Raw genomic sequence first — 94490 nt, 5'->3', positions numbered from 1 at the left:
TGCGATAAAGAGGCGCGGCGCATCGGCATGGCGTTCCAGGGTTTCGGTCTAATTCCGGATCCGTCGGTGGAACGCAACATCGGCTTCGGGCTGCGGCACCGCCCGCGCCGCCATCGCGTCGCCCGCGTCGGCGAACTGCGGGAACTGGTGCGAACGACGGGAACTGGTCGGTCTGGAACCAGCCGACCGCTTCGCGCCAATTGAATCGGCCAGGGGGTCATCCTGCCCGCCACGGTGGTGGACGGGACGCGGGTCAAGACCGAGCTGGGACGGATAGCCGGGGAGCATGGACATGGTCTGACCACCGGCAGGGACGCCGAGGCGCTGATCCACCCGGACGATCTGCTGTAGGACAAATCCAGTCAACGCCGCGCCTCCGTGACCGAGCGCGCCTGCCGCCGCGCCGAATCTCTCTACGCCCTGCGGCTCGCCCGCGGCACCCTGGTTCTGTGCCTGGTTTCCAGTCACCATCAACACGCCATCGACGATGGGCTCGGCATCCGGCTGGAGGCCAGGCAACTGGTGATTTTCCCCCGGATGGAGACGGATCTCGGGACAGATGGGTCGGACGGTGCGTCGGAATTTAACGCATGGGGACAGAAATGATTGGCGATATATCACTGGTCCGCACCGCAGCGTACCGCAATGCGGACCAGTGGTCCTCTGCTAAACCCCTTCCCTGCACAACGTATCCCTAATAAAAAACAACCACAGCCAAATCAACCACGAGAACAGACTGCTTTCCTTATAAGGGCTGTTGCGTTGAGGCATCTGATGGACTGACGACTTACGTTTGCAGGCGACCTTCTCTCCGCGACTCACGCCATCTGTTTGAATCGCAGCATCCGGAATCCGATCCTGACACCCTGTATCCCTTCGTCATTAGACTAGGTCAGTCGAACGAGTATCAGCGAGAACTGGATCACAGTTTCCAGAGGGTGCTTGAAAGACTCACCACACAAATATTTTCCGACCCTGGATATAAACCGCGTCAATTCACTTAAACTGCATCCCGAGTCCCGATTGCGAGGTATTGATCCATGTTCGAGGCAACCAAGGTCGGCCGCTCGGTCAGCAAGGAAGACTACAAGGAGCAGCAGGAAGAACTGCGCACCCAACTGCTCAGCGTGCAGAGGGATCTGAAAGTATCCAACATCCCAGTGATCGTGCTGGTCTCCGGTGTCGAGGCGGCGGGGAAGGGCGAGGTGGTCAACCGCCTCAACGAGTGGCTCGATGCGCGCGGCGTGCAGACCTTCGCCTTCTGGGACGAGTCCGACGAAGAACGCGAGCGTCCTCGCTACTGGCGTTTCTGGCGTTCGATGCCGCCGCGCGGCGAAATCTCGATCCTGTTCGGCGGCTGGTATCAGACCCCCATCGAACATCGTTTCAAAGGTCACTGTACCGACGCGGAACTGGACGGAGAATTGAATCGCATTGTGGACTTTGAGCGCATGCTGATCCAGGACGGCGCCTTGATCGTCAAGTTCTGGTTCCACATGTCCGAGTCGGATCAGAAGGCCCGCCTGAAGGAACTCTCCCGCGATGACAAAAGCCGCTGGAAGATGGTGCCGGACAAGAGCAAGTTCTCCGAGCATTATGCCGCCTTCGAGCAAGTCGCCGAGCGGGTCATCCTGCACACCGATCGGGGCGTCTCGCCCTGGTACCTGATCGAAGCCGGCGACCGGCGCTATCGTGACCTCACCGTGGGCAAGACACTGTTGCACGCCATCCGCTCGCGGCTTGGCGAGCCCACCCCCGAGGATCAAAACAACACTCTGGCGGGGCCGGATCTGCCAAGCAGCGCGAGCGCCCAGATCACCCTGCTCGACCAACTGGATCTGTCGCTTGCCATCTCTCGCGACGATTACAAGACCGAGCTGAAACGTCTGCAGACCGAGATCAACGAACTCGCCTGGACCGCCTACAACAAAAAGCGTTCGACGGTCCTCATGTTCGAAGGGGTGGACGCTGGCGGCAAGGGCGGCGCGATCCGGCGGATCACCAACGCCATCGATGCCCGTCTCTACCGAGCGATCCCGGTCGCGGCACCCACCGACGAGGAAAAGGCCCATCATTACCTGTGGCGTTTCTGGCGGCACATCCCGCGCGCCGGCTATATCACGCTCTATGATCGTTCCTGGTATGGCCGGGTGCTGGTCGAGCGGGTCGAGGGCTTTGCCAGCGATGCCGAATGGCGGCGCGCGTACTCGGAGATCAATCGATTCGAAGAGCAACTGGTCGACAGTGGCGTGATCTTGCTCAAATTCTGGCTGCACATCAGCCAGGAGGAACAACTCAAGCGTTTCAAGGACCGGGAAAACGTCCCCTACAAACGCTATAAGATCACCGAAGACGACTGGCGCAACCGCGAGAAATGGCCGTATTACAAAGAAGCCGTCAACGAGATGGTGGTCCGCACCAGCACCAAGCACGCGACCTGGACTCTGGTCGAGGGCAATGACAAACCCTATGCGCGCGTCAAGGTCATGCGCACCATCTGCGACAATCTGAGAGATGCGCTCCAGCGGGATCCTGTTCCGACCGTTGGTTACGTCCCTTGTGGGGACAAGCGGATTGTGGAGACGAGAAAATCAAACGGGGACTCCAACGGGGGGAATTAAACCGCGCCCAGCGCGGTAGGCGATGTTTTGGATTGGAAGAACCTCGGCAGCCTCTACGACTGTCGGAGCGGGCGCGGTTTAAGCGATTGAAAATATAAATTTAAAACCGCGCCCTGCCAAGGACCGTGGATGCGCCAAACCCTGTCCATTTTCCGTTTATTGCAACAGAACTCGCGCAAAGTAGACAATTGCCACTGGATCATCGCCGCCATAATTCGCACCAATGACCAGTTTGCCGTCCTTCCGCAACTCAATTCCTCTGATTGCACCAGAAACACCGTCAATTTCGCGCTCGAAATCGAGGCCGCCATTCGTCCGATACCGCGCCAGAGCCGAAGATCTGGAATTGTAACCATCGGAAGCTGAATTATTACTGGTACCTCCACCGGCGACAATCTTACCGTTCGATTCTAGTGCGAGATCGTAAACGGCCGAATGGACCTCGTCAGGATTGTCAGCGTTAAAAACGGTTGACACCTTTCCCTGCTGACCAAAACTCGTATCCAGACGACCGTTGGCCTTGTAACGCGCCAACGCCGCTGTGCGGCGGCCCTGGTCCAGGCGGAACGCTTCGCCGGCCACCACGACTTTGCCATCACGCTGGAGGACAATGCTGTAGACAGTATCATCCCCGCTGAAGAAGTCGGTATTGACTCTTCCGTTTACGCCAAAGCTCTGATCCAGGAGGCCGTTGCTGCTGTAGCGCGCCAGCGCGAAATTGGCACTCTTGTCTCCGGTGCCCTTCCGAGCCGAACCCGCGAGGACGATTCGCCCATCGCGCTGAAGAGCCATCGCGTAAACGTAATCATTCATTGATGAAAAAATCGGTCGTGACTTTCCCCTCCTGACCAAAGCTCCTGTCCAGGCTGCCGTCGATGTGGTAACGAACCAAGGCAAAGTCATATCCTTTCTGCGGCGCATGTTGGGCGTAACCCGCGGCCACTATCTTACCGTCGGGCTGTATCACTACACTCGTCGCAACGTCGTTCTGCCCGAAAAAATTGGTTGTGACCACGCCATTTGTGCCAAAGGTCGTGTCCAAACTGCCGTCGAAATTCAAACGCGTCAGAGCGAAGTCGCCATTGTTTTCGTAGTAATCGGTCGAGCCAACAACCACGACCTTTCCATCGGACTGCCGTGCGCATCTCACCGCATCGGGACCTACACTATCGCCCCACGTGCTGATAGGCACCAACCCAAGATCGGCGCGGGAAATGACGTATGGGAATTCCAAGCGATCCTTGAGCCGGATCGCCGAGACATGGCGATCCGGCAACCTTCATTGGCTGACTGGCGCGTAAGGCACATAGTAGAGCCAGGCATCCTGATCGACCTTGAGGTCGATGAGGCTGGTGTTGCGGACATCGAGATGGACATAGATGGGTGTGCCGGCCGGGATGACGATTCCATAACCGGTCGGAAAGGTGATGCTGGTGTTGGTGATATTAGAGCCTACATAGGTGCTCCCGGAGGTCGCGCCATAGTCGAGTAATCCAGGTCCGGCGTATTTCATCCGAAAGATGCAGCCTTGTGCTTCGCCGCCGTTGCATTGGTACATTTCGGGACGGGTGCTGACTTCCAGATCCGTGTAAAGGGCGATGTCCGCCTGCTCGGCGACCGACGCGCCCAGGATGGCGACCGCAATGCTGGGGGTCCAGACGCCCGCGCGGTCAACGTGACAGGTTTCGCCGCGGTGGCACAGACCCGTGGTCGCTTTGATGACCGCTGTCTTCAGGGGCTGGATGTCCCCTGCACTGGCAATGGTCGCCAGACCAAGAGGCATCAGGGCGGCGAGCAAGATCCGCTGCGCTGCTTGAGGGGTCGTTCTGTTCTGCATCAATCTCATATTCAGGTCCGAATGGTTTGCGGTATCAAGAGTCTGGAAGTTGCCGCACGGCAAGTCGTGTGTCTACGCTATACTACGCCGGCAGCATAGCCATTCGCACTCAACCAGCCCGGCACCCTCACCCGAGGCGGCCCTCTCCCTTAACACTTTAACTAGACTCCCGCAATGCGTACCGTCTGGTCCATTCTGAATAAACTCGGGGTACCCATCACCCCTGTCATCTGGCAACGCTTCATCCAGATGATGCTGGATCTCGGTCGTTCCGAAGTTGGCGGAAAGGCCCGCCTGCTGTTCGCGCTTCTGATTATTTTTCTATGCGCAATCAATGGATTGAACGTACTGAATAGTTACGTCAATCGAGACTTTATGACCTCGATCGAACACCGGAACATGGACGGATTCGTCTTTTTCGCCGTGATGTATCTTCTCGTCATCGGGATAGCCACGGTCGTTACCGTTCTCTATCGCTACGCGGAAGAGAGTCTGGGCCTCCTGTGGCGCAAATGGCTGACGCGGCATGCCATTGACCGATATCTGGATAACCGGATCTATTTTCGGCTGCATGCCACCGGCGAGTTGACGAATCCGGATCAACGGATCTCCGAGGATATCCGGGCGCTCACCGCCACCACGATCTCCTTCACCCTGATGTTCCTGAACGCCACCTTTACGGTCGTGGCCTTCTCCGGGGTGCTGTGGAGCATCAGCCCACTCCTGTTCGTGGTGGCCGTCGCCTATTCCATCCTGGGTTCACTGCTCGCCATCTATCTGGGCAAACCCCTGGTCAAGCTCAATTACGATCAACTCGACCGGGAGGCCAATTTTCGCTCGCGCCTGGTCCATGTGCGGGAGAATGCGGAGTCCATCGCCCTGTTGCGCCGTGAGGGACGGCTCAAGGCCCGTCTGCGCGATCGCCTGGATGACCTGACCGCGAATTTCCAGCGCATCATCCTGATCAATCGCAATCTGGGCTTTTTTACCACCAGCTATAATTATCTGATTCAGATCATCCCTGCACTGATCGTGGCCCCACTTTTCATCAAGGGCCATGCGGACTTTGGCGTGATCACCCAATCCGCGGTGGCATTTACGCATCTGCTCGGGGCCTTTTCGCTGATCATCACCCAGTTTCAGTCCATTTCAGCCTATACGGCGGTGGTCGCAAGACTCAATGCACTGCGCGATGCCATGATCAAGGAGCGACCTGTTCGATCGCCAACCGTTGAATTCAGCGAGGACTGCGGTAGCGTGGCCTTCGAGCAACTGACCCTTTACGAGCCTCGTGACGGGCGGATCCTGGTCAAGGATCTGAGTCTATCCATTCCCGCCGGGATCAGTCTTCTGGTCCGCTCGACGAGCGAATCCGCGGAGAAGGCGCTCTTCCGGGCAACCGCCGATCTCTGGCACCAGGGCGAGGGACGAATCCTGCACCCTGGCCATGACGCGATTTTCTTCTTGCCGGAACGTCCCTATCTACCGCCGGGCACTCTGCGGGAGGTGCTGTTGCGCACCGGGCAGGAAAATGGCATCCCGGACTGGAAGATCCGCGCCAGCCTGAAAAGCCTGAATCTTGAGCACGCCCTGTTAAAAGCCGGCGGGCTCGACACGGAGCAGAACTGGTCGGATCTTCTGTCGCTCAGCGAGCAGCAGCGACTGGCCTTCGCGCGCGTGCTGCTCGCTGCGCCGCGCTTCGTCTTCCTGGACCATCCCAGTCGTTCACTCAGCGAATGCGCGGTCGGCGAACTGCTGAATCTTTTGCGCTATCAGGACATCACCTATCTGACCCTGGGCGATGCGGCGGATGACCCACGTTTCTATGACCGATTGCTGGAGATCGGGGAGGACGGCTCCTGGCGGCTGAGTCCGCCCGGCGGGTCGAAAACGATCGGGAATGACACCGGCGCGGCGGCGAATGTCACCATTCCAGAAGCCTCGCCAAAACCCGATGGAGGTCCGCCGTGACGTCTGAAGCCAGCTTCCCGAGCGGCTTTCTCTGGGGCGCGGCCACCTCCGCCTATCAAATCGAAGGCCAACCGCTCGCGGATGGCGCCGGCACCAGTATCTGGCACCGTTTTACCCACAATCCTGGCCGGGTTGCCAATGGCGAGACCGGCGACCTGGCCTGCGATCATTATCGGCGCAGCGAGGAAGACATTGCACTCATGGCGGATCTGGGCCTTGGCGCTTATCGCTTCAGCATCGCCTGGGGACGCGTGTTACCCGAAGGTCGTGGGCGCGTCAATGCCAAGGGGCTCGATTTCTACCGGCGTCTGGTGGATGCCCTGCTGGAGCGCGGTATCCAGCCCATGATCACGCTCTATCACTGGGATCTGCCGGCCGCCCTGCATGATCGCGGGGGCTGGCTCAACCCCGACAGCCCCGCCTGGTTCGCAGAGTACGCCCAAGTGCTGTTCCGCGCCCTGGACGATCGGGTGCCGCATTGGGTGACCCTCAACGAACCCTGGGTTGTGACCGTGCCAGGCTATCTCGAAGGCGCGCTGGCGCCAGGACATCGGGATCTGTTCGAGGCGCCGCGGGTCGCTCACCATCTGTTGCTGGCGCATGCCGAAGCGGTCAGTGTCTATCGATCCATGGGGCGCCACCAGATCGGTCTGGCGGTGAATCTGGAGCCTCAGCACCCCGCCTCGCCAAGTCCAGAGGACCAGGCCGCTGCCCTGCGACGCGACGCTTTTATCAATCGCTGGTTCCTCGACCCGCTCTTCCTGGGCGACTACCCAACTGAACTCGCCTCGCTGTTCGGACTTGCCTGGCCCGACTTCGCCGACTCCGATCTTACACGGATCCGCGCCTCGATGGCCCACGGAACTGGCGCTCACGCGGACTTCATCGGCGTCAACTACTATTCGCGAGGGCTGGTTCGGGCAGATCCCAACACCCTACCGCTCGGAGCTGAGAGGGTCAGTCCAGCGGAGGCTCTCTGCACCACCATGGGGTGGGAAATCTATCCGCGAGGACTGACCGAAACCCTGCTGTGGCTCCGCGATCGCTACGGCAATCCACCGCTCTACATTACGGAGAACGGAGCCGCGTTTCATGACCCGTCGGCACTGGACGACATGGTGCTGGATCCTGATCGAGTGGACTATCTGCGCTCGCATCTGTGCGCTGCCCATGAGGCTCTTGAACAGGGCGTGGATCTTAGAGGCTATTTCGTCTGGTCGCTCCTCGACAACTTTGAATGGGCACACGGCTATTCTCAGCGCTTCGGCCTGATTCAAGTCGATCCTCTGAACCAGACGCGAACCCTCAAGGCGAGCGCCCATGCTTACCGAGAAATCATCCGCAGCAATCGGGTCCACTCGCCTGAAGGTTCGAATCTTTAAGAGAATCCAGCCGTCAAAAGGGCAAAATTGCGCTCACACCTCGCCGCGATTGTAGTCGGGCTGCGCGGTGATTTTGTGGATGCTGAGATCCGCGCCGAGATATTCCTGCTCCTCGGTCAGACGCACCCCGACCGCCAGTTTGATCAGACCATAGATCGCGAAACCTCCGGCAAAGGCCACTAGCACGCCGATCGATGTGCCAACCAACTGCGCGGTCAGGGTTACGCCACCCACCCCGCCCAGCGCCTGAAGCCCGAAGATCCCGGCGGCGATCCCGCCCCAGAGTCCACAGAGTCCGTGCAGCGGCCAGACTCCGAGCACGTCGTCGATCTTCCATTTGTTCTGGGTCAGGGTGAAGGCATAAACAAAGAGCGCACCGGCGACACCGCCCGTGACTAGCGCCCCTAATGGGTGCATGAGATCGGAGCCGGCGCACACTGCGACCAGACCCGCCAGCGGTCCGTTATGCAGAAATCCAGGGTCGTTCCTGCCCACGACCAGGGCCGCCAGGATGCCGCCAACCATCGCCATGAGCGAGTTGACAGCGACCAGACCGCTCACCGCCTCTACCGTCTGCGCCGACATGACATTGAACCCGAACCAGCCGACCGTCAGGGTCCAGGCGCCCAGCGACAGGAAGGGAATGGACGAGGGCGGATGGGCGGTCATGCCGCCATCGTGACGATAACGCCCCGTGCGCGGACCGAGCAGCAAGACCGCCGCGAGCGCGATCCAGCCGCCGACCGCATGCACCACCACGGAACCGGCGAAGTCATGAAAGGGCGCGCCAAAGGTAGTCTCAATGAAGGCTTGCACTCCCAGGTTGCCATTCCAGACCATGCCCTCGAACAAGGGATAGAGCAGCCCGACGATCAGGAAGGAGGCGAATAACTGCGGATAAAAACGCGCGCGCTCGGCGATGCCGCCCGAGACGATGGCTGGGATCGCCGCGGCGAACGTGAGCAGGAAGAAGAACTTGACCAGTGCGTAGCCGTTTTTTTCCTGTAACGCCTCGGCGCCGGCGAAGAAGTCGACCCCATAGGCCAAACTGTAGCCGATGAAGAAATAGGCGATGGTGGAGATCGCAAAGTCGCTCATGATTTTCGACAGGGCGTTCACCTGATTCTTGGCTCGAACCGTGCCAAGCTCCAGGAACGCAAACCCCGCGTGCATGGCCAACACCATCACGGCGCCGATCAGGATGAATAAGACATCGGTTCCTGCCTGTAATGATTCCATCTGTCATCTCGTTTTAGGATTTTGAACGAGGTTTCAAGCACGGATCAGGCCAATCACGAAACCGTGGATCCACTCCATGGAAATGGGTAATTCTGAAACAAGAATGCCAGAAGCGAGCGTGGAATCCGCGTGATAAGAATTTTGCAAGCACCAGACAGATTCATCGCGCACCAGAATGGTGCATTCACGAAGTAGAGCTTCACCTCGCGGGGTGACGAAGCAGGAGCTTCGTCACCCGCTGGGAATCGGGAAGTAGAAAATGGACAATTTCTTCAATTCGATGGAGACGATCACCCTCTTGCGTCGGGGCTATGCGGAAACGGACATCTGGCTCGTCTGATTGGTCTGATCCGTCGATCCATAGGACTGCATCAACTGCATGATCGTTCGCATCACGGCGGTGCTGTTTGTTGCGCCCTCATCCGTGGCCTCCGAGGAGGATGCCTGCGACTGGCTGTAGGCGAGGAACTCCTCCAGGCTGACCGTTCCATCCTCGTTGGTATCGGCCGCGGCGATGATCTGGCTTGCATCGGATTCGCTCTCCTCCGAGGGCGGCGGCCCACCCATGCCTCCCGGACCGCCTGGCCCACCAGGACCGCCCGGTCCACCCGGCCCGCCCGGACCGCCCGGCCCACCTTGAACGTTTGCCGTGGCAGCGTCCTCGCTGGACTGTTCCAGCGTCATCGCTTCCTGAAACGTCACGCGCCCATCGCCATCGGCGTCCGCCGTCTCGAACTGGCTCAGGACATTGGTCAAGAGTTCGGCGCGCGCCGCATCCTCTTCAGTCAATGACTCCGCTTCATTGAGCGCGGCCAGTTGGCTCGTCAACTCTTCCTCGGTGAACCCGGCATCGTTTTCCATCCCGCCCGGTCCGCCCGGTCCACCGCCCATGCCTTGAGCGAAACCAATGCTGTCGGCGAGTGTCTGGAGGGTATTCGTTAGCTCGGACTTCGTGACCTCGCCATCCTCGTCCGCATCGATTGCCGAGAAGACCTCGTCGGTGCTTGCAACCGAGGAATCCCCATTCGCCGAAGACATCTTCTCGAGGGCCGCCTGAAGCTCCGACGCGGCGAGCGTGCCATTGCCGTCGGAATCCAGGTCGGAAAGCAGGTTTTTCGCCATGGTGGCGGGATCGGGCGGCCGCGCGTTGCCCCTGGCCCCTACCCCGTAGGTCATCGACGAAAGACTACCGATCCCGCTGATCGCGCTCATGGAACACTCCTCATGGTTGAAACGACCCATACCGTCCGTCTTCCGGGCGGTATTGTTTATTGATCAAAGTATCGGCTTTTATCGGACAAGGTGGGCACTCGCCAATGTAAAAGTGGGTAAAAATTCAACGGTGTCGACATTCTCGAAGACGCGATGCAATGGCTCCACCCGCCCCAGAACAAACCACTCCCCACTGCCTGAAAACCGCAGATCCCGTCCATTGGAACACGCCTCGAAGCGGGCATCCTCGGCGATGTCCGCAAGCAATTCAACCAGATCGAGCGACATCGTGGGCGTCTCGTCACACCCGGACTCCAGTCTCGCAAGGGTCAGGATTTCGCTGACCAGGGTTCCCAGTCGCGCGGACTCGCATTCGATGCGATCAAAGGTGATCTCGGTTTGGGTCGGATCCTGACGGGCAAGTCTGATCGCGGCCTGGAGACGGGCCAGCGGCGAACGCAACTCATGCGAGACATCGTGAAGCAATTGGCGCTGCGCCTCCACCAGACATTGCAGTTCCAGCGCCATGCGGTCGAAGTCACGGCCCAGATCGGCGATTTCATCGCGGCGGCGACCCATCCGCGACTGGATTCGCGTCTCCAGCCGACCTTCGGCCACTGCACCTAGCGCCCAACGCAGATTGCGGACCGGCTTGGCGAAATACCAAGCCAGCAGGGCGCTGGCCGCGAGGCAACCGAGCAGGATGGCGAGCATCGGCAGATAGGGCGGCGGCGGTCCTGGGGGCGGCGGAGGCGCAAAACCTGGAGTCCAGGGCAGCGAGGCGGGAGAACCTCTCCCCCATGGAAAATTCATCGCGTCATTGTCCGCTTGCCAGACATGCGACATGGCGGGTGGCGGAGGCTGTTCCCAGGAATCCCCGAATACGCCAATGGTCAGAAACAGCGCCAGCGCGGCAAGCCCCTGGGCCAGAAGGAAGGCGAGAAAGAATTTCCAGAACAGACGTCCCACGCCGGATTATTCCTTGACCAACTGATAGCCCATACCGCGGACACTCTGAATCCAGGAGCGACCGTTCGGCAGAGTGCCGAGCTTCTGGCGAATACTGCTCAGATGAACGTCGATACTGCGGTCAAACCGCGCCAGGGGGCGTCCTAGACCCTGTTCGGACAGGACATGACATCCAGGACGACGATGGCATAGTCGCCATCCAGCGCCCGCGACACGCCGGTCTCGCCATCATGGACGGCATCGACCTGAAACCCATCCCCTTTCAGGTATTTCTTCAGCAGCGCGCTCAGACCCAGATCGTCATCGATCAGCAGAACCTTGTGCATCGAACTCAACCCGTTGCGCGACGCAAGACATCCAGACGCTCGCGGATCTGATCGATGACGGGGGCGAGCTTGCGACGCATGAGACTGCCCAGCGTCGTGGAATCGGACAGAATGGGCAGGATCAGGCCATACCCCACGCCGGAGAGAAACCGCATGGCCGCGATCTTGGGGGGCGATGGTGAGCATTTGCCGCAGCATTTCGACAACTTGCGCATTCAGGCCATCCGGATTGACGAATCGCTCGGCGTCGGCGAGCAGATCGTCGAGCAAGAGATCGGGTTCGCCAGCCGGGCGCAGCGGGGCGAAATACGCGCGCAGACAGGCGAGGGTGGCGAGCACGACATCCTGACTGGGAGGCTTGGCGAGCACGTCTCCGACTGTCTTGAGAAACGCCTGACCCTGCCCCGAACACGCCCGCTTGAGCAAAACCGCAGAGGCATTGTCCTGACCCGCCAGGTCATGCACGACCTCCGCCAGCACGCGCACGGGCGCCGGTTTCGGCAGATCGTCCGGCAACGCCTGGAGAAACCCGACCAGATAGGCATGCTTGCTGGTGGACTTGCGCCAGAGATCCCCGCGCCGCGTCGAGCAGACCCGACTGCGAACCGATTCGACGATCGCCTCGCTTTCGGTCTCAAAAGGTTACCCAGGTATTCCATCAGATAACCGGAGGCGATCCTCGGGACTGAGATCCATCGGATCAGAACGCCCGCGCGGATCGCCTGGCGGCGGTTGAAGAACGCCGATTCGACGCCTTGAGAACCGGTTCGACTGCTGCTGTGCGTTTGAACGTCTCAGACCTTTACCTGTTGGCGATCCGCGTCGAAACGGTCGTCAGTTTAAGGCGATTTCCGGAAAAAATTTACCGATTTTCTGTTCGTCCCGAGTCCTGAGTCCTTCGGCAAGGCACTCCTGAGCGAAGCCGAAGGGCTCAGGAGTGCCTTGCCGAAGGGTCGAAGACTCCGTCTTGCCCGTCAAGCTGCGTTTGGCATCGAAAAAGCGATGCGGTTGTTCTAAAGCCTGACCATCAGGCTTCAGAACAGGGGGTCGCGAATCCTACCACTCGCGCGCGGGAGAACGACTGGGAAGATCCCGCACCAGCGTCGCCACCTCGCGACTGAAATCGGCCAGCGTCGCGCTCATGGCGTCAATCAGTGCGTTTTCGTCGCCGGGTTCGGCGAGCGGCCGCTGGTAGCGGCTCTCCCGCACGGCCAGCACCTGTTCGAGATTGGGATCGAGGATGACCCAACGCACCTTGAGCAGTGCCTGATCGTCGGCGGTCCCCTGGAAGGCAAGAACCTCGGCGCTGATCCGAACATCGAGCGGATAGCGCACCTCGCTCGGCAGGACGAGGATGCGGCTGGTGCCGAGCAAGCGTGCCAGGTTCTCGCTCCAGACCCGCATGAAATCATCCTGGAGCGTCCCGCCCCAACGGTGGAACTCATCGACCGCGAGGCGATTTCCAGCCGTCTGGGTCACGATCTGCGGTCGATCCAGGAAGACCGGAAAAGACACAGGCCCCAATCCGATCGCCAGCGCGCTGTCCGCCGGGATCGGCTGTTCGTTCGTGGCCGACAAGGCGGACAGAAGATAGAAACTGGACGGCGGCGTACTCGCGCACCCGCCAAGACCCAGAACCGTCAAGACAAGCAACATTCGCGGCAACCTCGGGTTCATCGGACCTTCCCCTTGAGCAGCGCCTCGGGATGACGCTCCAGATAATCGGCCATCAGCCGCACCGCGCGCGCCGCCGTTGAGACCTCCTGAAACATGCGCCGCATCTCGATCAAGACAGCCGAATTCTCCGACATCGTCGCGCTCGTCGCCTTGAGCGTGGCGGCGGTCTGCTGGAGCGTCACAGCCAGTTCCGGCGCGATCCGGTCGTTGAGCTGCGCGGCGGTCGCGCGCGCACCGGCAAGCGCGCCTTCCAGCTCGACGAGCGTCCGCTTGAGCTGCGGCGAGTTGACCAGCGCATTGGCGCCCGCCGCCGTCTGACTGAGATCCTCGCCGATCTGGTCGAGCGGGAGGCGTTCGAGCTTGTCCAGAATGTTGGTGATCTGGGTCGTCAGCGCCTCCAACGACGCCGGGAGCGTCGGAATCACCCCGTAGTCGCCATACCGCGCGACCAGCGCGGGCTTGGCCTCGGGATAGACATCGAGATCGACATACAGATCTCCGGTCAACAGGCTGCTGGATTTGAGCTGCCCCCGCAACCCGGTCTCGACCAACCGTTCCACCATCCGCTGTCCCTCCAGTTTGCCGGAATCGCCCAGGATCGTGACGCGATCGGGTTCGATCTCGATCAGCACCGGGAGCCGGAATTGCGCGTCCTCGACGCTGAACTGAAGCTGGACATCCAGTACCCGGCCCAGATTGATGCCCTTCAGCAGCACCGGCGCGCCGATGGCGAGCCCGCGCACCGATCCGTCGAAAAAGAGCAGATACCGTTCCTTGCGCGCATAGGTCTTGGCGTAGGCCTCCACGCGACTCGAATACAGCGGGAAATGCCTCGGGTCTTCGCCGGGCGCCAGAGCCTGATCGCTGGCCCCGAGCGGAGTCGCCGCGATGGTTTCGGGGGTATCGAAGGAGATGCCGCCAATCAGCACCGACAGGAGCGAGAGCGTGTCGACCTTGACCCCGGCGGAACTCAGCGAGAAATCGATCCCGCTTGCGTTCCAGAATCGGGTCTGGGGCGACACCAGCGCATCGTGTGGCGAGGAGACGAACACCTCGATGCTCACCGCCCGCCCATCCGGATCCAACGCATAGCCGGCCACCTGCCCGACCTGGATCTGACGGTAATAGACCGGCGAGCCGATGTTGAGCGATCCCAGGGTCGGCGCGCGCAGAACGAACCGCCGGCCCGGCTCCGAGGTCGTGAACAGCGGCGGTTCTTCGAGCCCTTTGAAATCCCGTCTCGGGCGTCCTTCGGTGACCGGATCCAGGGCAATAAAGGCGCCGGACAACAAGGTCTCCAGCCCCGAAATCCCGCTTGCCGAGACGCGCGGACGCTCGACCCAGAAACGCGTGTTCTCGGTCAGAAAATCCGCGAAGACATGCTTGAGTTCGGCGGTGACGATCACGGTCTTGAGGTCTGCGCTGACATCGACGGCGGTGACCTGTCCCACATCGACGTCCTTGAATTTGACCTTGGTCTGCCCGGCGGCGAGCCCCGAGGCGGTCTTGAATTCGATCTGGATGGTCGGTCCCCGTTCCGCGATGGTCTTGACGGCCAGCCAAACGCCGATCGCCACCGCCAGCAACGGAATCAGCCAGACCAGCGAAACGCCGCCGCGTCGGATTACCGCCTCGGGGAGCGGCGCGGACGGCGCGTCAAGGGACGCCTGTCGCGAGGCGGTGGGATCGCTCGGGGTTTTTGACATGCGGTTCCCGCTCCAGGACATCCCAGATCAGTCTGGGATCGAAGGACATGGACGCGAGCATGGTCACGACCACGACCGCGCAAAAGAAGATGGCGCCCGGCTCCGCCTGCACGCTCGCCAGATGTCCCAGCCGCACCAGCGCCACCAGGATGGTGACCACGAAGATATCCACCATCGACCAGCGGCCGATCAGTTCCAGAACACGATAAAGCCGGGTTCGCTCGCGCGGACGCCAAGGCGAGCGCCAGTGCACCGACAGCAGCAGAAAGACCAGGATCAACAGCTTAAGGAGCGGCACGACCACGCTAGCGATGAAGACGACGAGCGCCAGCGGCCACAGACCATAGTCCAGCAGAAAGAGCACGCCGCTGAAAATGGTATCCGATTGCACGTAACCGAGCGAGGTCATCGTCATGATCGGCAGCAGATTGGCCGGGATATAGAACGCGATCGCTGTCCCGACCAGCGCCCAGGTGCGCTGGATGCTTTGAGGTTTGCGACGATGCAGCACATCCAGACAGCGCGGACACCGCAGGCGCCGCAGGTGCCGATCCCGGACGGCATCCGAGCGGTGCATCACCAGTTCGCAGACATCGCAGGCCAGATGATCGTCGCCGGGTCGCACCGGTCGCGAAGGGTCGATGTTCAAAGGCACCCGCGACCACACCAGATCCGGATCCAGGGCCGCCTGAGCCGCCGCCAGCACCAGAATCAGCGCCCCGAAGGCAAAGAGCGAGGCGCCCGGAACGATGGTTGCCATCTCCGACAGCTTCACCACCGAGACCAGAATCCCGAGCATGAAGACATCCATCATGCCCCAGGGCGCCAGGGTCCGTACCCAGCGATAGAGACGCGGCAGCCACGGCGGCATGTGCCCCAGCGCGAGCGGAATCAGCACCGCCAGCAGCAACGCCAACTGCAACCCTGGGGCCAGAATGCTGGTGAAGAGCACCACGGCGGCAATGAACCAGTCGCCGCCCAGGTAGAGATCCGTCACGCCGGTCAGGAGAGTCGTCTGGGTCGACTGTCCCTGCATTTCGAACGACAGGAACGGAAACGCATTGGCGACGATGAACAGCACGAATCCGGCGATCGTCAGCGCCAGGGTGCGGTTCAGGCTATCCGATCGGTCACGATGCAGCACGCAGCCGCAGCGGGCGCACTCCGAGACGCCGCCGGGCGGCAAGGCCGGATTGCGTTGCAGCAGACCGCATTCGAGACATTCGGTCAGGGTGTCCTGAGTCATCCGATGCCATCTCATGCTCGCAAACACGAGCAATGAACGTCTCTCCTCATTCGAGATTAAACAGGCGCCGGTAGTTGTCGCTGGTGATGGACGCAATCTCCAGCGGATCCATACCGCGGATTCCGGCAAGACAGCCCGCAACATGGCCCACATGCCGCGGTTCATTGGATTTGCCGCGATAGGGCACGGGCGCCAGATAGGGCGAGTCGGTTTCGATCAGCAGGCGATCCAGCGGCACCTGACGCGCGACCTCGCGCAACTCAACGGCCGTCTTGAAGGTCAGGATGCCCGAGAAGGAGATATAAAAGCCGAGATCCAGTCCCTGCTTCGCCATCTCCCAGTTCTCGGTGAAACAGTGCAGAACGCCGCCGACCTCGCTTGCCCGTTCTTCCGTCAGGATGCGGATGGTGTCCGCCCGTGCCTCGCGGGTATGGATGATCAGAGGTTTGCCACAGGCGCGCGCGGCGGCGATATGGGTGCGAAAACGCGCCTGTTGCCAGGCTAAATCGCCCTCGCCGCGATAGGCATCGAGCCCCGTCTCGCCAATGGCGACAACGCGGGGATCGGCGGCCAGTTCGACCAATTGCTCGACGCTCGCCTCGGTCCTGGTCTCCTGATTGGGATGCACGCCGACCGAGACCGCGACCCGAGGGAAGGGATCGACCAGTTGGCGCATCGCCGGATACTGCTCAAGGTCGATCGAGACGCACAGCAGTTGGGTCACGCCGGCATCGGCGCAGGCGCCCATCATGCGCGCGAAGTCGCCGTCATAGGGCTTGAGATCCACCCGATCGAGGTGGCAGTGGGAGTCGACGAGCATCGCGGTTCCTGAGTGTGCGCGGTTACACCTAAATCTGGCATTTGGAACCGCAAAGGCGCAAAGGACACGAAGAAAAACAATGGCTTGCAATGCCGCATGACAGTCATCCCTTAGATGACTGTACTCATCGAGGCAAAACATTGAAATCCTTCGTGTTTTGTGTGTCCTTTGCGGTTCGACTGCGCTTTTTAGGTTACATGGTGTGCGTGGGTCGGTCGGAATTGAGCGCACCGGCCAGATAGGTTTCGATCTTGCGGCGCGCACCACCCTTGTCCTGCTCGCTGAACTGGACACCGACGCCAATGGAGCGGTTCCCCTCGGCCCCCGCCGGCGTCACCCAGACCACCTTGCCGGCGACCGGGATGCGGTCGGTCTCTTCCATCAATTGCAACAGCAGAAAGATCTCGTCGCCGAGTTGATAGTTTTTGGTGGTCGGAATGAACAAACCGCCATTCTTGATGTACGGCATGAAGGACATATAGAGCGCGCTCTTGTCCTTGATGGCAAAGCTTAAAATCCGCTGTTGTCCGCCAAGCGATCCAGCGGACGTGGTGGGCGCACTCATCTTCAGGTTCTCCCTTGATCGCGAAGGTGATTCAGCATCGACCATTCGATGGCCAGCGATTCCAACAACAGGAGCGGATTGACATTGGTTTCGGCCTGCGCGCGCCCCTCCAGAACCTGCCGCAGGAAACGATGCCCGGACGCCGAATCGATTTGGCCCGCAAGACGCGCGAAGTCCGCGCGCCGGTCCGGGTTGTCCAGTCTGACCGGTTCGTCGGCGACCATCAGGCGCAGCAGATCGCACAGCCAGCCCGCGAGCCAGTCCAGAATTTGCCGCGCGCCGAGCGTATTCCAGACCGCCGCCTCGCTGACCGGATCGCGGGTTCCCGCCGCGATCGCGAGGAAGCCCGCCAATCGCTGGCGCCGCTGTTCGAGCAGATCGTCATCGAATTCGGCGAGCGCGCGGAGCGGAGCGCCATGCGCCAGCCGCAGCCGCAGCGCCTGATCGCTCTGCGAGGTCTGTTCGCTCAGCCAGGCCAGCGCGTCCGACTCCGTCGGGATCGGCACCTTGATCTGCTGACAGCGACTGCGGACGGTCGCGGGAAGCTGGCCGATTCGCTCGCCGATCAGACAGAGGATGGTCCGTCCGGCGGGCTCTTCGAGGGTCTTGAGCAAGGCATTGGCCGCCGCGGGGTTGAGACGGTCGGCCGGATCGATCAGCGCCACCTTCCAGTCGGCGCGGCTTGGCGTGAGCGATTCGCGCCCCGTGAAGTCGCGGATCGTTCCGATCGTGATCTCGCCGGACTTGGCCTCGGGATCCGGTCCGACCCGGATCAGATCCGGATGGCTCCCGGCGGTCACCAGATGACAATCGGCACAACGTCCGCAGGCCATGCCCTGAGCGTCGCGCTCGCGACACAGGAGCGAACGGGCGAGACGTTCGGCCAGATGGCGTTTGCCAACCCCGCGTGGCCCGCTGATCAGAAAACCATGGGCGAGCCGGTCCGCCGCGCGCGACGCCTGAAGCCGTGACCAGATCTCGGTCAGCCAGGGCAAGGGTGCGTCAGATGCAATCGGGTTGGACACTGTCATGCGTTCGAATCCGCGCCGTGACTGTTCACTGTCAGATCGATGAAGGCGGTTGTCAGTTCACGGACATGATCGGTGACTTCCAGAAGAGGCGCGCTAGCATCGATCACGCGATACCGCGCTGGACAGGCGTATGCGCGTTCGAGGTAGACCGCGCGCGCGGACTCGAAAAAGCGCACCGTCTCCTGCTCGAAGCGGTCCCCCTTGTCTGAACGATTGCGCGCCCGCTCCAGACCCAGGGCCGGCGGCAGATCGAACAACAGGGTCAGATCGGGACGCAGCGACCCCTGCACTAGATGTTCCAGAATCGCGATGCGCGCGGGATCGACCCCGCGACCGCCGCCCTGATAGGCATAGGTTGCGTCCGTGAAACGATCGCTGATCACCCAGATTCCGGACTCCAGGGCCGGGCGGATGGTCCGCTCCAGATGCTCCGCCCGGGCGGCGAACATGAGCAGCAGTTCCGCCGTCTCGCTCATCCCGGTGTTGAGCGGGTCCAGCAGCAAAGCACGCAGCCGCTCGGCGATCGGCGAACCGCCGGGTTCGCGCGTCGTGATCAGGTTCAGGCCGCGCTCGCCCAGCAGTCGGGCCAGTTGATCGACCTGGGTGGACTTGCCAGCGCCCTCGATGCCTTCGAGCGTAATGAAACGCCCGCGTTGCGTGGATTCCATCATCTCAACCGCATCGACTCCAAGATTCATGTCTGTACGCCAGCCCTACCGATCGCTTGACACGACACCCATCGTGACCAAGGCGGCTTAGGAACGGTTCATTAATAAGCTAATTTACTCGTCACTCACGGTTTACCCAGAATATACCGTCGGACAGCTCGATTATGCGCCTCGAGCGTACCCGAAAATTCGTGACTGCCATCGCCCCTCGCGACAAAATAAAGGCTGTCGCCGTCCTGCGGCTGAAGCGCGGCGCGGATCGACTCGCGCCCCGGCAGGGCAATTGGGGTCGGTGGCAGGCCATTGATCGCATAGGTATTATAAGGATTCGCTTCGCGCAGATCGGCACGCCGAAGATTGCCGTCGTAACGCTCGCCCAGGCCATAGATCACCGTCGGATCGGTCTGTAACCGCATGCCTTTCTGGAGCCTGCGCACGAAGACCCCGCCAATTTGCGGACGCTCGGCGGGCACGGCGGTTTCCTTTTCGATGATCGATGCCAGAATCAGGGCCTCGTAGGGCGTGCCAATGGGCAGATCCGGGCGGCGCGTCTGCCATTCTTCCGCCAGCACCCGATCCATGCGTTCCAGCGCGCGACGCAGCACGTCCAGCCCCTTGGTCGTCCCTGGAAAGCGATAGGTATCCGGAAAAAAACGCCCCTCGGGATGCTCTCCGGTCCGCCCGAGTTGGGACATCAAGGCCTGGTCGGTCAGACGAGCGAGCGCATCGCCGCCGAACTGCGGATGGGCGTCGATGGTCGCGAGCGCCTGACGGAAAGTCCAGCCCTCGACCAGCACGATGGAATACTCGATGACCTGACCCGAGGTGATGCGCTGCAGCACCCGCGGCGGGGTCATGTTGGCCGTCAGCTCGAATTCGCCGGCCTTGATGCGCACCTGATCGCCCTGAAGATAGGCCAGAGCGACGAAATACCAAGGATGTCTCAGGATACCCTGGTCGGTCATGCGGCGCGCGAGCGAGCGAAGCGAGGTGCCCTTGGGGATGTCGAGGGTGATGCGCTCGGCTGGCAGCGTGACCGGCGTAATCACGAAGCGGCGATAATCGATTGTCAGGACGGCCAGCAGAGACCCTGCGGCAATCAGGAAAACGAAGAGGCTGGTACGCCAGATCATCGAACGGATCATCCCGATGTTTGAGCGGCCTGCCGGACAGCGTCCAACAGAGGCCATGGCAAACAAATTAGGTTCAGGTGCTTGATCCCGGCCAACGCGGGATTGATGGTGGCGGGAGTGCGGCAGTAACGGACCATGACGCCCTCCTCCCAGGATCCGAACGGAGCGGTATAGGCAACGCATAGGTGAGCAGGATGCGTCGGCGGTTGCGGCGAGTCTGGCGGACGATAGCCTCTGCCTCCGCTACCTCGGGTCAGGATCAGCTTCAGCACGCCGTCATCCAGTCCGCGCGCCGCGTCGGCAATCTCCGTGTGCAGGCGTTCCAGGTCGGGCGATGGCATCCCCAGCCGACCGGCCCCAAACGCAAGTCGGTCGAGACGCCGCTGCCATTGGCAGGGAGCCCCGTCCCGCATCCGGAGGGTCTCGAACAGGCCATCCCCGTACTGCAAACCCTGATCGACGACCTCGATCAGATCCCGACACCGGCCATCGACCAACACCCGCAACGGCCGACCACGCTCAGTGGGAAAGCCCCGCGTCGACACCATTGGCTTGGCGTTTCAATGGGTTAACTGAAACCCGGATCAGGCGCGACGGAAGACCAGCGTCCCGTTCGTGCCGCCAAAACCAAAGGAGTTGGAGAGTGCGATATCCATCTTCATCTCGCGCGCCGTATTCGGCACGCAGTCGAGATCGCAATCCGGATCCGGCGTATGGTAATTGATGGTCGGCGGCGCGACCTGATCGCGTAGCGCCAGAATGGTGAAGATCGCCTCGGCGCCACCGGCCGCGCCCAGCATATGGCCGGTCATGGATTTGGTCGAGCTCACCGCCAGCTTGTAGGCGTACTCGCCAAAGGCGCGCTTGATCGCCCTAGTCTCGGCGATATCGCCCGCCGGAGTCGCGGTGCCATGGGCATTGATATAGTCCACCTGATCCAGATTCAGACCCGCGTCGTTCAGGGCCAGCAACATGCAGTCGCAGGCGCCTTCGCCGGTCTCCGATGGAGCAGTCATGTGATAGGCATCGGAGTTCATGCCGACGCCGACCAGCTCGGCATAGATGTGCGCGCCACGCGCCTTGGCCCGCTCGTAGTCTTCCAGCACCACGACCCCGGCGCCATCGCTGAGCACGAAGCCGTCGCGATCCTTGTCAAAGGGACGGCTGGCCCCCTCGGGATCGTCGTTGCGGGTCGAGAGCGCGCGCGCGGCGGCAAAACCGCCGAGACCGACCGGCGAGGTCGCCATCTCGGCGCCGCCGGCGATCATGACATCCACATAGCCGTGACGAATCATGATGGCCGCCTCGCCGATGTTGTGCGAGCCAGTGCTGCAGGCCGAGACGATGGAGTAATTCGGTCCCTTGAGTCCGAATTTGATGGACAGATTGCCGGCCACCATGTTGATGATGTTGGCCGGAACAAAGAAAGGCGAGATGCGCCGCGGCCCTTTATCCCGATACGCCTGGTAGTTGTTCTCGATGCCGGTGATGCCGCCGATGCCCGAACCGATGGCGACACCGATGCGCCGGCGGTTGGAGTCGTCGATCGTCAGGCCGGAATCCGCGATGGCCTGACAGCCCGCGACCATGCCATAGTGGATGAATTTATCCATCTTCTTGGCTTCTTTTTCCGAGATATATTCGCTCGGATCGAAGCCGTAGATCGGCCCGCCGAAGCGGGTACTGAACGGTTCGATATCGAAGTGGGTAATCGGTTTGATCCCACTCCTGCCGGCCAGGATGCTCTCCCACGAGGACTTGACATCCAGTCCAACCGGAGCCACAAGACCCAGCCCAGTGACGACTACCCTTCTGCCTGCCATTACGTACCTCTATCGTTCAGAACGCCACAGTCGACGCGCCCGAGCCGCGCACCGTGCATCGCACAGCCCCGCGCGGTTCGAAATTTCGACATCAAGCCTGATGCGCGTTGATGTAGTTGATGGCCTGCTGGACCGTGGTGATCTTTTCCGCGTCTTCGTCCGGAATCTCGGTTTCGAACGCCTCCTCGAGCGCCATGACCAATTCCACGGTATCGAGAGAGTCCGCGCCCAGGTCGTCCACGAAAGACGCTTCGGCGGTGACTTCCTCTTCCTTGACACCCAATTGGTCGATCACGATTTTGCGGACTCGATCTTCAACGCTGCTCATAGGAAAGATTCCTCACGGATGAATAAAAAAGGTCCTTGCTGGACCACGCGGTATTCTAGTGACAAACGACGGCCGATGAAAGCTACGATGAACGGCAACCATTCCCGGTCTTATTTCAAGTGACTGATTGAATTCCTTCAACTCACGCCATGTGCATACCGCCATTCACGTGGAGCGTTTCCCCGGTGATATAGGCGCCCGCCGCGGAAGCCAGGAAGACCACCGCGCCGGCGATCTCCTCGGGTTTTCCCAAGCGCCCGAGCGGGATGGCGCCGAGCAGCGTCGCGCGCTGCGCGTCCGGCAGTGCGCGGGTCATATCGGTATCGATGAAGCCCGGCGCGATGCAGTTGACCGTGATCGCACGGGAGCCGACCTCGCGCGCCAGCGCCTTGGTGAAGCCCATCATCCCAGCCTTGGCGGCGGCATAATTGGTCTGACCGGCATTACCCATGGCGCCGACCACCGAGGCGATATTGACGATACGGCCCTTGCGGGCCTTGGTCATGGCACGCAGGCAGCCCTTCGAGAGCCGATAGACCGAACTCAGATTGGTGTCGATCACCGCGTCCCATTCATCGTCTTTCATGCGCATCAGCAGATTGTCGCGGGTGATGCCGGCATTGTTGACCAGGATGGTCGGCGCGCCGAGCTGCTCGGTGACCTGGCTCAGCGCGGCATCCACCGATGCCTGATCCGAGACATTGAGCACCAGACCGATGCCCGGATAGCCGGCATCGCCCAGCGCCTGCGCAATGCCCGCCGCGCCGGCTTCCGTGGTGGCCGTGCCGGCGACCCTGGCGCCCTGCTCGGCCAGCGCCATCAGAATGGCGCGGCCGATGCCGCGCGAGGCGCCGGTGACGAGTGCGATTTCATCGTTCAACATGGGCTGTCATCTCCAGTGCCGCGTCCAGTGTCTTGGGGTCGAAGACCGGCAGCGTTGTCAAGTTGTCGTCGATACGTTTGCAGAGTCCGGTCAGAACCTTGCCTGGACCGCACTCAATGGCCATCGTCGCCCCTTGTGCCGTGACCGAACGAACCGTCTCGACCCAGCGTACGGGGCTGTAAAGCTGCCTGACCAGAAGATCGCGCAGCGCCTCGATACTGTCGGCGGGAGCGACGTTCACGTTATGGATGACCGGAATCGTCGGCAAGGACAGATGCACATCCGCCAGCCGTTGCGCCAAGCGTTCGGCGGCGGGACGCATCAGGTCGCAATGCGAGGGGACGCTGACCGGCAGCGGCAGCGCTTTCTTTGCACCTGCCGCCTTAGCCGCCGCGATGGCGCGGGTGACCGCGGCGGTCTCGCCGGCGATCACCACCTGTCCGGTCGAATTGAAATTGACCGCGGCCAGCACGGCACCCTGCGCCTGTTCCGCGCAGAGCGCGACGACCTGCTCGTCGGTCAGACCGAGCACGGCCGCCATGGCACCCTCGCCCGCTGGAACCGCTTCCTGCATGAAACGAGCGCGGTCGGCGGCCAGACGCACGCCGTCGGCGAATGGCATCGCCTCGGCCGCAACCAGCGCCGCATATTCGCCCAAGCTGTGTCCAGCCATCAGGGTCGCCGGTCGACCGCCCGCCTGCGTCCAGACCCGCCAGACGGCGACCCCGGCAACCAGCATGGCCGGCTGCGTGTTCTCGGTGCGGTCGAGGTCGTCTTTCGGTCCCTGACTGACCAGTTGCCAGAGATTGTGACCAAGCGCCTCGGACGCCTCCTCGAAGGTGTGCAGAACGCCTGGATAAGCGGCGGCGAGCGCATCGAGCATCCCGACAGATTGAGCGCCTTGACCTGGAAAAAAAACAGCGAGCTTCTGTGTCATGAAAAAACGAACCGCTAAAAATCAGTAACGAATCAGCACCGAGCCCCAGGTAAAACCGCCCCCGAAGGCTTCCATCAAGAGCATCTCGCCGCGCTGGATGCGCCCATCGCGCACGGCCTGATCGAAGGCGAGCGGGATAGAGGCGGAGGAGGTGTTGCCATGTTCGGCCACGGTCACTACCACGCGCTCCATCGGAAGATCGAGCTTGCGGGCGGTCGCCTGGATGATGCGGATATTGGCCTGATGCGGAATCAGCCAATCGATGTCGGATTTGCTCAGACCGTTGGCTTCGAGCGTCTCGTCGACGATCCGACCCAGGGTGGTCACGGCGATGCGGAAGACTTCATTGCCCTTCATTTCCATGAAGGCGGCTTCCGGGTGCCCATTGCCATGCCCGCCCGGAACCTGCAGCAGATCCTTATAGGCGCCATCCGCGTGCAGATGGGTTGAAATGATCCCAGGCTCGTCGGCGACACCGAGCACGACCGCGCCCGCACCATCGCCGAACAGCACACAGGTGCCGCGGTCCGTCCAATCGAGCAGACGAGAGATGGTCTCCGACCCCACCACCAGGGCATGTTTCGCGGCCCCGGTGCGGATGAATTTATCGGCGACGTCCATGGCGTAGACAAAACCGGCACAGACGGCCTGCAGATCGAAGGCCGGGCAGCCATGCACATCGAGACGCTGTTGCAGCAGACAGGCGGTACTCGGAAAGAACTGATCGGGAGTGGTCGTCGCGACCAGGATCAGATCCAGATCCGACGCCCGAATCCCCGCCGCTTCCAGCGCCTTGCGCGCGGCGGCCTCGGCCAGATCGCAGCAGGTCTCGCCGTCCGAGACCAGATGGCGCTGCTCGATGCCGGTACGTTCCTGAATCCAGGTGGCGCTGGTATCGACGATCGCTTCCAGATCGGCGTTGGTGACGACGCGCGACGGCAGATGACTGCCCGTCCCGAGCACACGGGAATACTTCATCAGGCCGTTTCCCTGTATTGTTCGCTGCCCAGGTGGAGACCGACCTGTTCGCTGATGCGCCGGGGGATATCTGCGTGGATTTCTTTTTCGGCAATGTAGATCGCATTTTCGAAGGCAAGCACATCCGCGCCGCCATGGCTCTTGATCACAATGCCGCGAAGCCCCAGCAGACTGGCGCCGTTGTAACGACGCGGGTCCATGGTGCGACGAAAGCTCTTGAGGATCGGCATTGCGGCCAGCCCGGCGAGACGGGTAAACCAGGTCCGCTTGAACTGACTGGTCAGCGAATGACGCACGAACTTGGCGACGCCCTCGCTACTCTTGAGTGCGACATTGCCGACAAAGCCGTCCGAGACCACCAGATCCAGATCGCCCAGGAAAATCCCGTCGCCTTCCACGTAGCCGATATAGTTCAGACCGCTGCGTGACAGCAGTTCGTGAGCCTGCTTGACCTGTTCGTTACCCTTAATCTCTTCCTGACCGATATTGAGCAGCGCGACCCGAGGCCGGGCGATACCGTCGACCGCGGAGACCAGCTCGCTACCCATCACCGCGAATTGAAAGAGATGCTCGGCCGTGCAATCCACGTTCGCCCCGAGGTCCAGCATATGCGTGTGACCATGGACGGACGGCACGGCGGTAATGATGGCCGGGCGATTCACGTTCGGGAGCATCTTCAGCACGAAACGCGCGGTCGCCATGAGCGCGCCGGTATTGCCGGCACTGACACAGGCATCGGCCACGCCATCCTTGACCAGATCGATGGCCACCCGCATGGAGGAGTCTTTTTTACCGCGCAGCGCCTTGGACGGCGATTCGTCCATGGCCACTTCCTGCGTCGCCGGATGGATACGGATCCGCTCGCGGGAGGCGCTGCCCAGGTGCTCGTTGATCCGGTCTTCGTTGCCGACCAGAATCAATGCGACCTGCGGATTATCCGCTTGAAACCGCAGCGCCGCCGCAACCACGATCTCCGGGCCATGGTCGCCGCCCATGGCATCCAGCGCAATCGTGCAGGTCGGCGCGGGCCGAGCCTGTTTGTCGCGATGCGAGCTCACAAGACGAACGATGCCAAAGCGACTGAACTCCGTCACTCCGATTTATCCACAACCTTGCGACCACGGTAAAAACCGTCGGGGGAAACATGATGGCGGAGGTGCGTCTCGCCGCTGATGGGGTCGACCGACAGCGTCGGCTTGCTGAGCGCGTCGTGCGAACGGCGCATGCCGCGCTTCGAGGGGGTCTTGCGATTTTGCTGGACAGCCATTTCTAAATCTCCGGGCAGGACACGCGAAGAAAAAGCCGCGTTCGTGCCTACTAAACGTTCATGAAAACGGAATGGTTCTTGTGGTCGAATACCGACGGTAACGCATCGCCAGCGAACCCTATTTCGAATCGCCTCGGTTACGCCTGATCCCAGCCAGTAAAGCGAATGGATGCGTTTCTTCGCGCGACGTGTCGCTACCGGATGCCAAGGCTGTTTCGTTCATCGCCAGATCCGGGGATGCTGGATTCACGTCAACCCCCTCTGTCACCAAAGGTCGACAGAGGCCGTCGCCATGCCTCGGAAACATCGGAATCGCGAGTAAAAGCTCATCCTCGATCACAGCCATGAGATCCATCTGCTCATCCGCCACCAGCAGCGGATCGAGATCTTCCGGAAGTTCGCACGCCATCTGATCGGTCCTGATCAGCGCCAGCCGAAGCAGGACATCGACATCGATCTCGACCTCTCCGAGACAGCGCTGACAAGGCACGCGCAGACATGATCGGATCCGTCCGACCACAAGGGCATGCCCATCGCGCCCGCGCTCGAAGCGCAGATCGCAAACTGCCCGAGCGTGCGGATCGTTCTCGCAGCCGATAAGGATCTTGGCTAGCCGCGGGAATTGACTTAACGCGACCTCACCGGCGAACGAAAGGCCTTTTTTTACCGCACGCCAAGGGTCGAGAGATATAGGTATGTCTTCCGGCATAAGCGCGCAAATTTAACCGATCGACAGCCTCTTCGTCAATTCATCCGATTTTACCAAAGGAAACGGAACCGCTCGGAGCAGCACCCGAGAGAGGCGCGCCTGCGATCATGTTCCCGGCACGACAGTTCCGTTTCAAGCGTCATTGAATTCATCGAGCGTCTGTCCCCTGGAAAGGCCGATCCCACTGACGCGCCGCACTCGGCGTTCCAGCGCATCGCCCAGCACGGCCGGTTCGCGATAGAGCAGCGTGAAGGCGTGTCGCGAACGGGTGATGCCCGTATAGACCAGTTCGCGGGTGAGAACCGGATTAGATGTGTCCGGCAGGATAAGCGCGGTGTGGTCGAATTCCGAGCCCTGCGATTTATGCACCGTCATGGCGAAGACTGTCTCCACCGACTGTAGACGGCTGGGCAGGATCCAGCGGATGCCGCCGGAACCGTCGCCGGCGGGAAAGGCCACGCGCAGCGCGCGACGCCTGCCCCCAACGTCCTGGCCGCCAAGCTCCGCCCCTTCGGCTCCGCTCAGGACAGGCCCTTCGACTCCGCTCAGGACAGGCCCGCGCGGGGCCAGCGGCAGTGCGAGCGTGATGCCGATGTCGCCATTCATCAGGTGCAGGCCATAGTCATTGCGAGTGACCAGCACCGGGCGGCCGGCGAACCAGTGGCGATCCGCGCCCGCCGTCCCGAGAGCGTCGCCCCCACTCAGCAGTCCGGCGTCCTTGAGCACCGCGACGATCCGTCGGTTCAACCCGTCCACGCCCCAGCGCCCCTGACGCAGCGCGGTAAGCAACTGGAATCCTTCCTGCGCCTTGAGGATGTCGCGCGCCCATTGATCCAGCGCGTCGCGGGGGGCGTCGTCGCCCGGATACTCATCGCGCATCCGGATCAGAGAGGCGCGATAGCCGTCGCGGACCAGGGCGGCGAAGTCCGGGCTGTCCGTGTCGCGCAGCCGGATGGCGGCGATCCGGCCGAGATTGCCGTCGCCGAGGCTCGGCTGGCGCTCGAACAGGTTTAGAACGGCGGTCAGACGCGCGGTCGGCGGCGAGCGAGCCGGCGGATCGTCGTTGACCAGCGCGGCGAGCGCCCCGATGCCGCCTTCGGGCTTGAAGCGATAGCTCTTGCGCAGCATGACGATGGCCTGATCCAGCGGCTCGCCGGCGTCGTCGAGGTACGTGTCGGGAATGGTTGCCCCCGTGACCCGGCGCAGCCAGTCACGGGTGTCCGGGCGATAGTGCGCCGCGCGCGCGCGCTGACAGAGATCCCCCAGCACCGCGCCCGCCTCCACCGAGGCCAGTTGGTCCTTGTCGCCCAGCAGGATCAGGCGCGCATCGGGGCGCAGCGCCTCCAGCAGACGGGCCATCATCTCCACGTCCACCATCGAGGCTTCGTCGACCACCACCAGATCGGCCGGGAGCGGATGACCGGCATGATGGCGAAAATGCCGACTGTCCGGTAGCGCGCCGAGCAGCCGGTGCAGGGTCGTCACCTCGGTGGGAATCTCGCGGCGCACCTGTTCGCCATTCGGAACGGCGTCGAGCGGCAGGTCGGCCACCCGCGCGGCGATGGATTCGTTCAGACGCGCGGCGGCCTTGCCGGTGGGCGCGGCCAGACGGATGCGCAGCGGCGGCTGGCCGCGCCCGATGGCCAGCCCTTGCAGCAGCGCCAGCAGACGCACCACGGTGGTGGTCTTGCCGGTGCCGGGACCGCCGGTGACGATGGCGAAGGCGTTGCGGGCCGCCAGCGCGCAGGCGATCTTCTGCCAGTCGCAGGGATCGGACGCCGCGCCCTGGTCGACGACGAACAGCGCATCGAGCAGCGCGCGCAGGTCCGTTTCCGGCAGTTCGAGCCGCTGGTCGAGACGCGCGCCGATCCCGGCGAGGATGCGCGACTCGTCGCGCCAGTAACGCCGGAGATAGAGCAGCGGTCGCTCGGGCGTGCCTTCCAGCACCAGGGGCGATGCCCCGTCGTCGGTGGCGGCGCGGTCGAGCCGGTTGTGGACCGCCGGGCTGCGGCTCAGACGTTCGACCCAGTCGCGTAGGGTCAGTCCGCGCAGGTGGGCGCTCAAGTCGGCGCGCACCTCGGCGGCGGTGTCCGCGTCGTCGCGCAACCGGGTGAGCAGGGCGTCCGGGTGCTGACGGGCGCCGGCAAGATCGAGACAAACATGGCCGTGCCCATTGCGCTCGCTGGTCAGGGCGACAGCGAGCAGCACCGCCGTGTCGGTCTCCGGTCCGTGCCGATGAATGAAACGGGTCAGGGCCAGATCCAGCGCGCGCAACGCGCCGGCATCCACCCAGACGCGCAGACGGGCGAGCAGATCCTCGGCCTCGGCAGGCGCAAACCCTTCGACTCCGCTCAGGGCAAACGGATGGGACGTCAAGGTGTCCATCAGGCCACCTCCCGGCCAGCCGTTGTCTCACCGGCGAACAGCCGGTCCAGCGTCTCGATCAGAATCCGCGGCGGTTTGTCCATGAAAAACCCCTGACTGGCGCTGTAACCGCCGCGCAGAAAGACATAGACCGCTCCGCCGACATGCCGGTCATAGTCGTAATCGGGCAGGCGCGCGCGAAGCTGGCGGTGTAGCGCGAGCAGATAGAGCACGTATTGCAGATCGTAGCGCGCGTTCAGAATGGCCTCGCGCATCGCCTCCGGGGTATAAGCCGCGTCGTCCGACCCCAGCCAGTTGGATTTCCAGTCCGCGACGTAGTAGCGGCCCTGATGCTCGAACACCAGATCGATGAAGCCCTTGAGCATGCCGTTGAGTCGATCGGCGCCGATGCCCGGACGCGAGTGTCCGGCCAGACAGTGCGTCTGGACCAGCCGATCCAGCGTCCGAGTCTGGACGGCGCGACTCTCCAGCCAGAATTCCATCTCGACCTGGATCCGTTCGGGCGCCAGATCGCACAGAGCCAGCGTGGGCGGTTGGCCGGCGGCATCCGGCAGTCCGTCGAGCACCCAGGGCCGCACGAGGAAGTCCTCCAGCCAGGCGTCCAGCGGCGCGATCCAGTCGGTGAGTCCACGCAGATTGCAGCGCTGTCCCAGCATCTCCAGGCGCAGCGTTCGCGCTTTGGCCGTTGCCGCGTAGCCGCGCAGGATCTGCCCCCGGTCGTCGCGCGCGCGCTGGTTCGCGGCCCATTCCAGGATGCCATGCAGAAAGGTTCCCTGACGGCTGCCGCGCGGGAGTGCGTGAAGATGACTGTCCTTCTCGGGCTTTGCCGTTCGCGCCAAACCGACGTCATCCGCGTCGTCTGACCGGATCGACCGCTTGGTTTCTTCCAGGGTGGTTTCCTGCACCGCCGTCTCCACCGACGGCACCAACTCGAATCCCTGCGCCTGATCGGAAGGAAGCGCCGACGCGGCCTCCTCCGACCCCGACGCCTCCCACGCCACGATCCGCAGGGACGAATAACTGGCGATCCACCAGGACGGCGGGCGAGTCTTCGGGGCCCGGCGCGCCGGCTCCAGCGCGACCGCCGATGCCGGGGCCAGTCGCGTGATCGATGGGGATGGCGCCGACTCGATCCGCATCGACGCGCAATCCCCCCGCAGTCGCGCCAGCGCCTCCAGGATGTCCGCCGGGGTCTCGAACGGCTTGCCGCCATTGAGCACATGACCGATGGCCGACTTCTCCAACTGGGACTTTTTCGCGTTGCCGCTTTTGAGCGGCGCGATCCCGAGCCAGAGCGCATGCCGGGCGCGAGTCACGGCGACATAGAGCAGGCGCATATCCTCGCTCAGACGCGCGTCGTCGGCGGCGGCCCACGCCTCGCCGAAACGGGCCTTTGGCGCCAGTTCGAGCAGGGTTCGCGGGCCGGCGCGATAGGGAACCTGCCGGGTATGACCATCCACCGCCCGCCAGGAACAGATGAAGGGCAGCAGGACCAGCGGATATTCCAGACCCTTGGCTTTATGGATGGTGACGATCCGCACCCGTTCGGCATCGCTCTCCAGACGCTGGATAAACTCGTCGCCAGAGGCGCCGACATGCTCGGACAGGTGCCGGATCAGCGCCTGTTCACCGTCGAGCGCGGTCGCCGACTGTTGCAGCCATTCGGCCAGATGCAGCAGATTGGTCAGAATGCGCTCGCCGTTGCCGCGTCCGAGCAGCCGCGCGGGCAACGCGACGTCCTGCATCAGGCGCCGCAGCATGGCAAGCACGCCCTGACGCCGCCAGACCTGCCGATAGCCGCGAAAACGCTCGATCCGCGCTTCCCAGGCCAGTTCGTCGCGTTGCAGTTGCGCGAGCTGTTCCAGCGGCACGGCCAGGGTGTTGGTGCCGAGCGCCGCGCGCACCAGAGTCTCGTCGGTGGGCGCGGCGCAGGCCCGCAGCCAATGCAGCAGATCGCCCGCCTCCTGGGTCTGAAAGACCGACTCCCGATCCGAAAGATAGACGCTGTGAATGCGACGAGCCGCCAGCGCCTCGCGCATCGCGGCCGCTTCCGTGCCGGTGCGCACCAGGATGGCGATGTCCTGCGGGCACAGGGGTTGCCAAACCGCGTCAACAAGCCCCTCTCCCCTGGGGGAGAGGGGTTGGGGTGAGGGGGATGACGCGAAACCGGCCTTGCCCTCCCGCGCCTGCTGCAACCAAATCACGAGCCGGGTCGCCGTCGCCTCGGCCATCCGCCGACGATAATCGTCGGGCGAAATCGGATCGGTGCCACTCTCAAGGTCGATGTCCAGGGTCCAGAAGGTCAGCGCGGTCGCCGCCTGGCCATCCAGGATCAGGCGCTCGGCGCGGCCACTGGCCTCGACGACCTGATAGGGAATCGGATGCTCGGTGTCGGTCTTGAAACGGAAGGCGCCGCGCGCCTGCGTCTCCGCCTGCTCAAACAGCCGGTTGCAGGCGTCCACCATGGACTCGGTCGAACGGTAATTGACGCCCAGCGTGTAGTGTCGGCCTTCGGTTGCCCGGCGGGCATCGAGATAGGTATGGATGTCGGCCCCGCGGAAGCCATAGATCGCCTGCTTGGGGTCGCCGATCATGATCAGCGCGACGTCCTCGGGCGTCTCGGCCACTTGGTAAATGCGGTCGAAGATGCGGTACTGGACCGGGTCCGTATCCTGGAATTCGTCGATCAGGGCCACCGGAAACTGGCGGCGGATAGTCTCGGCCAGACGTTGCGCGTGACCGCCATCCCCTGCCCCGCCCCCGGCCCCGCTGGGACTCAGTGCCGCGTCAAGCTGACGCAGCAGGTCATCGAATCCCATCTCGGCCTGGACGAGCAGACGGCGTTCCAGTTCGCGTCCGACCCAGCGCGCGGCATGGGCGATCAGACAGGCCTCGAAGGACGGTTCCGGCTCCTCCGGCAGAGACGGTTTGGCGCCCGCCGCCTGCCAGTCGGCGAGCGCCTGGAAAGCTGGATGCGTCATTTCGGTCGTGACTTTCGCGGTCTTCTTGAACTTGAATGCGCCCTGGACAAAGCTCTTGAGCTTCGTCGGCGCCGCGCCGCCCTCGGACCAGGCGGCAATCTCGGCGAGCAAGTCGTCGAAGGGCTCCGCATGCGTGCTCCCGTGTGTGGTCCCATTGAGATGAGGACGCAACTCCCGCAGATGCGTTTCGAGCGTCGCGCGGTGCGCGCGCCACAGATCCCGGGCCGCCTGCTCCAGGACCGCGCGTTCCGCGTCCAGACGTTGACGTTCGGCTTCCGCGCCCTCCTTCGCGTTCAACCACTGACACTGGCGGGTCAGCGGCGCATCGAGCGAATCGACGCGCAGCGGCTCGCCCTTGTAGGACAGAACGGCTTCCCGGCGCTGGAGCCAGGTGGCGAGCTTGTCGCGCAGGGCATCGGGTGACTTGACGACGTCCAGGACGCAGCGCACCTGCGCCGGCGGCAGCGGGTAGAAATGGACGCGCCAGTAATCGCGTGTCACCTCGGCCAGCAGATCGGTCTGATCGGTGACCAGTTCGCGCTCGAACAGACCGCGCGTGTCGAAGGCATGCTCCTGAAGCATGCGGTAGCACCAGCCATGAATGGTCGAGATCATCGCCTCGTCCATCCATTCGGCGGCCAGACGCAGCCGGCGCGCGCAGCCAGGCCAGTCTTGCGGCGCGTAGGTCGCGCGCAGATCGTGCAGGGGATTACTCCCCTCTCCCTTAGGGGAGAGGGGTTGGGGGTGAGGGGGCGCGGCCTCGAAACACACCGCCGCCTCGACCAGACGCTGCCGAATCCGGTCGCGCAATTCCTTCGTGGCCGCGTCCGTGAAGGTGACGACCAGAATCTCGGGCGGCATCAACGGACGGTCGAAGGCCATCCCTTCCCCGCCGTGCCCAAGCACCAAACGGGTATAGAGCAGGGCCAGCGTAAAGGTCTTGCCGGTGCCGGCGCTGGCCTCGACGAGTCGACTGCCCCGGAGCGGAAAGGCGAGCGGATCGAGCCTTTGGCTCATGATGACGGTCCCTCTTGATCCAGACAATGGAGAAACAGCGGCCGGTAAAGCCGGTCGATCAGCGGCTCGAAACCCGCGTCCGCGCTGAGTTGCGCATAGGTCGGCCAGAAGCGGGCGTAACCGGGATGGTCTTCCCGCTCGCCGGCGCGGTTGAAGCCACCCTCGTAGGTCGAAAACGGACAACTCTTACCACCCTCGCGCGCCCGCAGCACCGCGAAGCCGGTCTTGCAGGCCAACGGCGGCAAGGTCGTCAGCCCCTCCAGAGACGACTCCAGAAGCTGGGTCAGCAGGTCGCGCGCGGACTCGGCGTCCAGCGGCTGTAGCCTGAAATCGGTGTCCGGTCCGAGAAGATGCGTCGTGACCGGACCCTCAAGCTGGGCGGCCAGATGGAGTGGCCACTGTCGCGCCAGGTGATACCACTTCAAGTCTTTACCCTCATGCAATCGGCTGGCCTGCAAATGCAGCCGCACGCGGTTGCCCGCGTCGTCCTGGCGCAGATCGTTCAGGCTGTCCTCCAGGACGATGCCGGTCGAGGCCAGCCGGATCGTCCGGACGGGACAGGCCAGCGGATACTGTTGCAGAAGCGACCGATAGGTCTCGACCGGCGCTTCCAGATCCTTGACCAGCGAATCGGTCCAGACGCCATCGAAGGGCGGCAGGGGCAGACGCCCGGCGCGCGCGAGCTGCCGGATCGTCGCGCGCAGACAGGCTTGCGGATCGGCATCGGGCTGCTGGGCCAGGGTGTGTTCCACCGACTGGACCATGACGTTACGCATGTCCCAGCTCCCGAAGCCGTCGAAATCGAACACCTCGTCATCCTCGACGGCATCCGCGTCCTCGGTGAGATAGAGCGCGAGGCGCCGGGTATAAAACGTCCTGACCGGATGACGCAGAAAGCCCCCCAGCGCGGACAGTCGAACGGGGGCATCCAGTTCGGGCGGGGCGAGCGTCGGCGGGGTCTCCGGGGTTGTGTCAGACGAAGCCGAAGGATCGAGATCGTGATCCCGATGCACCGCCCGCCATTCGCGCGCGTAGGTAAAGAGACGCGGCGGACGCTCCGGCTGAAAATAGCGGCGGCTGAAGGGCTGTAACGGATGCTCGGTGGTCAGCGCGTCGAGGAGCGTCGCGCCGGGCTCGGGGTTGGCCAGCCGCCAGCCGGCGGCGAGATGATCGCGCAACTGACCGACCAGCACCGAGGGCGGACGGACCGAGTTGTCCCGAATCCCGCGCCCCACCCAACTGATGACCAGCCGCTCGCGCGCCGACAACAGCGCCTCCAGGAAGAGATAACGGTCGTCCTCGCGGCGCGAGCGGTCGCCCGGTCGATAGTCGTTCGCCATCAGATCGAAATCGGCCGGACGGCGGTTGCGTGGATAGTCGCCGTCGTTCATGCCCAACAGCCAGATCTGACGAAAAGGGATGGCGCGCATCGGCATCAGGGTCGCGAAATTCACCGCGCCGGCCAGAAAGCGCTGGGTCAGGGTCGGCTCGTCGAGCGCGGACAGCAGCGCGTCGCGCACCACCTCCAGCGGCAGGGTCTCCGCGCGCGCGCCGCCCCGCCGACAGTCCAGCGCCCAGCGATCCAGCGCCTGCTGGACCTGGGCAATGGCGAGCAGATCGGCCTCGCCGTCCGCCGCAAAGGCGTCATCGAGCAGTTCGCCGATCAGCGCCGTCCAGGCGTCCGGCGCGCGCGGGATCTGGAGTTGGTGCCAATAGCGTTCCAGCGTCTCCAGTAACTGCACCAGCGGACCGACCAGCGCCGCTTCGAGACCGCCGATCTCGTCATAGGGCTCGATCGTCTGCCAGGGACCGCTCCGCCCCGTGGCGAAGCCGAGCAGCATGCGTTGCAGACCGAAGCCCCAGGTATTTTGCGTCAGCCCGGCGGGCAACCCGAGACTGGCACGCTGCGGCGCATCCAGCCCCCAGCGGATGTTGGCGCCGCCGATCCACTGGCGCAGCCGGGGCAGATCGACCTCGTCGATGCCGAAGCGCTCGCGCAGGGCCGGAAGATCGAGGAGATCCAACAGCTCGCTGACGGCAAAGCGCGAGCGCGGTAGATTGAGCAGGGTCTCCAGCCCGATCAAGAGCGGATTGCGATGACGCTGCCCCTGATCCGAGAGATGAAACGGGATGTGGCGCGGATCGTCCGGCGCCAGACGCCCGAAGACCGCCTCGATATGCGGGGCATAGGGATCGATGTCCGGAACCATGATCAGCACGTCGCGCGGGTGCAGCGGATCGCCGGCCTGGGCCGCCTGCTCGAAGGCGTCCAGCAATTGGTCGTGAAGGATTTCGACCTCGCGCTGCGGACCGTGGGCGATCAGGAATTCGAGACTGCGATCGGTCCGGGGATCGATGGCCGTGGCCAACGCCTGACGCTCGTGCAACGGGCGCAGTTCCAGGATGTCATCTTGTAACTGTTGCAGCAGCGTGGCTTCGCCGAGGGATTCGTCAGGGGATGCGATGGGAGACTCAAACAGATCGATGTCCATGCTCGCGGCCTGAAAATGCCCCTCGTAGTCCTCGCGCCGGTCGTGCTCGTCGAGCAGCCGGATATAGTCCCTGCCCTGCTTGCCCCAGGCCGCCAGCAGCGGATGACCGTGCAGATGGAGCTGGGTCTCGTCGACATCACTCGGCACCTTACGGGCGGCATAACGCCGATACTCGCGCCGGAACAACTCCCGACCCTCGACGATGTCGCCCCAGTAATGCCGGCTGGGGTTGTGCACGAACAGCATCACCTGCGAGAAGGGCGCGATGGCCTCCAATACTTCCAGCGACTGGCGCGGCAGCGAGGAGATGCCGAAGACGATGACCCGCCGGGGCAGGCGGTCCTGGGTGGCGTCCAACAGCGCGTCCGGATGGGTCTTGGCCCGCTCCAGGAAGGCGCGATGAATCTCGGCGCGACTGGCATGGCCGAACGCACCCGCGGCGGCGCCCGCCTCCCCCGCGACATCCCGCAGCAGACAGCGCCAGAGGGCCGGCTGCCAGCGCTGCGCGTCGGGCAGCGGCTCGCGGCGACCGTCCGGCCGGATCAGGACATCCTCGCCGGCCTGCCAGGCGGCCAGCCAGTCGGCCCGATAGACCTGATACTGATCGAAGAGATCGGCGAGACGCAGGGCCAGTTGATGCCGACGACGCGGGTCGGCGTCGCCGTCGAGAAATCCCAGGATTGGCGCCAGACAGTCGGGATTCGGCAGTTGAGCGGCCAAGCCATCCCTTCGACTCCGCTCAGGACGGACGAGATCGCCCAGCAGTCGATGCAGCCGCCAGCTCATGGGCGCCTTGTCGAAAGCGGAACGCTCCGGCAGATCGCCAAGCACGCGGCGATACGCCTGCCAGATGAAACGCCCCGGCAGGGTCACCTCCAGCGCGGCGGCTATCCCGCAGCCGCCCGTGAGCGCGTCCTCGGGATTCGCGGCCAGGGCCAGCTTGAGCCATTGAGCGATGCCGTTGCTCTGCACCAGCACCACCTCGTTCTCCAGCGGATGCAGCGGATGCCGCCGCATCCAGGCGACCATGAGCCCGCGCAACGCCTCCAGGCGGTTGCCCTGGATCAGCATAAAACCGGTTGGCCAGTCTCCGCTGCCCGCGACTTTCCGAGCGTCCATCACTCACTCCGTTCGAAGAACCATGATCCCGAGCGCGCATTTGAACCGCAAAGACGCCAGGAACACAAAGGATTTCAGTGCGCGCCGCGCGGCCAGACGATGACGCCGCTACAATGCCGGACAGGAACGCTACCGACCGAGGCCCATCATGCACCGTCGCAGACTCCCCATCGGCATCCAGACCTTCGCCAAGATCCGCGAGGACGATCATTATTATGTCGACAAGACCGGTTTTATCCGGCAACTCGTCGACCAGGGAAGCCATTATTTTCTGTCGCGTCCGCGCCGCTTCGGCAAGTCGCTGCTGCTCGATACCCTCGGCGAGCTTTTCGCCGGGAACGAGCCGCTATTCCGGGGGCTGGCGATCCATCCGGGCTGGGACTGGTCGACCCCCTGTCCGGTGATCCGTCTCAGCTTCGGCGGCGGGGTGCTGCACGATGCCGCGTCCCTGACGCGCAAAATCGGCGAACAACTGCGCATCAACCAGTCGGCGCTGGGCGTGACCTGCACCGAACCCGACGTCGCGGCCTGTTTCGGCGAACTGATCCGACTCGCCCATGCCGCCACTGGCCAGCGTACCGTCATCCTGGTCGACGAATACGACAAACCCATCCTCGACAACCTGACCGCGCCGGCGATTGCCCGCGAGCTGCGCGACGGACTGCGCAATCTCTACTCGGTCATCAAGGATCAGGACGCCTACGTCCGGTTCGTCTTCATCACCGGGGTGAGCAAATTCAGCAAGGTCAGCATCTTTTCCGGGCTGAACAACCTGCGCGACATTACCGTGTCCGCAGACTATTCCGCCGTGTGCGGCTATACCGAACAGGACGTCGAGACCGTCTTCGCGGCCGAACTTCCGGGACTGGAGCGGGACGAGATCCGCCGCTGGTACAACGGCTACAACTGGACCGGCGAGGCCGTCTATAACCCCTTCGATCTGCTGCTGCTGTTTCAGGAACGCGAATTCCGGTCCTTCTGGTTCGAGACCGGCACCCCGACCTTTCTGGTCGAGCTGCTCGTCGAACGCGGCTATTTCACCCCCAACCTGGCCGAGCTTCATGCCTCCGAGGCGCTGCTCTCGACCTTCGACGTGGAGCATCTGGCGACCGAGGCGCTGCTGTGGCAGACCGGCTATCTCACCTTCCAGGGCGTGCGACGCCTCGGCGCCCGGCAGGAATATCGCCTTGGCTATCCCAACCTGGAAGTCGAAAGCGCCCTCAACGACGCCCTCCTCAAGGGTCTGCTGGCCGATCCGATGCAGGCCGAACGCGCCGTCAGCCGGGTCTACGACATCCTGGTGTCCGGCGACTTCGCCGCGCTGCGCGCCCATCTGGAATCGCTCTTCGCGACCATCCCCCATCAGTGGCACGATGGCCACCCGCTGGCCCGTTACGAGGGCTTTTATGCCAGCGTCTTCTACAGCCATCTCGCCGCACTGGGGCTGGATCTGACGCCCGAGGACGCCAGCCACCGCGGGCGGATCGACCTGACGCTGAAATTCAACGGCCAGGTCTGGCTATTCGAGTTCAAGGTCGTGGAACTGGCGCCCGAGGGTCGGGCGCTGCAACAGATCAAGGATCGGGGGTATGCGGACAAATACCGCGCCCTGGGCCAGCCGATCCATCTGATCGGGATCGAGTTCAGCCGCGAGCGGCGCACGGTGGTTGGGTTTGAGGTGGAGACCTGCTGACCTGAAAAGCGTTGTCGAGGGCCAGCAATTCTCAGAACGGGTAATCCGCGGACTCGGAGCGTGAAGCCATTCGTGGTTCGAGGGTCTCACCACGAACCGCTTCAGGATCACCACGAACGGCTTCAGGATCGCTTCAGGATCACCGCGAACGGCGCTAGAATCGCCACGAACGGTGTCAGGAGACGGCGAACGTCAAACCATACTGAGAATTGCCGTGGCGCAATCGCACCCTACCGGACGCCTCGGCGTACCATGGTACGATTCCAATCCCTCCCCGCACTCCGATTTGTTGTCTATTGCCCGCCATGAACGAAAATTTCTCTGAATTTCTACTCCCCGACGCACTCCTGCGCGGGCTCGCCAGCGAAGGCTACGAGACCCCCACGCCGGTGCAGTCCCAAGTCATTCCGCTCGCGATGGACGGCGTGGATCTGCTGGTCTCCGCCGCCACCGGCTCGGGCAAGACGGCCGCCTTCCTGCTGCCGATCATGCAGCGCTTTCTCGCGATTCCGGCGCACGCGGGCGGCACCCGGGCGCTAATTTTGCTGCCGACCCGCGAGCTGGCGCGTCAGATCTATATCCATTTCATGCGTCTGGGCAGTTTTACGCGGCTGACCGCCGGGGTGATCACCGGCGGCGAGTCCAAGGCCCATCAGATCGCCACCCTGCGCAAGAACCCGGAGATTCTGGTCGCCACGCCGGGTCGGATGCTGGAATTGCTGCAAAGCGGCCAGGCGGATCTGCGCGACCTGGAAATCCTGGTGCTCGACGAGGCGGACCGGATGCTGGACATGGGCTTCGCCGATGACGTGATGGCGATCCTCGGTCACTGTCGCCCGAACCGTCAGTCGCTGCTGTTTTCGGCGACCCTGCATCATCGCGGACTGAAAGACATCACCGACCGACTGCTGCGCGACCCCCAGGTGCTGGCGATCAATCCGGTGCGCGAGCAGCATCCCGATATCGCCCATCAACTCCTGTTGAGCGATGGCCTGGAACATAAACAGCGTCAAGTGCTCTGGCTGCTGCAACACGAGACCTTCGAGAAGGCGCTGGTGTTCACCAACACCCGCGACGGCGCGGTCGAACTCGGCAATTTTCTGATGGGTCAGCAGCAACGAGTGGCGGTGCTGCATGGCGAACTGGATCAGCGCGAGCGCAATCGCGTCATGAGCCTGCTGCACAGCGGGCGGGTGAGCACCCTGATCGCGACCGATCTGGCCGCGCGCGGGCTGGATGTGCCGGGCGTGCAGCGGGTGATCAATTTCGATCTGCCGCGCTCGGGGGACGATTATCTGCACCGCACCGGGCGCACCGGGCGCGCGGGCGAACAGGGCGTTGCCCTGTCGCTGGTCGGCAAGAGCGAATGGAATCGCATGGAAAGCATCGTGCGTTATCTCAACCTGACCGCCGAGACGCGCGCCATCGAGGGTCTGAAGGCCAAATTCCAGGGGCCGACCAAGCGCAAGGGACCGGGAAAACCGACGCCGGCCATGCGCAAGGCCAGGGCGGCCGCCGAGAAACCGGAAGCACCCAAGGTCAAGGATCGGCTGCGCGATCGCAAGAACATCGGCAAACGGCGCGTGCCGACCAGCGCCCAAGGCGTCGAAGCCGGTCATGCGCCGCTTGCCAAACGGCCGGACGATCCGACGAAGACGCGCGGTTAGGTGATTTCCTGTCCATTTACAGCGTTGATTCCGGTAGACGCTTTCCCGGAAATCGCCTTAATTTGCGTGCTTCACGCCTTCGCGGCTCAAACGGCTGGCTTCAGGCCGATGGCTTGTCGGCCACCGTCAGCACATAGTCGAGCCCGCGATAAACCGTGCGCGCGTCGAGCTTGAGCGCCAGCGCGATCGGCAGACGGGCGGACGGATGCAAACGCGCGACTGCTTCGGGGTGACGGCGCAGGTACTCATGCAATGGTGCATAAACCCGCTCGCGGATGGAATCCACCCGCGCGTTCTCGAATCCAGCGGCCTTAAGCTTCGCCACATATTCGGGGAGCGGATAGACATTGCCCGCCGGGATCGCGAATTTGCGCGCGACCTGCCGCCAGGACCAGCGCTGCGCCAATCGCGCCCACCAGCCGGATTCTGCCGGCATGGGGATGATGTCGGCCAGCACCAGACGCCCGCCGGGGCGCAGCACCCGCCGTGCCTCCTGGAAAAAGCGTTCGCGGGTCTCGAAATGGAAGGCGCATTCCAGCGCCACCACCTTATCGACCGAAGCATCTTCCAGCGGCATCGCGGTGGCCGACCCCAACCGCAGATCGATGCGATCCTCCAGACCGGCCTCGCGAACCCGTCGGCGCGCCACCTCCACCTGAGAGGCGGTGACATTCAAGCCGACGATGCCGTCCGGACGATAGACGTCAAGCCAGAACAGATCCTGATCGGCAAACCCGAACCCGACATCGAGCACGCGGTCGCCCGGTCCCATCCCAGCGCTGTCCGCCACCAGCGCCGCCAGCGCCTGACAGGCATCGTCGAGCGAGCGGTCGTCCGCCAAGGCGCCCTCGCTCCAGTACCCCAGATTGAGATAGAACGCGTTCTCGGTCGCCACGTCGGTCCCCAACAGGTCGTACACCTCGGTGACCTTCAGACGCTGGAAGGGATTGTAGAGCCAGTTGAAATAGCCGAGGCGGTCGCGCGCCGCGCCGGTCGTTGGAATGGATGGTGGCATTGAGTGCGGTCCGGGTCAGAGTTCGGCGAGCGATTCCACCGGCGGTTCGCAGTGCGTCCCGCGGCAGCGATAGAGCAGTGGCCGCGCGCCCGGTTTCATGGCGGCGAGCATTCCAGGTAGATCCGTCTCGTCCGACGGGATTGCAAGGACCAGCCAATTTGGATAACCGTTGACGCATCGGCGATCATCGCTTTTGCTCCAATTCGCGCAGCCAGTATGCGTAGCCCTGGGTGTCGGCACCACGCCCGAAGATGTTGCGATAGAGTGCGTCGATGAAGGCACCATAGCCCGCTACCTCTGAGTATTCCTCCTGGACCAGCGGTTGGACGAAGAAGCTCTGTGCCACTACATCTCGATGACCAAAAACCCCAAGGCAGCGATCACCCCCCATCTATGCGAAAATCGCCGCCCAGCCGACGATTCGAGGTTTTGCCGTCCATGCGCCAGGAGGTTCCGTCCACCCGTTTCTCTCCGCTTGCCCCGCCGCTGCCGGAACGTCCCGGCGAGCGTCTCCTCTGGGGCCGACTCTATGGCGCCAGCGCGGGGCTCGCCATCGCCAATGCCGCCCGCCAGCATGCGGGGCTGATTCTGGCCCTGACGGAGGATGTCCAGGCGGCGGCCCGTCTCCGGGCCGAACTTGGCTTTTTCCTCGCCGGTAGCGAGCTGCCCCTGCTCAGCTTTCCGGATTGGGAGACGCTCCCCTACGATGTTTTTTCTCCGCTGCCCGAACTGATCTCGGAGCGGTTACTCACCCTGCATCGTCTGCCGGATCTGACTCGGGGGGTCTTGGTGGTGCCGATCGGCACGCTGATGCAGCGCCTGCCGCCACGCGACTATGTGGACGGTCAATCCCTGGTGCTCCAGGTCGGCGACCAACTCGATCTGGACGCGACCCGCCGACGCCTGGAACGGACCGGCTACTCCTGCGTCTCCCAGGTGATCGGGCATGGCGAATACGCGGTGCGCGGCGCGCTGCTGGATGTCTTCCCCATGGGCAGCGAAGTGCCTCTGCGCATCGATCTACTCGACCGGGAGATCGAGAGCATCCGCGTTTTCGATCCGGAAACCCAGCGATCGAAGGATAAGCTCGCACACATCCGTCTGTTGCCAGCGCGCGAATTTCCGTTCAACGAGGAGGCCATCGCCGGCTTTCGGCAACGCTATCGGGCCAGCTTCGAGGGCGATCCGCAACGCAGTCTCATCTATCGCGAAGTCTCGGACGGCCATACCCCCGGCGGACTGGAATACTATCTGCCGCTCTTTTTCGACCAGACGGCAACCCTCTTCGACTATCTTCCCGATGGGATGCTGGTGCTGGAATCGGCGGGTTGCCGCGACACGGCCGCGACCTTTTTCGCGGGCATTGGACAGCGGCATGAGCAGCGGTGCCACGACATCGAGCGCCCGCTGCTGCCGCCCAACCGGCTCTATCTGCTGCCCGACGAGCTGGCGGGCGCGCTCAACCGACTGTCCGGCGTGCTCTATCAGTCGCCAGAGATTCCCGACCGGCGCAAGGGGTACGCCGCCGTCTGCAACTTCGCCACCGCCACCTTGCCCCCGCTCGCCATCCAGGCCCGCGCCACCCAACCGGCGCAGGCGCTCAGGGATTTTCTCGCCACGCCGGAGCGACGGGTGCTGTTCGTCGCCGAGAGCACCGGGCGCCGCGAGATGCTGGCCGAACATCTGCACGGTTTCGACATCCACGCCAGACAGGTCGCGGGCTGGCAGGCATTCCTCGACGGCGATCAAGGGATTGGATTGACGGTCGCTCCGCTGGAACAGGGGCTGCTGCTGGAACAGGCCGGCCTTGCCCTCGTCACCGAGACCCAGCTCTATGGCGAGCGGGTGCGTCAGGAACGCCGCCGCCGTGCCAGCGAGCGCGACAGCGACGCCATCGTGCGCAACCTCACCGAGTTGACCGAGGGCGCGCCGGTGGTCCACGAGCAACATGGCGTCGGTCGCTACCTGGGCCTGCAAACGCTGGAGGTCGGCGGCCTGACCACCGAGTTCCTGACGCTGGAATATGCTCACGGCGACAAGCTCTATGTCCCGGTCAGCTCGCTGCACCTGATCTCGCGCTATACCGGTGCCTCGCCCGAGCACGCCCCGCTGCATCGGCTCGGTGGCGATCACTGGGACCGGATTAAGCGCAAGGCCGCCCAAAAGGCCCATGACGTGGCCGCCGAATTGCTCGACATCTATGCCCGGCGCGCCGCTCGCCAGGGCGTGGCCTTCCCGGATGGGGGCGACGAGTACGCCACCTTCGCCGCCGCCTTCGCGTTCGAGGAGACGCCGGACCAACTGCGCGCCATCGAGGCGGTCATCGCCGACATGGCCGATCCCAAGCCGATGGACCGGGTGGTCTGCGGCGATGTCGGTTTCGGTAAGACCGAGGTCGCCATGCGCGCCGCCTTCATGGCGGTCAATGGCGGGCGTCAGGTGGTGGTGCTGGTGCCCACCACCCTGCTCGCCCAGCAGCATTTCGAGAACTTTTCGGATCGCTTCGCCGACTGGCCGGTCAAGGTCGAAAGCCTGTCGCGCTTTCGCACCGCCAAGGAGCAGAAAAAGATCCTGGAAGGACTGGCCGACGGCACGCTCGACATCGTGGTCGGCACCCACAAGCTGTTGCAGCCGACCATCCAGTTTAAGAATCTTGGACTGGCGATCATCGACGAGGAACACCGCTTCGGGGTGCGTCATAAGGAGCAGATGAAGAATCTGCGCAGCGAGGTGGACATCCTCACGCTCACCGCCACCCCGATTCCGCGCACCCTCAACATGGCCATGTCCGGGCTGCGCGATCTCTCGATCATCGCCACCCCGCCGGTCGAGCGGCACCCGATCAAGACCTTCGTCAGCCCCTGGAACGACGGTCTGATTCAGGAGGCGGTGCTGCGCGAGCTGAAACGCGGCGGGCAGATCTATTTCCTGCACAACGAGGTCGAGACCATCGAGAATCAGGCGCAGAAGCTGGAGGCGCTGATCCCCGAGGCGCGCATCCAGGTCGCCCACGGCCAGTTGCGCGAACGCGATCTGGAGCGGGTCATGCGCGACTTCTACCATCAGCGCTTCAACCTGCTGGTCTGCACCACCATCATCGAAAGCGGCATCGACGTGCCGAGCGCCAACACCATCGTCATCAACCGCGCCGACAAGCTGGGGCTGGCGCAACTGCACCAGTTGCGCGGGCGGGTCGGGCGCTCGCATCACCGCGCCTACGCCTATCTCATCACCCCGCCCGCCAAGACGATGACCGCGGATGCCAAAAAGCGCCTGGAGGCAATCGAGTCGATGGAAGACCTGGGCGCGGGCTTTACGCTCGCGACCCATGATCTGGAGATTCGCGGCGCCGGCGAACTGCTGGGCGACGAGCAATCGGGTCAGATTACCGAGATCGGTTTCACGCTCTACATGGACCTGCTGGAACGTGCCGTCGCGGCGCTCAAGGCCGGGCGCACGCCCGAACTCGACCGTCCGCTCGACCACGGCGCCGAGATCGACCTGGGGCTACCCGCCCTACTGCCGAGCGACTATCTGCCCGATGTCCAGGCGCGTCTGGTGATGTATAAGCGGATCGCCAGCGCCCGCAATCGCGAGGAACTGCGCGAACTCCACGTCGAGATGATCGACCGCTTCGGCCTGTTGCCGGAGCCGGCCAAAAACCTGCTGGAGATCACCGAACTCAAGCTCCGGGTACAACCGCTCGGGATCCGCAAGATCGAGGCCGGACCGGCGAGCGGACGCATCCTCTTCGGCGACGCCCCCCAGATCGACCCCGCCAATCTGATCCGGCTGATTCAGACCCGACCCAAGGAATTCAGGCTCGACGGCGGCGACAAGCTCAAGTTCTTTCGGGAGATGCCGGACGCGGCGCAACGGCTGCGGCAGGTGAATGCGGTGCTAGAGCAGTTGACCGGGCAGCGCTGAGTTCGGGCAAGCCATCGCGAAAACCTGACCGGCGATATATTCATGACGGATATCGCTCTGCTGTTCTCCCTCCAGATAGTCCGTGACGGAAAGCGGCAGGGCAGCTTCGGCTGTGGGCATGATGGGAATCCACTTTGTCCACGTTTCACGGTATTGGTCGGCAGGAACGGTGCCGTGCTTACCCCCGCACCTCGCCATCGCCGAGCACGACGAACTTCACCGAGGTCAGCCCCTCCAGCCCAACCGGACCGCGGGCATGGAATTTGTCGGTACTGATCCCGATCTCGGCGCCCAATCCATACTCGAAACCGTCGGCGAAGCGGGTTGAAGCATTGACCATGACCGAACTGGAATCCACCTCGCGCAAAAACCGGCGGGCGCGACTGTAGTCCTCGGTGACGATAGCGTCCGTATGCGCGGACCCGTGGCGGGCGATGTGATCCATGGCGGCATCGAGTCCGTCAACGATCCGGATCGCGAGTACGGGCGCCAGATATTCGGTATCCCAGTCGGTCTCGGTGGCCGGCAGCGCCTCGGGCAGAATCTCGCGGGTGCGCGGACAGCCGCGCAGTTCGACCCCCTTCTCCCGGTAGGCGGCCGCCAGACCGGGCAGGATGTTGGCCGCCACGGACGCGTCCACCAGTAGCGTTTCCATCGTGTTACAGGTGCCGTAGCGCTGGGTTTTGGCGTTCATGGCGATCCTGAATGCCTTGTCCGGATCGGCGTGTTCGTCGATATAGACATGACAGATCCCATCGAGATGCTTGATAACCGGCACCCTCGCCTCGCGGCTGATGCGTTCGATGAGCCCCTTGCCCCCGCGCGGGATGATGACATCGATCGACTCGGGCATGGCGATCATCGCCCCCACCGCCGCGCGATCAGTCGTCGCGACGACCTGAACTCCCTCTTCGGGCAAGCAGCTTGATGCCAATCCCTGCTGGATACACCGCGCAATCGCCTGATTGGAGGCGAACGCCTCAGAACCGCCGCGAAGCACCGTGGCATTGCCCGATTTCAGACAGAGCGCAGCGGCATCGGCGGTCACATTGGGCCGCGATTCGTAGATGATTCCCACCACGCCCAGGGGCACCCGCATCCGGCCGACCTGAATCCCCGAGGGACGATAGTTCAGATCGGTGATCGCGCCGATGGGATCGGGCAGCGCGGCAACCTGCCGCACCCCTTCGATCATGGCGTCGATGCGCCCCGGCGTGAGTTCGAGCCGGTCCAGCAGCGCGGCGTCCAGGCCCTTGGCCGCGCCGGCCTCCAGATCGTTACGATTCGCGACCGCGAACGCGGCGCGTTCCTGATCCAGCCGCTCGGCGATGGCCAGAAGCGCAGCGTTCTTCTGGCCTGTGCTGGCGCGCGCCAAGGCACGGGAGGCAGCTCGGGCGCGTTGCCCAAGATCCGCCATATACGCGGGAATGTCGGTGATTTTTACGTCTGTCATCTCGAAAACCTGTTGAACGAAAGCAAGAGGTCCAGGCGCTCGCGGATCGGAGCAATGATTGGGGCGAGCTTACGGCGCATGAGACTGCCCAGCGTGGTGGAATCGGACAGAATCGGTCGGATCAGACCATACCCCACGCCGGAAAAAAATCGCATCGCCGCGATCTCGGGGGCCAGGGCCGGTATGCGCCGCAGAATCCCGGCGACCCGCTTGTCCGGGTCGTCCGCATCGACGAATCGCGCGGCGTCCAGGAGCAAGTCGTCGAGCGCCAGATCGGGATCGCCCGCCGGGCGCAGCGGGGCGAAATACTCGCGCAGACAGGCGAAGGCGGCGAGCACGACATCCTGGCTGGGAGGCTTGGCAAGCACGGCCGCGACCGCCTTGATGAACGATTGACCCTGCCACGAGTATGCCCGTTGGAGCAAAACCGCGGCGACATTGTCCTGACCCGCCAGGTCATGCACGGCCTCCGCCAGCACGCGCGCGGGCGCCGGTTCCGGCAAACCGTCCGGCAATGCCTGGAGAAAACCGACCAGATAGGCATGCTTACGGGCGGACTTACGCCAGAGATCGTCCCGCTGCGCCTCGTCGAGCAGGCCCGGCTGCAACACCAACCGGACAGATTCCATGATCGCCTCGCTCTCGGTCTCGAAGGGCAGGTACTCGATCAGATAAGCGGCGAGTACCTGCCCCATCAGACTACTCGCGATCACTGGATTGGCGAGCATGCGGCGGGCATTGCCGGCATCCTCCATCGCCCACCAGGCGCGTCGCGCCAGCTCCTCGGTGAGTCCGGGCGCGCAAACGGCGGCGACCACCGCCTCGGGCTCGCCGAGCAGCAGCAGCTGTTCCAGGCTGTCGTCGCGCATCTGGCCCATCCGGGTCCAGCGACGCAGATAGATGGGATAGCCGCCGGGCGACCCCAGAACATGTCCGGAGATCAACTCCCTGACGCGGCGCAAATACGGATCAGGGCGGGTATTGGGATTGAGTCGGATGGTCGCTTCGCCCCGAGGGCCAAGCCCCTGGACGATCATCCGGTTCTCGTCGATACGGATCGCCTGAGGTCGGTTGGCCAGCAGGACATTGAGCCGGAGGCTGTCCTCGGGACTGAGGTCCATCGGATCAGAACCTGCTGAAAGATGACCTTGCACAGGGGAAGACGAGCATTGCTAATCCTCGATCGGCGGTTTGTAATTCGGGTCTTTTGGATTAAGAAAGATGAAATGGAACTGCCCCGGTTCGATCTCGACAAAATCCATGATCGCCTGATCCAGCAGCGGAACCTGTTCAGGCGACATGATGACATCGACACCCTCGCAGGTCATCCGAATGTCATCCTCGGTGAGTTCGTCGAATCCCATGCGATAGTCGATACCGCCATCCGGCTGCTGGGCGGCGGCCAGGCGCAGAGACATGCCCTCGGTGCCGCCCTGATTCGCCGCCTTCAGAACCTGTTCGGCGGCTGCTGCTGTGAGTTTAAACATCTCAGACCTTTACTTGTTGGCTATCCGCTTTGGAACTGACACAAGTTTAAACCTTATGATGTCGGTTTTGGACAGTGCAGCTTAGTCGGCATGTCCTCGGTCAACGATCATGGTCATGTCGACTGTCCCGGTTGACGCTAGGCAACAAGCCAGCGAACCGGCAGTTAGGCATTGGCGAAAAAGCCTTCATGAAACGCAACCATGCCTTGCGGGACTGTTTCGTGAAACGGCAAGACCAGGAAAAATTCTTGTGGAATGCCCTCATACCTTAATTCGGGGGCATGGTTGAAACCGACGCGCCGATAAAAATTCGGATCGCCGACAAGCGCGCAGCCTTCGCCGCCCAACTCTTTCAGCATGGAGATTCCTTCGTTGACAAGCGATTGCCCAATCCCCTGCTTCTGGTATTCCGGCAAGACGGACACGGGACCGAGACCGTACCACCCCGTTGAACCATCGGAAATTTCGACCGGCGAAAAGGCGATATGTCCGACAACTCGCCCATCAATTTCAGCCACGAGAGAGATCGTCAGAACCCCCGCAGCCCGTAACGCATTGATGATAAATTGTTCCGTGTGATTGCTGATTGGAAGCGTTTTGAAGGCGGCGATTGTCACTTGGCCGATCGCCTCAATGTCATCGACCGTTTCTCTTCTGATGATCATCTCGAACCCCGTTCGCTGTCTTATTTGGTCACGAAAAGATGAAGCGGCCCCGCTGGCACGATCATGCAGAACGAGCACCGCACCGTCTGGGGGCCGCGCTTTAATTGCTTATTATGCGATTGTTAATCGTCACTGCCGCGCCTGTTGGCCAGCATCTCATTTTTAAATGCTACGATGCGAGACCTGACTCCGATCCTCTTTAATTCAGATGCTACGATGCGAGACCTGACCCCGATCCCTCGCGAATGTTGGTTGCCAAAAGGCAGAAACCCAGCTTTTTAATAGAGGCTAATATTCCCATTGACAGAAATTTTGAGAAGAATCTGTGAGTTTTACTATCGCAGTTGGATTGCCTTCTAGAGCTTGCCTAACTAATTTAGCACAATCGGATGATGGCTTCTTCAAATAGAAGTTAACAGCGTTGTCCGCGCACACTTCACACAAACCAATATCTAACAATCTATTAATTACATCAAATCGACGAAGATCATCTTCTGAATTCTTTTCTCTTATCGGATCAAGGTAGTAAGTGACGTCATTGATGCCGTCAGATAAAACGTTCCCGATCCTACAGTTTATCAGGCGTAGCGCCTCACTCTTCTTGCCCTTCCTATATAAATGAGTTAGATAGCATAAGCTGTGAGAGCAAAACCACGAATCGTTAGTCCCTTTGTCAACTTTATAAGTTGTTACGGGCTCTAGGTAACTTCCTGCGCTCACCGTATACGCGGTGCCGTTTAATGTAGTTGCCACATCTATAACCGCGATAGCTTTACATAACGAAGCTGCCTCGACACTGCCAGCAATTACGATCGTCAGTGAAAGCAGTATTAGCCTTATGTAGCATCGTCCCACTTGCTTCTGACATACAGATGTTATTGCATGGGACGCTGACTTTACAGCCATCGATCTCTCCCTTTTAGACGATTTTAGACACCTTAGACAGACAAGGAACTGGCCTTCCTGATGCCTAACGCCTGCCCAATCCGGCCCGGCCTGCTACTGACTCAGCGGGCGAGCACGGCGCCGATGCCGGGCTCGGGTTTAGACAATGGTTAGGGCTTTTCACAACAGGCCATGTTGGGCGCAATACTGGTGTCCATCTTTTGTTAGTGAATACTGAGCGAACAAATCTCCGACGTTCTTTTTGTCGGTCATCTTTGCTACGCGAGGGTCTTCAATATGAAAGTAGATTTTCGTTCTCCGAGCGAAGAACCGCTATCTGCGCTTTAAGAGAGACATTCTCCTTTTCCATCGCTTCAAGCTCGGCTTTGTAGCGAGCTGTACTCGGAATCTCTTTCAGAAGGTCGGCGATTAGCCCCATGCTTGATGTCTCCTGTTTGCCCTAACAGTGAATCCGTACTTATGGTACTAGACAGATTCCATGTTTGCGACTAGACAGAATCCGTTTAATCTCCAAGGTGAACTAGCCGAGGAATGGTTAGACCGGAAAGATGCGTCAGCATCGGCGCACAACTTGAAGCGAAATATCACACCGCGATACAGAGCTGATACGGTTTAAAAACGGATCTCCAACTGCGACGCTATCGTCACTCCCCCAAGCACCGCCTGACATGCGCGAGAAATCGACCGGTCCAGCCGTTTCCGCCGACATCGCGTAGATGGCTGTAGCAGGCCAACAGGTTGCCTTGCACGATTCCGTCATGCGCTCCGTCCACCCCGGTGCCACGCAGGATGTCGTAACCATAGGTCCAGGACGGATCGGGCCGCACCACGGCTGAGTGGTGGAACTCATGGGCGGCGATCTCAGCGGGTCGAGGCGTGAGTCGCGGCCAGGGAAAATCCGCTGTCTCGCGCAATCTGACATAGCCCCTGCCCTGCGGTCGCGGGCGCATCTCGATCTCGGCCTTGAGCGCGCCAACCATCGCGCGGCGCTCGCCGTTCCAGCTCATGCCCTCGCAAAGATACATGAGGCCGCCGCACTCGGCGTAGACCGGCCCGCCGTCGGCGATGAACTCGGCGATTCCCTGACGCATCGAGCGGTTGGCTTCCAGTTCGGCCATGCGGCATTCGGGGAAACCGCCACCGAGAAAGAGCGCGTCCACGTCTGGAGGTTCGGCGTCGGCGACTGGGCTGAAGGACACCAGTTCCGCGCCGCCGGCGGCGAGTGCGCGTAGATCGTCGGGATAGTAGAAGCCGAATGCCGCGTCTCGGGCGATGCCGATACGCAGCGGCGCGCCGTCGCACGCGACCCTCGACGCGGGCGGCGCGACTGGATCGGGGCGCGGCGCCTGCTCGGCAATCGCGATCAGTCGCTCCAGATCGACCTGTTCGGCGATCCGGCGACGAATCCCCTCGATCCAAGCCTCGGCGCCAGCGGCTTCATTGCTTGGCATCAACCCCAGATGACGTTCCTCGATGCCGATCCCGTCATCGCGATGCAACACGCCGAGGACGGGCAGATCCGTATAGTGCTCGACGACCCGGACTAGATTATCCCCATGACGGGTGCCGCCGACCCGGTTGAGCACGACGCCGGCGAGGTGGAGTTGCGGATCGAAGGCCCGGTAGCCGAGCAGGAGGGGCGCGATTCCGCGCGCCATGCCATGACAGTTGACGACCAGAATGACCGGGGCGCGCAGTTGTTTGGCGAGTTCGGCGTTGCTGTTGGCGCCGGCGAGGTCGGTGCTGTCGAACAGACCGACGTTCCCCTCGATCAGGCCGAGATCGGCCGTGCCGAGTTCGTCGCTGAACGCGGCGGCGATCTCGGCCCGGTCCATGGTGTGGAAATCCAGGTTGAAGCAGGCGCGTCCGGCAGCCTGCGTCAACCAGAGCGGGTCGATGAAGTCGGGGCCTTTCTTGAAAGGCTGCACGACCAGACCGCGATTGCGCCATTCGCGGCAGAGTCCGATCGTCAGCGTGGTCTTGCCGGAGGATTTCTGCGGCGCGGCGAGATAGAGATGGGCCATCGGTCTCAGGCCGGCTTGGCGAATGCCTCCTCGCTGAGGGTTTCCTCGTCGACCGGGACCACGCCGTCCGCCAGCGATTCAGGCAGGAATTGCAGCACCCGCACACCCACGACCGTGACAATCAAGGCCACCGCGACCCCGCCCAGCCCCAACAGAACCTCGGGGATGGTGGGACTGTAGGGTCCAGGCTGACCCTTCACGCCATCGAGAAAGCCGGACTCCAGGATGGTCTGGCCGGGGAACATCTGGATGGGATAGGCCTGACTGCCGATGATGATCACGTAGAGGGTCGCCAGTCCGCCCAGGATGACCAGGGAACAGGCGGCCACGATCCAGTTGCGCTCCTTGCTCAACTCCGGATGATAGAGGATCCCGAGCGGCAGCAGACCGCCGATCAGCACCCAGCCGACCCAGAACAGGAAGGTATAGATGCCGCCGCTCAGCAGCAGCCAGTGCTCCAGGCCATCGTTCTTGGCGCCGTAGAGATTGGTCAGGTGATACACCAGGGTGAAATAGAGCACGCCAGCCACGAAGACGCCCAGCAGATTTTTCAGGCGTCTCATGACCTTGGGTCCGATCGGACGGCCTTCGTCGGCGAAGGTGAACAGCAGCACCAGCATGAAAACCGCCAGTCCGTAGGCGAAGGACATGATGACGAACATGGGCGCCAGAATCGCTGCGTCATAGGCCTGGCGGGCGACCAGAAAGCCGAAGATGGCGCCGGTGCCGGTCGTCAGCGCGAGACGCCACACAAAGGCCAGGATACCGACCGGCTGATTGAACGGCCCACCCTGACGATCCGCCATGGTCCAGAGATAGGCGATGACGATCACCATGAAACCGGTATAGAGAAAGATGTTCCAGGCAAAGATGGAGCTGAAGTTGTAGTGAGTCATGGCGACGATGAGCCGCTCGGGACGCCCCAGATCCATGACCAGCACCAGCAGCCCGCCCATCAGCAGGGCAACCGCCAGCAAACCGGAGAGTCGTCCAAGCGGCTTATAGATCGGTTTGTGGAAAACCGTGCCGATGGAGGCGATGTTGAGCGCCCCGGACGCAGCGATGATGAGGAACACGGCGAAGACGTGCGGGGTACCCCACACCACCGAGTTATTCATGCCGGTGACCCAGTGGCCGGTATGCTCCATGTAACCGAAGGCGAGTATGGCCATGCCCGCGACCGCGGCCAGGATGCCGAGGATGCCCCAATACCGAGCGGGCGAGATACGCCACTCGCGATAGACGATTCGTTTCATAATCGGTTTCACTCGCCTTGGTTAGACACCGGAATAGCGCACGCCCGTGTTCAGGGACAGATCCTCGCGGATCTGCCGGCTCGGCATCTCCTTGAGCAATTGGCTGATCGGGCTCGCGGGATCCTTAAGATCGCCAAACATGATCGCATGGTGGCCCTCGGCGGCACAGGCATCGACGCAGGCCGTGGATTCCTCGCCGAAATCGCGGCGGTGGACACAGAGGTTGCAACTCTCGACGCAACCCTTGCCGCGCGGGACGGCCGTGAGCTGACCGTGCATTTCCTCGTGGATAAAGCTTCTGGCCTTATAGGGACAGGCCATCATGCAATAGCGGCAGCCGATACAGAGGTGGCGGTCCACCATGACGATACCGTCCGCGCGTTTGAAGGAGGCGCCCGTGGGACAGACATCGACGCAGGGCGGGTGTTCGCAGTGCTGGCACATCATGGGCAGCGTGGTGACCCGACCGGTCTGGTTGTCCTGGAGCTTGACCTTGCGGATCCAGGCCGCCCTCTGACTGTCCCACTTGAGCGGCGACTGGCCCTCCGGCTTGGACTGCAGGTCGAGCCCGTTCTCCCGATCGCAGGCAGCGACGCACGCCGAGCAACCGTCGACGCATTTAGCGGTATCGATCAGCAGGCCCCAGCGGACATCGTCGGTGACCGCCTCCGAGCGCGGCGCGGCGGCGACCGCATGCAGCAGCACGCCGGGGGCGACCACCGCGGCCGTGACGCCGGCGGCCACGCCCATGAAGGCGCGGCGGCGGGGATCGACCGCCGCGTCGCTGGCTTCGTTTTCGTCTTTCATCTCAGCGGTCCTCTCCATCGCGACGAGACTGGACCAACGGCCCGACACCCGCCGCCCGATGCGCGGCAATGGCCGTGGCATCGAGTCGCGCCCCATTGGGCACGGCGGCGTGACAGTCGAAGCAATTCAGGTCGATGGCGGCGAACGCATGGCAGGCGCCACAGAACTGATCCGGATCGTTGATTGGCCTGGGAACCCGTTCCTGGTCGTAGCTGATATGACAGTCGACACACCCGGACAGGCTGTATTTCTCGGTTCGGATGCCTTCATGAACCGTGGCGATGCGTTGATGCTTGATGAACTCCATGTGCTGACGGCGCATCCGTTCGGTTGGCTCGACACAGGATTCAAGCCCCGCGGCCCGCGAGCCTTCGACCACGTAACGCTTCACGTCCTCCGCCTGAACGGTCTGGACGGCAAGCGTCCAGACCAATCCGACGGCGACGAGGCTCGCTCTGAGTACGGCTGTAGCCATCGACGCCTCCAAGGGCCTTACTCGCCCAGTCCCATCTTGATGTAGCCGGTCGGACAGACATCGGCGCAGATGTGACAACCGATGCACTTGGCATAGTCGGTATCCACGTAACGGCCGGTTGTCCGACTGTTCTTGTCGACCCGGAAGACGGCGTCCTGCGGGCAGAAGATGACGCAGTTGTCGCACTCGAAGCACATGCCGCAACTCATGCAGCGCTTGGCCTCGTTGACCGCCTCTTCCTCGGTCAGTCCGATGACGCGCTCGTGGAAATGACCCAGCACGTCCTCGGAACTCGGCACCTCTTCCTTGCGCAGATTGCGCGCCACGTAGTTGAAGTGCCCCAGGAAGAGTTCGTCGTGCGGGATGACCTCGGCGCCCGAGCGATCCTCGTAGTTGTGGATGGCGTAGTTGGCGTCAGAGGTGCCGCGCATGTCGCCGCGCTCGGCTGGCTTGAAGGCTTCCGGGGCCAGATGGGCCTCGGTCATCTTGTTCAGCAGATTGAAGTGATGCACGTCGACCTTGGGACGCCGCTTGTGCTCGGCCTGATTGACATATTCGTCGATGGACTCGACCGCGATCCAGGCTTGACCGATGGCGGTGGTCAGCAGATGCGGGCGGATGATGTCGCCGGCGACGAAATGCCCCGCCTTGCCGGGCACCTGATAGAACTTGTCGGAGTCCATCAGGCCGCGGCCATTGTCGAACGCCTCCAGCCCGGACAGATCGCCGCCCTGCCCGATGGCGGAGACGATCAGGTCGGCGGCCAGCACGCGCTCGGTGCCATCGACGGGCGTCGGCCGGCCATCGGTCATGGCACAGTCGGCGACCTTCAGCCCGGTCGCGCGACCGTTGGCGTCCTTGATGACTTCGAGCGGCATGACGCCGTCGAGGATGGTCACGCCCTCGCGGGTGGCGTCATGCACCTCGTGTTCGGAGGCGGTCATCTTGTCGCGAGTGAACAGCGAGGTCAAAGTCACCTCGGCGCCCTCGGCGGCGGCGGCGTTCGCGGCATCGTGCGCCACGTAACCGTCGCGGATGACGGTTTCGGGCAGAGCGCTGTTGCCGGTCTTGGTGATGTGACCGAGCCGGCGCGCGACCGAAACCACGTCGATGGAGGTGTCGCCGCCGCCGACGCAGACCACCTTGTCGGCGGTGAACTTCATCCGGCCTTCGTTATACGCCTTGAGGAAGGCAACGCCCGAGACGCAGTTCGGGGTACCCTGCCAGCCCGGCACCGGCAGACCGCGCCCGGATTGACAGCCGATCGCCCAGAGGATGGCGTCATAGTCCTTCTCAAGCTGTTCGACGCTGACATCGGTGCCGACGCGGGTCTTGAGTTTGACCTCGACCTGGCCCAGATCGAGGATGCGCTGAATCTCGGCGTCGAGTTTGTCGCGCGGCACGCGATAGCCGGGGATGCCGAAGCGGAACATGCCGCCCAGACCCTCGTTCGACTCGAAAATGGTGCAGGCATGACCCTTGCGGCGCAGGTTGTAGGCCGCCGCCAGACCGGCCGGGCCGCCGCCGATGATGGCGACGCGCTTGCCGGTGTCGGCCGGCGCGGCGTCGAACTTGTAGCCGTTGGCGATGGCGGTATCGCCGATGAATTGCTCGACCGCGTTGATGCCGACGAAATCCTCAAGCTCGTTGCGGTTGCAGCCGTCCTGGCAGGGCGCGGGACAGACCCGACCCATCATGGACGGAAAGGGATTGGCCTCGGTGGAGCGGCGGAAGGCGTATTCATGCCGATCCATGCCCGCCGGCGGCTGCTCCATGCCACGCACGATCTGCAACCAGCCGCGGATGTCCTCGCCGGAGGGACAGCTTCCCTGACAGGGAGGCGTCTTGTGGACATAGGTCGGACACTTATGGGAGGTATCCTGATTGAAGATCTTGTCGGTCAGTTTCTCCCAAACATGATTGCCGTCTTCAAAACGGCGCCATGAGGGCTTGGTCTTCATCTCGTCGCTGGAAGTCGCCATCGTGTTCAGTCTCCTCTACCAAATGATGCCCTGACGCGGGATCAGGGGGTTCGTATCAGGTCACGGGGCCGGGCCGTCTCGGTTGGACCGCGTCAGTCGCGCCACCCGGCCCCCGCTCGATGGCCTCGTTCGGGCCGCCTCGTCGGTCTCTTATTCTTCGTTCGGATCGTCCGCGTCGTCGCGGTCATCGTCCTCGGCGTCGTCATCGGGTCCGGGAGTCAGCACGATGGCATCCCCCACCAGTTGATGCAGACTGATGATCTGATCCATCTCCATGCCGTAGTAGGGCAAGACCTTGCTGAACTGGGTCTTGCAGATGGCGCAGATGGCGGCCATGTGGGTGACGCCTTTTTCCTGCATGACATTGTTCAGGGCATCGAGACGGGGCTTGGCGCCCTTGACCCGAAGTTCCATCAGATCGTCGGTCAGCAGACCGCCGCCGCCACCGCAACAGAAGGTCCGGTCGCGGATGGTGTCCTCGTCCATATCGTAAAAATGGTTGCAGACCGCCCGAATAATGTCGCGCGGGATATCGAACTGACCGCCGGGCACATCGCCCATGCGCGAGGCGCGGGCCACGTTGCAACTATCGTGATAGGTCAGAACCTTGTCGACGTTCTCGCTCTTGTCGAAGGTCAGCTTGCCGCGCTGGATCAGGTCGTGGGTGAACTCGCAGATATGCTGCGGCACCGGATAGCGCGGATCCAGGAAATCCCAGGGACCGGCCAGGGTGTTCAGAAAACTGTAGGCGACACGCCAGGCATGACCGCACTCGCCGAAGACGATGCGCTTGACCTTGAGCTTGATGGCGGCTTCGCGGATGCGCTGGGACACGCGGCGCATGTTCTCGTAGGAACCGATGAACATGCCGAAGTTGGCCGCTTCCGAGGCATGCGAACTCATGGTCCAGGACACCCCGGCCTCATGGAAGACCTTGGCATAGCCGATCAGACCGTCGACATGGGGCTCGGCAAAGAAGTCCGCCGAAGGGGTGACCAGCAGGATCTCGGCCCCCTCCTCGTCGATCGGAAAGCGGACCTTGACGCCGGTGTCGTCGAAGACGTCTTCTTCCAGTCCTTCCAGGGTATCCACCAGCGCCGGGCCGGGCAGCCCGAGATTATTACCAATCTTGTAAACCTTGGCGATGATTTCGTTGCAGTATTTCTGCCCGACGCCAATGCTGTCCATGATCTCGCGCGCGGCCATGGAAATCTCCGCCGTGTCGATTCCATAGGGACAGAAGACCGAGCAGCGGCGACACTGAGAGCACTGGTGGAAATAGCTGTACCAGTCGTCCAGCACCTCCTTGGTGAAGTCCTCGGCCCCGACCAGTGTCGGGAAAAACCGCCCCGCCAGCGTAAAATAGCGCCGATAGACCTTGCGCATCAGATCCTGACGACCGACCGGCATGTTCTTCGGATCGCCGGTCCCCAGGAAGTAATGGCATTTGTCGGTACAAGCGCCGCACTTGACGCAGGCGTCCATATAGACCCGCAGCGAGCGGTATTTGCCCAGCAGGTCGCCCATCTTGTCGATGGCCTTCGCCTGCCAGTCATCGACCAGTTCGCCCGGAAAACCAAGCGCGCCCTGGAACTCCGGCTTCGCCACGAACGGCAGACTATGCGCCATCGCACCGGGAGTGACCGCCGGGACTTCGGTGTACTGGGTCAGTTCCGGAACTACAAATGTTGCCTTGGCCATGGATCAACCTCGTATGCAAGCGACGCCTTGGGCGCGCTGGGGGTCTCGCGTTGGACTCATTTTTGTTCGAGTTGTTTTGCCCAGGGCGCGATATGACGAACCTCGCGCGGGTTGTCGGCCTGGTTGCGGGTCGGGCTGAAAAAGAGTCCGGGGGCATGCAGAAGCTTGCTGTACGGGAACACGATCATCAGCAGCGCGACCAGGAAAAGATGCAGCAACAGCAACGGATCGGCCGGGAGCGGCTGGATCTCGTAGGTATAGAGCCCCAGAAAGAAGGCTTTGATTTCCACCACGTCCGTATGGAACACGAATTTCATCAGCAGACCCGTGCATCCGATCAGAACCAGCAGCGCCAGGATCAGATGATCGGAGGGCGATGAAATGTAGCGCACGCGGTCGACCAGAAAACGACGCGCCCAGAGACCGCCGAGGCCCACGATCATGGCCATGCCGCCGTAAATGCCGAAGGGCTGCACCAGCTGAATCGGGAACCAGACCGGCTCCATGAAATAGCGCAGATGCCGCAGCGTGACCAGCAGCAGTCCGAAGTGAAACATCCAACCGAAGATCCAGGTCCATTTGTTGCCCCGAAACAGGCTCTCGAACAGGACAACTTCGCGCGTCATCCGCAAGACCACGCCGCGGGTCGTGGTCGGCGCCGGCGTCGTCGGGATCTTCAAGGGCGCGGGGGTCATCGTGTACTGTGCGATCTTGAAGACCAGACCAGTGACGAGAACCAGAGCGGCAAAATAGAACAGGAAGACGTAGAAATTCGTCAGAAACGCCATGTCTCCGCTACCTCGGTGGATCGATAATAAGGTCCGGGGAACCCGTGGGCTCCCCGGAGAACCGCTGCCTTAGACGCAGCCGGTCGGCTTCGGAAGGCCGGCGAAACGGCACGCCTGCTTGGCGGGTCCGTAAGGGAACAGGCTGTAAAGATACTTGCTGTTGCCCTTGTCCTTGCCCAGCTTCTTGCCGACGGCCTTGGTCAGGACGCGCACGGCCGGGGCAATCTGATATTCCTCGTAGTACTCGCGCAGGAAGTTGATGATGTCCCAATGCTCGTCGGTGAGCTCCAGGTTGTCCTGCTTGGCCATGACGCCAGCAATCCCGGGCACCCATTCGGTCAGGTTGGCCAGATAGCCTTCTTCGTCCACGGCATACTGCTTGCCGTCCACCTCGATCGTGTCTGACATTGCGCTATTCCTCTCTTGATTTCGGTAAAAACGAAAACTACAACCAGGCTTGAACCGTATCGTGTTCCGCGGCGAGATCCACGAAGCCCGCATAGTCCACGACACTGATCCCAGCGATCACGCGCTCATCGGAAAATCCCCGCGCCTTCAAATCGGGGCCGAGCACATGGATGTTCAGTTTGTCGAGCGCGCCGGCCACCTGGGCCTCCACGCTGGTGCCCGACAGCGCCGCGTAGATGCCATCCTCGAACAGCAGGACAGCCGCGCCATCGGTGGCAAACTTCAAACAGGATTCTAGCGAATTCCGCTCGAAGGGTGATTTATTAACGGTATGCAGAATGGCCATGCGAGTCACTCCCCGGAGACTTTAGGATCACGAGACAGAGGATCAGAAGCTGAAGATCGCATCGGATTCGTTCATCAGTTCGCTCACACGCGCCGAATCGATCACCTCGACGATGTTGTCGATCTCTTCCTCGGTCTCGAAATCCTCCCAGGCGATCTCGACCAGATCCTCCTGAGAGAGCCCGCGGGCCTCCATGGAGGCGCGATCCACATAGATTTTCTTGACCTCATAGTCGCCCAGGGTGCGATAGGTCGGGGAGAAGTTCTTCATCCCGATGCCCTTCGTATCCTGGCCCTTGGTGAGCTGATAGACCCCGTCATCGAGAAACACGACGCTCACGTCCTGATCGAAGGCGGCGCCGATCAGCACCACTTCCAGGGCTTCCCAGGCGTAAATCGTCCCGTAGGGGGCCTTACGGTTGAGGTACATGAATTTCTTCACGACTTCCGACATGTCTGGATCCCCTTAATCGCCGAAGACGACGAGACGGTCGGCCTGGATCGCCGCCTCGACCAATTGCCCGAGTCCCGAGATGCGGAACTTGGGATGGATGTTGGTGGCGTCCTTACCGTTGCGACTCGCCTCGCCCTCGTCCACGATCCCGCGACGTTGGGCGGCGGCGACGCAGACGACCATGTCGAGATCGTACTGTTCGGCCAGCTCGGCCCAGCGGTTGACGATATGACGGTCGTCCTGGGGCGGCGTCGTCAGACGCGTCGAGTTATTGACCCCATCATGGTAGAAAAAGACCCGAAAGATCTCGTGCCCTTTTTCCAGCGCGGCCTTGGCGAACTGATAGGCCGAGTCGGACGCCTGATGCTGGTAGGGTCCCTCGTTGATCTGAAGTGCGAACTTCATGTCGACCTCATTTTTTAGAGTTGTCAGTGGTCAGTTTTCAGTGGTCAGCTCGCGGATGACATTGCCACGACCGCAGCTCTTCGCTTCGGAGCGGGTGTCGGAATGCGGATGCTCGAACCCACTTCGGATCGGACCTACTTGACACCCCCCGCCGCGCGCCAGTCGGCCGCGGCGGACGGGCGCCTTAGAAGCGGATATAGGTGGAGCTGTTGAAGCTCGCCCGCGCGCCGCGCCAGGTATCGATGTGATACTTGGTGAACGGCAGCTCGACTTCCTCGAAGAAGCGCGGCCAGCCGATGCGCTCGATCCACTCGTTGACCCGCTCCCAGTCGCGCGCGCCTTCCTTGTATGCCTTGAGGATGCGCTTGACGATGGCGGTCGCTTCCGGCCAGCGTGGCGGATTGTTCGGGATACCGGCGGCGACCAGCTTCTGGAAGGTCGGCTTGCCGCGCGCGTTGGAGTGGTTGCCACCGACCCAGATCGCCAGCTTGGAATGCTCGGCATCGTTGATCTGCATCGGCGGACAGGGCGGATAGCAGGCGCCGCAGCAAATGCACTTGCGCTCGTCGACTTCCAGCGAGGGCTTGCCGTTGACCATGGCCGGACGGATGGCCGCGACCGGGCAGCGCGCGACAACCGACGGACGCTCGCAGACGTTGGCGACCAGATCGTGGTTAATCTTGGGCGGCTTGGTGTGCTGGATGTTGATCGCGATATCGCCCTGACCGCCGCAGTTGATCTGGCAGCAGGAGGTGGTGATATGCACGCGGTTGGGCATGTTGGCGTTGCGGAACTCGTCGATGAGTTCGTCCATCATCGACTTCACCACGCCCGAGGCGTCGGTGCCGGGGATGTCGCAGTGCAGCCAGCCCTGGGTGTGGGAGATCATGGCCACCGAGTTCTGGGTGCCGCCCACCACGAAACCGGCGCCTTCGAGCGCGTCGATCAGGGGCTGAACCTTGGTCTCGTCATTGACCATGTACTCGATGTTCGAGCGCAGGGTGAAGTGGACATAGCCGTCGGCGAACTGATCGCCGATATCGCACAGCTTGCGCAGGGTGAAGACATCCAGGATGCGCTGGGTGCCGGCCTTGACCGTCCAGATCTTGTCGCCGCTGTAGGCGACATGCAACAACACGCCGGGGCGCGGATGTTCGTGATATTTCCACTGCCCGAAGTTCTTGCGCATCGTGGGATGCAGATACTGCCAGGGATCGGGGCAGCCAGATTCGATCGGCTCGCGCATGTCCGCCATTGCCTGTCCTCCAGTTTTCTGTCGAAATTTGAATAGGGTCGTCAGGATCGGATCGCCCGGTCCGTCGCGGCGTTGACCGGGGCCATCGGCAAACTCGCGTTGCGATGGCGCCCGAGATCAGCCGCCGGGACGGACGAACGCAATCGAATTACTTGCCAGCCTCGGCTTGACGCTCGAACCACGCTTCCGCCGCCTCGTCCCAGCCGTCCATACGGATATAGGAACTCTGGCGCGGATGACTGAGCATGTTCGGATCCGGCTCGACCTCGATCCCTTCCAGGAAGTTCGCCAGCCCGATCCGCTCGATCATCTCGCCGCAGCGCTCGTGCTCCAGGCCATTCTCCGCCCAGAAGTCGATGATGGTCCCGGCCAGTTCGACCATGGACTCGTAGTCTTCCTCGGTTTCGAGCTTCTTGAAGGGAACCAGCACGGTGCCCATCAGATCGCCGATCTTCAGGGTGCGCTTGCCGCCGATCAGAATGGTTACGCCCTTGTCGTCGCCCGGATGCAGCGCCTTCGGCATGACATTGAGACAGTGCATGCAGCGCACGCAGTCGCGATTATTGACCGCGAGCGTATTGTCGTCATTCAACGCCAGCGCCTGGGTCGGGCAGCGCGTGATCACATTGTCGATGTAATACTGACGGCCTTTGTCGGCGATATAGTTCTTGACCTCGGCCTGATCGACCTTCATGTCGTCGCGCCAGGTGCCGATCACCGCGAAGTCCGAACGCTCGATCGCGTTCTGACAGTCGTTGGCGCAGCCGGAGACCTTGAACTTGAACTTATAGGGAAGCGCCGGGCGATGCACGTCGTCGACAAAGTTATTGACGAGCATGCGATGGGATTTCAATTCGTTGGTGCAGGACATCTCGCAGCGCGCCGCGCCGACGCAGGACATGGCGGTGCGCACGCAGGGACCGGCGCCGCCGAGATCCCAACCGTATTCGTTGATTTCGTCGAAAAAATGCTGAGTGTTTTGGGTATCCGTCCCGATAAACATGATATTGCCGGTCTGACCGTGGAAGGTCACCAGACCGGAACCGTATTTCTCCCAGCTATCGGCCAATTGGCGCAGCATGCCGGTGGAATAGTGATTGCCCGCCGGGGGCTGCACGCGCAGGGTATGGAATTCCTTGGATTTCGGAAACGCCTTGCCGACCTCGGAAAAGCGCGGAATGATGCCGCCGCCATAGCCGAAGACCGAAACCGTGCCGCCTTTCCAATAGCCCTTGCGGGTCTCGTAGGAGTGCTCAAGCTGACCCAGCAAATCATTGGTCATCTCGTTGATCCGCGCGTCCGGATGCTGGTCGCGCAGACGTTTGATGCCCGAAATGAAACTCGGCCAAGGGCCGGTTTCAAGCTGGTCGAGCATCGGGGTAATGTGCTTATCGATAGCCATTGCGCATTCTCTCCTATCAATTAACCAGGAAAGGGAGGATTGAGTTCGCATGCACATTCGCGCCGCGGCGGGCGAACCGTGGCAACACGTCGATGCATCACGTCACGTTATTCTTCGTATGTAGAGTGAACGCCATAATAAGAAGCGATCATTCCCTATCAATCATTTCATCGTCGAGTACCAATGTACCGATGAATCCGGCAGCCGCCTATTCCACGATTGGGAGGGCCGCCGACCGATTGTCTATCCCTTTCGGGATATAGCCCTTTGCGATGGCTTGCGATTCGCGCGGATGAACCGTCAGACGCCGACGTAGGTGTCCCCCCACTTGGTCGTCACGTCTTGCATTTGGAATGCGCGAATGCTACAGCCCGATGACGGGCAAGTCAACGTTCACTAATATAATCGCTTTCTTATATTCCAGGAGTCCTCTCCCGATTTCGACAGGGCCGCCTGCATCCGCGGTATTCGGCTCGCGGACGCCATATGCGCTGGCGTGAGTCACCCGCGACCGATGCCGCGAGCCGGGCGTTCGAGCAGTTGTTTTCACACGCAGAGGACTTCACATTCAATCCAAGGATGCACTCCGGCGAAAGCCTGATCGCACACATCGTCTTACATAATCGCTCAGGATTCACCGAAGACAGACAAGCGAACGACGCCTGCTCTATCGCGTGCGCTATCTCGACAGGATCGCTTGTGCGCCAGACACGCCAGCGGCTCGCCTGTCGCCAAACCACGACCCTGCCCCCACCAACCGCGATCCAACCGACTGGTGACGGCGTTTATTTTGAATCATCAACACCACGAGTAGGAGCGGTGACGGTCAATCATGCTAAAGCTCAGCGAAATCCTGGTCGCCAATCAAGGTATCGAGTCTTTCGAAGAACTCATTCCGATCGTGCAGGCCATTGCCCGCGACGGCGAGCGCTTTTTTCGCATGGACGTGAAGCCTCCCTACCCCGACACGCCCGAAAACTGGGAAGATCGACTTGAGGCCGCATTCAGTGGACTTATCCGTTAACCCCGGCCCTAGGCATGCCGTCATGAAGCAATTCGAACTCCTCGCCACCCAACTTTCCGATCAAGCCGCCGACTCCATTGTCAACCAGGGTCTCGCAACGGCCACACTGGAATCCCACCTGCAAATCCTGACCGAACAGATGGCGCATCTTGAGCGAACCGGGGCGTCCCTGGATCGCGTGGCCGACCTGCATCTACAAATGGCTCGCACGCTGGTCAACCTGGATCGCGGAGAGGACGCCTGGCCGCTCGGGCGCGCGGCACTGGATCATTTCATCGCCGAGGACCAGTTCGAGCTTGCGGCGGATGCCTGCGATGTCCTCTTTCAAGCCAATCAACCCGACTCGATCGCCGCCCTCGGGCAAGGGATCTGGCTCGCGGTCACCTGCCCGATCGACCCCGAGCTGACCATCGAACTCCTTAGTCATGTCATCGACGAGACCCCGGACGATTCCGATGGCGCGGCCGTCGCGGCGACCACGGCGCTGTTTCTCGCCGATGTGCGGGCACAGGGCCGGCAGCGCGAGGATTTGATGTTTTTCTCCACCCAACTGCTCGGCAACGTCGCCCGCCGCCACAGCGGCGTGGACTCCCGCGAGCAGTTGGATCAATGGATGGAGAAGCTGGAACTCAAGGAACCGGAGAAATTTCTGGTGCGCCTGCGTAATGTGGTCGATGTCCTGGTCCAGGATGCCTGGTGGTTCGACCGCGAGGCGTTGCAGGAGCGCCTGCCCTTCGGTTAAGGCGATTTCCGGAAAAGCTTGCCACAGAATCAACGCGTCAAATGGACAGGATTCACAGGATTTTTCAAGATTGACAGGATAAAAAGAGGGCTTTACGAACCATGTTCTGGAACGAAGACGAAAATCCCGACGAGGTCCAGGTTCCCGACGACATCGTCGACGTCCTTTTTGCGATCGACTGCAAGTGTCTCCCGGTGGATCACGCGCATCTGCTCTCCTCGGCGCTCCAGGCGGCGTTGCCCTGGATCGCGGAGGAACCGGGCATGGCGCTGCACACCATTCATGTCGCCGGCTCCCAGAACGGTTGGGAGCGCCCCGCGCACGGCACCGATGCCGAATTGATGCTCTCGCGCCGCACCAAACTGACCATCCGCGCGCCCCGCGCGCGGGTCGACGACATCCTGACGCAACTGCCCGGCATCCGCCTCGAACTCGACGGTCATCCGCTGACCGTGGGCGCCGGCAAGATCAAGCCGTTGTGCAAGGACGCCACCCTTTTCGCCCGTTACGTGGTGACCGGCAACGACGCTCGGGACGAACAAGCCTTTCTTGAGATCGCCGTGCGCGCCCTCTCCGGGATAGGGATCTCGGTGCGCAAGGCGCTCTGCGGCAAAACCACGGCGCTCGCCACCCCGGACGGCCCACTCCAGACTCGCAGCCTGATGCTGGCGAGCCTGACGGCGGAGGAATCGATCCGGCTCCAGCAGACCGGACTTGGCAGCCATCGCCTGATGGGATGCGGGATCTTCATCCCGCACAAGGGGATCGATTCGGTCAAGCAAGGATAGCGATCAAAATCGTTTTGATGACGGCTTCATCATAAAATCATAAAATTCGCGAGCTTTGATCAAGCCTTGAAACATTCGCGCCGGTCATGCAGGCCATGGCGCGCTGACGATGATAATGACGAAGAGGAGAACCTAATCATGGCCATCGAGGTCAACGGCAAAACCATCGCGACGACCGATAACGGGTATCTGGAAAATTATGCCGACTGGGACGAGGATGTCGCGCGCAAGCTGGCGGAAATCGAAGGGATCGAACTGACCGACAAGCACTGGGACGTGATCAAGTATCTCCGCGAGGAATATATCAACAACGCCCAGAACCAGCCGATGGAACGTGTCGTGCTCAAGGACATGGGAAAACTCTGGGGCTCCAAGCCGACCAGCAAGGATCTGTACACCCTCTTTCCGCTCGCCCCGACCAAGCAGGGCACCAAGATCGCGGGATTGCCGGCGGTGATGCGCAAGGGCGGCTACTGAAGCCGACTCATCGCTTCGACAGAACTGTTCAACAGCGTCACAAGGCCGGCGGATCGTCGGCCTTGTTTATTGGCCGTTCACGCCGTCCGAAAACCGCGTCAGCGGTTCGCGAAGACGCTGGCAAGCGTTGCTCGGAAGACGATCGTAAGTTGGAAACCGCCTTAAACGGCAATTGGCGCGCGGATCGCAGGATGCGGATCGTAGCCGGTAATCTCGATCGCCTCGCAACGATAGTCGAACAAACTGGCCGGACGATGCGCTAAACGCAAGGTCGGCAGAGGACGGGGTTCGCGGGCGAGTTGCTCGAAGACGATGGCGTCGGTCAGATGATTGCGATAGAGATGCAGGTCGCCGAAGCTGTGGATGAACTCGCCGACCTCCAGGTCGCATTGCTGGGCGATCAGATGCGTCAGCAGGGCGTAGCTGGCGATGTTAAAGGGCACGCCGATGAACAGGTCGGCGCTGCGTTGATAGAGTTGGCAGGACAGACGCCCCCCGGCGACGTAGAACTGGAACAGACAGTGACAGGGGGCGAGCGCCATGCGCCCGGCGCGAGCGTTGTCCTTTGGACTGATGGTCTCGTCCGGCAGGTCCGCCGGATTCCAGGCCGAGACCACCAACCGGCGCGAGTCGGGACGGGTGCGAATGGTGGCGACCAGTTCGGCAAGCTGGTCGATCATGCGGCCGTCGGGACAGGCCCAACTTCGCCATTGGGCGCCATAGATCGGCCCCAGGCTGCCGTCCTCGGCGGCCCATTCGTCCCAGATGCTGACGCCCTGCGCGTTTAAGCGCCGGTTGTCGGTCGAGCCGGAGAGAAACCACAGCAGCTCGTGGATCACGCTCTTGGTGTGCATGCGCTTGGTGGTGAGCAGCGGGAAGCCCTCGCGCAGATCGAAACGGACCTGCCGCCCGAACACCGAACGGGTGCCAACCCCGGTGCGGTCGGATTTGTCGAGTCCGTTTTCGACGACATCGCGCAGCAGATCCAGATAGGCCCGCATGGGTCAGACCGTGACCGGACCGAGCAGGAGCGAGTGTCCGTCCATTTTCTCCGGGACCGGAATGCCCATCAAGGTCAGCACCGTGGACGCGATGTCTTTGAGTCCGCCGCCGATCGAGAGACGCCAGGGCGTTTCGTCGACGATCAGACAGGGCACCGGATAGAGCGTGTGCTGAGTGTGCGGCTCGCCGGTGACCGGGTCGACCATCTCGTCGCAGTTGCCGTGATCGGCGGTCAGGATCACCGAATAGCCGGCCGCCACCGCCGCATCCATCACCCGTCCGGCCTCCCGATCCAGCGTCTCGACCGCCGCGATGACCGACGCGCGCACGGCGGTGTGGCCGACCATATCGCCGTTGGCGAAATTGACCACGATAAAGGGAAAGACCTTGCGTTGAAGCGCCTCGATCACGGCATCGGCGACCGCCGGGGCGCTCATCTCGGGCTGCAGGTCATAGGTGGCAACCTTGGGCGAAGGGATCAGCGCCCGTTCCTCGCCCGGAAAGGGATCGCTGCGCCCGCCATTGAAGAAGAAGGTGACATGGGCGTATTTCTCGGTCTCGGCGCAGTGGAACTGCGGCAGGCCGTCATCGCTCAGGATTTTGCCGAGCGTGGTCTTGGGCATGTCGTGATCGAAGGCGAAGGGCAGCCCGAACCATTCGTCATATTCCATCATGCAGGTGACCTTGACGCCGGTCACGCCACGCCGATCGAAGTGCTCGAAATCGGGTTTGAAGAAGGCCATGACCAACTGACGCGGGCGATCCTTGCGGAAGTTGATGTGGATGACCTGATCGCCATCCCGGATCGGCTCGCCGCCCGCGACGATGGTGGGGCGGATAAATTCGTCGTCCTGGCCCGCGGCGTAAGAGGCCGTGATCGCCTCGCGCGCGCTGGCGGCGTGCTCTCCCTCGCCATCCACCATGGCACGCCAGGCCAATTCGGTGCGGTCCCAGCGATTGTCCCGATCCATCGCGTAATAGCGCCCGGAAACGGTCGCGACCTTGCCGCCCGCAACCTCCAGCGCGCCTTCGACGGCGTTCAGATAATTGAGTGCCGAACGCGGTGCCGTATCGCGACCGTCGGCGAACAGGTGGACCATGGGGCGCGCGCCCTGAAACTTGCAGAGCTTGATCAGCGCGACCAGATGGCTGACATGACTGTGCACGCCGCCGTCCGACACCAGACCCATCAGATGAATTGGCCGGTTCTGGGCGGCGGCGGCCTTGGCGGCGGCGACCAGCACGCGGTTCTCGAAGAAGCTGTGATCGCTGATCGCCTGGTCGATCAGCACCAGATCCTGACGCACCACGCAGCCGGAACCGAGCGACATGTGGCCGACCTCGGAATTGCCCATCTGTCCGTCCGGCAGACCAACCGCCAGACCCGATGCCTGGATGGTGGTATGCGGGTTGGTCGAAAAATAGCGATCCAGATTCGGCGTGCTGGCGAGCGCGACGGCATTGTTGGCCTTGGCGGGATTGACGCCGAAGCCATCCAGGATGATCAGGATCACCGGTCGACGGGGGAGGTTTTTCATGGGGTTGCTCATCGCGGCGCTCCTTGGAAAAGTGTCTATTGTAGCCGGATGCGCGGGTCCAATGTCCCGGCATCTGACCGCGCGGCCATGCGTATGTTGGCGCGAGCGACCACCTGCGTATGACGGCCAGGTTTCCAAAAATATCTATCGGATGGATATCCGCCAGATGGTGGAGTTCCACAAGGAACGCAAGGCCGATGTCACCATCGCCGCCCTGCCCGTCCCGCTGCGCGACGCGCAAGGTTTCGGGGTGATCGCCGCCGACACGGATGGACGCATCCAGGCCTTCGAGGAAAAGCCCGCCCACCCGACCCCGCTGGCCTCGGACCCGACGCAAGCCTATGCCTCCATGGGGAACTACATCTTCGATGCCAACGTACTGGTGAAGGCGCTCAAAGAGACCCAGGAGGCCGGAGAAACGGATTTCGGACAGCATGTGCTGCCCCGGCTGCTGCGCACCCACCGGCTGTTCGCCTACGACTTCGCGACCAACGAGGTTCCCGGAATCCTGCCCTACGAGAACCGCGTCTACTGGCGCGACCTGGGGACCATCGACGCCTATTTCGAGGCCCATCAGGATGTGCTGGGGCATGAACCCGTCTTCGACATGTTCAATCCCGACTGGCCGATCTTCTCCAGCGGCTATCAGGGTCCGGTGGCGCGCATCCTCGGCGGCGAGATCCGCAACAGCCTGCTCGGCGCGGCGACCATGATCCACGAGGGCGCCAGAATCAGCAATTCGATCATCCGCCGCGAGGCGGTGATCGAGGAAGACGTTGTCCTGGAGGATTGTATCGTCATGGACTATGTGCGCATCGGTCGCGGCGCGCGGCTGCGCAAGGTGATCGTGGACCGCCACAATATCATCGAGGCCGGCGACCGGATCGGATTCGATGCCGCCAGGGACCGTCAGCGTTTCCATGTCAGCGAGGGCGGCGTGACGGTCATCCCCATGGGGCGCGTCAACTATTTCGCGCGCGACAATCGGGGATCGGGTCGCGGCGGCTACGCCGAATAACCCTTTCAATTCAGGCGCGAATCTCCACCAGCGTCCTGATCGGGGTCTGCTCGAACAGTTCGAGAAGATCCCGATTGCGCATCCGGATACAGCCATGCGAACAGGGTTCGCCCATGGGCGCCGCATCCGGACAACCATGGATGTAGATATAGCGGCGCAAGGTATCCACGCAGCCACCACGATTGATGCCCGGTTCGCAGCCCGTGAGCCAGAGGATGCGGGTCAGGATCCAGTCGCGTTCCGGGTAGGCGGCGGCCAGCTCGTCATCGAGGATTTCGCCCGTCGGACGGCGCCCCTTGAAGACCGTCCCGATCGGACAACCCTCGCCGATGCGCATCCGCACCCGATGCAGACCGCGCGGGGTACAGCCGCTGCCGTTGCGTTCGCCGGCGCCATTGCGCCCGGTCGAGACTGCATAGCGGGCCACGGCACGGCCGCCCTCCCAGCGCGTCAGGGTTTGGCGGGAAATCTCGACGAGGAGGCGTCTATCCATCGCTTGACCAGTGACGGAAGGGGGATCGGGCAAGGTTGACGTTGTAATACCGCGGATCGCCCGAGACCTCTTGTCCTGCCCAGTCGGGCATCTCGAAGGCGGCCTCCTCGGCATCCAGTTCCACCTCGGCCAGCACCAGCCCGGCATTGTCGCCGCCAAAGACATCCAGATCCCAGACATGCGCCCCGCACGGCAGCCGGTAACGCATCTTCTCGATCACCGGCGACACGGCCATCTCGCGCAGCATGGACTCGGCATCGTCAACGGGGATCGGATACTCGAATTCGGATCGCCGGATCCCGGCGGTGGCGCCTTTGATGGTCAGAAAGGCCGCTTCGCCTCGAATACGTACCCGAACCGTGATCTTCGGGTCGCTGACCAGGTAGCCTTGCAGGATGCGTGTTCCGGCGTCCGCGCTGGCCCGCCAGGAATCGTCCTTCACCAGAAATTTGCGTTCGATTTCAGTGCCCATTTAAACCGCGCCCAGTGGTTATGCGATGTTATTGGATTGAATCCACCTCGGCAGCCTCCAGGACTGTCGGAGGTGGCGCGGTTTAAGACTACGTTCATATCCAGGGGGATCCGAGCTGAGCGGGTATGAACCGAAAAGCGTCGCTGTCCTATCTCTCGAACATATTTCGTTGTCGTTGTCGTTGTCGTAATCGTTGTCGTAGTCACGCGTATTTTCGATATCGACAACGACAACCAACAAAGTCCTCGACCGCGTTTTCAGTCCCGGCTCCGCCGAATTCTTCAACGCTCGAACAGCGCCATGGATTCCATATGCGAGGTGTGCGGAAACATATCCATCACGCCCGCCGCCCGCAGCTTGTAACCAAGTCCATTGACCAGCCGATCGGCATCCCGCGCCAGGGTCGCGGGGTTGCAGGAGACATAGAGGATGCGCTCGACGCCCAGACGCGGCAGACAGTCCAGCACTTGCAAGGCGCCGCTGCGCGGGGGATCCAGCAGCGCGCGGGTAAAGCGTTCGCGCATCCAGGGCTGAAGATCCAGTTCGCCATCGAGATTGGCTGTGTAAAACCGCGCGTTGCCGATTCCGTTGCGCGCCGCGTTGGATTCCGCCCGCGCCACCAGTCCGGCCTCGCCCTCGACGCCGACCACCGACGCCGCCCGACGCGCCAGCGGCAGGGTGAAATTCCCCAGGCCGCAGAACAAATCCAGCACGGCGTCGTCCGGTTGCACGTCCAGCAGTTCGAGCGCGCGATCCACCATCAGCCGGTTCAGTTCCAGATTGACCTGGGTGAAATCGTTTGGCTGGAACTCGATCCGGATCTCATGGCGCGGCAGCCGGTAGTGAAGGTCAATGCCTTGGCCCGGCAGCGGACGGATGGTCTCGACGCCGCCCTCCTGAAGATAGAGATGAAAACCTTCACGCTCGGCCAGTGACAGGAGCGCCTCGATATCCGCCGCGCTCGGCGGCGCCATCGCCCGGAATACCAGCACGCAGGGTCCGTCGCCCATCGAGACCTCGATCTGCGGCACCTGATCGCGGATGCTCAGTGCCTCGACCGTCTCGGCGAGGATCCGGAGACGCTCGCCGACCGTGGGATGCAGCACCTCGCAGCGGGTCAGATCGGCGAGATAGGCATTGCCGCGCTCGCGAAAGCCGACCAGGGTCCGACCTTTCTTGAGAACATGACGCACCCCCAGCCGGGCCTTGCGCCGGTAGCCCCAATGACCGGCGACCAGGGGATCCAGCCAGCGCTCCGGGTCAACCTTGCCGATACGCGCGAAGACATCCGCCAGACTCGCCTGCTTCATCTGGATCTGCGCCGTCGCGTCCAGGTGTTGCAGGCTGCAACCGCCGCAGACGCCGAAATGCGGACATTTCGGTTCGACCCGCTCGGGGGCCGCGCGCAGCACCTCGACAACCGTGCCCTCATCGAAACGGCGCTGGAGACGGGTGTAGCGGAAGCGCACCCGCTCGCCCGCGAGCGCGCCATCGACGAAGACCGCCTTGCCGTCGATGTGAGCGAGTCCCCTGCCCTCGTGGGTCAGGGATTCGATGTCGGCCTCGACGAGTTCACGGGGCAGTGGTTTGCGTTTTCTTGACACTGGCATCCTTCGGTTAAATGCGCACAATGGACAAGATTAACAGGATTGTTCAGGATGGTCAGGCGGACGGAAATCGCCTTCAATCGCGTCAGCGCGAACGCTTTTGATTAGGCAAGAGCGAGCCGATGGACAAGCACCGGATACTTGACAGACACGGTTTTATTGATGAACTTCGACCCCATCGGTTTTATTCGTTCGCCCTATACCGATAAATTCGGTATCCCCCGTCAACCTGGGTTGGTGACGGCCGCGGAGGCGCGCCTGGAACTGCTGCCGCCGTTTGCCCGCGAGGAAGCCTTCAAGGGGATCGATGGCTTTTCCCATGTGTGGATCGTCTTTGTTTTCCATGCGGATTGTCTGCACGCCGGCTGGCACCCGACAGTGCGACCGCCGCGCCTGGGCGGCCGCGAGACGGTTGGAGTCTTCGCGAGCCGGGCGCCCTATCGACCCAACCCCATCGGAATCTCGGCCGTGCAGCATCTAGGGATGGAACGCGATGCGCGGGGACTGGCGCTCAAACTGCGCGGGGGCGATCTGCTCGACGGGACACCCGTGCTCGACATCAAGCCCTATGTGCCTTACGCCGACTCACTGCCAGAGGCGTTGAGCGGTTTCGCCACGAGACCCGAGAACACGATTTGGCCAGTCGCCTTCTCGGACAAGGCTCAACGCGAGGTGGCACTGTTTGACCCGACCGGGGAACGGAAACTGCGTGCATTGATCGAGCAGGTTCTGGCCCAGGATCCCCGACCCGGCTACATGAATCGTTACCCGGAACGCAGCGAATTCGGAATCCAGCTTTACGATCTGAATATTCGCTGGCGAATCGACCAACAGGACATCAACGTCATCAGTGTCGAGCCCCTAAACCACGTCTAACCGGCGTCGAGTACCTGCTCGGCCCAGCCCGAGAGCGCATCCAGGATCCCGCGCTTCACCGGAGCGGAGGCATGGATCTCGGCAAGCTCCATCAGACGATGTTCATACTGGTCGATCTGGATACTCCCACCGCCGGCGGGATCGGTGAGACGATTCAGACGCTCGGCATCCCAATCCTCGCGCTCCTCGTCGGTCAGGGTCTCCGGCCAATTACGGGCTCGATAGCGGAACAGCATCCTGGGCAGGCGCGGATCCTCGAAGGCTGGAGGCGCGTCAGCCAGTTCAGCCGGGGAGAGGAGATGGATCTCATCCATGGCGCGACGATCACGATCGGAAAAGAAACCGCCGGAGTAGAGCATCAGGTCGGGATCGGTCTCGGCCGGACCTGCCGGCAGTTGATGAACGGTCTGCACACGGCGCTGGATATCGGCGGCGGATGCCGCGATCCAGCGCGCCCGTGCGGCGACCTGAGCGGGATCGATCCGCCAGCGCTCGGCGGTCTGGGCGGTCAGGGTCTTCAGCGTGGCCAGCACCGGGGCGCGATTGACATGAACCGTCTTCAGCGGGATGCGCTCCACGCCCTCGGGCAAGTGCGCGGTCGGGGTAAAGAGTCGGGTCCGGATCTCATCAATGGACAGATCGAGGAGTTGGGCCGGGTCGGCGCGCAGGTCGAAGCAGATCACGCCATTGCCGTTCGTCGGGTGTTGCGCCACCGGGAACACTGGCGCGAGACACCCCAGGGCGGCGGGATAGCGGGCGGAGACATGCAGCAGCGGTTCTCCCGTGGCGAGCAGATCGCGCACGCGCCGCTTGTCGCGCAGGGTCAACGCATAGTCGAACAGTCGCGGCTGGGCCGGGCGCAGCCGGCGCGCGAGCGCGAGCGTGGCGCGCACGTCGGCGAGCGCGTCATGCGCCTCATGGCCGATGCCGTTGGCGGCGGTCAGGTGCTCCAGCTTGAACGAGATGGTGCCATCCTCGCCGGTGGGCCACTCCAGACCCTCGGGGCGCAGGGCATGGGCCAGTCGCAGGGTATCGATGAGATCCCAGCGCGAATTGCCGGCGCGCCATTCGCGCGCGTAGGGGTCGTAGAGATTGCGGTACAGCAGATGGCGGGTGACTTCGTCGTCGAAGCGGAAGCTGTTGTAGCCGACCCCGCAGGTGCCGGGTGCGCTCAGCGCGGCCTGGATGCGTGCGGCGAATTCGGCCTCGACCAGACCCTCGCGCGCGGCGAGTTGGGGCGTGATGCCAGTGATGAGACAGGCCTCCGGCTGGGGCAGCAGATCCGTCGCGGGGCGACAGAACAGCACCAGCGGATCGCCGACCTCGTTCAGATCGGTATCGGTGCGCAGACCGGCGAACTGACAGGCACGATCACGACGGGGGTCGGCGCCCCAGGTTTCGTAATCGTGCCAGTAGAAGGTTGGCGACAAACCTAGAGCTTTTCCCGGATCCGGGCGGCCTTGCCGGTGAGTCCGCGCAGATAGTAGAGCTTGGCGCGACGCACGTCGCCCTTGCGCTTGACCTCGATTCCGCCGATGGCCGGGCTGTAGGTCTGGAAAACCCGCTCCACACCCTCGCCGTGCGAGATCTTGCGCACCGTGAAGGCCGAATTCAGACCGCGCTTGCGAATGGCGATCACCACGCCCTCGAACGCCTGGAGACGTTCGCGGTTGGCCTCCTTGACCTTCACCTGCACGACGACGGTATCGCCGGGGGCAAAGTCCGGGATTTCACGGGTCATTTGCTCTTGTTCGAGCGCTTGAATAATGTTGCTCATGGTTTCCTTAGCTCCTGTTCTCAGCCGGCGTCATCTTGATGATGGGCCAGGACAAATTCATCGAGTAACGCCTGCTCGGCCGGGCTCAACCCACGCCGCTTCAGCAATTCCGGGCGCCGCAACCAGGTCCGACCAAGCGCCTGACGCAGCCGCCAACGTTCGATGGCGGCATGATCGCCACCGATCAGCACGGACGGAACCGAACAGCCGTCGATCCGTTCCGGGCGGGTGTAATGCGGGCAATCCAGCAGCCCGTCCATATGGGAGTCCTGACGGGCCGAATCGGCGTGTCCGAGCGCGCCGGGCAAGAGCCGGATCGCGGCGTCCATCACCACCATGGCCGGCAGCTCGCCGCCGCTCAGGACGTAGTCGCCAATCGACCATTCCTCGTCCACCCGAGCCGCGATCAGGCGCTCGTCGATTCCTTCGTAGCGACCGGCCACCAGAATCCAGCCAGGTTGGGCGGCAATCTCGCCGATCGCGGCCTGATCGAGCAACCGCCCCTGGGGGGACAGATAGGCGACCCGACTGGTCGGGGCCGCCGCGCGCGCGTCAGCGATGGCAGCGCGGAGCGGCTCGACCTTCATCACCATGCCGGGACCGCCGCCATAGGGCCGGTCATCGACGGTGCGATGGACATCCTGGGTGTAATCCCGCGGATTCCAGAGATGAAGTTCGGCCAGACCGCGGGTCACGGCCCGTCCGGTGACGCCCTGATCCGACAGAATGCGGAACAGATCCGGAAACAGGGTGACGACATCAAAACGCATGGTTGAAAGCGTGAACCGCCCGAAACGGATTGCGGTTAAAAGTCAGGATCCCAATCGACCTCGATCCGGCCGCGCGCAAAATCCACATCCTTCACCACGTCGCCCCAGGCAAACGGCAGCAAACGCTCGCGCTCGCCCTTGACGACCAGCACGTCGTTGACGCCGGTCGAAAAAAGATGGTCTACCCGACCGAGCTCGACACCGGCGACGGTGACGACCGCGAGCCCTTCCAGGTCGAACCAGTAAAACTCGTCCGGACGCGGTGGGGGCAATTGCTCGCGGGCAACCGCGATCTCCTGCCCGACCAAGATTGCAGCCGCATCGCGATCTTCGCAGCCGTCGAGTCTGACGATCATTCCCTTGCCGTGCAGCTTGCGTTCGGCGACGTTTCGCTGGGTCGCATCCGGCCCAATCAGCCAGGGCGCATAACCGAGAATGCCGTCGCGCGGATCGGTTTCCGAGACCACTTTCACCCAACCCTTGAGACCGTAAACGCCCGCGATGCGTCCAACGACGATGCGCGCAGGATCGGTCCGTGGGGCCGTGAGGGTCATCGGGATGAGGCGTAAAGACTCAGGCCGCGATCGCCGTCGCCTCGCGCGCCGCCTGCTTCAGCAACTGTTTGGCGCGATCGGTCGGCTGGGCGCCCTGACGAATCCAGTAATCGGCGCGTTCGCGATCGACGCGCAGCGGAATCTCGCCGCCCTTGGCATTGGGGTTAAAGAATCCAAGCCGCTCGATATAACGGCCGTCGCGCTTGGCGCGAATATCGGCGACAACGATCTGATAAAAGGGGTTCTTCTTGGAACCGCCCCGAGATAAGCGAATGGTGACCATGGACTGTCCTGGCTGAGACGTGTGGACATCGCGGGATGGCCCGCGGGTAAACGGACAAATATACAGAATCTGACGAAAAATGGAAGCACGGAATCGTCTCAGGACGACCGGCCAGCGGTCGCCGCCCCGCCGCGCGCGCTCGCCGAGGTCAGCGTCCGACGCAGATCCGCCTCCAGTTGTTCCAGCTCGCGGCTGGCGGCGGCACGGGCGCGCTTGCCCTCGTCGGCGATGGCGAGGCTTTCCTCGATGGTCTCGATCAGGGTCCGGTTGGCCTGCTTGACCACCTCGATATCGAAAACTCCGCGCTCGATCTGACGCCGCGCCTCGGCATTGGCCGACTTGAGATTCCCGGCATTGGCGCGCAGCAGATCGTTGGTCAGATCGGTCGCCGCCTTGAGGGTGTCGGCGGCCTCGGCGGAGCGATAGATGGTCACCGCCTGGGCCAGTTGCTGGCGCCACAGCGGCACGGTATTGACCAGGGTCGAATTGATCTTGTTGATCAGACCCTTATCGTTCTCCTGCACCAGCCGGATGCTCGGCAGACCCTGCATCGAGACCTGTCGGGTCAGTTTCAGGTCATGAACCCGGCGCTCCAGCTCGTCGCGAACGCCGCGCAGATCCTTGAGCTTTTGCACCTCGACCATGTCCTTGCTCGCCTCGACCTGGGCGGCCAGGGTCGGAATCGTCGTCTCGTCGAGTTCCATCAGCTTGCGTTCGCCAGCGGCGATGTAGCGCTCCAGGGCGCGGAAATAATCGAGATTCGCGGCATAGAGGCGATCGAGCGCGGTCACGTCCGTCAGCAGTTTGGTTTGGTGGCGTTCGAGCGCCCTAGAGATGTCCTCGATCTGATCGCGCACCACCTCGTATTCCTGCAGGAACCTGACCACGGGCCGGCTCTTGCCCATCAGCCGGGACAGAAGACCCGGCTTGCGATTGGGATTGAGATCCTCGACATCGAACCCCTTGAGAGTCGTGACCATCTCGCTCAGCGCCGCGCCCGCCGGACCGACATCCTTCGCGCGCACGCCCTCCAGCATCTGGTCCGAAATCTCGGTGAGCCGTTCCTGGGCCTTGGCGCCGAAGAACAGGATCGAGTGCGAATCGGCCAGATTCAGTTCCTGAAGCAGGCCCGCGACCTCGGGATCCTCGGCGGGCGCCAAAGGGTACTCGTCGAGGGTCATCATCGGCTGGACGTTGGCTGGAACCACGACGGGCAAATCCATGCCCGGCGCCGATGCGGACGCCTCGGGCGTGTCGCGGGAAACGCCTTTCCGACTCTCATGTTCATCCACCATCGCGATCCTCCACAAATCACTCAATCGAAAGTCGGCAATTGGAACCGCAAAGGCGCAAAGGACACGAAGCAAAACAAATTGTTGCCTTCGATGCCAACTTTACCCATTGGGTAACGACCAACGCCTAAACAACATGTGAAAAACCTTTGCGTTCTTTGCGGCTCACCTGCTCATTTTAGTGTCAAAGTTGCGTCAATTGCTTCTTCAACACCTCGATCTGAACATCGAGATCCATCAGGTCGGTTTTCAGCAGACGCCGATGCTGTTCGTCGAAGACCTCCTCGACCGTCACCAGGACCGTGCGGAAATTCTGCTCCAGCTCGCGCGAATCGGCCAGACGGTGGGTGCGGGCATAGCCATCGGCGACCTGTTGCACTCCGTCCAGATAGACGTTCAGAAACTTGCGCGCCCGAAACAGATCGGTCGGGCGATCCGCGATCTGATTGAGGATGACGCGCCCCTGACGGCCAATGCGTTGCAGCCGAAGTTTCAACTCGGGATTGGCGATGGTCACCGCCGCGCGCTCCAGTTCGATGAGCTTGCGTTCCGCCTCGGCGAGCGCGTCGGCAACCTTTCTGGCCCGCTCATCGCCGAGATCGAAGGGGCGCGTCCGGCCCAGGGGTTCGAGACCATAGACCAGATGGAACCCGAGCAGCGCCACCGCCGCGAAGGCCAGACTGAGCGCAAGCCCATGACCGACCGCGACGAAGGCGGTCAGGCCCGTGGCGAACCCCGTGAGCAGTCCGCCGATAGTCTTGAGCGGGATCCGCTCCAGACGGGCGAAGCGCAGGGTCTGCCGCGCCTGAACGGACAGAATGCCGCGTCGGGTCAGATAGGCGGCGGCCATGAAGAGGATAAAGCCGGCGCCGTCGCCCAGAAAGGCATCGAGCCGACCCGCGCCCAGTCCGATCAACGCGCCGAACAAGAGCGGCAGCGGCAGCAGGAAGAGGAGCGCGCCTTTCAATCGGGGCATCCGCGCTCCGGGAATCCAGTCCGCGGGCAGGGCCGGTGCGCGCGCCAGGGCGATGAGCTCACCATGTGAACAGCGCCTGACAGGAGACCAGCCAGACGCTGGACAGGAGCAGCACCACACCAAGAATCCGCGCGCCCAACGGCGGTCTGGCGGGAGGAGTTGGGCGATGTGGCGTCAGATCATCCGGCATGGTTGCACGTTTCCTCTGGCTCGAACCGCACCCTGGCGTAGATCTCCGACATCGGCACGGCGCACGCGATGGCGTCGAAGCGGATCAGGTCGTCCGGCTCGGAATAGGCGGTCAACACCCAGCGATTGTCGTCCCGACGGGTGAACACGTCGACCGAATAGCGATCCTGGGCGACAAGGACATATTGCCGCAGGCTCGGCAACGCGCGATAGAGGGCGAACTTGCCGCCACGATCATAGCCCTCGGTCGACGGCGACAGCACCTCGATCAGCAGGATCGGATTGGTCAGAACGTCGCTGCGTTCATCGTGGAAGGCCGGCTCGTCGCAGAGCGCGACGACATCCGGGTAGGTACTGGCATCGGCGGCCTCGACGCGGACGCGCATGTCGTTGGAGAGCACCGTGCAGGGACCGGCGTCGAGTTGGTTGCCCAGCCGCCGCACCAGGTTGGCGGCGATCAGATTGTGATGGTAGCTCGCGCCAGTCATCGCATAGACATGGCCCGCGACATATTCGTGTTTTGTATCGACCGCCTCGCGCTCGACCGCGAGATAGTCATCAAAGCTGTAGGCGGTTTTCGGTTGCAGCGACATTTCAGTCCCCCTCGGATTCGTGTCAAGACTCGCCCTGGTCCGCATCGAACCGCACCCTGGCGTAGATCTCCGCCATCGGCACGGCGCACGCGATGGCGTCGAAGCGGATCAAGTCGTCCGGGTCGGAATAGGCGGTCAACACCCAGCGATTGTCGTCCCGACGGGTGAACACGTCGACCGAATAGCGATCCTGAGCGACCAGGATATATTGCCGCAGGCTCGGCAGCGCGCGATAGAGGGCGAACTTGCCGCCCCGATCATAGCCCTCGGTCGACGGCGACAGCACCTCGATCAGCAGGATCGGATTGGTCAGAACATCCCGGCGTTCGTCGTGGAAGGCCGGTTCGTCGCAGAGTGCGACGACATCCGGATAGGTGCTGGCATCGGCGGCCTCGACGCGGATGCGCATGTCAGCCGTCAGCACCACGCACGGACTGGACTTGAGCGCCGCGCGCAGTTCGCTCGCCAGATTCAGGGTAATGAGGTTGTGATGGTAGCTCGCGCCAGTCATCGCATAGACATGACCCGCGACATACTCGTGTTTCGCGTCGACGGCTTCGCGCTCGACCGCGAGATAATCCTCGAAACGGTAAGCGGATTTCGGTTGCAGCGACATCCGGGCGGCTCCATTTGGTGTCAGTCATTATTGACTGACTTTCACTCAGCCGAGTATAGCCCGATGCGAACCTGGATTCCTCGCGGGTCGCGTTTGACGAATCGGCATTGCCCAGCATCGACGGGTTCCGTATCCTCGCCGTTGCGATGTCGCCGGAGTCACCCTCGGAACCACTACGCATGTCCGTTAATACCTGGCTCAAATCCCAACGGCCGCTGGCCGGAAACGCGCTCGCGCTCACCGTCTGGTTGAATACGGCGAATGGCCTGCTCGCCATCGTCCAGGCTTGGTGTCTGGCGGTCATCCTCAACGCCGTCATCTTCGCCGGCGCGGATCTGACCGCGGTGCAGTCCTGGCTGTGGTGGCTGCTCGGTCTATTCGCGCTGCGCGCGGTGGTCGTCTGGTTCGCCGAACGCACCGCGTTCGGCGCCGCGGCTAGCGTGCGGGTGGCGCTGCGCGATCGGGTCTATCGGCATCTGCAACGGCTCGGTCCCGGTTATCTCGCCAACCAGCGCAGCGGCGCGCTGGTGGAGACCCTGACCAAGGGCATCGACGATCTGGAAGGCTACTACGCCCGCTTCCTGCCGGCCATGACCCTGACGATGATTCTGCCGCTCGCCATCCTGACCGCCGTGCTGCCCATGGACTGGCTGGCCGGTCTGGTGCTGATGGTGACGGCGCCCATGATTCCGCTCTTCATGATCTTGATCGGCTCCGGCGCCGAGGCCCGCAACCAGCGCCAGTGGAAACAACTGGCCCGCATGAGCGCGCATTTTCTGGACGTCATCCAGGGTCTGACCACGCTCAAACTGTTCGGGGCCAGCCGACGCGAGGTCAAGGTGGTCGCGAAGATCTCGGACGACTATCGGGTCAGCACCATGCAGGTGCTGCGGATTGCCTTCCTGTCCTCGGCGGTGCTGGAGTTTTTCGCCACCGTCGGCATCGCCATCGTGGCCGTCTTCATCGGTTTCCGGCTCTATGGTCTGGCCCTGCCGGTTCCGCCCTGGCTGGCGGTGCCCGATGTCACTTTTCTACAAGGTCTATTCGTCCTCATGCTGGCCCCGGAGTTTTATGCGCCGCTGCGCAATCTAGGCACCCAGTATCACGCCCGTCTGGCGGCGGTGGCCGCGGCCGAACAACTGATTCAGGTGCTGGAGGCCGAACCCGCGCAATCCGTCCCCGGCACCGAACCGCTGGCCGCCCGGCGCCCGCTCGGGGTGCGGTTCGAGTCGGTGCGCTTCCGCTACGAGGAAGGCCGGGACGCGCTTCAGGGGCTGGACATCGAGATTCCGCCGGGTCAGCGAATCGCGCTGGTCGGCACCAGCGGCGCCGGCAAGACCACGGTTGTCAACCTGCTGCTCGGTTTCCTGACGCCGACCGGAGGGCGCATCCTGATCGGCGCTCAGGAACTGTCGCGCATCGATCTGGAGGACTGGCGGCGGCATCTGGCCTGGGTGCCCCAACAGCCGCGACTGTTCCAGGGGAGCATCGCCGACAATATACGGCTCGGCGTGCCGGAGGCGAGTCTGGACGCCGTGCGCGAGTCGGCGCGGCGCGCGCGCGCCGACCAGTTCATCGCGGCGCTGCCCGACGGCTACGACAGCCGAGTCGGCGAGCGCGGCGCGGGTCTGTCCGGCGGGCAGATTCAGCGCATCGCCCTGGCGCGCGCCTTTCTGCGAGACGCCCCGCTCGTCATCCTCGACGAGGCGACGGCCAATCTCGACCCGGAGAGCGAGCGTCTCGTCCAGGAAGGCATCGACGATCTCGCCCGCGACCGCACCCTGCTGGTGGTCGCTCACCGGCTGGCGACGGTGCGCCGGGCCGATCGTATCCTGGTGCTGGACCGGGGCCAAATCGTCGAACAGGGCGACCATGCCACGCTGGCCGCGGCGCACGGACTCTACGCCCGCATGATCGCGGCCTATGGAGATGCCGGCCAAGGGGTTGCCGACATTCAGGACAGGAGTAAAGGCTCATGAAGGACATTCTGCGTCTATTGGACCTTTTCCGGCCCTATCGGGGCTGGATGCTGCTCGGCACCCTGGCCGCGATCCTCACCCTGCTCGCCAATGTCATGCTGATGGCCGCCTCCGGCTGGTTCCTCGCCGCGATGGCGACGGCCGGCGCCGCCGGGGTTGCCATGAACTATTTCACTCCGGCGGCCATGATCCGGGGCAGCGCCATGTTGCGCACCGGCGGACGCTACGCCGAGCGGCTGGTCAATCACGAGGCGACCTTTCGTCTGATCGCCAGCCTGCGGGTCTGGTTCTACAGCCACCTGGAACCGCTCGCGCCCGCGCGGCTCCAGCAGTATCACAGCGGCGATCTGCTCAGCCGCATCCGCGCCGACATCGACGCGCTCGATAATCTTTATGTGCGGGTGCTGGTGCCGGTCGTCGTCGCCCTCGCGAGCACCCTGATCTTCGGCGTCTTTCTCTTTCTCTTCGCCCCGGTTCTGGCCCTGACCGGGCTGCTCTTTCTGTCGCTCGCGGGCGTCGTCCTGCCGCTCTGGTCCCAGGCGCGCGGACAGGCGCCCGGACGGCGGATCACCGAGGACGACAGCGAACTGCGGACCGCCGTCATCGACGGCATTCAGGGGATGGCCGAACTCACTGTCTACGGCGTGACGGAACGCCAAGCCCAACGCATCGACGACCTGAGTCGCCGCCTGGTCGCCGATCAGGCGCGACTGAGCAGCGACCACGGGCTGACCCTGGCGGCGGTCGGCCTCTGCGCCAGCCTGAGTCTCTGGGTGCTGCTTTGGCTGGCGATTCCGCTGGTGCGCGACGGCCAGCTCCTGCCGCCCCTGCTCGCCATGCTGGCCCTGTTCACGCTCGCCAGCTTCGAGGCGGTCGCGCCGCTGCCGCAAGCCTTTCAATTGCTTGGCCGCACGCTCACCGCCGCGCGCAGGCTCTTCGACATCGTCGACACCGAACCGGCGGTGCGCGAGCCGCCGGGACTCTCGCCCCAGATCGCACACTTCGACATCGCCTTCGACCGCGTCACCTTCGGCTATCCGAACGCGGCACGCCCGGCTGTCGCCGACATCGTCCTGCATATCCCCGAGGGAACCCGGGCCGCCGTCATCGGCGCCACCGGCTCGGGTAAGAGTACGCTGTTCAACCTGCTGCTGCGTTTCTGGGCGCCGGATTCCGGGGCGATTCGGATCGGCGGACAGGACATCGCCGATTTTCATGGCGACGATCTGCGCCGTCATATCGCCGTGGTCAGCCAGCATACCCATCTGTTCGACGCCACCATCCGCGAGAACCTGCTGATCGCCAATCCCGACGCCTCCCAGGGCGCCATCGAACAGGCGTGCCGGGTGGCCCAGATCCACGACTTCATCGCCGAACTCCCCGAAGGCTACGACACCTGGGTCGGCGAAACCGGCGTGCGGATGTCCGGCGGACAGGGGCGACGGATCGCCGTGGCGCGCGCGCTGCTCAAGGACGCGCCCATTCTGCTGCTCGACGAACCCACCGAGGGGCTGGACGCCGCCACCGAGCGCGATCTGATGCGGGCGCTTGACCGGCTGATGGTCGGGCGCACGGTCCTGTTGATCACCCACCGTCCGGCCGGACTGGACTGGGTCGATCAGGTGCTGGTGCTCGATCAGGGCCGCGAGCTGGCCCACGGCGATGTCTCCGTGGTCCCGCAGGCGACGCAAGCCGCGCTGCTCGCGGTCGGACCGACGGTAGAGCCTCGTCATGTAACCGAGCGCGACGCTTGATGGAGCCATCGCGCACAACCGATAGACTCAGACGCCGACGGTCGAGAAGGCCATCCCTCGCCCAGTCACCGGAATAGACTCGACCGCGGTGAGCCGCCAGAACAGAACCGGCAACGCGCCTCGTCCGATCACGCCCTGAACAGTGCATTGAAGGTGTCGCGTACCACCCACGACAACATCCGTGGGTTCCGCGCCACCTGTCCCAAGGCATAAGGGAGCCACGCCGCGCCAAAGGGTATGTAAAGGCGAACCGGCACGCCAAGTTCGCGCGCCACGGCCAGCGAGGCACGGCGCGGCAGCCCGCAAAGCAACTCCAGCTCGCAGTCCGTGCCCGAACGCAGCAGACGGCTAAGCGCCTCGCGCGCCAATGGCGCATCGTGGGTTGCAACCGCCGCTTCGGATGCCCGGCCCGTCAGACGCTCTCGTCGTCGGCCTAAAATAACCCAGTGTGCACGCGACACCCTTTTGCTCCATGCGACGGCGATATCTCGACCACATTGTAGAAAGGACGGCCGGATTCCTTCCAAACACTGGTCGCGTTTGTACAAGCTTTGACACCGAGGGATGGAGACGTCCAGTAAAACTGGTCAATCTTGCGGAAAAAGATAGTTCCGATGCGGCGATAAGGCAAAGCGGAAGGGGGATCTGCTAGACGCTTGGCTGGCTGGGTCACGCCAACCGATCAACGAAGTCGGATCGCCTGGCGCCAGCCTGTACAATTGCTCCCTTTCACCGACTTCCCCACGGAGCAAGCATGTCGAAATATCACATCTACGGAATCGGCAACGCGCTGGTCGATCTGGAGTATGAGGTGGAGCCCCATGATCTGGGCATTCTCGGGATCGACAAAGGGGTCATGACCCTGGTCGACGAGGCCCAGCAGACGGGCATCATGCACCATCTCAAAGACCACCATCATCAACGCGGCTCCGGCGGATCGGCGGCCAATTCGATCATCGCCTTCAGCCAGTTCGGCGGGAAAGGCTTTTACTCCTGCAAGGTCGCCGACGACGAGCTAGGCCATTTCTACATGCGGGATCTTCTCGATGGCGGGGTCGACACCAACCACCATACCGAGAAGGCCCAGGGCCACACCGGGCGCTGCGTGGTACTGGTGACTCCGGACAGCGACCGCACCATGTGCACCTTCCTCGGCGTCAGCGGCGATCTCTCCGCCCAGGAATTGGTGGAAGACGCGCTGCGGGATTCCGACTGGTTCTACACCGAAGGCTATCTGGTGACCTCGGATGCCGCGCGCGACGCCTCCATCGCGGCCAAGCGGATCGCGGACGCGGCCGGCGTCAAGACCGCCATCTCGCTGTCCGATCCCAACATGGTCAAGTTCTTCAAACACGGATTGCTGGAGATGATCGGCTCCGGCGTCGATCTGCTGTTCGCCAACGAATTCGAGGCCATGGGCATGGCCGGCAGCGAGGATCTGTCGCGCGCGGTGGACTATCTCAAAACCGTCAGCAGGAGCTTTGCCATCACCCGCGGTCCCGAGGGCGCACTGGTCTGGGATGGCACAACGCTGATCGAGATTGCCCCGGTCAAGGTGGATGCCGTGGACACGGTCGGCGCCGGAGACATGTTCGCCGGGGCCTTCCTCTTCGGTCTGAGCCAGGGCTGGGACCACCAGCGCGCGGGCGATCTCGCCTCCGCCGCCTCGGCCAAATTGGTCACGAGTCTCGGACCGCGAATCTCGGCCACGGAAACCCAATCGATCCTAAAATCCTTTCGGTAAGTCTCAAAACGGCGAATTCGTTCCCAACGAATCCGCCGAATTGCGCACCCATCGTCATCCCCATTCGCCGCTTGAGGGTAGCCTTTCAGGTAACCACACCGAATCCATCGTCCAGCAACCGACGGACCGCGGCCCACATCCGGATGCGCGCGGCTGTCCGTCGATTCGTGATCGGAGTATGCGTCATGCTGACCTTCGATGCCCCTTCACTGCCATCCCCGCTCGCCATCCGGGAATGCACGCGGCCGCGCTTCGACGGCAGTCTGGAGAAATTGGGCGACTGGCTGACCGATCTGCGCGCCGCCGGGATACGCCAGTCCGGGCCAGCGCTGATTCTGGCCTTGGAAAAATTGCGCCGATCGGAGCTTTCCACCAGCCGGCGACTCGCCGCCCTGTCCGCCCTGAAAAGGCCCCTGCTCAAGACCTGCGCCGGTCTGCCGAAACCGGGGTTGGCCATCGGCAAAGCCGTCTCGCTCATGTCCGGCGTCACCCTCGAACAGCGTCTCGACCGACTCATGTTCGTGAACCTGAACCAGACGCTGCGCCAGATCGACCGGCAGGGTTGTCTCCTGTCCAACCGGGAATTCCGCAGACGCGATTGGACGATGCGGAATCTGTTCCGGTTCGCCAAGCGACAGATTCGCTACGCGGCGCTCTGGAACACCCCTCTTCCAGAAAAAACCTGGCTCGATCTTCACGCACTCCATGTCTATCTCCTGGCCCAGCGCGTGATGCCGATGTCGGCTATCGCGCCAGTGGACAGCGGAACCGGTTGGACCGACCCCGAACTGGAATACAAACAGCTCCTCTTGTTTGGACTGGCCGCGCATCTGCATCCGTCCCTGGTCCGCACCGACGTTTTCCTGGAGGGACTGGCCGGCTGGGCCACGCAAACCCTGCTGGAGGACCCGCAACGGATGTTGGGCCGAATCAGGCTGTTTCTGGTGCCCATGCTCGAAGACGAACCGCCTCGCCAACTGGCCGGTCCGCTGCATGCCGCCTTTCGCGGCTGGGTGTTGCAGCCACCCTACTCTTTTATCCATCGGATCGACGGGATCGGGTATAAGATCGATTCCCCTCGGAGTCCATTCGCGTGAACTCGTCTTCATCTTCAGGCCTTCATGAAACTGCTTGCGATCGATACCTCCGGCGATGCCTGCTCCGCCGCGCTTCTGATTGATGGAATGATCGAGCAAGTGTTTGAAATCGCTCCCCGTCGACACGGCGAACGCATCCTGCCCATGATGCAGAACTTGCTGGAGCGGGCCGGTCTGCGCGTCAATGCGCTGGATGCCATGGCCTTCGGCTGCGGTCCCGGTTCGTTTACCGGGGTGCGGATCGCGGCCGCGGTCATCCAGGGCGCGGCATTCGGCGCCGATCTCCCGGTCGTGCCGGTCTCGACACTGGGCGCCCTGGCTCAGGGTCAGTTTCGCCGTGGCGGACAACGGCGTCTGCTGACGGCGCTCGACGCCCGCATGGGCGAGGTGTACTGGGGCTGCTTCGAGGTGGGCGAGGACGGACTTGCCGCGCCCTGCGGCGAGGAAGCGGTCTGCCCGCCGGATCGCGTCGAGTTGCCGGCCGGTCAGGGCTGGTACGGGGTTGGACCGGGATGGGCGGCCCACGCAGCAAGTTTGACGGTCCGCGTCGGCGACGCCCTGGCCGGCGTCAATCCGGACCCTCGGTGCGAGGCCCGCGACATTGTCGTCATGGCGGCCGCGCAATGGCGCGCGGGTCGGCAGGTCTCGCCAGAACTGGCGGCCCCGGTTTATCTCCGGGATCGGGTCACGCAAACGTCGGCGACAGGAGCGTCTTGACTGCTCCAGGCTACACTCCTTCCCAACAGCAAAACGGAGGAAAGGGCCATGACAAAAACACTCACTTTCGGCGCAGTCCACATGACCGTGGCTTTCACCGTGGCCTATCTGATGACGGGGAGCGTCGTGGTCGGAGGCGCCATTGCCTTCGTGGAACCGGCGGTCAACACGGTCGCCTACTTCTTCCACGAAAAAATGTGGGAGCGCGTGCGTCACGCACGCCAACACCCTCTCCCTGCATAATCTGCCCGGCTCCCGACGCGCGCCCCGCCCCGTTGAGGGGCGCGTCTCGGGATGCGCGTCGGCTCGGCGCGGTTGGGGTTTTCGTCCTGAAATTTCATTTATTCGGGAGACTTTTTGGAGTTTCGATGTACACTACTCTTCCATGAAGCAACGGATGCAGCGAAAATCGGCTCATGCGTATCCCAAGACGGTTCGACAGCCTTCAAGCCATGACTCTTTGTGTGCTATCCGGTACCGCGTGCCGTCATTCAACATCTTCATTACAGTAACCTGATTTCCTTCTTTTTTGTCTAGTATGCATGACCCATCCGTGACCCTTCGCCACCTGCTCGACTTGAGTTTTCCTCGGGTCTTGAGCGTCCGGTGCCGATTGAAACGAACGATTCAACAAACGGATGATGCTCGCGGTGAATTCCACTCGTGTTCGAGTGGGCAGTGAAACTGGTCTCAAGAAGAGATCCGGTTTGAGTAATGCCAACGCAAGTTGGTACGTCTAAAGTGATGAGGTCGATATGGCAGGCGAATTGGTTTCCGGTACGGTCAAGTGGTTCAATGACGAGAAGGGCTACGGTTTCATCGAACGGGAAGGTGGCAAGGACGTGTTCGTCCATCACAGTGCCATCAATGGCGCGGGGCGGAAAACCCTGCTCGAAGGTCAGCGAGTGACGATGGAAGTGACCCAGGGTCCCAAGGGGCCGCAAGCAGAGAATGTCACTCCGAACTGATCGGCGGTTTGACCGGTTACCGGTAACATCGTCCCATGAGTGACATCCGCGGGATCCGATGGTGGATCCCGCGGTTTCTTGCTCAAAGAACGCGCCGACCAAATCCCCCGCCTTTCTCGCACGACAGTCCAGACGCGCGCGGGCACGCATCGGCTCGCGCCTTGCGCGACCTGATTCAGGCGCTACGCACAGGATCCCCGAATGCTCCCTGGTGCAATAACTCGACCAGCTTTTCCATGCGTATCGGTTTGGTTGCAAAGTCATTCATGCCAGCGTCCAGACAGGCTTGGCGATCATCCGCCGTCGCATTGGCGGTCAGTGCAATGATCCTTGGCTGACGATGGCTTGGAGGCAGTTGTCGAATCTGGCGACTGGCGCTGATGCCATCGAGTTCCGGCATCTGGACATCCATCAGAATCACATCGTAGACATTTTGTCTGACAGCCTCGACGGCCTCCGCGCCATTATTGACAATGTCGGCCTGAAGACCCAGATGCTTTAAGAGCTTCAGGGCCACCATCTGGTTGATCGGGTTGTCCTCGGCCAGCAGGATGCGCAACCTCGGCGGCGGGTCGGTCGGCGGGTCCAGATCCAATGCGGGCGTGACCGCTGGATCCCTGACCGCGCGATCCTCGACGACCAACGCGCGTCCACTGCTCACGCTGTCGGAGCCTGACTCAGTCGCCTGCCCCTGTCGGACGGCCGGCATCGACCAGGTGCAGCGAAAGGTGCTGCCCAGCCCTGGCACGCCGGCACTCTCGACATCGATGCTTCCGCCCATCAACTCGGACAAACGCCGGCAGATCGCCAGACCCAGACCGGTTCCGCCATAACGTCGGGTCGTGGAGGCGTCGACCTGGGTGAATTTTTGGAACAGCCGCGACTGCGCCTCCCGGGGAATGCCGACGCCGGTATCCCGCACCGTCAAGACCAGCCGATAGACGCGCTCCGCCTCCAGGCCGCCCGCTGCCGTCGCGCCGCCGAGCAAGGCAGGCGAGGAAGACGCCTCCTGTCCGGTCAGCGCGAGGGCGATACTCCCGCGCTCGGTGAACTTCACCGCGTTGCTGACCAGATTGACGATGATCTGTCTCAGACGATGGTCGTCCCCGACGAATTCGCGCGGCAGGCTCGGGTCCAGTTCGACCGTCAGCCGGAGCTGCTTTTCCCACGCCTTGTTCTTGACGAGATCCAGCGCGCCTTGCACGCACTCCTGGAGGACGAAGCGGAGGGGATGCAGTTCGAGCATCCCTGCCTCGATCTTCGAGTAATCGAGGATATCGTTAATCAGAAACAGCAGTGCATTGCCGCTGGTCTCGATGATGTCGACATAGTCGCGCTGGGTCACGTCCAGTGGGGTCGTCGTCAGCAGTTCGCTCATGCCGATGATGGCGTTGAGCGGGGTGCGGATTTCATGGCTCATGTTCGCCAGAAACTCGCTCTTCGCGCGATTCGCCGACTCCGCGTCCGACTTGGCCTGTTTGAGTTCGGCATCGGCGCGGCTCAGGCGGGCCTGGGTGTTCAGGCGGGCCGCCAGCTCGCCTACCTCGAAGGGTTTGTTGACGAAGTCCACCGCGCCCGCCGCGAAGGCCCTGACCTTGCTGTCGACATCGCTCTTGGCGCTGAGCATGATGACGCGCAGATGCGCCAGGTGCGGATTGGATTGGAGAATCTCCAGCACCTCGAAGCCATCCAGACCGGGCATCATGATGTCGAGCAGGACGACATCGATCGTCTCCTCGGATTCCAGCATCACCAGCGCGTCCGTGCCATCGGCCGCTTGCAGGATGTCGTATTGGTCCTTGAAGATTTCGTGGATAAATTCGCGAATACTCTGCTCGTCATCCACGATCAGCAGTGTCGGGCGCTGAACCATTAGGCGCGGCCCCGGAAGCTCTCGATCAGCTCGATCATCTGCTCGCGGCGGAAGGGCTTGGTGACAAAGCCGTCCGCGCCGGCCTCGCGCGCGCGCTGCTCGTCGATCTGCTGGGTGGCGGCGGTGAAGATGATGATCGGCGTATCCCGCGTGTTGCTGTTGCGCTTGAGGGTACGACAGATATCGTAGCCGGAAATGCCGGGGATCCAGGCGTCCAGCAGCACCAGATCCGGCTTGCGGCTGATCGCCTCCCGGATGGCGGTCGCGCTGGTCAGCGCGCTGAGAATCGTATAGCGCTCTTCGAGCAGATCGCGCGTGAACGTGATCACATCCGCCTCGTCATCGACCACCAGGATGGAAAGACGCTGGTCCTCGGGCAGATCGATCTGGGGCTCCTCCGGTTGCTCGAAATGAATGACCTTGAACGCGGGCGCACTCTCGTCCGCTGTGCGCACGCGCGGCGGCCTGACGACGGAGTCGTCGCTGAGCGGCGTCTGATCCGCGGCGATCGGCAGGATCACCCGGAAGGTGCTGCCCTGGCCGTATTCGCTCTCCACCTGGATCTCGCCCTCGTGGGCCTGCACGATGCCCTGGACGATGGAGAGCCCAAGACCGGTGCCGCCCGCCATGAATTCGTTCTTGCCGGTGCGGTGCTTGGTGATATCGCCGAGCGTCGAGAACCGCTTGAAGAGTTTCCCGAGATCCTCCTGGCGAATCCCGATGCCGTTATCGCTCACCTCCAGATGCACCTGCCCGTCCCGCGCCTGGACAGCGATCTTGATTTGCCCCCCATCGGGGGTGTATTTCACCGCATTCCCCAGCAGGTTGATCACCACCTGGGACAGACGATCCAGATCGCCGTTGACCAGCGGCAGGTCCTCGGCGAGTTCCAGGGTCAGCGTGTGGCCCCGACTGTCGAGATAGGGCTGCTGTTCGTCGGCAATCTCCCGGACGATCCGGCTCAACGAAACCGGCATGCGTTCCAGCACCAGTTTGTTCTCCTCGATGCGCGAAATGTCGAGCAGTTCGGCGACGATGCGGGCCAGCCGGGTCGCGTTGCGCGAGACGGTATCCAGCATCTTGTGCTGGGCCGGCGAAATCTCCCCCCCTTTCCCCTCGCGAATCAGATCCACATACCCCTGGATCGCGATCAGCGGCGTGCGCAGTTCGTGCGAGGCCATCGAGATAAATTTGGACTTGAGCTGATCGAGTTCCAGCAATTCCAGGTTGGCGGTCTCGATCTCGTCGATCTTGGCCTGCAAATCGTCCGCCATCTGATTGAAGGTCACCGCCAGATCCTCGATCTCGTCGCCGGAATGCAGTTGGATCCGATGATCGAGTTCTCCCGCACCGACCCGCCGCGACCCCTCGGCCAGCTGATGGATCGGTCGCGAAATACTGCGCGCGAAGACCAGCGCGACCGGAATCAAGGCCAGCACGATCCCGAACAGCAGCCACAAAAAGGTCTCGACCAGCGACTGCGCGCGCGCGTTCAGCATGGTGGCGGTGCGCTCGCGGCTCTGCTCGATCTTCTGATTGGTCAGCAGCGCCGGTGCGATCACCTCCTGCACGGGCACCGCGATGGCGACGCTCCAGCCCGTGACCGGGATCGGGTGATAGGCGAGAAAATATTCCTTGCCGGTCTTGGCATCGGTATAGGTGGTCAGTTCGTGCGCGCCCTGGCTCATGGCCGCGACAATCCGCTGAAAGGCCGGATCGCGCACCTTGGTCAACTGATGGGCAAAGGCCTCATTGCGCTTGAATTCGCCCTCGAAACTGCCCTGGAATTCGAGAAACTCGGACGCCCGTTCCGGGAACGCGATGGCCTGACCCGCGCGCGACATCAGAAAGGCGAAACCGCTCTCTTCGACCTGGAGGTTCAGGATGCCCTTGACGATTTGATCCAGGGTAATGTCGATACCGGTGACGGCGACCAGCTTTTCCCCCCGATAGACCGGCGCGATACTGGAAACCATCCAGCCGAGCCCCGCCGGATCCCAGTAAAGCTCCGTCCACTCGGGGCCGCGATCCGGGTTGTGCGCGGCGTCGGCCAGATAATAGAAATCGAACGCCGTGACATCCGGTGCCTGGCTGAATTGCTTCGGACCGTCGACCCATGAGAATTCGCCGTTGACGAACGGCATGCCGCGCGACAACTGTCCGGCGGTATTGATGTACATCTGCACCGCGTAGGGGTTGGTCGCGGCGATGCTGTTAAAGAGGATGTCCATATACTCGGTGAGTTGGATTTCCTTCAGCGTTTCCTTGCTGACCTGCCCCTTCCCGTCAACCCCATTCCCGAAGACCGCGAGCCAGGAATTGCGGTTTTCCTGTCGGCTGCCGAAGGAGTTGTGTTCCGGCGCGGGTTCGTAGGTACTTGGCAAGGCGTAGCGTTTCAGGGTCTCGGCATGGTTGTAGAGATAGGTGCCGAAATCGGCCAGCTTCACCGTATCGCCCTGCACCTGCTTCAGGATTTCGTTGACATCGCCGGCATGGCGTTCGGTGAGGGCCAGCAAGCGGGTTTTGAGTTCGGCGGACAGGGCCGCGCTACTGTCGGACATCGCCAGTTCCGCGACCTCCCGATTCGCCTGCGAGGCGATCTGGCTGATATTGAGGGTACTGCGATACCCGACCCAGCCGACGATCGACAGCGGAACGAGCGCGGTGAGGATCAAGATGATCAGTAGCTTGCTTGTGATGTGAATTTTCATGCCAAATCGCGCCCCGAGCAAAGGGAGGGTCGAGTGACCCCGGCCGCGCGGCCGCCAGCGGCGATCGATGCGACACGCCCCTGTCACCCTGGAAAAGTTGGAATCATAACATTCGCTTGCGCCCGGCAGTCAGTGATCTGGATCGAAAACCGCGGAATTGTCATGTGATTCTGGCGCCGCGCGCATCCCGGCCACAAGCGGCAAGTTGCGTGGAAACCGCGCGAAAAATCATCGGTAAGGCTAGAATACCTCAATCAATTTTGGAGAGACACATGGCACAGGCAACACGCTACGGTCAGTTGACGTTCAGCGATTACGTGGAGCGCGCGTTGCGCGAGGGTGCCATGTGGTCGCTCATGTGCGGGGCGATTTATCTAGCGATTTCGCTGGCGAGTTATTCGCCGGCGGATCCCGGCTGGTCCTACGTGGGCGAGACCAGTCTGGTGACCAATGCCGGCGGTCGCGCTGGTGCCTGGTTCGCGGATGTCGTCCTCTATCTGTTTGGGTTTTTTGCCTATTTACTGCCCTTCATGGTGGTCTGGAGCGCCTGGCTGGTGTTCCGCGGACGCGGCGAGGATCCTTCTCAGAGGGCTTGGTTGCTCTCGCTGCGCTGGGTCGGTTTCCTGGTCACGCTGGCCGCGGGTTGCGGCTACGCCTCGATCCATATCGGAACCTTCGGCTTCAATCTTCCCAATGGCGCCGGCGGGGGACTCGGCCTGATGGTCAGTCGCCGGATGCAGGACAACTTCAACGTTGCAGGCACCGATTTACTCTTGGGCGGCGCCTTGCTGGTTAGCGCGACGCTGTTTTCCGGCATCTCCTGGCTGAAGCTGCTGGATGGCCTGGGCGCTGTCGTCCTCCAGGGCTTGCGCGCGGTCTGGTCCGGGCTGTCCGGCGCGGCCGCGCGTCTCGCGTTCGCCCATGGCCGGGGCGCGGCGGAAACCGATGGTGCTCCGAGCGGTTTGCCCAGCGAACTGAACCTCATCGACCCTCCGTCATCGACTTCTCGATGGCCCGAATCCGCGGAGGAGATCCCCGCGCCGCCTCCTCGGCGACTATTGGGACAACTGCCCGAGAGAGTGCGACACGCCCTGGTCGAGCCGGAGACGCTGGCGGCGGAGTC

Annotated in this window: 88 protein-coding genes and 3 pseudogenes; 23 read left to right on the top strand and 68 right to left on the bottom strand. The window is 62.6% G+C overall.

All coding sequences use genetic code 11. From position 1 onward, the window contains the following. The 3 genes and pseudogenes from QZY07_RS20055 to pap form a co-directional block, all read left to right on the top strand. Positions 1-204, top strand: a pseudogene (locus tag QZY07_RS20055) (hypothetical protein); the annotation flags it as partial. A gap of 174 nt (positions 205-378) precedes the next feature. After that, on the top strand, positions 379-606 hold the full coding sequence (locus QZY07_RS20050) for a hypothetical protein (protein ID WP_295406431.1): 228 nt from the start codon (positions 379-381) through the stop codon (positions 604-606). Positions 607-1040: 434 nt separating this feature from the next. Then, positions 1041-2621, top strand: a complete 1581-nt coding sequence (gene pap / locus QZY07_RS20045; RefSeq protein WP_295406430.1) for a polyphosphate:AMP phosphotransferase — start codon at positions 1041-1043, stop codon at positions 2619-2621. Between the two features lie 156 nt (positions 2622-2777). Here the strand turns inward: pap and QZY07_RS20040 are convergent, their stop codons facing one another. The 3 genes from QZY07_RS20040 to QZY07_RS20030 are packed head-to-tail and all read right to left on the bottom strand — an operon-like array spanning position 2778 to position 4458. Beyond that, complete coding sequence (locus QZY07_RS20040; protein WP_295406429.1) at positions 2778-3434, bottom strand: delta-60 repeat domain-containing protein; 657 nt, start codon at positions 3432-3434, stop codon at positions 2778-2780. After that, positions 3427-3855 (bottom strand): delta-60 repeat domain-containing protein, encoded by a 429-nt coding sequence (locus tag QZY07_RS20035; RefSeq protein WP_295406428.1) that lies wholly within the window; start codon positions 3853-3855, stop codon positions 3427-3429. The genes QZY07_RS20040 and QZY07_RS20035 overlap by 8 nt, the downstream gene beginning before the upstream one ends. A gap of 45 nt (positions 3856-3900) precedes the next feature. Continuing rightward, the gene (locus tag QZY07_RS20030) at positions 3901-4458 is read right to left on the bottom strand and encodes a hypothetical protein (RefSeq protein WP_295406427.1); all 558 of its coding nucleotides are present in this window, start codon (positions 4456-4458) and stop codon (positions 3901-3903) included. Between the two features lie 174 nt (positions 4459-4632). Between QZY07_RS20030 and QZY07_RS20025 the strand changes: the two genes are divergently transcribed. After that, the gene (locus QZY07_RS20025; RefSeq protein ID WP_295406426.1) at positions 4633-6429 is read left to right on the top strand and encodes an ABC transporter transmembrane domain-containing protein; all 1797 of its coding nucleotides are present in this window, start codon (positions 4633-4635) and stop codon (positions 6427-6429) included. Further along, a complete protein-coding gene (locus QZY07_RS20020; protein ID WP_295406425.1) occupies positions 6426-7811 on the top strand; it encodes a GH1 family beta-glucosidase in 1386 nt (461 codons plus the stop codon). The genes QZY07_RS20025 and QZY07_RS20020 overlap by 4 nt, the downstream gene beginning before the upstream one ends. 33 nt (positions 7812-7844) lie before the next feature. On the opposite strand, the gene QZY07_RS20015 is transcribed toward QZY07_RS20020, so the two are convergent. The 6 genes from QZY07_RS20015 to QZY07_RS19990 all read right to left on the bottom strand — a co-directional run bounded on the left by QZY07_RS20015 (position 7845) and on the right by QZY07_RS19990 (position 11712). Then, positions 7845-9050, bottom strand: a complete 1206-nt coding sequence (locus QZY07_RS20015; protein ID WP_295406424.1) for an ammonium transporter — start codon at positions 9048-9050, stop codon at positions 7845-7847. Positions 9051-9359: 309 nt separating this feature from the next. After that, positions 9360-10262 (bottom strand): EF-hand domain-containing protein, encoded by a 903-nt coding sequence (locus QZY07_RS20010; RefSeq protein ID WP_295406423.1) that lies wholly within the window; start codon positions 10260-10262, stop codon positions 9360-9362. A gap of 78 nt (positions 10263-10340) precedes the next feature. Further along, on the bottom strand, positions 10341-11231 hold the full coding sequence (locus QZY07_RS20005; RefSeq protein ID WP_295406422.1) for a histidine kinase dimerization/phospho-acceptor domain-containing protein: 891 nt from the start codon (positions 11229-11231) through the stop codon (positions 10341-10343). Positions 11232-11237: 6 nt separating this feature from the next. Next, positions 11238-11324, bottom strand: coding sequence for a hypothetical protein (locus tag QZY07_RS20000; RefSeq protein ID WP_295406433.1), 87 nt, complete (start codon positions 11322-11324; stop codon positions 11238-11240). Positions 11325-11374: 50 nt separating this feature from the next. Continuing rightward, the gene (locus tag QZY07_RS19995) at positions 11375-11557 is read right to left on the bottom strand and encodes a hypothetical protein (RefSeq protein ID WP_295406421.1); all 183 of its coding nucleotides are present in this window, start codon (positions 11555-11557) and stop codon (positions 11375-11377) included. Positions 11558-11562: 5 nt separating this feature from the next. Further along, positions 11563-11712, bottom strand: coding sequence for a hypothetical protein (locus QZY07_RS19990; protein ID WP_295406420.1), 150 nt, complete (start codon positions 11710-11712; stop codon positions 11563-11565). Between QZY07_RS19990 and QZY07_RS19985 the strand changes: the two genes are divergently transcribed. Further along, positions 11711-12223, top strand: a complete 513-nt coding sequence (locus QZY07_RS19985; protein WP_295406419.1) for a hypothetical protein — start codon at positions 11711-11713, stop codon at positions 12221-12223. The genes QZY07_RS19990 and QZY07_RS19985 overlap by 2 nt on opposite strands. 390 nt (positions 12224-12613) lie before the next feature. Here QZY07_RS19985 and QZY07_RS19980 read toward each other — a convergent pair whose 3' ends face one another. The 20 genes from QZY07_RS19980 to recC form a co-directional block, all read right to left on the bottom strand. After that, positions 12614-13213, bottom strand: coding sequence for a PqiC family protein (locus QZY07_RS19980; protein ID WP_295406418.1), 600 nt, complete (start codon positions 13211-13213; stop codon positions 12614-12616). A 17-nt stretch (positions 13214-13230) separates the two neighbouring features. Continuing rightward, positions 13231-14940, bottom strand: a complete 1710-nt coding sequence (locus QZY07_RS19975; RefSeq protein ID WP_295406417.1) for an MlaD family protein — start codon at positions 14938-14940, stop codon at positions 13231-13233. Then, entirely contained in the window at positions 14891-16186 is a 1296-nt protein-coding gene (locus tag QZY07_RS19970) for a paraquat-inducible protein A (RefSeq protein ID WP_295406415.1), read from the bottom strand. The genes QZY07_RS19975 and QZY07_RS19970 overlap by 50 nt, the downstream gene beginning before the upstream one ends. 46 nt (positions 16187-16232) lie before the next feature. Then, positions 16233-17006 carry a TatD family hydrolase gene (locus tag QZY07_RS19965; RefSeq protein WP_295406413.1) on the bottom strand — a complete coding sequence of 258 codons (774 nt, stop codon included), beginning with the start codon at positions 17004-17006 and terminating at the stop codon, positions 16233-16235. Between the two features lie 193 nt (positions 17007-17199). Continuing rightward, complete coding sequence (locus tag QZY07_RS19960) at positions 17200-17571, bottom strand: PilZ domain-containing protein (RefSeq protein WP_295406411.1); 372 nt, start codon at positions 17569-17571, stop codon at positions 17200-17202. Positions 17572-17573: 2 nt separating this feature from the next. Then, entirely contained in the window at positions 17574-18602 is a 1029-nt protein-coding gene (gene holB, locus QZY07_RS19955; RefSeq protein ID WP_295406409.1) for a DNA polymerase III subunit delta', read from the bottom strand. Further along, positions 18599-19300 carry a dTMP kinase gene (gene tmk / locus QZY07_RS19950; protein WP_295406407.1) on the bottom strand — a complete coding sequence of 234 codons (702 nt, stop codon included), beginning with the start codon at positions 19298-19300 and terminating at the stop codon, positions 18599-18601. The genes holB and tmk overlap by 4 nt, the downstream gene beginning before the upstream one ends. 95 nt (positions 19301-19395) lie before the next feature. Beyond that, on the bottom strand, positions 19396-20403 hold the full coding sequence (gene mltG, locus QZY07_RS19945; protein ID WP_295406405.1) for an endolytic transglycosylase MltG: 1008 nt from the start codon (positions 20401-20403) through the stop codon (positions 19396-19398). 8 nt (positions 20404-20411) lie between these two features. Continuing rightward, positions 20412-20951, bottom strand: a complete 540-nt coding sequence (locus QZY07_RS19940; protein WP_295406403.1) for an aminotransferase class IV — start codon at positions 20949-20951, stop codon at positions 20412-20414. 36 nt (positions 20952-20987) lie between these two features. Next, positions 20988-22226, bottom strand: coding sequence for a beta-ketoacyl-ACP synthase II (gene fabF, locus QZY07_RS19935; RefSeq protein WP_295406401.1), 1239 nt, complete (start codon positions 22224-22226; stop codon positions 20988-20990). 91 nt (positions 22227-22317) lie between these two features. Further along, the gene (gene acpP, locus QZY07_RS19930) at positions 22318-22554 is read right to left on the bottom strand and encodes an acyl carrier protein (protein WP_295406399.1); all 237 of its coding nucleotides are present in this window, start codon (positions 22552-22554) and stop codon (positions 22318-22320) included. A 142-nt stretch (positions 22555-22696) separates the two neighbouring features. Then, positions 22697-23437, bottom strand: a complete 741-nt coding sequence (fabG, locus tag QZY07_RS19925; protein ID WP_295406397.1) for a 3-oxoacyl-ACP reductase FabG — start codon at positions 23435-23437, stop codon at positions 22697-22699. Next, positions 23424-24374: an ACP S-malonyltransferase gene (fabD, locus tag QZY07_RS19920; RefSeq protein ID WP_295406395.1), complete on the bottom strand. Its 951-nt coding sequence runs from the start codon at positions 24372-24374 to the stop codon at positions 23424-23426. Before fabD ends, fabG begins: the two co-directional genes overlap by 14 nt. A gap of 21 nt (positions 24375-24395) precedes the next feature. Beyond that, positions 24396-25352, bottom strand: coding sequence for a beta-ketoacyl-ACP synthase III (locus QZY07_RS19915; protein ID WP_295406392.1), 957 nt, complete (start codon positions 25350-25352; stop codon positions 24396-24398). Then, complete coding sequence (gene plsX, locus QZY07_RS19910; protein WP_363184555.1) at positions 25352-26410, bottom strand: phosphate acyltransferase PlsX; 1059 nt, start codon at positions 26408-26410, stop codon at positions 25352-25354. Before plsX ends, QZY07_RS19915 begins: the two co-directional genes overlap by 1 nt. A 32-nt stretch (positions 26411-26442) precedes the next feature. After that, positions 26443-26619, bottom strand: coding sequence for a 50S ribosomal protein L32 (rpmF, locus tag QZY07_RS19905; RefSeq protein WP_295406390.1), 177 nt, complete (start codon positions 26617-26619; stop codon positions 26443-26445). Between the two features lie 118 nt (positions 26620-26737). Beyond that, on the bottom strand, positions 26738-27328 hold the full coding sequence (locus QZY07_RS19900; protein WP_295406388.1) for a YceD family protein: 591 nt from the start codon (positions 27326-27328) through the stop codon (positions 26738-26740). A gap of 132 nt (positions 27329-27460) precedes the next feature. Beyond that, positions 27461-29713 (bottom strand): exodeoxyribonuclease V subunit alpha, encoded by a 2253-nt coding sequence (gene recD / locus QZY07_RS19895; protein ID WP_295406386.1) that lies wholly within the window; start codon positions 29711-29713, stop codon positions 27461-27463. After that, a complete protein-coding gene (gene recB, locus QZY07_RS19890; protein ID WP_295406384.1) occupies positions 29713-33711 on the bottom strand; it encodes an exodeoxyribonuclease V subunit beta in 3999 nt (1332 codons plus the stop codon). Before recB ends, recD begins: the two co-directional genes overlap by 1 nt. Next, positions 33708-37322: an exodeoxyribonuclease V subunit gamma gene (gene recC / locus QZY07_RS19885; protein WP_295406382.1), complete on the bottom strand. Its 3615-nt coding sequence runs from the start codon at positions 37320-37322 to the stop codon at positions 33708-33710. Before recC ends, recB begins: the two co-directional genes overlap by 4 nt. A 148-nt stretch (positions 37323-37470) precedes the next feature. On the opposite strand from recC, the gene QZY07_RS19880 reads away from it, so the two are divergent. Beyond that, positions 37471-39015 carry an ATP-binding protein gene (locus QZY07_RS19880; RefSeq protein WP_295406380.1) on the top strand — a complete coding sequence of 515 codons (1545 nt, stop codon included), beginning with the start codon at positions 37471-37473 and terminating at the stop codon, positions 39013-39015. A gap of 305 nt (positions 39016-39320) precedes the next feature. Beyond that, entirely contained in the window at positions 39321-40682 is a 1362-nt protein-coding gene (locus QZY07_RS19875) for a DEAD/DEAH box helicase (protein WP_295406378.1), read from the top strand. A gap of 100 nt (positions 40683-40782) precedes the next feature. On the opposite strand, the gene QZY07_RS19870 is transcribed toward QZY07_RS19875, so the two are convergent. After that, the gene (locus QZY07_RS19870; RefSeq protein WP_295406376.1) at positions 40783-41697 is read right to left on the bottom strand and encodes a methyltransferase domain-containing protein; all 915 of its coding nucleotides are present in this window, start codon (positions 41695-41697) and stop codon (positions 40783-40785) included. Between the two features lie 184 nt (positions 41698-41881). Further along, positions 41882-42043 carry a DUF4214 domain-containing protein gene (locus QZY07_RS19865; RefSeq protein ID WP_295406374.1) on the bottom strand — a complete coding sequence of 54 codons (162 nt, stop codon included), beginning with the start codon at positions 42041-42043 and terminating at the stop codon, positions 41882-41884. Positions 42044-42135: 92 nt separating this feature from the next. Here QZY07_RS19865 and mfd point away from each other — a divergent pair, with 92 nt between their 5' ends. Then, the gene (gene mfd, locus QZY07_RS19860) at positions 42136-45624 is read left to right on the top strand and encodes a transcription-repair coupling factor (protein WP_295406372.1); all 3489 of its coding nucleotides are present in this window, start codon (positions 42136-42138) and stop codon (positions 45622-45624) included. Between the two features lie 9 nt (positions 45625-45633). Here the strand turns inward: mfd and QZY07_RS19855 are convergent. The 19 genes and pseudogenes from QZY07_RS19855 to dsrA form a co-directional block, all read right to left on the bottom strand. Continuing rightward, positions 45634-45744: pseudogene (locus QZY07_RS19855) on the bottom strand (Uma2 family endonuclease); the annotation flags it as partial. A 58-nt stretch (positions 45745-45802) separates the two neighbouring features. Then, positions 45803-47077 carry a glutamate-5-semialdehyde dehydrogenase gene (locus QZY07_RS19850; protein ID WP_295406370.1) on the bottom strand — a complete coding sequence of 425 codons (1275 nt, stop codon included), beginning with the start codon at positions 47075-47077 and terminating at the stop codon, positions 45803-45805. Then, positions 47074-48198, bottom strand: coding sequence for a sulfur reduction protein DsrS (locus QZY07_RS19845; protein ID WP_295406369.1), 1125 nt, complete (start codon positions 48196-48198; stop codon positions 47074-47076). Before QZY07_RS19845 ends, QZY07_RS19850 begins: the two co-directional genes overlap by 4 nt. A gap of 51 nt (positions 48199-48249) precedes the next feature. Next, positions 48250-48564, bottom strand: a complete 315-nt coding sequence (locus tag QZY07_RS19840) for an iron-sulfur cluster biosynthesis family protein (protein WP_295406367.1) — start codon at positions 48562-48564, stop codon at positions 48250-48252. Positions 48565-48728: 164 nt separating this feature from the next. Beyond that, entirely contained in the window at positions 48729-49229 is a 501-nt protein-coding gene (locus tag QZY07_RS19835; RefSeq protein ID WP_295406365.1) for an N-acetyltransferase, read from the bottom strand. A gap of 1177 nt (positions 49230-50406) precedes the next feature. Continuing rightward, the gene (locus tag QZY07_RS19830) at positions 50407-50553 is read right to left on the bottom strand and encodes a hypothetical protein (RefSeq protein WP_295406363.1); all 147 of its coding nucleotides are present in this window, start codon (positions 50551-50553) and stop codon (positions 50407-50409) included. A gap of 226 nt (positions 50554-50779) precedes the next feature. Next, entirely contained in the window at positions 50780-52159 is a 1380-nt protein-coding gene (locus QZY07_RS19825) for a cobyrinate a,c-diamide synthase (RefSeq protein WP_295406361.1), read from the bottom strand. A 5-nt stretch (positions 52160-52164) separates the two neighbouring features. Next, the gene (nrfD, locus tag QZY07_RS19820; RefSeq protein ID WP_295406359.1) at positions 52165-53415 is read right to left on the bottom strand and encodes an NrfD/PsrC family molybdoenzyme membrane anchor subunit; all 1251 of its coding nucleotides are present in this window, start codon (positions 53413-53415) and stop codon (positions 52165-52167) included. Between the two features lie 21 nt (positions 53416-53436). Further along, on the bottom strand, positions 53437-54222 hold the full coding sequence (dsrO, locus tag QZY07_RS19815; RefSeq protein ID WP_295406358.1) for a sulfate reduction electron transfer complex DsrMKJOP subunit DsrO: 786 nt from the start codon (positions 54220-54222) through the stop codon (positions 53437-53439). A 1-nt stretch (position 54223) separates the two neighbouring features. Then, positions 54224-54697, bottom strand: a complete 474-nt coding sequence (locus QZY07_RS19810; RefSeq protein WP_014777110.1) for a cytochrome c3 family protein — start codon at positions 54695-54697, stop codon at positions 54224-54226. Between the two features lie 17 nt (positions 54698-54714). Beyond that, the gene (locus QZY07_RS19805) at positions 54715-56679 is read right to left on the bottom strand and encodes an NAD(P)-binding protein (RefSeq protein WP_295406355.1); all 1965 of its coding nucleotides are present in this window, start codon (positions 56677-56679) and stop codon (positions 54715-54717) included. A 150-nt stretch (positions 56680-56829) separates the two neighbouring features. Beyond that, entirely contained in the window at positions 56830-58380 is a 1551-nt protein-coding gene (gene dsrK / locus QZY07_RS19800) for a sulfate reduction electron transfer complex DsrMKJOP subunit DsrK (protein WP_295406353.1), read from the bottom strand. Between the two features lie 56 nt (positions 58381-58436). Further along, complete coding sequence (locus tag QZY07_RS19795) at positions 58437-59168, bottom strand: respiratory nitrate reductase subunit gamma (RefSeq protein ID WP_201092889.1); 732 nt, start codon at positions 59166-59168, stop codon at positions 58437-58439. A 69-nt stretch (positions 59169-59237) separates the two neighbouring features. Beyond that, positions 59238-59576 carry a TusE/DsrC/DsvC family sulfur relay protein gene (locus tag QZY07_RS19790; protein WP_295406350.1) on the bottom strand — a complete coding sequence of 113 codons (339 nt, stop codon included), beginning with the start codon at positions 59574-59576 and terminating at the stop codon, positions 59238-59240. 37 nt (positions 59577-59613) lie between these two features. Then, positions 59614-59922: a sulfurtransferase complex subunit TusB gene (gene tusB, locus QZY07_RS19785; protein ID WP_295406348.1), complete on the bottom strand. Its 309-nt coding sequence runs from the start codon at positions 59920-59922 to the stop codon at positions 59614-59616. A gap of 42 nt (positions 59923-59964) precedes the next feature. Then, positions 59965-60375, bottom strand: coding sequence for a sulfurtransferase complex subunit TusC (gene tusC, locus QZY07_RS19780; protein ID WP_295406346.1), 411 nt, complete (start codon positions 60373-60375; stop codon positions 59965-59967). Positions 60376-60387: 12 nt separating this feature from the next. Beyond that, entirely contained in the window at positions 60388-60780 is a 393-nt protein-coding gene (tusD, locus tag QZY07_RS19775; RefSeq protein ID WP_014777103.1) for a sulfurtransferase complex subunit TusD, read from the bottom strand. A gap of 184 nt (positions 60781-60964) precedes the next feature. After that, positions 60965-62035: a dissimilatory-type sulfite reductase subunit beta gene (gene dsrB, locus QZY07_RS19770; protein WP_014777102.1), complete on the bottom strand. Its 1071-nt coding sequence runs from the start codon at positions 62033-62035 to the stop codon at positions 60965-60967. A gap of 148 nt (positions 62036-62183) precedes the next feature. Next, positions 62184-63437, bottom strand: coding sequence for a dissimilatory-type sulfite reductase subunit alpha (dsrA, locus tag QZY07_RS19765; protein WP_295406343.1), 1254 nt, complete (start codon positions 63435-63437; stop codon positions 62184-62186). A gap of 832 nt (positions 63438-64269) precedes the next feature. On the opposite strand from dsrA, the gene QZY07_RS19760 reads away from it, so the two are divergent. The 4 genes from QZY07_RS19760 to QZY07_RS19745 all read left to right on the top strand — a co-directional run bounded on the left by QZY07_RS19760 (position 64270) and on the right by QZY07_RS19745 (position 66468). Continuing rightward, entirely contained in the window at positions 64270-64461 is a 192-nt protein-coding gene (locus QZY07_RS19760; RefSeq protein WP_295406341.1) for a sulfur relay protein DsrC, read from the top strand. Between the two features lie 22 nt (positions 64462-64483). Beyond that, positions 64484-65203 carry a hypothetical protein gene (locus tag QZY07_RS19755; RefSeq protein ID WP_295406339.1) on the top strand — a complete coding sequence of 240 codons (720 nt, stop codon included), beginning with the start codon at positions 64484-64486 and terminating at the stop codon, positions 65201-65203. 101 nt (positions 65204-65304) lie between these two features. Further along, complete coding sequence (cas6, locus tag QZY07_RS19750) at positions 65305-65991, top strand: type I-MYXAN CRISPR-associated protein Cas6/Cmx6 (protein ID WP_295406337.1); 687 nt, start codon at positions 65305-65307, stop codon at positions 65989-65991. 138 nt (positions 65992-66129) lie between these two features. Next, positions 66130-66468: a TusE/DsrC/DsvC family sulfur relay protein gene (locus QZY07_RS19745; protein WP_295406335.1), complete on the top strand. Its 339-nt coding sequence runs from the start codon at positions 66130-66132 to the stop codon at positions 66466-66468. Positions 66469-66629: 161 nt separating this feature from the next. On the opposite strand, the gene QZY07_RS19740 is transcribed toward QZY07_RS19745, so the two are convergent. Both QZY07_RS19740 and gpmI read right to left on the bottom strand, forming a co-directional pair. Continuing rightward, the gene (locus QZY07_RS19740; RefSeq protein ID WP_295406333.1) at positions 66630-67469 is read right to left on the bottom strand and encodes a thymidylate synthase; all 840 of its coding nucleotides are present in this window, start codon (positions 67467-67469) and stop codon (positions 66630-66632) included. 3 nt (positions 67470-67472) lie between these two features. Then, positions 67473-69020 carry a 2,3-bisphosphoglycerate-independent phosphoglycerate mutase gene (gene gpmI / locus QZY07_RS19735; protein ID WP_295406331.1) on the bottom strand — a complete coding sequence of 516 codons (1548 nt, stop codon included), beginning with the start codon at positions 69018-69020 and terminating at the stop codon, positions 67473-67475. A gap of 127 nt (positions 69021-69147) precedes the next feature. On the opposite strand from gpmI, the pseudogene QZY07_RS19730 reads away from it, so the two are divergent. Then, positions 69148-70026 (top strand): annotated as a pseudogene (locus QZY07_RS19730) (sugar phosphate nucleotidyltransferase); the annotation flags it as partial. Between the two features lie 10 nt (positions 70027-70036). Here QZY07_RS19730 and QZY07_RS19725 read toward each other — a convergent pair. The 3 genes from QZY07_RS19725 to rlmD all read right to left on the bottom strand — a co-directional run bounded on the left by QZY07_RS19725 (position 70037) and on the right by rlmD (position 72595). Next, a complete protein-coding gene (locus tag QZY07_RS19725; RefSeq protein ID WP_295406329.1) occupies positions 70037-70519 on the bottom strand; it encodes a L,D-transpeptidase in 483 nt (160 codons plus the stop codon). Next, positions 70512-70991, bottom strand: a complete 480-nt coding sequence (locus QZY07_RS19720; protein ID WP_295406327.1) for a CYTH domain-containing protein — start codon at positions 70989-70991, stop codon at positions 70512-70514. The genes QZY07_RS19725 and QZY07_RS19720 overlap by 8 nt, the downstream gene beginning before the upstream one ends. 281 nt (positions 70992-71272) lie before the next feature. After that, positions 71273-72595, bottom strand: a complete 1323-nt coding sequence (rlmD, locus tag QZY07_RS19715) for a 23S rRNA (uracil(1939)-C(5))-methyltransferase RlmD (protein WP_295406325.1) — start codon at positions 72593-72595, stop codon at positions 71273-71275. Between the two features lie 165 nt (positions 72596-72760). On the opposite strand from rlmD, the gene tsaA reads away from it, so the two are divergent. Next, a complete protein-coding gene (gene tsaA / locus QZY07_RS19710; RefSeq protein WP_295406323.1) occupies positions 72761-73474 on the top strand; it encodes a tRNA (N6-threonylcarbamoyladenosine(37)-N6)-methyltransferase TrmO in 714 nt (237 codons plus the stop codon). Here tsaA and sbcB read toward each other — a convergent pair. From sbcB to QZY07_RS19660, 10 genes are all read right to left on the bottom strand, one after another. Beyond that, complete coding sequence (gene sbcB / locus QZY07_RS19705) at positions 73471-74904, bottom strand: exodeoxyribonuclease I (RefSeq protein WP_295406321.1); 1434 nt, start codon at positions 74902-74904, stop codon at positions 73471-73473. The genes tsaA and sbcB overlap by 4 nt on opposite strands. A gap of 2 nt (positions 74905-74906) precedes the next feature. Continuing rightward, the gene (gene rplS / locus QZY07_RS19700; RefSeq protein ID WP_201098558.1) at positions 74907-75251 is read right to left on the bottom strand and encodes a 50S ribosomal protein L19; all 345 of its coding nucleotides are present in this window, start codon (positions 75249-75251) and stop codon (positions 74907-74909) included. Positions 75252-75271: 20 nt separating this feature from the next. Continuing rightward, positions 75272-76021 (bottom strand): tRNA (guanosine(37)-N1)-methyltransferase TrmD, encoded by a 750-nt coding sequence (gene trmD, locus QZY07_RS19695; RefSeq protein ID WP_295406318.1) that lies wholly within the window; start codon positions 76019-76021, stop codon positions 75272-75274. A 35-nt stretch (positions 76022-76056) separates the two neighbouring features. Further along, complete coding sequence (gene rimM / locus QZY07_RS19690) at positions 76057-76575, bottom strand: ribosome maturation factor RimM (protein WP_295406316.1); 519 nt, start codon at positions 76573-76575, stop codon at positions 76057-76059. A gap of 19 nt (positions 76576-76594) precedes the next feature. After that, positions 76595-76858 carry a 30S ribosomal protein S16 gene (gene rpsP, locus QZY07_RS19685; protein ID WP_295406315.1) on the bottom strand — a complete coding sequence of 88 codons (264 nt, stop codon included), beginning with the start codon at positions 76856-76858 and terminating at the stop codon, positions 76595-76597. Between the two features lie 98 nt (positions 76859-76956). Then, a complete protein-coding gene (locus QZY07_RS19680) occupies positions 76957-78153 on the bottom strand; it encodes a toxic anion resistance protein (protein ID WP_295406313.1) in 1197 nt (398 codons plus the stop codon). A 181-nt stretch (positions 78154-78334) separates the two neighbouring features. Continuing rightward, entirely contained in the window at positions 78335-79126 is a 792-nt protein-coding gene (locus tag QZY07_RS19675) for a 5-bromo-4-chloroindolyl phosphate hydrolysis family protein (protein ID WP_295406311.1), read from the bottom strand. A gap of 58 nt (positions 79127-79184) precedes the next feature. Then, on the bottom strand, positions 79185-79316 hold the full coding sequence (locus QZY07_RS19670; RefSeq protein WP_295406309.1) for a hypothetical protein: 132 nt from the start codon (positions 79314-79316) through the stop codon (positions 79185-79187). Beyond that, on the bottom strand, positions 79306-79908 hold the full coding sequence (locus QZY07_RS19665) for a Uma2 family endonuclease (protein ID WP_295406307.1): 603 nt from the start codon (positions 79906-79908) through the stop codon (positions 79306-79308). Before QZY07_RS19665 ends, QZY07_RS19670 begins: the two co-directional genes overlap by 11 nt. A gap of 22 nt (positions 79909-79930) precedes the next feature. Further along, complete coding sequence (locus QZY07_RS19660; RefSeq protein WP_295406305.1) at positions 79931-80524, bottom strand: Uma2 family endonuclease; 594 nt, start codon at positions 80522-80524, stop codon at positions 79931-79933. 179 nt (positions 80525-80703) lie between these two features. Between QZY07_RS19660 and cydD the strand changes: the two genes are divergently transcribed. Further along, on the top strand, positions 80704-82503 hold the full coding sequence (gene cydD, locus QZY07_RS19655) for a thiol reductant ABC exporter subunit CydD (RefSeq protein ID WP_295406303.1): 1800 nt from the start codon (positions 80704-80706) through the stop codon (positions 82501-82503). Beyond that, positions 82500-84257, top strand: coding sequence for a thiol reductant ABC exporter subunit CydC (gene cydC / locus QZY07_RS19650; RefSeq protein ID WP_295406301.1), 1758 nt, complete (start codon positions 82500-82502; stop codon positions 84255-84257). The genes cydD and cydC overlap by 4 nt, the downstream gene beginning before the upstream one ends. Before the next feature lie 128 nt (positions 84258-84385). Here cydC and QZY07_RS19645 read toward each other — a convergent pair whose 3' ends face one another. Beyond that, positions 84386-84718, bottom strand: coding sequence for a hypothetical protein (locus QZY07_RS19645; RefSeq protein ID WP_295406298.1), 333 nt, complete (start codon positions 84716-84718; stop codon positions 84386-84388). A 293-nt stretch (positions 84719-85011) separates the two neighbouring features. Here QZY07_RS19645 and QZY07_RS19640 point away from each other — a divergent pair, with 293 nt between their 5' ends. The 5 genes from QZY07_RS19640 (at position 85012) to QZY07_RS19620 (ending at position 88783) form a co-directional block, all read left to right on the top strand. Further along, positions 85012-86001, top strand: coding sequence for an adenosine kinase (locus QZY07_RS19640; RefSeq protein ID WP_295406296.1), 990 nt, complete (start codon positions 85012-85014; stop codon positions 85999-86001). 185 nt (positions 86002-86186) lie between these two features. Continuing rightward, a complete protein-coding gene (locus tag QZY07_RS19635) occupies positions 86187-87098 on the top strand; it encodes a hypothetical protein (RefSeq protein WP_295406294.1) in 912 nt (303 codons plus the stop codon). A 24-nt stretch (positions 87099-87122) separates the two neighbouring features. Next, the gene (gene tsaB, locus QZY07_RS19630; RefSeq protein WP_295406292.1) at positions 87123-87815 is read left to right on the top strand and encodes a tRNA (adenosine(37)-N6)-threonylcarbamoyltransferase complex dimerization subunit type 1 TsaB; all 693 of its coding nucleotides are present in this window, start codon (positions 87123-87125) and stop codon (positions 87813-87815) included. A gap of 48 nt (positions 87816-87863) precedes the next feature. Beyond that, positions 87864-88058, top strand: a complete 195-nt coding sequence (locus tag QZY07_RS19625; RefSeq protein ID WP_295406290.1) for a DUF2061 domain-containing protein — start codon at positions 87864-87866, stop codon at positions 88056-88058. Between the two features lie 524 nt (positions 88059-88582). Beyond that, a complete protein-coding gene (locus QZY07_RS19620; protein ID WP_174284523.1) occupies positions 88583-88783 on the top strand; it encodes a cold-shock protein in 201 nt (66 codons plus the stop codon). Between the two features lie 175 nt (positions 88784-88958). Here the strand turns inward: QZY07_RS19620 and QZY07_RS19615 are convergent, their stop codons facing one another. Both QZY07_RS19615 and QZY07_RS19610 read right to left on the bottom strand, forming a co-directional pair. Continuing rightward, positions 88959-90656 carry a response regulator gene (locus tag QZY07_RS19615; protein WP_295406286.1) on the bottom strand — a complete coding sequence of 566 codons (1698 nt, stop codon included), beginning with the start codon at positions 90654-90656 and terminating at the stop codon, positions 88959-88961. Next, the gene (locus tag QZY07_RS19610) at positions 90656-93367 is read right to left on the bottom strand and encodes an ATP-binding protein (protein ID WP_295406284.1); all 2712 of its coding nucleotides are present in this window, start codon (positions 93365-93367) and stop codon (positions 90656-90658) included. The genes QZY07_RS19615 and QZY07_RS19610 overlap by 1 nt, the downstream gene beginning before the upstream one ends. 272 nt (positions 93368-93639) lie before the next feature. Between QZY07_RS19610 and QZY07_RS19605 the strand changes: the two genes are divergently transcribed. Further along, a partial coding sequence (locus QZY07_RS19605; RefSeq protein WP_295406282.1) for a DNA translocase FtsK 4TM domain-containing protein occupies positions 93640-94490 on the top strand: 851 nt, incomplete at its 3' end.

The sequence above is a fragment of the uncultured Thiocystis sp. genome (genome assembly GCF_903866365.1).
Taxonomy (GTDB): Bacteria; Pseudomonadota; Gammaproteobacteria; order Chromatiales; family Chromatiaceae; genus Chromatium.
Note: the sequence above shows the minus strand (reverse complement) of the source record. Positions and strands in the feature narration are given on the sequence as shown.

Bases quoted from the DNA above. Each gene is read 5' to 3' on its own strand.
- QZY07_RS19985 (WP_295406419.1), top strand. From the start codon at position 11,711: ATGGCCGCGATCTTGGGGGGCGATGGTGAGCATTTGCCGCAGCATTTC.
- QZY07_RS19975 (WP_295406417.1), bottom strand. From the start codon at position 14,940: ATGTCAAAAACCCCGAGCGATCCCACCGCCTCGCGACAGGCGTCCCTT.
- QZY07_RS19795 (WP_201092889.1), bottom strand. From the start codon at position 59,168: ATGGCGTTTCTGACGAATTTCTACGTCTTCCTGTTCTATTTTGCCGCT.
- QZY07_RS19960 (WP_295406411.1), bottom strand. From the start codon at position 17,571: ATGAGTGCGCCCACCACGTCCGCTGGATCGCTTGGCGGACAACAGCGG.
- recB (WP_295406384.1), bottom strand. From the start codon at position 33,711: ATGAGCCAAAGGCTCGATCCGCTCGCCTTTCCGCTCCGGGGCAGTCGA.
- QZY07_RS19755 (WP_295406339.1), top strand. From the start codon at position 64,484: ATGAAGCAATTCGAACTCCTCGCCACCCAACTTTCCGATCAAGCCGCC.
- QZY07_RS19850 (WP_295406370.1), bottom strand. From the start codon at position 47,077: ATGACAGACGTAAAAATCACCGACATTCCCGCGTATATGGCGGATCTT.
- QZY07_RS19830 (WP_295406363.1), bottom strand. From the start codon at position 50,553: ATGGGGCTAATCGCCGACCTTCTGAAAGAGATTCCGAGTACAGCTCGC.
- QZY07_RS19845 (WP_295406369.1), bottom strand. From the start codon at position 48,198: ATGGACCTCAGTCCCGAGGACAGCCTCCGGCTCAATGTCCTGCTGGCC.
- QZY07_RS19980 (WP_295406418.1), bottom strand. From the start codon at position 13,213: ATGTTGCTTGTCTTGACGGTTCTGGGTCTTGGCGGGTGCGCGAGTACG.
- QZY07_RS20015 (WP_295406424.1), bottom strand. From the start codon at position 9,050: ATGGAATCATTACAGGCAGGAACCGATGTCTTATTCATCCTGATCGGC.
- QZY07_RS20030 (WP_295406427.1), bottom strand. From the start codon at position 4,458: ATGCAGAACAGAACGACCCCTCAAGCAGCGCAGCGGATCTTGCTCGCC.
- mfd (WP_295406372.1), top strand. From the start codon at position 42,136: ATGCGCCAGGAGGTTCCGTCCACCCGTTTCTCTCCGCTTGCCCCGCCG.
- QZY07_RS19965 (WP_295406413.1), bottom strand. From the start codon at position 17,006: ATGCTCGTCGACTCCCACTGCCACCTCGATCGGGTGGATCTCAAGCCC.
- tsaA (WP_295406323.1), top strand. From the start codon at position 72,761: ATGAACTTCGACCCCATCGGTTTTATTCGTTCGCCCTATACCGATAAA.
- QZY07_RS20010 (WP_295406423.1), bottom strand. From the start codon at position 10,262: ATGAGCGCGATCAGCGGGATCGGTAGTCTTTCGTCGATGACCTACGGG.
- tusD (WP_014777103.1), bottom strand. From the start codon at position 60,780: ATGAAGTTCGCACTTCAGATCAACGAGGGACCCTACCAGCATCAGGCG.
- QZY07_RS19725 (WP_295406329.1), bottom strand. From the start codon at position 70,519: ATGGATAGACGCCTCCTCGTCGAGATTTCCCGCCAAACCCTGACGCGC.
- QZY07_RS19640 (WP_295406296.1), top strand. From the start codon at position 85,012: ATGTCGAAATATCACATCTACGGAATCGGCAACGCGCTGGTCGATCTG.
- QZY07_RS19995 (WP_295406421.1), bottom strand. From the start codon at position 11,557: ATGCACAAGGTTCTGCTGATCGATGACGATCTGGGTCTGAGCGCGCTG.
- QZY07_RS20040 (WP_295406429.1), bottom strand. From the start codon at position 3,434: ATGAATGATTACGTTTACGCGATGGCTCTTCAGCGCGATGGGCGAATC.
- dsrK (WP_295406353.1), bottom strand. From the start codon at position 58,380: ATGGCCAAGGCAACATTTGTAGTTCCGGAACTGACCCAGTACACCGAA.
- QZY07_RS19615 (WP_295406286.1), bottom strand. From the start codon at position 90,656: ATGGTTCAGCGCCCGACACTGCTGATCGTGGATGACGAGCAGAGTATT.
- QZY07_RS19610 (WP_295406284.1), bottom strand. From the start codon at position 93,367: ATGAAAATTCACATCACAAGCAAGCTACTGATCATCTTGATCCTCACC.
- cydC (WP_295406301.1), top strand. From the start codon at position 82,500: ATGAAGGACATTCTGCGTCTATTGGACCTTTTCCGGCCCTATCGGGGC.
- QZY07_RS19825 (WP_295406361.1), bottom strand. From the start codon at position 52,159: ATGGCCCATCTCTATCTCGCCGCGCCGCAGAAATCCTCCGGCAAGACC.
- fabD (WP_295406395.1), bottom strand. From the start codon at position 24,374: ATGACACAGAAGCTCGCTGTTTTTTTTCCAGGTCAAGGCGCTCAATCT.
- fabF (WP_295406401.1), bottom strand. From the start codon at position 22,226: ATGGCAGGCAGAAGGGTAGTCGTCACTGGGCTGGGTCTTGTGGCTCCG.
- QZY07_RS19810 (WP_014777110.1), bottom strand. From the start codon at position 54,697: ATGGCTACAGCCGTACTCAGAGCGAGCCTCGTCGCCGTCGGATTGGTC.
- QZY07_RS19665 (WP_295406307.1), bottom strand. From the start codon at position 79,908: ATGTCGCTGCAACCGAAAACCGCCTACAGCTTTGATGACTATCTCGCG.
- tusB (WP_295406348.1), bottom strand. From the start codon at position 59,922: ATGGCCATTCTGCATACCGTTAATAAATCACCCTTCGAGCGGAATTCG.
- mltG (WP_295406405.1), bottom strand. From the start codon at position 20,403: ATGATCTGGCGTACCAGCCTCTTCGTTTTCCTGATTGCCGCAGGGTCT.
- QZY07_RS19680 (WP_295406313.1), bottom strand. From the start codon at position 78,153: ATGGTGGATGAACATGAGAGTCGGAAAGGCGTTTCCCGCGACACGCCC.
- rpmF (WP_295406390.1), bottom strand. From the start codon at position 26,619: ATGGCTGTCCAGCAAAATCGCAAGACCCCCTCGAAGCGCGGCATGCGC.
- QZY07_RS19745 (WP_295406335.1), top strand. From the start codon at position 66,130: ATGGCCATCGAGGTCAACGGCAAAACCATCGCGACGACCGATAACGGG.
- QZY07_RS19790 (WP_295406350.1), bottom strand. From the start codon at position 59,576: ATGTCAGACACGATCGAGGTGGACGGCAAGCAGTATGCCGTGGACGAA.
- QZY07_RS19900 (WP_295406388.1), bottom strand. From the start codon at position 27,328: ATGCCGGAAGACATACCTATATCTCTCGACCCTTGGCGTGCGGTAAAA.
- QZY07_RS19625 (WP_295406290.1), top strand. From the start codon at position 87,864: ATGACAAAAACACTCACTTTCGGCGCAGTCCACATGACCGTGGCTTTC.
- QZY07_RS19870 (WP_295406376.1), bottom strand. From the start codon at position 41,697: ATGCCACCATCCATTCCAACGACCGGCGCGGCGCGCGACCGCCTCGGC.
- QZY07_RS19720 (WP_295406327.1), bottom strand. From the start codon at position 70,991: ATGGGCACTGAAATCGAACGCAAATTTCTGGTGAAGGACGATTCCTGG.
- rimM (WP_295406316.1), bottom strand. From the start codon at position 76,575: ATGACCCTCACGGCCCCACGGACCGATCCTGCGCGCATCGTCGTTGGA.
- QZY07_RS19675 (WP_295406311.1), bottom strand. From the start codon at position 79,126: ATGCCCCGATTGAAAGGCGCGCTCCTCTTCCTGCTGCCGCTGCCGCTC.
- rpsP (WP_295406315.1), bottom strand. From the start codon at position 76,858: ATGGTCACCATTCGCTTATCTCGGGGCGGTTCCAAGAAGAACCCCTTT.
- holB (WP_295406409.1), bottom strand. From the start codon at position 18,602: ATGACAGTGTCCAACCCGATTGCATCTGACGCACCCTTGCCCTGGCTG.
- QZY07_RS19635 (WP_295406294.1), top strand. From the start codon at position 86,187: ATGCTGACCTTCGATGCCCCTTCACTGCCATCCCCGCTCGCCATCCGG.
- recD (WP_295406386.1), bottom strand. From the start codon at position 29,713: ATGGACACCTTGACGTCCCATCCGTTTGCCCTGAGCGGAGTCGAAGGG.
- QZY07_RS19670 (WP_295406309.1), bottom strand. From the start codon at position 79,316: ATGCCGGATGATCTGACGCCACATCGCCCAACTCCTCCCGCCAGACCG.
- QZY07_RS19990 (WP_295406420.1), bottom strand. From the start codon at position 11,712: ATGCGGTTTCTCTCCGGCGTGGGGTATGGCCTGATCCTGCCCATTCTG.
- QZY07_RS19880 (WP_295406380.1), top strand. From the start codon at position 37,471: ATGCACCGTCGCAGACTCCCCATCGGCATCCAGACCTTCGCCAAGATC.
- QZY07_RS19940 (WP_295406403.1), bottom strand. From the start codon at position 20,951: ATGGTGTCGACGCGGGGCTTTCCCACTGAGCGTGGTCGGCCGTTGCGG.
- gpmI (WP_295406331.1), bottom strand. From the start codon at position 69,020: ATGAGCAACCCCATGAAAAACCTCCCCCGTCGACCGGTGATCCTGATC.
- cas6 (WP_295406337.1), top strand. From the start codon at position 65,305: ATGTTCTGGAACGAAGACGAAAATCCCGACGAGGTCCAGGTTCCCGAC.
- QZY07_RS19970 (WP_295406415.1), bottom strand. From the start codon at position 16,186: ATGACTCAGGACACCCTGACCGAATGTCTCGAATGCGGTCTGCTGCAA.
- QZY07_RS19660 (WP_295406305.1), bottom strand. From the start codon at position 80,524: ATGTCGCTGCAACCGAAATCCGCTTACCGTTTCGAGGATTATCTCGCG.
- dsrB (WP_014777102.1), bottom strand. From the start codon at position 62,035: ATGGCGGACATGCGCGAGCCGATCGAATCTGGCTGCCCCGATCCCTGG.
- QZY07_RS19840 (WP_295406367.1), bottom strand. From the start codon at position 48,564: ATGTTTAAACTCACAGCAGCAGCCGCCGAACAGGTTCTGAAGGCGGCG.
- tusC (WP_295406346.1), bottom strand. From the start codon at position 60,375: ATGTCGGAAGTCGTGAAGAAATTCATGTACCTCAACCGTAAGGCCCCC.
- QZY07_RS19805 (WP_295406355.1), bottom strand. From the start codon at position 56,679: ATGGCGACTTCCAGCGACGAGATGAAGACCAAGCCCTCATGGCGCCGT.
- recC (WP_295406382.1), bottom strand. From the start codon at position 37,322: ATGGACGCTCGGAAAGTCGCGGGCAGCGGAGACTGGCCAACCGGTTTT.
- tmk (WP_295406407.1), bottom strand. From the start codon at position 19,300: ATGAATCTTGGAGTCGATGCGGTTGAGATGATGGAATCCACGCAACGC.
- QZY07_RS19915 (WP_295406392.1), bottom strand. From the start codon at position 25,352: ATGAAGTATTCCCGTGTGCTCGGGACGGGCAGTCATCTGCCGTCGCGC.
- rplS (WP_201098558.1), bottom strand. From the start codon at position 75,251: ATGAGCAACATTATTCAAGCGCTCGAACAAGAGCAAATGACCCGTGAA.
- acpP (WP_295406399.1), bottom strand. From the start codon at position 22,554: ATGAGCAGCGTTGAAGATCGAGTCCGCAAAATCGTGATCGACCAATTG.
- fabG (WP_295406397.1), bottom strand. From the start codon at position 23,437: ATGTTGAACGATGAAATCGCACTCGTCACCGGCGCCTCGCGCGGCATC.
- QZY07_RS19760 (WP_295406341.1), top strand. From the start codon at position 64,270: ATGCTAAAGCTCAGCGAAATCCTGGTCGCCAATCAAGGTATCGAGTCT.
- QZY07_RS19740 (WP_295406333.1), bottom strand. From the start codon at position 67,469: ATGCGGGCCTATCTGGATCTGCTGCGCGATGTCGTCGAAAACGGACTC.
- nrfD (WP_295406359.1), bottom strand. From the start codon at position 53,415: ATGAAACGAATCGTCTATCGCGAGTGGCGTATCTCGCCCGCTCGGTAT.
- pap (WP_295406430.1), top strand. From the start codon at position 1,041: ATGTTCGAGGCAACCAAGGTCGGCCGCTCGGTCAGCAAGGAAGACTAC.
- QZY07_RS19875 (WP_295406378.1), top strand. From the start codon at position 39,321: ATGAACGAAAATTTCTCTGAATTTCTACTCCCCGACGCACTCCTGCGC.
- trmD (WP_295406318.1), bottom strand. From the start codon at position 76,021: ATGCGTTTTGATGTCGTCACCCTGTTTCCGGATCTGTTCCGCATTCTG.
- QZY07_RS20025 (WP_295406426.1), top strand. From the start codon at position 4,633: ATGCGTACCGTCTGGTCCATTCTGAATAAACTCGGGGTACCCATCACC.
- tsaB (WP_295406292.1), top strand. From the start codon at position 87,123: ATGAAACTGCTTGCGATCGATACCTCCGGCGATGCCTGCTCCGCCGCG.
- dsrO (WP_295406358.1), bottom strand. From the start codon at position 54,222: ATGAAAGACGAAAACGAAGCCAGCGACGCGGCGGTCGATCCCCGCCGC.
- cydD (WP_295406303.1), top strand. From the start codon at position 80,704: ATGTCCGTTAATACCTGGCTCAAATCCCAACGGCCGCTGGCCGGAAAC.
- QZY07_RS19835 (WP_295406365.1), bottom strand. From the start codon at position 49,229: ATGATCATCAGAAGAGAAACGGTCGATGACATTGAGGCGATCGGCCAA.
- dsrA (WP_295406343.1), bottom strand. From the start codon at position 63,437: ATGGCTATCGATAAGCACATTACCCCGATGCTCGACCAGCTTGAAACC.